This is a genomic window from Cupriavidus sp. Agwp_2 (assembly GCF_040784895.1).
Classification (GTDB): Bacteria; Pseudomonadota; Gammaproteobacteria; order Burkholderiales; family Burkholderiaceae; genus Cupriavidus.
In genome coordinates, this window is sequence record NZ_CP088083.1 from 2,938,295 (window position 1) to 3,051,137 (window position 112,843).

The following is a 112,843-nucleotide window of genomic DNA, read 5'->3' on the forward strand; positions in this document are numbered from 1 at the left end:
ATCAGGAAGTGCAACCTTGGACGCGTGAAACTGCAGGCGCGCAGGGACCGCACGCAGCAGCGGTTGCGCACGATTGCCTATCAGTGCGCCCATGCCATCGTGGACAAGGCGGCAGTGGTCGGTTCGGAAGATCTGACGTCCCCCATCAAGGGGAGGAGTCAGTGGCGGCACTACAACCGCCGCATGAGCGCATGGGCCAAGGGTGTACTGGCTCAAGCGCTCGATGAAGTTTGCACGCAGCGTGGAGCGACGCACGTCGTCGTCAACGCCGCCTACACGTCGCAAATGGACTCGTTCACGGGCTTGCTGGAAGGCAAGCGCGAGGGCGACAAATTTTACCGTGCCAACGGGGACGTGCTTCAGGCGGACACCAATGCTGCGCGGAACGTGCGGAGCAGGATTCACGACCGGGAAATCACCCAGTATATGCCTCACCTCCAGGTGAAGCAGGTTCTGCTCGCGCGCTCCTCCGGCGCAACTGAGCGTCAAGCGGCTTCAGTTGGGCGGCGCAAGCCGCGTCAACGAAGTGCGGATAAATCCAATGCTCAACTTTGAGCAGATTTTATGGAACAGAACAAGATGAAACAATGGCTTGCCGCCACCCTGCTGGGCACCACCGCCATCGTCGCTTCGGCGCATGGCGGGCCGACCGAAACGCCGGCTGGCGTGCTGTCGCTGTCGGCACAGGCCGTGAGTGAAGTGCCGACCGACATCGTGCACCTGACGCTCGCCGCCGAACAGGAAGGCGCAGAGCCCGCGGCAATCTCGTCGGCGCTGGCCACGCGCACCCAGGCCGTGCTGGCACAGGCCAAGCGCACGCAGGGCGTGACCGCGGAATCGGGCGGCTTCACCATCCACCCCAGCACCGACCGCAACGGCCGCATCAGCACCTGGCGCGGGCGTTCCGAGGTCATCCTGAAGTCGCGCGATTTTTCCGCGGTGTCGAAGCTGGCGGGCGAACTGGCCAGCCAGATGCAGGTGCAGAACATTGCCTTCTCGCTGTCGCGTGAAGCGCGCGAAGCAGCCGAGGCCAAGCTGGCCGACCAGGCGGTGGCGTCGTTCCGCAACAAGGCGCAGTCGACCACCAAGCTGTTTGGCTACAACAGCTACACCATCCGGGAAGTCAACGTGAGCGAAAGCGGCGTGGTGCCGCCGATGCCGCGCATGTATGGCGCAGCCAAGGCGATGATGGCCGATGCCGCGGTGCCGGTGCCCGTGGAAGGCGGCAAGACACAGGTGACGGTGTCGGTGAACGGGTCGGTGCAGATGCTGAAGTAAAGGCCGTTGAGAGGCGGCCGGCTTGCGGTGCTTCCAAGCCGCCTGAGCTAGGCTCAGCAAGATGTTCTCCCTCTCCCCTCATGGCTTCATGGGGAGAGGGAGCAAACCCTCAGCGTCACAAGCGTGTTACAGCGCTGCAAACTGCTGCCGCAGCACGTTCTTCTGCACCTTCCCCATCGTATTGCGCGGCAGCTCGTCCACCACGTGCACGCGCTTGGGCACCTTGAAGTTGGCGATACGGCCCTTGAGCGTGCCGATCATCGCCGATTCATCGATCTCCGCGCCCGGCTTCTTTACCACTACCGCCACCACCGCCTCACCGAAGTCCGCGTGCGGCACGCCGATCACGGCGCTCTCGGCCACCCCCGGCATCTCGTCGATAAAGCTTTCGATTTCCTTCGGGTAGACGTTGTAGCCGCCCGAGATGATCAGGTCCTTGCTGCGGCCGACGATGGTCAGGTAGCTTTCCGGCACCTGGCGCTCGCCAGCCTGGCTGGCGATGGCACCACCGAAGCGGCCGACGTCGCCGGTCTTGAACCACCCGTCTTCGGTGAACTCTTCCCTGGTTTTTTCCGGCATGCGCCAGTAGCCATGGAACACGTTCGGGCCCCTGACCTCGACGTTGCCGATCTCGCCCGGCGCGCAGAGGCCGCCTTCGCCATCAACCACGCGTACCGAAACGCCAGGCAGCGGCAGGCCGACGGTGCCGCCGATGCGCTCGCCCAGCGCCGGATCATACGGGTTCGACACCAGCATCACCGTCTCGCTCATGCCATAGCGCTCCAGGATGGTGTGGCCGGTGCGCTCGCGGAAGGCGTCGAAGGTTTCCAGCAGCAGCGGCGCCGAGCCCGACACGAACAGCCGCATGCGGCGGCAGGTGTCGTCGTCGAAGCGCGGCTCCTGCAGCATGCGCACATAGTAGGTCGGCACGCCCATCATCACGGTCGAGCGCGGCAGGAATTTCAGCACCTGCGCCATGTCGAGCCGGGGCGCCCAGATCATCTTGGCGCCGGCCAGCAGCGCGCCGTGCGAGGCCACGAACAGGCCGTGCACGTGGAAGATCGGCAGCATGTGCAGCAGCACGTCGTCGCTGCGCCAGCCCCAGTATTCGTGCAGCGTCTGCGCATTGGAGGCGAGGTTGCGGTGCGTCAGCATCGCGCCCTTGCTGCGGCCGGTGGTGCCCGAGGTGTAGAGGATGGCCGCAAGGTCGTCGTCCGCGCGCGCTACGGTGGCAAAGGTGTCGTCCTTGCCGGCGGCGCGTGCCAGCAGCGAGCCGCTGCGGTCATCGTCCAGCGTGAAGACGTGGTTGACGCCGTGGCGGAACGCTACCTTGGAGACCCAGCCGAAATTCTTGCTGCTGCACACCACCACCGACGGCTCGGCGTTGCCGACGAAGTAGTCGATCTCCGCCTCCTGGTAGGCGGTATTGAGCGGCAGGTAGACATAGCCCGCGCGCAGCGTGGCCAGGTACAGGAACAGCGCCTCGGGCGACTTCTCGACCTGCACGGCCACGCGCGCGCCTTCGGGCAGGTTCAGCGAGGCCAGCAGGTTGGCCAGCTTGGCGGTGGCGCGGTCGAGGTCGTCCCAGCTGTAATACAGGCCGTCGTGGGTCTCGATGCAGCAGGCGGTGCGGTCGGCGGGAAAGCGGGTTTCGAACAGGGCGAACAGGTTGGCGTTCATGGTGTGGATCGAACGAAAGGCATGGAACGGTATGGAACACGCAGGGGCGAGGCCCGGGGTGCAGGATCGTGCGGGCATGACAATCCTGCATTCTGGCAGATTTGCCTACTCTCCCCGGAACTGCGGCGCCCGGCGCGCCAGGAAGGCGGCCACGCCCTCGGCATGGTCGGCGCCCTCCGCATAGGCGAAGTGCTCGTCAAGCTCGGCCGGTGACAGCGGCGCCGTCATCGGCGCCAGCCGGCGGATGGTGGCCTTGTTGATGCGTGCCGCGGCGGGTGCGCCGGCGGCAATGCGACGCACCGCGGCATCGACTTCGGCGGCCAGAGCCCCCGGCTCGACCACGCGCGTAAGCAGCCCCTTGGCACGTGCCTCGGCAGCGTCGAAGACGCGGCCTTCGAGCAGTATCTCGAGCGTGGCCGCGCGGCCGGCCAGCGCCAGCAGGCCTTGCAGCTCGCCCGGCGCCATCGGGAAGCCGAGGCGGTTGATCGGTACGCCGAAGCGGCTGTCCGAGGCGGCGATCCGCAGGTCGCAATGGCACGCGATCTCCAGCCCGCCGCCCACGCACACGCCCTCGATCATCGCCACGGTCGGGTGCGGGCATTGCGCCACCGCCGCCAGCGCCGGCGCGATGGTGGCCATGTGGTAGTGCCGCACCGCGGCCTCGTCGCCGCGTTCGGCGGGAAACTCGGCGATGTCGGCGCCGGCGGCAAAGTTGCCGTCGGCGCCGCGCACCACCACGCAGCGCAGCGCGGGATCGGCTGCCAGCCGGGTGAAGCCCGCGGCCAGCTCGCGCCACATCTGCGCGGAAATGGCATTGAGCTTGCCGGCGTGCGACAGCGTCACGGTCGCCGTGGTGCCCTGCGTGGCAAAGATGACGGTGCCGCTCATCGCGGCGCCCCGGTGCATCGGATCAGCATGGCATGGCGCTCCGTCAGTCCATCTTGGCGCCGGACTGCTGCACCACCTGCGCCCAGCGGCGGATCTCGGCACGCTGGAACTGCGCGAACTGCTCCTGCGTGAAGGCCGGCGTCTCGGAGCCGTTGTTGAGCCAGACCTGTTTCATTTCCGGCGTGTTCAACGCCTTTTCGGTCTCGGCGTACAGGCGGTCGACGATCTCCTTGGGCGTACCCTTGGGCACCCACATGGCATACCAGGTCGAGACCTCGTAGTTCGGCACCCCGGCCTCGGCGGCGGTCGGCACATTGGGGAAGGCTGCCGAGCGCTTGCTCGAAGCCACTGCCAGCGCCTTGATGCGGCCCGCGCGGATATGTTGCGCCGACGAGCCAAGGCCGTCGAACATCAGGTCGACCTGGCCCGCGATCAGGTCGGACAGCGCCGGGCCAGCGCCCTTGTACGGGATATGGGTGATGAAGGTCTTGGTCTGGATCTTGAACAACTCGCCCGCCAGGTGGTGGGCCGAGCCGTTGCCGGCCGAACCGTAGTTAAGCTTGCCGGGATTGGCCTTGGCGTAGGCGATCAGCTCCTGCAGCGTGTTGGCCTTGACGCGGTTGGGATTGACCACCACGACCTGCGGCGGCTGGGCGATCACCGTCACCGGGATGAAATCCTTCTCGATGTCGTAGTCCAGCTTCTTGTAGAAGGACGGGGCGATCGCATGGTGCGCGCCGCCGATAAACACGGTGTAGCCGTCCGGCGCGCCCTTGGCCGCGATGCTGGCGCCAACCGTGCCGCCGGCGCCGCCGCGGTTGTCGATCACGAACTGCTTGCCCAGTTGCTTGGACAGCTGCGCGGTCAGCGGGCGCGCAAACGCGTCGGTGCCGCCGCCGGCCGGGAACGGCACAATCACGGTGACGGGCTTGGACGGCCAGGCATCGGCATGCGCGGCGGGTGCCGCGAACAGCGTGGCGGCGCCGATGCCGGCCACACCCAGTGCCATGCCCGCTGCGCGAGCGCACGCGGCCAGGCTGAACTGACGACGATTCATCTTGCTGTCTCCTCTCTCTCTTTTCTTCGGAAAGTCGATCTGATTGCCGCGAGCAGGCGCCGCGGCATGGGTCTACTGCAAAGGTCCCGACAAGCAAACGCGGCGCGCGGGGCACCGCGGGTGCGGGGGCGATCCCCGTGACCTGACCAGAGTCACAGCAGCTTCCCGACGCTACGACCGATGCGCGGGTTGCCGGCACCCAGGCGTGCCAGATTGTCATCCAGCGCCTCGGGCACGTAAAGGTAATTCACCATCATGCCGCAACTCTGGCCGCGGCCTTTTCGCGACAGGTCGGCGGCCCAGTTGAGCCGCTCGACACAGGCGCCGTTGCCCAGATGGAAGCGCGCCACCGGGTCCGCCGGCAGCGACTGGTGGCGCTCGCGAACCAGGAAATGCGCCGCCAGCGCCATCGCGGTATCGCGCGTCAGCGGGTCGGCATCCGCGGGCGCGTCAGGCGACAGCGCCGTCAGCCACCCTGCCCCGTCTGCCGGCGCCTCGCCATGGCGCTCGCGCCAGCGCGCCAAGCGCTTGTCGCCGAGTGCGCGCGACACGGCGCCGGCGTCCTGCTTGCGCAGCCAGTCGGCAAACCCCGGAATCGGCGACAGCGTGGCGAACTGCTTGACCTTGGGAAATTCGCGCTGCAACTCCTCGATCACGCGCTTGAGCAGGAAATTGCCAAAGCTGACGCCACGCAGGCCGGCCTGCGTGTTGCTGATCGAATAGAAGATGGCCCACTTCACGCGGCGCAGGTCTTCCAGCGGCGCGGCCTCGTCGAGCAATGTCTGCACATTGGCGGCCATCTCGGGAACGAACGCCACCTCGACAAAGATCAGCGGCTCACGCGGGATGCGCGGGTGGAAAAAGGCGTAGCAGCGGCGGTCGGAATCGAGCCGGTTGCGCAGGTCGGTCCACGACGCGATCTCGTGCACGGCCTCGTAGCGGATCAGCTTTTCCAGCAGCGACGCGGGCGAGTCCCAGGTGATGGGCTGCAGTTCCAGCAGGCCCACGTCGAACCAGTTGGAGAACAGCGCCTCGAGGTCGTCGTCAAGCGCGCGCAAGCCAGGTATGCGGCGCTGCCAGCGCAACATGTCGGCGCGCAACTGGATCAGGAAGTGCAGCCCGCAGGCGCTGCTGCCGCGCTGGCCGTGCAGTGCCGCCAGACGCTTGAAGAATCGGATGCGGGCGTTGGACAGCGCCTGGGTCAGCCCGGAATGGCCGCCATCGGCGCGTGCGCCGGCCTTGCCATCCCCTTTGCCATCAACCTTCCCGTCACCCTTGGCGTCAGCCTTCGCATCGGCGGGCTTTTCGCCGCTGCTGCTGGCAACCTCTGCCAGCAGCCCCAGCATGGCACGCCGCGTGGCCTCGTCCGCGGACTCGTACTCTGCCTGCCATGCCTGCGCGGCGGCATTGGCGGCGCCGTCGGTCAGGCGGGCATCGAAGCAAAGCCGCAACTGCTCGCGCTGGCGGCGCGCCACGCGCGCTGGCAGCGGTGACTCGCCATCGGCGTGCGCCACGCCGTTGGCGGGCCTGGGCGCGGCCTCGCCCTCGCCTTTGCGGCCCCACCAGCGGCCCAGCCGCGACAGGAAATTAGCGCCGGCCGGCTCGCTCTCGCCCAGCGGCGCGCTGATTCTCTGGTCACCCGTGTCGAAGGAGTTCATGCGGTACCTGCCTTGTGCATCGATCGGAACGTGAAGGACTTTTCATGCCGCCGCGTGGGGCTTGTGCGGCTATTCGTCGCCGCTGGCCACGCGCAGCGCTGGCGGGGCCCGGCTCGGCTGCGCCGCGCCGGCGCCGGCGTCGAGCGCCTGCAGCGCCGCGCGCTGGCGCAGCAGGTGGGTCTTCATCATGGCTTCAGCGCCTTCGGGGTCGCGCGCCTTGAGCGCGGCAAACACCGACAGGTGCTCGGCGCAGGACTCGTGGATGCGGCCCGGCAGCTTCAGGCTCTTGTGGCGCGACAGCCGCAGCACCTTGCGCAAGTCGCTGATCAGCCCGGACAGCCAGCGGTTGCCGGCCAGCCGCTGGATCGCTTCATGGATCTGTGCGTTGGTCTCGTAATAGGCGTCGATATCGCCGGCCTGCGCGTAGCGGGCCAGGTCGGCGTGCAGGCCGTCCAGCGCGTCCAGGTCGGCCCGCGTGGCATTGCGCGCGGCCTCGTAGGCGCAGCGGCCCTCGAGCAGCGCCATCAGCGGGAAGATCTCGTCCAGGTCCTGCTCGGACAGTTTGTTGACAAAGCAGCCGCGGCGCGGCTCGAGGCGAACCAGCCCTTCGGCGGCCAGCACCTTGAGCGCTTCACGCAGCGGCGTGCGCGAGATGCCGAGCGACCCGGCCATCGCGCTTTCGTCGATCCAGGCACCGGGCGTGAGCGTATGGGCGTCGATCATCGCACGCAGCCGGTCTGCGACTTCGAGGTACAGGGCCTGCTGGACGATGCGCATTGCCATCCTCGGGGTTAAGGAATCCCGGCCGGAATCATGTGTCCCGGTCGCCATAATTCATAATTATGGATTAGGGCGCGAACGATACAAGTGATTTCGATGCTGCGCCGCAGAATGCCGGAATGAGGATGAAGAGATATAGCGCTGGATTATGTGCGGCCATGCGATCGGAGCCGTAAGACGGCGGCATGGTGCAGGAGGTGCGGCGGGCGTTTCCATGCCTCCCTGCAAAGAAACGCCCGCGCCTGAAAGGACTGCTGGACTGCTTACATCGCCTGCGCGTACGGTTCTGTACTCGCGGCGTGGGTCATCATGGAAACCTGGCGCTGGCCCGGCGCCCCCCTTGAAAAGCGCTTGCGCGCGGATTTTCCCGTTGCCCTGTTCTGTGGCGTGAAGCGTCCGACCCCAGTGGTCCGTCGCAAACCCTGCGGACCCTCCCTGAACACTTCCGTGGCGGTTGTGGCTTACCGCTCATCTTGTAACAGTAACGTTAGCGATTAACGTGCCAGCGGCTCTAAGTCCTTGAATTTATTGATGGCACGCATCCGAAACTTGTTACAGATTGCGATCAGTGTAACAGGATGTTTCTCGATTGTTACGAGGGTTTTCCCATGGGGCTAACCAGCCGAACCCGCTGTCGGCAATTGCATATGCGAAATGTGCCGCCACCGCTATTTATCGATGCGAGAATGTGAGCCGCGCGTCGCAACGGCCTCTTTTGATTTGGTTGCATTCTTGAGACAACAATGCCGGGCTATTTGCCGGGTTCCGTTCGCCAAACCGCATTTCCACGCATTTCCATTTTCCCCGGGAGCTTCAGCCATGCACGCCGGCAGCAGCGATTTCAACTTCTTTTCGTCCGCCGCGTTTGATACGGCGCCGGCGTCGCCGCAACCTTTGCGCCTGTCCTTCACCGGTTCCGGATCGGAATATTTCCGTATCTGGATCGTTAACGTACTGCTGACCATCGTCACCTTCGGCATCTATTCCGCGTGGGCCAAGGTGCGCACGTTGCAGTATTTCTATCGCAATACCCGCCTCGATGGCGCCAGCTTCGATTACCACGGCAAGCCCTCCGCGATCCTGAAAGGCCGGGCCATCGTGTTCGGACTCGTGTTTGCGTTCCAGCTGGCCTCGAATGTGTCGCCCTTCCTCTCGCTGGCGATGCTGGTGGCGCTGCTGGCGGTGTTCCCGCTGCTGCTGGTGCGCTCGCTGCGCTTCCGCATGGCCAATTCCAGCTACCGCGGCCTGCGCTTTGCCTTTGCCGGCGGCGATGCCGAGGCCTACAAGGTATTCGTGCTATGGCCGCTGGCAGCGGTGTTCACGCTGGGGCTGCTCGGGCCGCTGGCGCACCAGCGTTTCAAGCAGTACCAGCACAACAACACGCGCTTCGGCACCGCGCCGTTCGCGTTCACGGCAGGCGCCGGTGAGTTCTACAGCGTTTACCTGCGCGCGGCGGGTGTGATCGTGGCTGTCGTCATTGCGGGTTTTGCGCTCGGCAACATCCTGGGCGCCGTGGTCATGCCCGGGACACAGGGCAAAACCATCGCGGTTGTGCTTGCTCTTGCCACCGTCGGTTTTTTCTACCTCGGTGCGCTGGCGGTCAGCCCCTACCTGACGGCGCGCCTGCAGAACGTGGTGTGGAACCACACCACGCTGGCACCGCACGCGTTCCGCAGCCAGGTCGGCGCCGCCCGCATGGTCTTTATCTTCGTCACCAACCTGATCGCCATCGCGCTGACGCTGGGCCTGTACCTGCCGTTCGCGCGGGTGCGCTCCACGCGCTACCGGGTCGAATGCGTGACCATGCTGGCCGCCGGCCCGCTCGACAGCTTTGTTGCAGGCGAGGTACAGCAGGTCGGTGCGCTGGGCGATGCCGCAGTAGACTGGTACGACATCGACATCGCGCTCTGACTGCCACGCCCGGTAGCATCAGCACCATGATCCCAGTCACCTTCTTCGATGGCCGCACCTCGCGTGCGCATCCGGCAACCCTGGCCGTGGAAGCGCAGCAGGCGGTGCTGCGCGACGACAGCGGCGCCGAGCTGCGCCGCGCCGCGCTGTCCGCCGTGCGCGTATCCGAACGCGTACGGCGCGCGCCGCGCCTGGTCACGTTCGCCGACGGCGCCTTCTGCGAAATCAACGACCACGCCGCCTTCGACCACATGCTGGCCGCCACCGGCCACCGCGAAGGGCTGGTGTCGCGCGCGCAGAACAGCTGGCGGCTTGCCGGGATGGCGGTGGCGGCGCTGGTGGCGGTGCTGGTGCTGGGCTACTACGTGCTGCTGCCGTGGGGCGCGGGCGTGATGGCGCGCACCATACCGGCCGAAGTGGAAGCCCACCTCGGCAAGCTGACGCTGGCAAGCCTGGACAACGGCTTGGTCAAGCCGACGCAACTGCCGCAGGCCGAGCAGGAGCGCATCCGCCAGGGCTTTGCCACGCTGAAGCGGCCGCCCGACGCGGGACACGACTACCAGATCCTGTTTCGCCAGGGCGGCGAGATCGGCGCCAATGCGCTGGCGCTGCCGGGAGGCACCATCGTCGTCACCGACGAGCTGGTCGGCCTGGCAGGCACCGGCGCGGGCATGATGGGGGTGCTGGCGCATGAAGCCGGCCATGTGGCGCGGCGCCACGGCCTGCAACAGGTGATCCAGGCTTCGGCGCTGGGCGCGCTGTCGGCCTACCTGTTCGGCGATATCTCGACGGTGCTGGCCGGCGTGCCGGCCGCCATGCTGACGCTGCGTTACTCACGCGATCACGAGCGCGAGGCCGACGACTTCGCCATCGAGGTCATGCAGCGCAACGGCCTGCCGCCGGCGGCGCTGGCTGATGTGCTGCTCAAGCTGGAACATCGTGCGGACGCCGGCGCGGCATCGCCAGCCTCGGAGGCCGCACCGGATCGCGGCCAGGACTTCCTGTCGACGCACCCGCATACGCAGGCGCGCATCGACGCGCTGCGCCGGGCCGCCAGGTAGTACGCGGCGGCGCCTGCGCTCAGGCCGCCGGCTGCGGGGCGCCGGCGCCGGGCTGGCGGCGGTAGGCCCAGATCACCATGGCGATGCCGGCCAGCACCATCGGCACGCTCAGCCACTGCCCCATCGACATCTTCAGTGCCAGCAGGCCGAGGAAGCTGTCTGGCTCGCGCGCGAATTCCGCGGCAAAGCGGAACGCGCCATAACCGATCAGGAACACGCCCGAGACCGCGCCCATCGGCCGCGGCTTGCGCGCGAACAGCCACAGGATGATGAAGAGCGCCACGCCCTCGCCGGCGAATTGATACAGCTGCGACGGATGGCGCGGGATGTTGTCGCCCGCCTGCGGGAAGATCATGCCCCAGGGCAGGTCGGTCGCGCGGCCCCACAACTCGCCGTTGATGAAATTGCCGATGCGGCCGGCGGCGAGCCCGCACGGGATCATCGGCGCGATGAAGTCGGTCACCTCCATCCAGTGGCGGCGGCGCAGCTTGGCGAACAGCCACATCGCCACGATCACGCCGAGAAAGCCGCCGTGGAAGGCCATGCCACCCTCCCACACCTTGAAGATCTCCATCGGGTGCGCCAGGTAGTACGTCGGCTTGTAGAACAGCACGTAGCCCAGCCGCCCGCCCAGGATCACGCCCAGCACGCCGAAGAACAGCATGTCGTCGAGGTCGCGCGTGGTCCAGCCCTTGGCCGCCATATGCGGCTGGCGGATGCGCAGGCGCCCGAACCACAGGAACATGATGAACCCGGCCAGGTACATCAGCCCGTACCAGCGGATGGCAAGCGGGCCCAGGTGGATGGCAACCGGGTCGAACTGGGGATGGATCAGCATGTTGGCGTGAATAAGTTGTCTGTATGGGCCGGCCGCGCGCTCAGCGCGGCGCCGCGGCGGCCTCGTTGGCCAGAGCGCCGGCAATCTCGATGAACGACCGCAGCACCGGCGCGACGCCGGCGCCGCCGCCGTCGCGCCAGGCCAGCCCGGTCTCGATCTGCGGGCCGGACTCGCGCAGCGCCAGGTACGACACGCCAGTGCGCCGGAGGTTGCACAGCGATGCCGGCACCAGCGCCACGCCCATGCCAGCCGACACCAGGCTGACGATGGTCTGCATCTGGATGGCTTCCTGCGCGATCGCCGGCACCAGGCCCTCGCGCGCATAGTAGCCCGTAATGATGTCATAAAACGCCGGCGCACTTCGGCGCGGGAAGATGATCAGCGGTTCGGATGCCGCATCGCGCAGTGATACCGTCCCGTCCTGCAGCGATACCGTGCCGCCCTGCGCGAGCCCGCCTGCCGGCCGCCAGCCGTCGGGAACGGCCAGCACCAGCGGTTCGCTCACCAGTGGCAGGTAGGCAAGTCCGTGCGGCATCGCGGGCAACTGGGGCCGGATCACCAGGCCCGCGTCGATCGTGCCCTCCAGCAGTGCTTCGAGCTGGACGTCGCTGGTGGCCTCGCGCAGTTGCAGCTGCACCTCCGGATGACGCGCCCGGAACCGCCGCAGCAGGTCGGGCAGGATGCCGTAGTCGGCCGTGCTGACGAAGGCCAGCGACAGCGAACCCAGTTCGCCCCGCGCCAGCCGCTGCGCCAGGCCGGGCAGCGCCGCGGCATCGGCCAGCACCCGGCGCACTTCGGGCAGCCACTGCGCGCCGGCGGGCGTCAGTGCCACGGAGCGCCGCGTGCGCACGAACAGCGGCACGCCGATCTCTTCCTCCAGCGCCTGGATCTGCTGCGACAGCGGCGGCTGCGTCATCGACAGCCGTTGCGCGGCACGGCCGAAATGCAACTCTTCCGCCACGGTGACGAAGTAACGCAACTGACGCAGGTCCAAGCCGGCTCCTGATATGTTTTTCGACTCAATAGAGGGCAAATAATATATTTGACACTCCAAAATGCAAGGGGCATGCTTTCCGGCACAACATCGGCTGCCCGCGTGACAGCGCGCGACCCCGCGGCGCCGGACATTCCCCCGGAGACCCACCATGGCATTCAACAAACGCTCGCAGAACATCACGCAAGGCGTGGCGCGTTCCCCCAACCGCTCGATGTACTACGCCCTCGGCTACAAGAAGGAAGACTTCGACAAGCCGATGGTGGGCATCGCCAACGGTCACTCCACGATCACTCCCTGCAACGCCGGCCTGCAGCGCCTGGCCGACGCGGCGATCGACGCGATCAAGGCCTCGGACGCCAACCCGCAGGTGTTCGGCACGCCGACCATCTCGGACGGCATGTCGATGGGCACGGAAGGGATGAAGTACTCGCTGATCTCGCGCGAGGTCATTGCCGACTGCATCGAGACCGCGGCGCAGGGCCAGTGGATGGACGGCGTGGTGGTGATCGGCGGCTGCGACAAGAACATGCCCGGCGGCATGATCGCGCTGGCGCGCACCAACGTGCCGGGCATCTATGTCTACGGCGGCACCATCAAGCCGGGCAACTGGAAGGGCAAGGACCTGACCATCGTGTCGTCGTTCGAGGCCGTGGGCGAATTCACCGCCGGGCGCATGAGCCAGGAAGACTTCGAGGGCGTGGAAAAGAACGCCTGCCCGTCGACCGGATCGTGCGGCGGCATGTACACCGCCAACACCATGAGCTCGTCGTTCGAGGCGCTGGGCATGTCGCTGCTGTACTCGTCGACCATGGCCAACCCGGACCAGGAGAAGGTCGACAGCGCCGCCGAATCGGCGCGCGTGCTGGTGGAGGCGATCAAGAAGGACATCAAGCCGCGCGACATCATCACGCGCCGGTCGATCGAGAACGCCGTGGCGCTGATCATGGCCACCGGCGGTTCGACCAACGCCGTGCTGCACTACCTCGCGATCGCGCACTCGGCGGAAGTCGAATGGACCATCGAGGACTTCGAGCGCATCCGCCGGAAGGTGCCGGTGATCTGCAACCTGAAGCCGTCCGGGCAGTACGTGGCCACCGACCTGCACAAGGCGGGCGGGATCCCGCAGGTCATGAAGATCCTGCTGAAGGCCGGCCTGCTGCATGGCGACTGCCTGACCATTACCGGCCGCACGCTGGCCGAAGAACTGGAACACGTGCCGGACACCCCGCGCGCCGACCAGGATGTGATCCTGCCAATCGAAAAGGCGCTCTACAAGGAAGGCCACCTCGCCATCCTGAAGGGCAACCTGGCCGAGGAAGGCGCGGTCGCCAAGATCACCGGCCTGAAGAACCCGGTCATCACCGGCCCGGCGCGCGTGTTCGAGGACGAGCAGAGCGCGATGGACGCGATCCTGGCCGACAAGATCAACGCCGGCGACGTGCTGGTGCTGCGCTACCTCGGCCCCAAGGGCGGCCCGGGCATGCCGGAAATGCTGGCGCCGACCTCGGCCATCATCGGCAAGGGGCTGGGCGAATCGGTGGGCTTTATCACTGACGGCCGTTTTTCGGGCGGCACCTGGGGCATGGTGGTTGGCCACGTGGCGCCTGAGGCGGCGGCGGGCGGCACCATCGCGCTGGTGCGGGAAGGCGACTCGATCACGATCGACGCGCACAAGCTGCTGCTGCAGCTGAATGTGCCGGAGGATGAGCTGGCGAAACGGCGTGCCACCTGGAAGGCGCCGGCGCCGCGTTATACACGCGGAGTGCTGGCGAAATTTGCGCGGCTGGCATCGACGGCCAGCAAGGGTGCGGTGACGGACTGACGGAGTCCGACAGATGTGAAAAAGCCTGCGATCTCTCGCAGGCTTTTTTACCTTGGTGGAGGACGTGGGGAGAAACCCTCAATTTTCACCCGGCGTCCGCTCGATCTCCTCCAGCGTTGCATCCAGCCACTCCACCAGCCTGGCCTCCAGCGACTGCGTCAGCTCGCTGGCCAGCTGCGCGGTCAGCGGTGCCAGCCGCGCCTGCAGCGTGGCTTCGGTATGGGCTTCGACCACCTGCGGCCATTCGGTGCGGAAGCGCAGCATCACGCGCGACAGCAGTTCGCTGCGCATGGCGCGCAGGTCGTCCTCGCCGGGATCGGTCAGCGCCGCCGGGGCTTGCGGCGGCGGTGCTTCGGACTGAGGCTCGCCGGTATCGCCGACATGCATGACCATGCCGGATTCGGCCATGCCGAAGGTGTCAATGACGCCTGCCTGCGCAGCCGCAGGCGGCTGCGCCACCGATTCCGTATCCGGCAGGTCGACCACCTCGGTCAGCAGTGGAATGCTGTCGTTGGGCCCGGGCCGCGGGATCACCCGCGATGTGGTGCGTTCGCTCATGCTGCGTCTCCCTTGGGCTGGCCGATATCGTGATGCGTCAGCGGATAGCCGCGTTCGCGGTAGAAGCGGTAGCGCTGGCGGCCGGCTTCGCGGGCGCCGTCGCCGGACCCCACCACTTCAATCAGGCGTTCAAAGCTGGCGAATTGCGCCGGCGGCTGGTCGGACAGGTTGATCAGCAACTGGTGGTGCGGCACGCCCTCGGTGGTGGCGGCCAGCAGGATCGGCGTGACCGCCGCATTGGGGTGTTCAAGCCCGCAATGCGGCAGGAAATCCAGCGCCGAAAAGGTCCACAGGCGCGCATCCAGGTCCGCCAGCTGCGCCGGCGTGCCGTGGATCACTACCTTCTGGCCGGCGCCGTAGGCCTTGCGGACCAGACGGCAGACATAGCCGAGCAGGTCCGGCACGTTGCTGTGGAAGTCGATGCGCGTCATGGACGTTTGCTGCTTGCGTTGCCGGGGTGGCTGACTGCGGCCGTCAGGCCGCGCGGTCCATCAGGAACTGCGTCAGCAGCGGCACCGGGCGGCCAGTGGCGCCCTTGGCCGCGCCGCTCTTCCAGGCGGTGCCGGCGATGTCGAGGTGGGCCCAGTCGTACTTCTCGGTGAAGCGCGACAGGAAACAGGCCGCGGTCACGCTGCCTGCCGGGCGCCCGCCGATATTGGCCATGTCGGCGAAGTTGGACTTGAGCTGCTCCTGATACTCGTCATCGAGCGGCATGCGCCAGGCGGTATCCATGGCATGGCGGCCGGCCTGCAGCAGCTGGTCGGCCAGCATGTCGGAGCGCGAGTACAGGCCGCTGTTCTGGTGCCCCAGCGCGATGATGCAGGCGCCGGTCAGCGTGGCCACGTCGATCACCGCGGCCGGCTTGAAGCGCTCGACATAGGTCAGCGCGTCGCACAGGATCAGGCGGCCTTCGGCGTCGGTGTTCAGGATCTCGATGGTCTGGCCAGACATGCTGGTGACGACATCGCCCGGCTTGGTGGCGATGCCGCTGGGCATGTTCTCGCAGGTCGGGACCACGGCCACGACATTGAGCTTCAGGCCCATCTCCGCCACGGCCTGGATGGTGCCCAGCACCGAAGCGGCGCCGCACATGTCGTACTTCATCTCGTCCATGCCCTCGCCCGGCTTGAGCGAGATGCCGCCGGTATCGAAGGTGATGCCCTTGCCCACCAGCACCACCGGCGCCTGCTTGGCGCCCGCGCCGTCATAGCGCAGCACGATGAACTGCGGCGGCTCCTCGCTGCCCTTGGTCACTGCCAGGAACGCGCCCATGTTGAGCGACTCGATCTGCTTGCGGCCCAGCACTTCGGCCTTGAGCTTGTGGCGCTTGGCGATGCTGCGCGCGGCATTGGCCAGGTAGGTCGGGGTGCAGATATTGGACGGCAGGTTGCCCAGGTCGCGCGTCACTTCCATGCCGTTGGCGATGGCGGTGCCGCGCACCGCGGCCTGGGTGGCGGCGCGGGCGTCGCTGCTGTCGACCGCGATCACGACCTTGCGCAGCGTCGACTTGTCGGCGCCGTTGGGCTTGCCGTTGGCATTGGCGCGCTTCAGGCCGGGATGACGCTCAAGCAGCCGGTAGCCGGCGTCGCGCACCAGCGTGATGGTGGTGATAATGGCCCAGGAGACCTCGCGCTGCTGCGGCGCCTGCTGCGCCAGGCACCACAGCGCGGTGGTGGCGCGCGTGGACGACAAGGCACGCACCGCGGTGCGCACGGCGTCGGCAAAGGCCTTGTCCGAGAACTCGGCTTCCTTGCCCAGGCCCACCAGCAGCACGCGCGCGGCACCGATGCCGGCCACTTCGTGCAGCATCAGGTGGGTGCCGCGCTTGCCTTCGAAATCGCCCTGCTTGACCAGCCGCGCCACCAAGCCCTTGGTGGCCGTGTCCAGCGCCTTGGCCACGCCGGCCAGGTTCTGGCCTTCGAACAGGCCGACCACGAGGCAGTCAGTCTTAGTCGCCAGGAAACCATTTTGGCCGGCTTTACTCCAATCCAGGGCTTTTGTGCTAAATTCCATCGCGCTTCCTTCCAGGGGCTCGTTAGACACGAAAGCCTCTATTATCCGCGATTTTTACCCCGCGACCTGCCGCCGCTGATACGCCCCGGTCACGCTGCCAGCCAGTTGTGCTGCCAGCCCGCTGTTCTGCCAGGCACCTCGCACGGCACATCGCCCGCTCCGGCCGGCAGCCCGGAACAGAACCCGCATGATCCTTCAACAAGCCCTGCGACGCGAGCTCGCCTACACCGCCGGGGCGGTGTTCCTGGTGATGCTGACCTTCATGCTCACGTCGCTCGTGATCCGCATCCTGGGGATGGCCGCCAGCGGCAAGGCCAGCCCCAACGACGTGCTGATGCTGATCGGCCTGGCCACCATCGGCTACCTGTCCATCCTGCTGTCGGCCACGCTGTTCATCTCGACCCTGATCGTGCTCACGCGCTGGTACAAGGATTCGGAGATGGTGGTGTGGTTCTCGGCCGGCATCTCGCTGCGCGACCTGGTCAAGCCGGTGCTGCAGTTCGCGGCGCCCTTCATCGTGCTGGCGCTGCTGCTGGGCATGTTCGCCTGGCCGTGGGCCAACCAGCAGAGCGCGCTGTTCCGCGACCGCTTCGAGCAGCGCGGGGTGATGTCGATGATCGCCGCCGGCCGCTTCATCGAACCCGCCAAGGCCAACTACGTGCTGTTCATCGAGGGCATGGACCCCGACATGAAGCATGCGCGCAATGTCTTCGTCGCCAATTCCGAAGCCGACAAGATCGGCGTGGCGCTGGCGCACCAGGGCAAGTTCGAGACCATGCCCAACGGCGACCGCATGGTGGTGATGGAAAACGGCCGCCGCTATTCCGGCACGCCCGGCCAGATCGACTACCGCATCGTCGAGTTCGAACGCTATGCGGTCAAGGTGGACAGCAAGCCGCCCGAGTCCGAGGCCAAGCTGCCGCCCAAGAGCCGCGACACCATCGAGCTGATCCGCAACCCCACGCGCGAGAACCTGGGCGAGCTGATCTGGCGCATCTCGCTGCCGATCCTGGCCTTTAACTTCGTGATGATCGCGATTCCGCTGGCCTACGTGAACCCGCGTTTGGGCCGCTATACCCCGCTGGTGTTCGCGGTGCTGATCTACCTGACCTACAGCAACCTGATCAACCTGACGCAATCCTGGGTGCGCAACGGCTCGATGCCGTTCTGGCTGGCCTGGTGGCCAATCCACCTGACGGTGTTCCTGGGGGCGCTGGTGCTGTTCCGCTACCGGCAGAACCGCAGCCTGGGCGGCTGGCGCGCCGTGTTCGGCCTGAAACGGCGCAATGCCGCCACCAGCGGGAGCCGGGCATGAGGATCCTGCGCGTCTACGAACGCTACTTCGGCCGGCTGGTCTATGGCGTGTTCGCCTTCATCCTGTTCGCGGTGCTGTCGCTGTTTGTGTTCTTCGACATGCTCAATGAGCTGGAGAATGTCAACGCCCAGTACACCTCGCTGGTGGCACTGTTCCACGTGCTGCTGCAGGCCCCAACCCGGGTCTACGAGGTGCTGCCGATCGCGGTGCTGATCAGTGCGATCTACGTGTTCTCGCAGCTGGCCAGCCAGTCCGAGTTCACCATCTTCCGCGTCGCCGGGCTGAATACTCGGCAGGCGCTGTTCTCGCTGTTCAAGCTGGCGGTGCCGCTGGCGATCGTGACCTTTATCTTCGGCGAGTTCATCGGCCCGCGCGCCGAGCAGTACGCGCAGAAGATCAAGCTCGAGGCGATCGGCGCGACGGTGTCGGCGGGCTTCCGTTCCGGCGTCTGGGTCAAGGACCGCGACCAGGACCCGGCCGGCGGCGGCGAGATCACCCGCTTCGTCAACGTGGCGGGGCTGCGGCCGGACCAGACCATCACCGGCATCACCATCTACGAGTTCGACCCGCAATACCGGCTGCGCGTGATCCGCGTGGCCAAGGAAGGCCGCTACCAGGGCGGCCAGGCATGGGAGCTGCAAGGGGTCAGCGAGACACGCTTCACCGAGCTGATGCCGCAGGCCGATGCGGCCAGGAGCGCACCGCCGCGTGATGCCCTGTCGCCGGATTTCCGCGCCGAGCAGCTGAAATTCCCGCGCGTGGCCATGCACTCGGAATTGACGCCACAGATCCTGTCGGTGCTGCTGGTGACGCCGGAGCGAATGTCGACGCTCGACCTGTTCCGCTATATCCGCCACCTGCGCGACAACAAGCAGGACACGCAGCGCTATGAGATCGCGTTCTGGAAGAAGGTGATCTACCCGCTGACGCTGTTCGTGATGGTGGCGCTGGCGCTGCCCTTCGCCTACCTGCACGCGCGTGCAGGCGCGGTGGGCGTGAAGGTGTTCGGCGGCATCATGCTGGGGCTGTCGTTCCACCTGTCGAATACGCTGTTCTCGCACGTCGGCCTGCTGCATACCTGGCCGCCCATCATCTCCGCGTTGGTGCCAGGCACGCTCTACCTGACGGTGGCGCTGCTGGCCCTGCGCTGGGTTGACCGGCACTGAGGACGGCCATGGCAGCTAGCGATCGTGCCCTGGTCCTGTTCGCGCACGGCGCGCGCGATGCGCGCTGGCGCGAGCCGTTCGAGCGGCTGCAGCAGAAGCTGGTTGCCGCCCTGCCCGGCTGCGAGGTGCGGCTGGCGTTCCTGGAACTGATGTCGCCGCTGCTGCCGGATACGCTGGCGGAACTGGCCGCGGGCGGCGTCGGCGAGGTCACAGTGGTGCCGGTGTTCTTCGGCCAGGGCGGCCACATCCGGCGCGACCTGCCGGCCCTGCTCGACCAGTGCCGGCAGGCCCACCCCGGCCTGCGGATCCATTGCGCGGCCGCGGTCGGCGAGTCCGATGCGGTGCTGGATGCGATCGCGGCCTACTGCATGGCGTCGTTGCCGGCTGGGGATCCTGCGCAGCCCTGAGCGGCCCATGGACCCACAAAGACAAAGCCCCGTGCCGGCATACCGGCACGGGGCTTTGTCTTTGTGGCGCGGAGCCTTCGGCTCAGGCAGCGCGCGGGGTGAGCAACCCGGTCGTGCCGGCGCCTTCCCGCGGCGACTCGGTGGCGCGCGCGGCCAGCGCCTCGCCGATCATCAGCAGGCTGGGCTGCACCGGGTCGATCCAGGCCGCGGCCTCGCCTGCCGCCATCCGGCCAAGCGTGAACTCGCGGCTGCGCTGGCGCGGCGTGGTGGCGGCTTCCACCACCCATGCCGGCGTCGACGCGGGCTTGCCGTGCGCGATCAGCTGCGCGGCGATCGAAGCGGCCTGGTCGCGGCCCATGTAGTAGACCAGCGTATCGGCCTTGACCGCGGCTTCGATATCGGCCGAGCCCTCGCCGTCCGCCGCCTTGGCCTGCGTGGCAAACGCCACGCTGCGCGACACGCCGCGCTTGGTCAGCGGCTTGCCGATGGCCGACGCAGCCGCCAGCGCGGCGGTGATGCCGGGCACCACCTCATACTCGATGCCGGCCGCTTCCAGCGCCTGCAGTTCCTCGTCGGCACGGCCGAACAGCATCGGATCGCCGCCCTTCAGGCGCACCACGCGTTCGTACTTGCTGGCCAGGTCCACGATCTGGCGGTTGATGAACAACTGCGCGGTGGAGCGCTGGCCGCAGCGCTTGCCGACTTCGACCAGCTCCGCCTGCGGACACCAGGCCAGCATCTCCGGCGACACCAGTGCATCGTGAAGCACCACCTGGGCTTCGCCCAAAAGCCGTGCACCACGCACCGTAATGAGGTCTGCCGCACCGGGGCCTGCCCCGATGAGGAACACCTTGCCGTAGGTCTTCTGCGCCTGCTTGTCCATCTGTTGCCCCTTGTCCGCTCGTTCCTGTTCGTTACCGATCAGGAGAACGCACGGATCATGCCTGCGGCCACCGTGTGGTTGGTCGCCTCGTCGATCAGCACGAATGCGCCGGTCGCCGGGTTGTCGCCGTAGGCATCGCACACGATCGGCTTCTGCAGCGAGATCTGCACCGAACCGATGTCGTTCAGGCGGATATCGTGGCGGCCGGTCTCGTGCGACAGCGTATGCACGTCCAGCACGCGATCCACCGACGACACGCGCGCGAACACGCTGGCCGTGGTGTGCTTGAGCACGTACTTGCGCGACGGGTTCAGCGACTCGTCGTCGAACCAGCACAGGTCGGCCTGCAGCTTCTTGGCGGAGGCCGTGGTCGCATCGGCGGCAACGAACATGTCACCGCGTGATACATCGACGTCCTCGGCCAGGCGCACCGTGACCGTGTCTCCGACATTGGCCGATTCCGCGGCGCCGTTGGGCGTCAGCACCTCGGCCACCACGGCATCGCGGTTGGCGGGCAGCACGCGCAGCTTCTGGCCGACGCGCACGGTGCCGGCCTCGACACGGCCGGCATAGCCGCGGAAGTCGTCCGACTGCGAACCGTCCTGGCGGATCACCAGCTGCACCGGGAAGCGCAGCGCGGCGTCGTCCTCGGGCGCGGCCTCTTCCACCGGGAGGTCTTCCAGCAGCGGCAGCAGCGGCTCGCCCTGGTACCACGGCGTGGCGTCGCTCGCGTGCACGATGTTGTCGCCGCGCAGCGCGGAGACCGGCACGTAGCGCACGTCCTTCAGGCCCAGCTGCTCGGCCAGTTCCGTGTAGGCGGTGCGGATCTCGTTGAAGGTCTGCTCGCTGAAGTCGACCAGGTCCATCTTGTTGACGGCCACGATCACGTGCTGGATTTCCAGCAGCTTGAGGATCGCCGAATGGCGCTTGGTCTGCGCCAGCAGCTCGGCGCGGCCGTCCTTGACGGTGACGCGCGTGGCATCGACCAGCACGATGGCCGCGTGCGCGGTCGACGCGCCGGTAACCATGTTGCGGGTGTACTGCTCGTGGCCCGGCGTATCCGCGATGATGAACTTGCGGCGGGCGGTCGAGAAGTAGCGGTAGGCCACGTCGATGGTGATGCCCTGCTCGCGCTCGGCTTCCAGGCCGTCGGTCAGCAGCGAGAAATCGATCTGCTCGCCGGCGGTGCGCTTGTTCTTGGCATTGGCCAGCGCGGTCAGCTGGTCCGACAGCACAGCCTTGCTGTCGTACAGCAGGCGGCCGATCAGCGTGCTCTTGCCGTCGTCGACGGAGCCGGCGGTGATGAAGCGCAGCAGGCCTTGGTGGGTTGCTTGGTGAGTCATGTCTGGATCCTTTGCTGCGTGCGGCTTAGAAGTAGCCTTCCTTCTTGCGGCGCTCCATCGAAGCTTCGCTGGTCTGGTCGTCCATGCGGGTGGCGCCGCGCTCGGTGATCTCGGTCACCGCGGTCTCGGCGATGATCGCTTCCGGCGAATCGGCAACGCTGGCCACCGGGCAGGTGCAACTGATGTCGCCAACGGTGCGGAAGCGGACCGACAGCACTTCGCTGACGTCGCCGTCCTGCTTGGGCGTGATCGGCGTGACCGGCACCAGCAGGCCGTTCTTGCGCACTACTTCGCGCTGGTGCGAATAGTAGATCGGCGGCAGGGCCAGCTTCTCGCGGGCGATGTACTGCCACACGTCCAGCTCGGTCCAGTTCGAGATCGGGAACACGCGCATCTGCTCGCCCTGCGCCATGCGGGCGTTGTAGAGGCTCCACAGCTCGGGGCGCTGGGCCTTGGGGTCCCACTGGCCGAACTCGTCGCGGAACGAGAAGATGCGCTCCTTGGCGCGGGCCTTCTCTTCGTCGCGGCGGGCACCGCCCATCAGCGCGTCGAACTTGTGCGCCTCGATGGTTTCGAGCAGTGTCACGGCCTGCGCCGCGTTGCGCGAATCGGTTTCCTTGCGCAGGCGCACGGTGCCGCGCTTGATCGAATCCTCGACGTGGCCCACCACCAGGCGCGCGCCCAGTTCGGCCACGCGCTGGTCGCGGAATTCGATCACTTCCGGGTAGTTGTGGCCGGTGTCGATATGCACCAGCGGGAACGGCAGCTCGATCTTGCGGTCGCCCAGGCGGAAGGCCTTCAGCGCCAGGTGCAGCATCACGATCGAGTCCTTGCCGCCGGAGAACAGCAGCGCCGGGTTGCGGCACTCGGCCACCACCTCGCGGATGATGTAGATCGATTCCGCTTCCAGGCGGTCGAGATGGTCGTTCTGTACCTGCAACAGGTGCGCCACGCTGCTCGTTTGCGTCAACCCTGCTTCTGCGATGTCGTTCATGATGCCCATTTTTGTACCGGCCTCAATGCTTGATGTTCTGTTCGTGGAGCCCGCACTCTTTCGAGTCCTTGCTCTCCCACCACCACCGTCCCGCGCGCACGTCCTCGCCCGCGCGCACTGCACGCGTACAGGGTTCGCAGCCGATGCTGGGATAGCCCTTGGCGTGCAGGTCGTTGACCGGCACGTTGTGGCGCTTCAGGTAGGCCCACACCTCCGGCTCGGACCAGTCCGCCAGCGGGTTGAACTTGGGGATGCCGCGGGCGTCGTCCATTTCCTCGAACGGCAGCTCGGCGCGCGTCACGGCCTGCTCGCGGCGCTGGCCGGTCAGCCAGGCGTCGGCGTGCGACAGCGCGCGGTTGAGCGGCTCGACCTTGCGGATGCCGCAGCATTCCTTGCGCAGGTCGATGCTGTCGTAGAAGCCGTTCAGGCCATGCTTCTTCAGGTAGTTCTCGACTGCCTCGGCATCCGGCGTGTACTGCTCGATGCTGTAGCCGTAGTGCGACTGCACCTTGTCGAGCACCGCCAGCGTCTCGGCGTGCAGGCGTCCGGTCTGCAGCGTGAAGACACGGATGCCAGCGCGCACGGCGGGGGTACCGCGCAGGATGGCATCGGTCAGCACCATGTCTTCGGCGGCCAGGCTGGAGGCAAAGCGCGCGCGGAAGAAGCGTCCGGCAATGCCGGCCAAGCGCTCGCCCAGCTGTCGCTCCTTCTGTTCCAGCGCTTCGACGCTGCCGGTGTATTCGGGCGCGACCCACAGCGCGGGCGGACGCAGGCCGGACACTGAACCGGCACCCGTGTCTGCCACCACCGCGATATCGCTCAGCACCGTGCTCATGCCGTGGCCTTCGGTTGCACGACGCCATCTTCGGTGCGGGCGCGGCGGAACAGCGGCAGCGGCTCGTCGACCGAAGCCTGGTAGGTCACCGTGAACTCGGTGAAGCCCTTGATGGCGTCGTCGATGTTCTTGTCGGCGCGCACCGCGAAGGCGTCGAAGCCGCAGCGCTTCATGAAGTTGAGCTGGTCGCGCAGCACGTCGCCGATGGCGCGCAGCTGGCCTTCCCACTTGTAGCGGGTGCGCAGCAGGTAGGCCGTGGAGAAGCCGCGGCCATCGCGGAACACCGGGAAGTCCACCGCCACCAGCGACACGCGGTCGAAGTACGCGGCGGCATCGCCCGGCTCGTCTTCCGGCGCCAGCCACACGCCGGTGCGTGCCGCGTCGCGGCCGGCCAGCAGCGCTTCATTGGCCTTCCACACCGACAGCGGGAACAGCACGGCGTCCTGGCCTTGCACGGCAGCAGCGACCAGTTCCTCGGTCAGCGGTTGCTCTTCAGTGGCGCGCAGCACGGTCCAGTTGTCTTCGACGATCACCGGGGTGACGTTCGCACCGTCGCGTTGCAGTTGAATGATCTTTGCCATGTTCAGTCTCTCCGGTCCTCAGGCTTCAGCGCGCTCGCGCGGCTGCTTGTCGGCATAGACGCGCTCCTTGAACGGGGCGATGCCGATGCGGGACAGGGTTTCGATAAAGCGTTCGTCTTCGATGCGGTTGGCCACGAAGGTGTCGATGATGCGGGTCACCACCTCGGGCATTTCCTCGGCGCTGAACGACGGGCCGATCACCTTGCCCAGCGCGGTCTTGTTACCCTGGGCGCCGCCCAGCGTGACCTGGTACCACTCCGAACCGTCCTTGTCGACGCCCAGCACGCCGATGTTGCCGACGTGATGGTGGCCGCAGGCGTTGATGCAGCCCGAGATGTTCAGCGAGATCTCGCCCAGGTCATAGACATAGTCCAGGTCGTCGAAACGGTCCTGGATCGCCTGCGCGATGGGGATCGACTTGGCGTTGGCCAGCGAGCAGAAATCGCCGCCCGGGCAGGCGATGATGTCGGTCAGCAGGCCGATGTTCGGCGTGGCCAGGCCGGCCTTCCTGGCCAGTTGCCACAGCGCGTACAGGTCCTGCTTCTTCACGTCCGGCAGCACCAGGTTCTGCTCGTGCGCCACGCGCAGTTCGCCGAAGCCGAACTGGTCGGCCAGGTCGGCCACGGTTTCCATCTGCGCGTCGGTGGCGTCGCCCGGGGGCGAGGCCAGGCCCGGCTTGGTCGACAGCGTCACCGCGGCGTAGCCCGGCACCTTGTGGCCGTGCACGCTGCGGCTGACCCAGCGCGCGAACGCCTTGTCTTCGAGCAGGTGATTCTCGTACGAGGCGTCAGTGTCGGCCAGCTTCTCATACGCGGGCGGCGTGAAGTACTGCGCCACGCGGTCGAACTCGACCTGCGTCAGCGTGGCCGGGCCGTCCTTGCTGTGCTGCCATTCTTCCTCGACTTCCTGCGCGAACTTCTCCACGCCGATGGCCTTCACCAGGATCTTGATGCGGGCCTTGTACTTGTTGTCGCGGCGGCCGTAGCGGTTGTACACGCGGATGGCCGATTCGACGTAGGTCAGCATGTGCTGCCACGGCAGGTCGTCCTTGATGATCGAGCCCAGGATCGGCGTGCGGCCCAGGCCGCCACCGGCCAGGATGCGCAGGCGCGTTTCGCCCTCGGCATTCTTGTAGGCGTAGATGCCGATATCGTGCATCTGCACCACGGCGCGGTCGTCTTTCGAGGCCGAGATCGCGATCTTGAACTTGCGCGGCAGGAAAGCGAACTCCGGCTGGAACGTGCTCCACTGGCGCAGCAGTTCGGCCAGCACGCGCGGATCCACCGACTCGTCCGGCGCGACGCCGGCGAAGTGGTCGGTGGTGATGTTGCGCACGCAGTTGCCCGAGGTCTGGATGCCGTGCATTTCGACGCTGGCGAGCTCGGCCAGCACGTCGGGCACGCGCTCCAGCTCCATCCAGTTGTACTGGATGTTCTGGCGGGTCGAGAAGTGGCCATAGCCGCGGTCGTACTCGCGCGCGATATGGGCCAGCTTGCGCAGCTGCGTCGCCGACAACAGGCCGTACGGGATCGCCACGCGCAGCATGTATGCGTGGCGCTGCATGTACAGGCCGTTCTGCAGGCGCAGCGGCAGGAATTCTTCCTCGGTCAGCTCGTCCGACAGGCGGCGACGCACCTGGTCACGGAACTGGGCGACGCGCTCGTTGACGATGCGCTGGTCATATTGGTCGTACTGATACATGGCGGGGTCCGTTCAGTATTCGTTGAATTCAGGAAACGAGCTTGATGGCGACCAGCGTCAGCGTGGTCGCCAGGGCGGCGCGCACCAGCCGCTCGGGCAGCGCCCGCGACAGTTGCGCGCCCAGCCAGATGCCGGGGATCGAACCCACCAGCAGTGCCAGCAGCAAATTCCAGTTGACGGTGCCGAGCCACACGTGGCCCAGACCTGCCAGCGCCGTCAGCGGGACGGCGTAGGCGATATCGGTGCCGGCGACTTCGGCCGGCTTCATATGGGGATACAGCAGCAGGATCAGCGTGGCGCCAACCGCGCCGGCGCCGATCGACGACACCGTCACCAGCACGCCGATCACTGCGCCCACCACGATGGTGGCGATGATTTGGGCACGGCCATGCAGCTGGAAGCGCGGGTTGCGTTCGAGCCAGGCCAGCATCTGCTTGCGGAACAGCAGCGACAATACGGTCAGCAGCACCGACACGCCGATGGTCACGCGGATCGCGTGCAGCCACTGCGCGTTGAGCTCACCCGCGCTCTTGAGCACCAGGATGGCCACGACCGCCGCCGGCAGGCTGCCGATGCACAGGCGCCGCACCACCTGCCACTGCACATGGCCGTGGGCGCGGTGCGCGATGGTGCCGAAACCCTTGGTGATCGCAGCAAAAGCCAGGTCGGTGCCGACCGCGGTGGCCGGCGAGAAGCCGAACAGCAGCGTCAGCAGCGGCGTCATCAACGAGCCCCCACCCACGCCGGTCAGACCGACGAGGATGCCTACGAACAGACCGGAAACGGTATAGGCCAGCGACATGGGGGACTCGGTGGGCCCTGGCCCGTGGGGCTCGCATCACAATCCGGGGGCTGCGAGCGGACGCACTGAGGGCAGGACGTTCATTAACAAAGTTCGAGAATCGTAATAAACTGGCCTCATACCTCAAACTAATAAGAAGTTGTTTGTTTATACGACCCGAGTTATATGAACCTCCACCAGTTTCGCTTCGTGCGTGAGGCCGTCCGGCAGAACTACAACCTGACCGAAGCCGCCAAAGCGCTCTACACGTCACAACCTGGCGTGTCCAAGGCCATCATCGAGCTGGAGGAAGAGCTGGGTGTCGATATCTTCACGCGCCACGGCAAGCGGATTCGCAGCCTGACCGAACCGGGGCGGCGCATTCTCACCTCCGTTGAGAAGATCCTGCAGGAGGTCGAGAGCCTGAAGCGGGTCGGCATGGACTATGCCGCACAGGACCAGGGCAACTTCACCATTGCCACCACCCATACACAGGCACGCTATGCGCTGCCACGGGTGATCGGCGAGTTCACCAAGCGCTACCCCAAGGTCCGGCTGTCGATCCAGCAAGGCAACCCGACGCAGATCGCCGACATGCTGCTGCATGACCAGGCCGATATCGGCATCGCCACGGAAGGCATCACCGACGACAAGAACCTGGTGTCGTTGCCGGGCTATCAGTGGACGCATATGGTGATTACGCCACCCGACCATCCGCTGCTGGACAAGAAGCACCTGGCGCTGGAAGACCTGATGGGCTACCCGCTGATCACCTACGACCCCAACTTTGCGGGCCGGCCCAAGATCGACAAGGCCTTCGAGCTGCGCCACCTGAAGCCGGACATCGTGCTAGAGGCGATCGACGCGGACGTGATCAAGACCTACGTGGAGATCGGCCTGGGCGTGGGCATCGTCGCCGGCGTGGCCTATGATGCCGAGCGCGACCGCAACCTGCGCGGGATTTCCGCCGGCCATCTGTTCGGCAGCAATGTGACGCACCTGGCGGTCAAGCAGGGCGCCTACCTGCGCAGCTTTGTCTACACCTTTATCGAGCTGTTCTCGCCGACACTGAACCGCAAGCTGGTCGAACAGGCCATGTCGGGCGAGCACGAAGCCTACGAACTCTGAGGGCGGCACCCCGCCGCCTCTCTCTATATAAGAAGCAAACCCAACATGCATTGCATTCCCGTCACGCCGCGCCGGCCGGAGGCGCTGTGAGCCAACCCATGAGCCAACCCATGAGCGAAGCCACCAGCGAACTGCCCCGCATCCACTGGACCGAGGACGGCACCGAGCGCAGCGCCGCCTGGCGCTCCGAGGCCGGCAACCCGCCGCCGCGCCGCGTGGTGGTCGCCGATGACACCACCAGCGCCGACACCGCCTACCGTCTCGCCTGCGAAGGCACTGCCCTGCTGTGGCGCGGCGACTTCCAGAACGCGCGCCAGCTGCTCAACGCCCTGGCGCGGCGCACCGAGCGCAAGCCCAAGAAGGCCAGCCGGCCGGGCCAGAAGGCCAAGGGCGCGCCCGGCTCCGCCACCGAGGCCTTCCACCTGCACCGGCTGGCGCAATCGCAGCGCGCCCGCACACTGGGCATGCTGCTGCTGCCGTTCGAGGCCGACCACAGCGTGCCGCTGCGCCGCGCGCCCGATGTGCGCGAAGCCTGTGAACAGGCCTACGGCCCCGCAGGCGAGCCCTATGTGGCGTCGCTGCGCGAGTTGCTGGGCATGATCGGCGCCTACGAATGGCGCAAGAAAGGCGTGGAGATCCCGGCGCTGGAAGACCGCATCCATCCCTGGTACGGCGTGTTCTCGCCGGTGCGGGGCGAGTACGTCGACCTGGTCGCCGCCGAGCCGCTGCCGTCGAAGGCGCTGGCCTTCGACATCGGCACCGGCACCGGCGTGCTGGCCGCGGTGCTGGCCCGGCGCGGCGTGAAGCGCATCGTCGCCACTGACCAGGACCCGCGTGCGCTGGCCTGCGCCCGCGAGAACATCGGCCAGCTCGGCTACGCCGGCCCGGTCGAGATCGTGCAGGCCGACCTGTTCCCGGAAGGCCGGGCGCCACTGGTGGTGTGCAACCCGCCGTGGGTGCCGGCCCGGCCGAGTTCGCCGGTCGAGCGTGCCGTCTATGACCCGGACAGCGCCATGCTGCGCGGCTTCCTCGACGGCCTGGCCGACCACCTGGAGCCCGGCGGCGAAGGCTGGCTGCTGCTGTCCGACCTGGCCGAGCACCTGGGCCTGCGCCCGCGCGCGCAGCTGGAAGGCTGGATCGAGGCCGCCGGGCTGAAGGTGCTGGGCCGCTCCGATATCCGCCCGCGCCATGCGCGCGCCGCCGACCCCACCGATCCGCTGCATGCGGCGCGGTCGGCCGAGGTGACCACGCTCTGGCGGCTGGGCGTGCGCTGACGCGCGTGCCCATGCAGGCGGAGTTCGGCTATCCTTCCCGTCACAAATAAGACCGGAGGAGACAAGATGCCGAAGTTGCACCGCGCGTTGCCCCGCCTGCTGCCCACCGCCCTACCCGCAACACTACTCGCCACCCTGCTCTGCGCCAGCGCCGCCGCGCTGGCCGATATCCGCGTTGGCATCGACGTGTCCACCACCGGGCCGGCGGCCTCGATCGGCATCCCCTCCAAGAACACCGTGCTGATGTGGCCGCAGACGCTGGGCGGCCAGAAGGCGCACTACGTGATCCTGGACGACGGCTCCGACCCGGCCGCGGCGGTGCGCAACGTGCGCAAGCTGATTTCCGAGGAAAAGGTCGACGTGATCGTCGGCCCCAATATCACGCCGACCGCACTGGCCGCGCTCGACGCCGTATCCGAGGGCGAGACGCCGATGGTGGCGCTGGCCGCGTCGGCGTCGATCGTCGAGCCGCAGACCGACGCCAAGCGCCGCTGGGCCTTCAAGATGCCGCAGAACGATTCGCACATGGCGACCGTGCTGACGGAGTACATGAGCGACCACGGTATCAAGACAGTCGGCTTCATCGGCTTTGCCGACGCCTATGGCGAAAGCTGGTGGCGCGAGTTCTCGAAGCTGGCCGAGGTGCGCAAGATCAAGGTCGTCGCCAACGAGCGCTTTTCGCGCAACGACACCTCGGTGACCGGCCAGGTGCTCAAGCTGATGGCCGCCAACCCCGACGCCGTGCTGATCGCCGGCGCCGGCACGCCCTCGGTGCTGCCGCAGAAGACGCTGGGCGAGCGCGGCTACAAGGGCAAGGTCTATCAGACCCACGGCATCGCCACCTGGGAATTCCTGCGCATGGGTGGCAAGGACGTCGAAGGCACGCTGTTCCCGACCGGGCCGGTCGTGGTGGCGCGCCAGCTGCCCGAGAGCCACCCCGTGCGCAAGGTCGCGCTGGACTTCGTCAACCGCTACGAGGGCAAGTACGGCGCCGACAGCGTGACACAGTTTGCCGGCGACGCCTGGGGCGCGTGGCTGCTGCTGGACGACGCCGCGCGCCGCGCGCTCAAGACCGGCGCCCAGCCCGGCACGCGCGAATTCCGCGCCGCCATGCGCGACGCGCTCGAATCCACCACCAATCTCACCATCCCCAACGGCGTGCTGAACCTGAACGCGAAGGACCACCAGGGCTTCGACCAGCGTTCGCGCGTGATGGGGGTGATCCGCAACGGCAAGTTCGCCTATGCGGGCGACAAGTAGCCATCGCCCGCCGAACCCGGCCTTCTGAAAGGAAGCATCGCATCATGACCACCACTTCCACCCCTTCCGTCACTGTTGCCTTCATCGGCCTGGGCGCCATGGGCTCGCACATGGTCCGCCACCTGCTGGCCGCCGGGCACACCGTGCGCGCCTTCGTACGCCGCCCCGAAGCCGCAGAGGCCGCGCGCGGCCTGGGTGCGGAGCCGTTCTTCACGCCCGCCGAGGCGGCGCGCGGCGCCAGCGTCGTGTTCACCAACGTGACCTCGTCCGAGGACGTGCGCGAAGTCCTGCTGGGCGAGCAAGGCGTGATCCACGGCGCGGCGCCTGGCACGGTGTGCGTCGACCACAGCACGATCTCGCCGGTGGTCACGCGCGAGATCGCCGCGGCACTGGCCGCGCGCGGCCTCGAGGCGCTCGACTGCCCGGTCTCGGGTGGCACCACGGCCGCCGCATCCGGCAAGCTGACCATCATGGTCGGCGGCAAGCTCGAGGTGCTGGAACGCGTGCTGCCGCTGCTGGAACTGCTGGGCACGACCATCACGCGTATCGGCGACAACGGCGCCGGCCAGGTCGCCAAGCTGTGCAACCAGATCGCGCAGGTGGTCAATATCGAAGGCATCGCCGAGGCCATGCGCTTTGCCTCGGCGCAGAACGTCGATACCGGCCGCGTGCTGCAAGCCATGTCGACGGGCATGGCGGGCAGCCGCATGCTCGACCTGATGGGGCCCAAGATGGTGTCGCGCAACTTCGCCGCCGGCATCGAGGCGCGGCTGCACGACAAGGACTTCGGGCTGGCGCGCGATATCGCCGAGGAGATCGGCCTGGATCTGCCGGCGATGCAGGCCACGTCGGCGCAGCTGCGCACGCTGATGGCCAACGGCTGGGGCAAGGACGATACCTCCTCGCTGCTGCGCGTGCTGGAGGGCTGAGCCCGACGCTCAGTTGCCCGTCAGGCGCAGGACGGCGCGCACCAGCGCGCTGTCGGCATCATTGAAGCCATCGAGCACGTTGAAGTGATGGCAGCCCGGCAGCACGAGATCGCTCGCGGCCGGACTGCCGACGTTGGCGGGCCACGCCGCCCGCATCAGCGCATGCTGGCGGTGGTACTCTGCCGCTTCCAGTTCGCCCACCGCGAGCGACAGCGGCGCGGCAGTGGCCGGCGTCATGTAGGCCGGCGAGAGCCTCGCCACGTCGTCGTCCGATAGCCGCAGGTCGCATTGCAGGAACGCGGCGCGGCGCAGCGGTTCCATGTCATACAACCCGCTGACCGACAGCCCGCCCCTGATCAGGTCGGCGGGCAGGTCTTGCGCCAGCTGCGGCCAGCGCGCCGCCATCAGCATTGCCACCAGGTGGCCGCCGACGGAATGCCCGGCGGCGAACAGCCGTTGCCGGTCATGCCCCAGCTCGCCGGATTGCAGGTACAGCCACGCCACGCTGCGCAGCACCTGCCGCACGATGTCAGGCACCGTTACCGACGGCACCAGCGAATAGTTGACCACCGCCACCGACACCCCCTGCGCCGGCAGCACGCTGGCGACGAAACTGTGGTCGCGCTTGTCCAGCGCGCGGTAGTAGCCGCCGTGGACAAACACCAGCAGCGGCGGCGCTGCCCCGCCATCCGCCGACGCCGGGAAATAGTCCAGCGTCTCATCCTGCGGATGCCGCGAACCCGCATCGGCATAGCTCAGGTCCGCGATCAAGCCACCGCGCTCGCGCACCTGCGCCGACCACTCGCCCCAGCGCGCCATATGCGCCGGGTTATCTGGAACGTTGGCGCGGTTGTTGTATTCGCGCTCGTAGAAGCCGGGATCCTGCGAGGGCAGGCTGGCGAGGCTCGCCAGCGAGGCATGGTCGGTCATGGCAGTGGGTGGGTGCGGAGTCGGGACTGGTTGGCGCGGCATCGGTGGTGCACGCGGTGACGGCGATGCTAACCGCAATCTCCATGCACAAGTTATCCGGGCCATTACCATCGCCACGGCGGCCGGTTGTCGGCCGGGGGGAATTGCGGCATAATCGCCGGCTCAGCCCGGCATCGGTTCCGATGCCGTCACACCTGCCCGGGTGGTGAAACAGGTAGACGCAGGGGACTCAAAATCCCCCGCCGCAAGGCGTGTCGGTTCGAGTCCGACCCCGGGCACCAGATTTCCGTTTGCCTGCCGCCGGCTAGTCCCAACGCGCGGCATTCCTCCTAGCGCCCTCTTGCATGGCCTGGTCACATCGTCAGTTCCTCTGGACGGTGCGTCTTGAGCCAGTCGACCAGCGCAGCATCCATACGCGTTTGCCAACCCCTTCCTGTCGCGCGAAACGCTTCCACGACTTCAGGGGAGACACGCAGCGACAGCGCGACCTTGATCGGCGCTTTCTGCGGGCCCCGCACACCAAGTTTGGTTCGAAGTGACTCGGGAAGCGCTTCAGTGGTTGACCTAAACTGCTCAAGATCGTCGCTGGTCAGTTCACGGACTTCCCCGCCAGCGTCAGTCAATGGGGCGCGTCTTGCCATAGCTGTACACCTCTCGTTGATTGGCTTTGCGCAGGCTGATCACGCGAATCCCTGTGCTGGTTTCAGTGAAGCACAACACGTGCAAGCGTCCGCCGAGATAGCCGACGGCAATATAGCGAGGCTCGCCGTAATCCCGGCGCGCGTTCGGCGACATTCCGTGCGTTCTTGGCAGCGTCATAGGTGATTTCCACATCAGATTGTATATACGACCCTTGGGAGAGGCATTGTTTATTGTATATACAAAGAGCTAGTGCCAAGTGGGATCGTCGCTCCCCCGTTGGCATGACTAGCGTCGGCAAAGTACCTTCATGCCAGCCGTGTCGGACGCCGCCCACTGGCAGACGCCCTGATGGATTCCTATCCTATGGCAGTGCCAATGTCAGCGGAGCTCACCATGAAGCAGCCCACCCTCCCCGCCTTCGCCCTCGCCTGCGCCACCCTGCTGGCTGGTTGCGCCGGCGCCAATATGGAAAACCTGACCCAGGCCGGCGGCAGCCTGTTCACCGCGGCCACGCTGTCGGACACCAACGTCAAGACGCTGTCCGACCAGTCGTGCGCGGAAATGGACCAGAAGAACACCATTGCCGCGGCCGACAGCACCTACGCCAAGCGGCTCGCGAATGTGATGAGCGGGCTGGGCAATTCTGGGCTGCCGCTCAATGCCAAGGTCTACGTTACCAAGGACATCAACGCCTGGGCCATGGCCAATGGATGCGTGCGCGTCTACAGCGGGCTGATGGACTTCCTCACCGACGACGAGGTGCGCGGCGTGGTCGGCCATGAGATCGGCCATGTGGCGCTGGGTCACACCAAGGCGGCGATGCAAGTGGCCTATACCACCGCGGCTGCGCGCGGCCTGCTGGGATCGACCAGCATCGCTTCGCTGACGGCGCTGTCGTCGTCGCAGATCGGAGAGTTGGCCGAGACGTTCGTCAATGCGCAATTCTCGCAGCGCCAGGAAACCGCTGCCGACGACTATTCCTTCGACCTGCTGACCAAGAACGGCGCCAACCGGCAGGCGCTGGCTTCTGCGTTCCGCAAGATGTCGCAGCTCGACGGCGGGCAGTCGAGCATGCTCAGCACGCACCCCGGCTCGCTGGAACGCGCGAAGCATATCGACGCACGCCTGGCCGGCGGGCGCTGATCGCGCCGCATCCCGCTGTGCCGCCGCACCCGTTCGGGTGAGGCGGCCACCCCCTCGCCCCCCTCCTTCCAGACGCTGCACGCATCACGCCAGATGCCGTGCACGGTCCCGCGCGCGGAATGTTGACCGCGCTTAATTCAGCCAAGAAAGCTTTCAATATACCGGCCCCAAACCGGCGGAGATAATGCCTCACGCTGCATTTGCCGGTCGATGCAGACGCGTGCTGCCACGCGACCGCGGCGCCAGCGCCGTGTCCGCGCATCGGCTCGCAAGGCATCGCAGTCATTGTCTTTCCCGCCCCGAGGACACGCCACCGCGCCATGGAAATGCTTTCCGCCCTGCTCGCAGGGCAGCCAGAAATCGCACTGTTCCTTGCGCTCGCGGTTGGCCATGCGATCGGTGCGATTCGCTTCGGTCCGTTCCAGCTTGGCGGCATCTGCGGGACGCTGATCGCTGCGCTGGTGATCGGGCAGTCCGGCGCGAAGCTCGACAACGACGTCAAGAACGTGGCCTTTGCCGTGTTCATCTTCGCGCTGGGGTTCACCGGCGGTCCGCAGTTCTTCGCCAATGTCGGGCGCGAATGGCGCATTGGCCTGCTGTCGCTGGTGGAAGTGTTCGTGCTGCTCGCGCTGCTGGCCATCGCGGTGCCACTGCTGCGGCTGGACCAGGGCACGGCGGCAGGATTGCTCGCCGGTGCCGCCACCGAGTCGGCGGTGATCGGCACCGCTTCCGAAGCGATCGCGCGGCTCGGCGTCACGGCCGAGCAGGTACGCGTGCTGCAGACCAATATCGTCACGGCGTACAGCGTGACCTACCTGTTCGGGCTGGTGTCGATCGTGCTGTTCACCAGCCAGCTCGCCCCGTGGCTGCTGCGCGTGAACCTGCGCGAATCCGCCGCGCAGCTGTGGCAGAAGCTCGGCGGCGAGAACGACATGGGTGAGGGCCAGCGCAGCGCGCTGCCGCTGCTGGTGGGCCGCTTGCTGCGTGTCGAACGGATCGCCGGCAAGAGCGTCATCGATGCCGAGCGGACCGTGCAGCTTGGCGTCACCATCCGCCGCATCCGCCGCGGCGGCAACACCTTCCGCCCGGCGCCCGACGAAATCCTGCGCGATGGCGACGTGATCCTGGCCGTGGGCCGGCGCGACGCGATGGTCGGCTTCGCACATAACGTCGGCACCGAGGTCGGCACCGAGCTGCCCGACGAACCCGGCATGGACGCCGTGCAGGCCGAGCAAGAGGTATTGCTGACACGGCGCGAAGTCGCGGGCCTGTCGCTGGCGCGGCTGCGCCAGATGGTCGACGTGGGGCTGGGACGCGGGGTCTATATCCAGCGCATCACGCGCATGGAGCATCGCATTCCCACGCTGCCCAGCACCGTGCTGAGGCGCGGCGACGTGCTGACGCTGAGCGGCCCGCAGGAAGCCGTGCAGCGCGTGGTGCCGGAGCTTGGCTACCTGGTCACGCCGACGATCAAGACCGACTTTGTGTTCCTCGGCATCGGCGTGCTGCTGGGCATGCTGATCGGTGCGTTCAGCGTGAAGGTGGGCCAGGCCGACCTGACGCTGGGCACCGGCGGCGGCTGCCTGGTATCGGGACTGATCTTCGGCTGGCTGCGCGCACGCGCGCCGGTGGTGGGCTCGCTGCCGTCGCCTGCGGCGGAGATCCTCAAGGACTTCGGGCTGGCCACGTTCATTGCCGCGGTGGGCCTCTCCGCGGGCCCGGACGCGGTCAAGCTGGTGCGCGAATACGGACTGATCCTGCCGGTGGCCGGCATCCTGGTGTCGGTGGTGCCCGCGGCGGTCTCGCTGGCGATCGGCCACTGGTGGCTCAAGCTGGAAACTCCGATCCTGCTCGGCGCGGTCGCGGGCCAGCATTGCAGCACGCCGACCATCATGGCGCTCACCAATGCCGCCGGCAACGGCACGCCGGTGATCGGCTACACCATCACCTATGCCATTTCCAACGTGCTGCTGCCGCTGCTGGGCCCCATCGCGGTGGCAATGGCCGGCGCGCTGGCGCGCTAGCCGGACGAATGCCGCCGCGCACACCGCGCACATCGCTTACCCACCACCACCCCAACACTATGCAACGCCTCTCCCAACCCGCATCACTCGCTTCAGGAGCCTTCGATGGAATGGTTGCATGACATCTTCCAGAAGTCGCCCGAATCGGCGCTCTTCCTTTCCCTGGCGGTCGGCTACGCCATCGGCAAAATCACCTTCGGGCGCTTCCAGCTCGGGGGCGTGGCGGGCTCGCTGCTCGCCGCGGTGGTGATCAGCCAGTTCGGCGTCGAAATCGACAATGGCGTCAAGGCCGTGATGTTCGCGGTCTTTATCTACGCAGTCGGCTATGAAAGCGGTCCGCAGTTCTTCAACTCGCTGAACCGCAGCTCGCTGCGCGAGATCGCGATGGCGGTCTTCATGGCGGTGTGCGGCCTCGTCACGGTGGTGGTGCTGGCCAAGCTGTTCCATCTTGACAAGGGACTGGCCGCGGGGCTGGCCGCCGGCGGCATGACACAGTCGGCGATCATCGGCACGGCTGGCGACGCCATCACCAAGCTGGGCCTGCCGCCCGACCAGGTCAAGACGCTGCAGGCCAACGTGGCGATCGGCTACGCCGTGACCTACGTGTTCGGCTCGCTCGGCGCGATCATCGTCTGCGTGAACATCCTGCCGCGCTTCATGAAGTCGGACCTGAAGACCGACGCCAAGAAGGTCGAGGCGCAGCTGCACGGCGGCCTGCCGCAGTTCGGCCCGGGCCAGCGCGGCGCGCTGCCGCGCCTGGTGGGCCGGCTGTACCGCGTGAACGATGCCTCCGGCAGGACAGTCTCGCAGCTGGAGATCGGCGGCGAGGACCTGCTGACCGTGGAAAAAGTGCAGCGCGGCGGCAAGCAGCTCGAAGTCACGCAGGACCTCGTGCTGCAGCATGACGACCTGGTACTGCTGGTCGGCCGCCGCGATGCGATCGTGCCGACGGCCGCGCAGATCGGGCCAGAAGTGGCCGACGCCGACGGCATGGGCGCGGTCATGCAGTCGCGCAACGTGGTGTTCACCGCCAAGGGCATGAACAACAAGACCGTGGCCGAGATCGTCGACATGGTCGGGCGCGACATGCGCCACGGCGTCTATCTCGAGCGCATCGAGCGCTATGACCACCCGCTGCCGCTGCTGCCCGAACTGAAGCTGCAGCATGGCGACATCATCACGCTGTATGGCACCCCCGCCGACACCAGGCGCGCGGCCGAGATGGCCGGCTACGAGCTGGTGCCCAGCGAGAAGACGGATTTCGTCTACTTCGGCGCCGGCGTGCTGGTGGGCCTGCTGATCGGCCTGCTGGTCTGGCGCGTCGGCTCGATCCCGCTGACGCTGGGTGCGGGGGGCGGCGCGCTGCTGTCGGGCCTGGTATTCGGCTGGGCGCGGTCCAAGCACAAGATGTTCGGCGCCATGCCGACCGCCGCGTGCCAGTTGCTGAAGGACTTCGGACTGGCCGCGTTCGTCGCCATCGTCGGCATCAACTCAGGCTTGCAGGCCGTGTCCACGCTGCGCCAGAGCGGGCTGACCATCTTCATCCTGGGCGCGGTGGTGACGCTGCTGCCGCTGTTCCTGACGATGCTGTTCGGCCGCTACGTGCTCAGGTACGACAACGCCGCGCTGCTGGCGGGCGCGCTGTCCGGGTCGCGCAGTGCCAACCCGGCCTTCGGCGGCATCCTCGACAAGGCCGAAAGCCCGGTGCCGACCGTTCCCTTCGCCATCACCTACGCGCTCGCCAACGTGCTGCTGACCCTGCTGGGGCCGCTGGTGGTTGGCCTCGTATAGCCCTTCCCTGCTTTTCACGCTGCGCGGGCCGCCACCTGACATTCCGGCCCGCCAGCCCAACCGACAAGCGTCTACACAGGAGCAAGCCATGAGCAAACCCGATATCTCCAAGCTGGCCAGCCTCTCCCCGTTCGAGCTGAAGGATGAGCTGATCAAGCTTGCCAGCAGCGATGCGGAACGCCTGATGCTCAATGCGGGCCGCGGCAACCCCAACTTCCTCGCCACCGTGCCGCGCCACGGCTTCTGGCAGCTGGGCCTGTTCGCCATGCGCGAGTCCGAGCGCTCGTTCTCGTATATGCCCGAAGGCGTCGGCGGCTTTCCGCGCCGCGATGGCATCGAGGAACGCTTCGACCTGTTCGCGCGCGAGTTCGCCGACACCCCGGGCGTAAATTTCCTGGCCGGCGCGGTGTCGTACGTGCGGGACCAGCTCGGCCTGAATGCCGGCGACTTCCTCTACGAGATGTGCGAAGGCATCCTCGCCTGCAACTATCCCGTGCCGGATCGCATGCTGAAGCTGTCCGAGACCATCGTCGGCCAGTACATCCGCAAGGAGATGATCGGCAGCCATCCGTTCATCGGCGAGTTCGACCTGTTCGCGGTCGAGGGCGGCACCGCGGCGATGACATACCTGTTCAACACCATCCGCGAGAACCACCTGCTCAAGGCCGGCGACACCATCGCGCTCGGCATGCCGATCTTCACGCCGTACATCGAGATCCCCGAACTGAACGACTACCAGCTGGAAGAGCTGTCCGTCGACGCCGATCCCGAATCGCGCTGGCAATACTCGAAGAAGGAACTGGACAAGCTGCGCGACCCCAAGGTCAAGGCCTTCTTCCTGGTCAACCCGAGCAACCCGCCGTCGGTGCGCATGAGCGACGAGAGCCTGGAGTACCTGGCCTCGATCATCGAAGAGCGCCCCGACCTGATCATCCTGACCGACGACGTCTACGGCACCTTTGCCGACAACTTTGTCTCGCTGTTCGCGATGTGCCCGAAGAACACCATCCTGGTGTATTCGTTCTCCAAGTATTTCGGCGCGACCGGCTGGCGCCTGGGCGTGATCGCCACGCACCGCGACAACGTCTTCGACCTGCAGATCGGCAAGCTGCCGCAAACGCAGCGCGAGCAGCTGAACAAGCGCTACAGCTCGATCACCACCGAGCCGGAGAAGCTCAAGTTCATCGACCGCCTGGTCGCCGACAGCCGCACCGTGGCGCTGAACCACACGGCTGGCCTGTCCACGCCGCAGCAGGTGCAGATGGTGCTGTTCTCGCTGTTCTCGCTGATGGACACGCCGGACAACTACAAGAACGCGATGAAGCGGCTGATCCGCAGCCGCAAGGCCGCGCTGTACCGCGAGATCGGCATTGCGCCGGAGGGCGATGACCCGAACGCGGTCGACTACTACACGCTGCTCGATATCGAGCAGCTCGGCGGCAAGGCGATCGGGCCGGAGTTCGTCAAATGGGTGATGGAGGCGGTCGAGCCGAACGAGCTGCTGTTCGAGCTGGCCGACGAGGCTGGCGTGGTGTTGCTGCCGGGCCGCGGGTTCGGTACGCGGCATCCGTCCGGCCGGGTGTCACTGGCCAACCTCAATGAAGCTGATTACGCCAAGATCGGCCGCGCGATCCGCAAGCTGTTCGAGGAGTATGTGGAGAAGTACAACGCGGCGACGGGGAGCAAGGCGAACAAGAACGTCGTGAAGAAGTAAGCCTTCGTTGGCGTGCCTGAGAGCCCGGCCCTGAGCCGGGCTCTTTTTATGCCTTACGCGCCCCGCCAGTCGTCTTACCGCGATTCGACGAACGCGAGCACCGTGGCCAGCATGCCTTGCAGCGCCGGCTGCAGCCCCGCCGACCGCGCCTCGTCATAGGCGAACGGATATGTCTCGCTCATATACGCACACTGCGACAGCTCAAGCTGCACCGCGTGCACGCCATCCTGCGGCTTGCCGTACTGGCGCGTGATATAGCCACCCTTGAAACGCCCGTTGAGCACCGCGGTATGGCCGGGCACAGCGCTCGCCAGTTCGAGCAGCTGGTTCGCCAGCCCCGCGTCGCAGCTCTCGCCATTGGCCGTGCCGAGATTGAAATCCGGCAGCTTGCCCTCGAAGAAGCGCGGCAGCGCCGAGCGGATCGAGTGCGCATCCCACAGCGCGACGGTGCCGTGCTCGGCCTTCAGGCGCGCCAGTTCCGCGGCCAGCGCTTCATGATACGGGCGCCAGATCGCGTCGCGGCGCGCGGCGATTTCCGCGTCGTCGGGGCCGTTGCTGCCATCGGCATAAAGCGCCGTCTTGTCGAAGGTGTCGACCGGGCACAGGCCGGTGGTGTCCTGGCCGGGATACAGGTTGGCGTTGTCGGGCGGACGGTTCAGGTCGACCACGTAGCGCGAATGCGTGGCGACCAGCACGGACGCGCCCAGCTCGCGGGCAAAGCCGTACAGGCGTTCCAGGTGCCAGTCGGTGTCGGGCACGGTGCGGGCCTCGGCGGTGAGGCGCTGCGAGACCGAAGCCGGCAGGTGCGTGCCGACGTGCGGCATCGATACGAGCAGCGGGCGCGTGCCGCGATGCAGGGTGAAGGCGGGGGTATCAGTGGAGAAGGACATGTTCTGGTGCAATGCGTTGGGCGGTGCCAGTAATCGTCGCGTATCAGTCGCGTATCAGTCGCGAATCAGTCGCGAATCCGTCGCGAATCCGTCGCGAATCTGTCGCGCTTCAGTCGGCCAGCAGGCCGGCGCGGGCGGCGATGAACTGTTGGGCCGCTTCGGCCTGCAGCGCATGCGCGCCATGCTGCACGCGGCTGCGGCCGGCGGTGCGGACATCCGCTAGTGTCTCATGACCGTGGTTGGCGAACACGTGGGTGGCCAGCGCCTGCGCGCCATCAAGGCAGGCCAGCGTCGGATGCGCACCGTCCAGCACCACGAAGTCCGCCTGCTGGCCAGGTTCCAGCCCGGCCACGTCGCGGCCACTGGCGCGTGCGCCGCCTGCCACGGCCTCCAGATAGAGTCGATCGGCCACCTGCAGGTGGGTATCCGAGGCCAGTACGTTGCGCTGCTGCAAGCCCAGCCGCTGGCCGTACTCGAACAGGCGCAGTTCCTCGGCCACGCTGACGCTGGCATGGCTGTCTGAGCCGATGCCCCATGCGCCGTGCTGCGCGAGGTAAGGCGCCGCCTCGAACACGCCGTCGCCGAGGTTCGCTTCGGTGGTCGCACAGATGCCGGCCACGGCGCCGCTGTGCGCGAGGCGTCGGCGTTCATCCCAGTCCATGTGCGTGGCGTGCACCAGGCACCAGCGCGCGTCGACATCGACATGATCGAACAGCCATGTCACCGGGCGCGTGCCAGACCAGGCGATGCAGTCGTCGACTTCGCGCTGCTGCTCGGCAATGTGGATATGGACCGGCGCCTGCGCGTCGATCGCCTTCAGCCCCGACAGTGCATGCAGCAGGCTGTGTTCGGGCACCGCGCGCAGCGAATGCGGCGCCAGCCCGAGACGTGCGCCGGCTTGCGCGCACACCGGCGACAGGCGCTCCAGCAGCCGCAGCATGGCGTCGGTGTCATGCAGGAAGCGGCGCTGCTCGGCCAGCGGCGGCTTGCCGCCGAAGCCAGCGGTCTGGTACAGCACCGGCAGCAGCGTCATGCCGATGCCGGTGCGCTGCGCCGCACGCAGCAGCCGCAGCGACATCTCGGCGGCATCGGCGTAGGGCTTGCCGTTGGCGTCGTGGTGGACGTAGTGGAACTCGCACACGCTGGTGTAGCCCGCGCGCAGCATCTCGATGTAGAGCTGCGTGGCGATGGCTTCCAGCGTATCTGGCGAGATCCGCTGCGCGAAACGGTACATCAGCGTGCGCCAGCTCCAGAACGAATCGGAACTGGCGGGGTTGTCGCCATGCGGGCGGCTGCGGCATTCGGTCAGCCCGGCAAAGCCGCGCTGGAATGCGTGCGAATGCAGGTTGGGCATGCCCGGCAGCACCGGGCCCGCTGCGCGCGGCACGCCGGCACTTGCAGTGGCGCCGGCTTGCACGCTGGTCAGGCGGCCCTGCTCGTCCCACGCGAGCAGCACGTCGCGCGCCCAGCCTTCGGGCAGCAGGGCCCAGTCTGCGAAGAGCTGTGATGCGCTCATGCCGATACGCCTCCCTGCGCCGGATAAACACGCCCTTGCCGCACGACCGCGGCAGCAGGATTGCGGCCGAACCAGTACGCCAGCTCCGCCGGCGAATCGACGCGCCACAGCACGAAGTCGGCCGTGCGCCCCGCTTCCAGCTTGCCGTGGCGATCCGACGCACCCAGCGCGCGCGCCGCATGCTGGGTCACGCCGGCCAGCGCTTCGGGCACCGTCAGGCGGAACAGCGTACAGGCCATATTCATCATCAGCAGCAGCGACGTCACCGGCGAAGTGCCAGGGTTGTGGTCGGTCGAGATCGCCATCGGCACGCCGTATTGGCGCAACAGCGCGATCGGCGGCAGGTTGGTGTCGCGCAGGAAATAGTAGGCGCCGGGCAGCAGCACCGCGACCGTGCCGGCTTCGGCCATCGCGGCCACGCCGGCCTCATCGAGATGCTCGAGGTGGTCCGCCGACAGCGCGCGATGGCGTGCGGCCAGTGCCGCGCCGCCGAGGTTGCTGAGCTGCTCGGCGTGCAGCTTGACGCGCACGCCGTGGCGCGCTGCGGCATCGAAGACGCGTTCGGTCTGCGCGATCGAGAAACCGATCGATTCGCAGAAGGCATCGACGGCGTCGACCAGCCCTTCTTCGGCAAGCGCCGGCAGCATGGTATTGCACACCAGGTCGATGTAGTCGTCGGCGCGGCCAGCGTACTCGGGCGGCAGCGCGTGCGCGCCAAGAAAGGTGGTGTGCACCGACACGCCGAACTGCTCGCCCAGCCGGCGTGCCACGCGCAGCTGCTTGCGCTCGGCTTCGAGGCTGAGGCCGTAGCCCGACTTGATTTCGATGGCGGTCACGCCCTCGGCCAGCAGCGGTTGCAATCGCGCAGCGGCCTGCGCGAACAGCGTGTCTTCGTCGGCGGTGCGGGTGGCGCGCACGGTCGAGACGATGCCGCCGCCGGCGCGTGCGATTTCCTCATAGCCCGCGCCGGCGAGGCGCATGGCGAACTCGTCGGCGCGCTGGCCGCCGTAGACCAGGTGCGTGTGGCAATCGACCAGTCCCGGCGTGATCCATGCGCCGTTGGCGTCGTGGCGCGGCCGGTCGCGGTAAGCCTGCGGCAAGTCGGCCGCGACGCCGAGCCAGGCAATGCGGCCGTGCTCGACCACGAGCGCGGCATCGCGGATGGCGCGCACCGGATCGGCATCGGGCAGCAGGTGGCAGTTGTGCCAGACACCATCGGCACTGGCGGCGGTGGCGGTGCCGGGTACGGAAGGCAGCGTCATTGGTCGGACTCCATTTCCAGCGTGACACACAGGCACAGCGCATCGTCGCCGCCCGGTGCAAAAGCTTGCCAGCCAGCGGATTCGCCGGCGGCATACAACAGACCTTGTCCCGCTTCCAGCGCGGCGGCCGGCTGCGCATCCTGCGCCAGCCAGGTGCCGGACACGGCAAGCAGGCAAACCGTATCGGCACCGGTGCTGACGGCAAACCCGTGGCGGAAGGCGTCGACGCGCGCGCGGCAGCGGCCACGCCGCGTCATCACGTTAAAGTCGCGCGTGGGTCCGTCGAGCAATGCCGACTGCAGGCCGGTGTCGCCCGAGAACGCAAACGGCGCACCCGGCTGCACGAGCCGGTGGCTGAAGCTACCGTCGTCGGCGCTAAGCACCACGCCAGCGCCGTCGAGCAACACGATCTGGCGGTCGATGCCGGGAAAGGCGGAGAACGGGCCATCGGCTTCGATATCGGCCACGCTCAGCCGCCAGACAAAGTCGTCCATGCCGGCGCCCGCTGGCCACACCGCGATCTCGCGCGTGTTGCCGCCGCCGTTCTTCCAGCGCGTCGGGTCGATGGCCGCGAGCGCGAAGTGCCGCGACATCACGGTGCTCATACGCCCTTCACCATCGGCAGGTTCAGGCCCTTCTCATGCGCGCATTCGATGGCGATGTCATAGCCCGCATCGGCATGGCGCATCACGCCGGTAGCCGGATCGTTCCACAGCACGCGCTCGATGCGTTTAGCTGCTGCATCGGTGCCGTCGCAGACGATCACCACGCCGGAGTGTTGCGAGAAGCCCATGCCCACGCCGCCGCCGTGGTGCAGGCTGACCCAGGTGGCGCCTCCGGCGGTATTGAGCAGCGCATTCAGCAGCGGCCAGTCGGACACGGCGTCGGAACCGTCGCGCATCGCCTCGGTCTCGCGGTTGGGCGAGGCCACCGAGCCGCAGTCAAGGTGGTCGCGGCCGATCACCACCGGCGCCTTCAGCTCGCCCGACTTCACCATCTCGTTGAAGGCCAGGCCGGCGCGGTGGCGCTCGTCCAGGCCTACCCAGCAGATACGCGCCGGCAGGCCCTGGAACGCAATGCGGTCGTGCGCCATGTCGAGCCAGCGGTGCAGGTGCTTGTCCTCGGGGAACAGCTCCTTCATCTTGGCGTCGGTCTTGTAGATATCCTCGGGATCGCCCGACAGCGCGACCCAGCGGAACGGGCCCTTGCCGCGGCAGAACAGCGGGCGGATATAGGCCGGCACGAAACCCGGGAAATCGAAGGCGTTCTGCACGCCCTCATCGAACGCCACCTGGCGGATGTTGTTGCCATAGTCCACCGTCGGCACGCCGATTTTCTGGAAATCCAGCATAGCCTGCACGTGCTTGACGATCGACGGGCGCGCGGCGGCCTCCACCGACTTGGGATCGTGCTTGCGTGCGTCTTCCCACTGCTCGACAGTCCAGCCTTGCGGCAGATAGCCGTTGACCAGGTCATGCGCAGAGGTCTGGTCGGTAACGATATGCGGACGCATGCCGCCGGCCTGCGCGCGCCTGGCCAGTTCCGGCACGATGTCGGCCGCGTTGCCGAGCAGGCCGACCGAGATCGCCTCCTTCTTTTCCGTGGCCTCGGCGATCATCGCCAGCGCCTCGTCCAGCGTGGTGGCCTTCTTGTCGAGGTAGCGCGTGCGGATGCGGAAGTCGATGCGCGATTCCTGGCACTCGATCGCCAGCACGCACGCGCCCGCGAGCACGCCGGCCAGCGGCTGCGCGCCACCCATGCCGCCGAGACCGGCGGTCAGGATCCACTTGCCCGACAGGTCGCCGTTGTAGTGCTGGCGACCGGCTTCGACAAAGGTCTCGTACGTGCCCTGCACGATGCCCTGCGTGCCGATGTAGATCCACGAGCCCGCGGTCATCTGGCCGTACATCATCAGGCCGGCGCGGTCCAGTTCATTGAACTTGTCCCACGTGGCCCAGTGCGGCACCAGGTTGGAATTGGCGATCAGCACGCGCGGCGCGTCCGGGTGCGTGCGGAACACGCCGACGGGCTTGCCTGACTGCACCAGCAGCGACTCGTCCTCGCCCAGGCGGCGCAGGCTGTCGAGGATGGCGTCGAAGCATTCCCAGTTGCGCGCGGCCTTGCCGATGCCGCCGTACACCACCAGGTCCTGCGGGCGCTCGGCCACGTCGGGGTCAAGGTTGTTCTGGATCATGCGGTAGGCGGCTTCGATCAGCCAGTTCTTGCAGTGCAGCTGGGTGCCGCGCGGGGCGCGGATTTCACGCTGGCCGCGCTGGAGGGATTGGGATTCGGGAGCGTTCATGTGTTTGTTCTCCTTTGGATGGCGCTTGTGGCGCGATCGATTCAGGCTGATGCCACTTGAGACGTGATTGCGACTGGATGCGCTGGCCCTCTCCCCCGCCCCTCTCCCGCAAGCGGGAGAGGGGAGACACCAGACAGCACCTGAACGGCCGTCGGTTTGCTCCCCCCTCCCGCGCGCGGGAGCGGGGCCGGGGGAGAGGGCCGGTGCCTCAACCCGCGTTGGTCGGCAAAATTTCCCGCACGGCGGCAGGCCACCCAGCCCCCGCATCGCCCTGTACCACCCACTGCTTCATCGCTTCGATATCCGGCGCGAGGTAGCGGTCGCCCTCCACAAAATCCACCCGCGCACGGATGCGGGCCAATTCCTGCTCCACCAGCGGCGACGACTTCAGCGGCCGATGGAACTCGATGCCCTGCGCCGCAGCCATCGCCTCGATGCCGACCACCACCGCGGTGTTGGCCGCCATATCGCCCAGCCGGCGCGCGCCGTAGGTGGCCATCGACACATGGTCCTCCTGATTGGCCGAAGTCGGCAGGCTGTCCACGCTGGACGGATGCGCCAGCGACTTGTTCTCGGAGGCCAGCGCCGCGGCAGTCACCTGCGCAATCATGAAGCCCGAGTTCAAACCGCCATCGCGCACCAGGAACGGTGGCAGGCCCGACAGTCCGGTATCGAGCAGCAGCGCCAGGCGGCGCTCGGAAATCGCGCCGATCTCCGCGATCGCCAGCGCAATGATGTCGGCGGCGAAGGCCACCGGCTCGGCGTGGAAGTTGCCACCGGAGATCACGTCGCCCTGCTCGGGGAACACCAGCGGGTTGTCCGATGCGGCATTGGCTTCGATCTGCAGGATGCGCGCGGCGTGCTGCAGGTTGTCCAGGCAAGCGCCCATCACCTGCGGCTGGCAACGGATCGAGTACGGGTCCTGCACGCGGCCGCAGGCCTTGTGCGAATCGACGATCTCGCTGCCATCCAGCATCGCGCGCACGGCGCTGGCCACCGCGATCTGGCCGGCCTGGCCGCGGGCCTCATGGATGCGCGCGTCGAACGGCTTGACCGAGCCCTTGATGGCTTCCAGCGACAGCGCGCCCGCCACCAGGCCGGCTGCGAAGGTGTCCTCGGCGGCGAACAGGCCGGCCAGCGCCAGCGCGGTCGACACCTGGGTGCCGTTGAGCAGCGCCAGGCCTTCCTTCGGGCCCAGTTCGAAAGCCTTCAGGCCAGCATGGGCCAGGCCCTCGGCTGCCGGCAAGCGCTTGCCGTCGACCAGCACGTCGCCCACGCCGATCAGCGTGCACGACATATGCGCCAGCGGCGCCAGGTCGCCCGATGCGCCCACCGAACCCTTGGCCGGGATGCACGGCGTCACGCCGTGGTTGGCCAGCGCCAGCAGCGCCTCGATCAGTTCCGGGCGAATGCCCGAGTGGCCGCGCGCGAGGCTGACCGCCTTGATGGCAAGGATCAAACGCACGGTGTCCCCGGCCAGGTCCGGGCCGGTACCGACGCTGTGCGACAGCACCAGGTTGCGCTGCAGCTGCGCCAGCTTGTCGTTGGGGATGCGGGTCTGCGCCAGCTTGCCAAAGCCGGTATTGATGCCGTAGACGACGGCGTCGGCGTCGATGATGTCCTGCACGGTGGCCTGCGCCGCGCGCACGCCCGCCCAGGCGGAATCGGCCATGGCCAGGCGCACTTCGCCGCGGTAGATGCGGCGCAGGTCGGCCAGGGTGACTTGGCCCGGCTGCAGGGTCAGCAGCGGGCGGGAGGCTTGGTCGTGTTGGCTCGCAGTCATTTGTATGTTCCTGTCTATACAGCTTAGGATAAAAATTGAAGCAGTGGCTGACCCTCGCGGTTGGTAACGCGCGGCTCAGCCGAAAGCGGGATTGCCGTCGGCGCGGAAGCGGCTGCCGAGGCGGTAGCGGTTGCCCGGATGCAGGCAACGGACGAACGTCACCGGCACACTGTTGGTCCAGGTACGGCGGGTCAGCATCAGGCAGGGCTGCGTCGGCGGCATTTCCAGCTGCGCGGCCTGCTCCGGCGTGGCGGCAATGGCATCGACCACATGCTCCACCTGATCGTAGGGCACGTGGCGCAACAGGTATTCGCCGGGCTGGGTCGCACTGAAGTCCTGGCCGATGAAATCCGGCGCCACGCGCGGGTTCACATAGCGGTCTTCCAGCTGCACCGGCACGCCGTCTTCACGATGCACGCAGACCGAATGGAACACCGACTCGCCGGTATGCAGCTCCAGCGCGGCCGCCACCTCGATCGACGCCGAGACCCGCTCGACCAGGATCACGTCGCAGGCGTAGTCATGCCCGCGCATGCGGATCTCGTCCTGCAGGTTGACCACGGACAGCAGCGTCGACTGCGGCTTGTGCTCGGCCACGAAGGTGCCGACGCCTGCGACACGCACCACCCGGCCCTGCTCCGACAGCTCGCGCAGGGCCCGGTTGACGGTCATGCGCGACACGCCGAAGCGGTTCACCAGTTCCTGCTCCGACGGCACCCGGTCGCCCGGCTGCCACGCGCCGCTCTGGATCTGGCGGGCGATGTACTCCTTCACCTGCTGGTAGAGCGCGGTGGGAGAGGAAGCAGGGGTGGCGGAGCCGACGGCGTGGTTCATGGCGTTTCAGTGCTCGGCCGCGGCAATCGCCTCGGCGCGGATTTCCTCGGTCAGCCGCGCCTTGAGCGCGGAAAACTCCGGGGAGGTCTTGATGGTGTAATGGCGCGGATGCGGGAAGTCGACCGCGATATCGCTCTTGATCCGACCCGGCCTGGCGGAAAACACCGCCACCCGGTTGGCCATGAAAATGGCCTCGTCGATATCATGGGTCACGAATAATACCGTCTTGCGCGCCGCTTCCCATATGCCGAGCAACAACTCCTGCATCAGCACGCGGGTCTGGTTGTCGAGCGCGCCGAAGGGCTCGTCGAGCAGCAGGATCTTGGGATCGTTGGCCAGCGCCCGCGCGATCGCGGTGCGCTGCTGCATGCCGCCCGAGAGCTGCTTGGGGAAATGGTGCTCGAAGCCACGCAGGCCCACGCGCTGGATAAAGAAGTCGCTGCGCTCCTTCTGGTCGGCCGCGCTCATGCCGCGCTCGCGCAGGCCGAAGCGCACGTTCTGCTCGATCGTCAGCCACGGGAACAGCGTGTACGACTGGAACACCATGCCACGGTCCGCACCCGGAGCGGACACCGGCTGGCCGTCGAGCAGCACGCGGCCGGTGGACGGCGTATCCAGCCCGGCGACGATGCGCAGCAGCGTGGACTTGCCGCAGCCCGACGGGCCCAGGATGGTGACGAAGTCGTTGTCGCGCACCTCGAAATCGACCGGCTGCAGCGCCAGCGTCTGCCCGCCACGCGGGTTGGCGAAGGTACGCGAGACCTGCTGGATGGACAGTGCGCTCATTGGATCGAACTCCACGGGAACAGGCGCTGGTTGGCGCGCTTGAAGACAAGGTCGGAGACCAGCCCGATGCAGCCGATCACGATGATGCCGAAGATGATCTGCCCGGTATTGAGCAGCGCCTGGCTGTCGGTGATCATGTGGCCGATACCGGACGACGAGCCGATCAGCTCGGCCACGATCACATAGGTCCAGGCCCAGCCCAGCACCAGCCGCAGGATTTCCGCGATTTCCGGCGCCGCGCCCGGGATCAGCACGCGGCGCACGATGCCGGCGCTGTTGGCGCCCAGCGTGTAGGCCGCCTCCACCAGGTCCTTGCGCGCCCCACCGACGGCCACCGCCACCATCAGCACGATCTGGAAGAACGAGCCGATGAAGATCACCAGCAGCTTCTGCGTCTCGCCGATGCCGGCCCACAGGATCAGCAGCGGGATGAAGGCCGACGCGGGCAGGTAGCGGCAGAACGAGACGAACGGCTCGAAGAACGCCTCGGCAGCCTTGTACGAGCCCATGAAGATGCCCAGCGGCACGGCCAGCACCGCGGCCAGCACGAAGCCGCCGAGCACGCGCCAGACGGTCATGCCGATGTCGCCGATGAAATTGTGCTCCGTGAAAAGGATGAAGCCCTCCTTGGCCATCGTCATCGGATCGGCCAGGAACGTGCGCGGCACGAAGCCGCCCAGCGTCACCGCGGCCCAGATGCCGAAGAACAGCACGAAGAAGGACAGCCCCAGCATCCAGCGCGCATTGGGCGCGACCGGAACCAGCGGCGACAGCCACGGATGGCGCCGCCGCGCGGGCGCTGCGCCGGGCGCGGCGCCCGCCGCCGCGGGGCGGGCCGAAGAACCTACATGGGCTTGCGTCATGACGTCACGCCTCCTTGCGACTGCTCTGCTTACTTGAGGAAACGCGCGTCATACAACGCCGTCACGTCGGGCACCTGGCGGATCACGCCGATGTCCATCAGCACGCCCGCCGCTTCCTTGCTGAAGCTGGCGAGCTCGCCGGCAAAGAACTTCTTGTTGGCCTCCCGGTCCTGCCAGCGCAGGTAGGCGGAAGACTTGGCGAACTGCTCGGCGGTCTGCTTGACCGCGGCGCCCATGATCTCGTTGGACTTCTCCGGCTCCTTGCGGATCATCTCCAGCGCTTCGAAATAGCTGTCGACCAGCGCCTGGGCCGCCTTGGAGTTCTCCTTGAGCCACTTGGGCGCGCAGCCCAGCGTGTCGGTCACCATCGGGTAGTCCAGCGTGGTCGCCAGGATCTTGCCCTTGTCCGGGTTCTGGCGGACGGTGGACAGGTACGGCTCGTAGGTCATGGCGCCGTCGTTCTGGCCGGCCACGAAGGCCTGCGCGGCCGCCTGCGGCGACAGCGTGGTGGTCTTGACGTCCTTGAGCGACATGCCGTTTTTCTTCAGCATCCAGGCCAGGCCGAAGTACGGCGCGGTGCCCGGCGCATCGACGCCGATGGTCTTGCCCTTCAGGTCGGCAAAGCTTTTGACATCGCCCCGCACGGCCAGGCCGTCAGCGCCATAGGACTTGTCGAGTTGCACGATCTGGGTGATGGGCACGCCGTTGGCGTTCCAGGCCACATGGGTCTCGACGGTAGTGGCCGCGCACTGGATCGCACCGGAGGCCAGCGCCAGGTGACGGTCCTTCTGCGGGATCATCTTGATGTCGACCTCGACGCCGTTCTTCTTGAAGATGCCTGCCTTGTCGGCCAGCGTCAGCGGCGCGAAGCCGGTCCAGCCGCTCATGCCGAGCGTGACCTTGGTGGTCTGCGCATGGCCGGCGCCGGCCATGGTGACAGCCGCGGCAAATAGCGCGGCCTGCATTGCCTTGCGGCCACGAACCCTGCTTTGAATCCTGCCCTGCATGCGGCTTTCCATCCTCATCGGTACGCTCCTTTGGTGTGTCCGTCGACGGCAGGCCATGCTTGTGGCGTGCTCGTTTTCGGGCATTAAACAATGCCTGTATATACAAGTCAACGTAGGGCTTCCACGGAGGATCTGACAGTCACTTTTCCTTGGGAATCGCCATTTGACAGGGATTCATCAATGACGACGTTGATGCTGCCGCGCACTGTTGGTGCCGGCAGCACCACACCGAGGCATCAGATGTGTTGCTGTATAGACAGGGGTTAGGCGCGCTCGGAGCGAGCAAGGCGCGTGCCAAGGACAGGCGCGGTCAGGCGTCGAAGAAGGAAGCGACGGTGGGATAACGCAGCCGCAGGCGCAGTTCGCGTTTGAGCCGGCGATTATCAAGCCGGCGCGATTCGCTCATGAAGCTCAGCAGCGTCGGCTCGATCACTTCGCGCGCCTGGCCGCGCGTGATGCGCGGCGGGCGTGGCAGGCCGCGGCGATCGGCTACCAGGTCGAAGTAGTCGGCCATGCGCAGCTCGGTATCGTCGCTGGCGTGGACCACGCGCTGCGGGCGGCCGCGGAACAGCGCGGCGACCATGATGCGGGCCAGGTCGTCGGCGTGGATATGGCTGGTGTAGACGTCGTCCTGCGGCACCAGCGCGGGCGTGCCCCGCTTGAGCCGTGCCACCGGCAGCCGCTCGGCGGCATAGATACCCGGGATGCGCACGATGCTGGTGCGCCAGCCGGCATCGCGGCCAAAGGCGCGCACCGTCCCCTCGGCGGCCACGCGGCGGCGCGCGCGCGCCGTCTGCGGTCGCACCGCATGGACTTCGGACACCCGTGCGCCCTGCCGGTCGCCGTAGACGCCGGAGGTGCTGGCGTAGACAAACGCAGCGCGGGGCGGGGCCTCGTCGGGTAGAATGGCGGGCTTGCCAGGCTGCCGCCAGGCCTTGCGGCGCAAGGCGGCGAGCAAGGCACGTGTGCGCGGATCGCCTTCGCCCTGACCGGGCGGCGGCGCCAGGTCCAGCACCTGCGTGGCCAGCCCCCGCAGCCGCGCCAGCGTTGCCGGCCGGTCCAGGTCCGCCACCAGCGGCACCGCGCCGGCGGCGCGCAGTTCGGCGCGGCGCGCCGGCTGCGACGTGACGGCAAACACGCGCATGCGCGACGACAGGATTCGCAGGCAGCGCGTCCCCACATCCCCGCACCCGACGATCAACAGGCGCGGACGGCCCAGCCGACGGCTGGGGACCGGCAGGACTGGGAGGCGCGAGGGCTGCAGCATCGACTGAATTTGGCTCATAGACCGATTATGGCTTATCAAGTAACCGTCATGCCCAGTGGCCACAAGTTCGAAGTGGCTACGGACGAAACCATCCTCGGCGCAGCCCTGCGCCACAGCATCGGCCTGCCCTACGGCTGCAAGAACGGCGCCTGCGGCTCGTGCAAGGGCCGCGTGCTGGAAGGCACCATCGTGCAGGGCGACCACGCCCCGGCGGCACTGACCGCGCAGGAAAAGACCGAGGGCCGCGCGCTGTTCTGCTGCGCCAACGCCGCCTCGGACATCACCATCGAATGCCGCGAAGTCCACGGCGCAGGCGACATCCCGATCAAGAAGGTGCCGTGCCGCGTGACCTCGCTGGAGCGCCTGGCCGACGACGTGATCGCCATCAAGCTGCAGCTGCCCGCTACCGAGCGCATGCAGTACCTGGCCGGCCAGTACGTGGAATTCCTGCTGCGCGACGGCAAGCGCCGCAGCTATTCGATCGCCACGCCGCCGCACGAGGACGGCCCGATCGAGCTGCATATCCGCCATATGCCGGGCGGCGCCTTCACCGACTACGTGTTCGGCGCCAAGGAAGGCCAGCCGGTCATGAAGGAGCGCGACATCCTGCGCTTCGAAGGGCCGCTGGGCAGCTTCTTCCTGCGCGAGGAATCGGAGGCTCCGATCATCCTGCTGGCTTCCGGCACCGGTTTCGCGCCGATCAAGGCCATCGTCGAGCATGCCGCCTACACCGGCATCACGCGCCCGATGACGCTGTACTGGGGCGGCCGCCGGCCCAAGGACCTGTACATGCACGCGCTCGCCGAGCAATGGGCGCGCGACCTGCCCAACTTCAAGTACGTGCCGGTGGTGTCCGACGCGCTGCCCGAAGACAACTGGGAGGGCCGCACCGGCTTCGTCCACCAGGCCGTGATCGCCGACCACCCCGACATGTCGGGGCACGAGGTCTACGCGTGCGGGGCGCCGGTGATGATCAACGCCGCGCGCGGCGACTTTACCCGTCAGTGCAAGCTGCACGAAGACGCGTTCTTCGCCGACTCGTTCACCTCCGAGGCCGACATGCACCCGGCGGGATCGGCTCCGGCCACTCCGGCGGCCTGACGCCCGCCAGCCGTTCCCTCAGCGCAACAATGCCCGGGCCTGCCAAAATTCGTTTTGACACCCGGGCACATGCGCCTTATATTTGCCCGCATGCATACGACCTTCAACCGACGCCGCAGCTTCCGTACGTCGCTCCCCACTGGGGTGCCGCGCGGCTGACCGTCGACTGCGTCTGTTCAGGTCAACGAGCCACGGGCAACCCCCGTGGCTTTTTGTTTTTCCGCGTTTTACCTGCTTGTCCGTCCATCGTTTAAAGCCGACCCCTGGAGTCCGCCATGGCATTTGCTGAGTTTCCCGTCCAATCCCTGATGTACATCACCAACCGGCCCGAGCTCGTCTTCACCGAGGGCAAGGGCTCCTGGCTGACGGACCACAACGGCAAGCGATACCTGGACTTCGTGCAGGGCTGGGCGGTCAACTGCCTGGGCCATTCCAACCAGGGCATGATCGACGCGCTGGTCGAGCAGTCGAAGAAGATCATCAACCCGAGCCCGGCCTTCTACAACGAGCCGATGCTGCGCCTGGCCAGGCAGCTGACCGACAACAGCTGCTTCGACAAGGTCTTCTTCGCCAACAGCGGCGCCGAGGCCAACGAAGGCGCGATCAAGCTGGCGCGCAAATGGGGCCGCAAGCACAAGAACGGCGCCTACGAGATCATCACTATGGACCACAGCTTCCATGGCCGCACGCTCGCCACCATGAGCGCGTCGGGCAAGGCCGGCTGGGACACCATCTTCGCGCCGCAGGTGCCGGGCTTCCCCAAGGCCGAGCTGAACGACCTCGCCTCGGTGGAGAAGCTGATCACCGACAAGACCGTCGGCATCATGCTGGAGCCGGTGCAGGGCGAAGGCGGCGTGATCCCCGCCACGCGCGAGTTCATGCAGGGCCTGCGCGCGCTGGCCGACAAGCACAAGCTGCTGTTTATCGTCGATGAAGTGCAGGCCGGCTGCGGCCGCTGCGGCACGCTGTTCGCGTACGAGCTGTCGGGCGTCGAGCCGGACATCATGACGCTGGGCAAGGGCATCGGCGGCGGCGTGCCGCTGTCGGCGCTGCTGTGCAAGGCCGAAGTCGCCAGCTTCGAGGCCGGCGACCAGGGCGGCACCTACAACGGCAACCCGCTGATGACCGCGGTCGGCAGCGCCGTGATCGAGCAGCTGACCGCGCCGGGTTTCCTGGACGACGTCAAGGCCAAGGGTGAATACCTGAAGGAACAATTGCTGGCGCTGTCGGCCGAATTCGGCCTGGGCGGCGAGCGCGGCGAAGGCCTGCTGCGCGCGCTGCTGCTGGAAAAGGACATCGGCCCGCAACTGGTGGAAGAAGCCCGCGACATGGCGCCGCAAGGCCTGCTGCTGAACGCGCCGCGCGCCAACCTGCTGCGCTTCATGCCGGCGCTGAACGTCACGCACGAAGAGATCGACCAGATGATCGGCATGCTGCGCACGCTGCTGAAGAAGCTGGCCTGATCGTTCCGCGATCGCCAGACGACAAAAAGCCTCGCTTGCGCGAGGCTTTTTTCTTTGCGGTGACACGGCAACCCATGGACGCCGCAGAGGAGTGAGGGAGAGGGCCAGCACCGCAGAACCCGCGCACACCGGCCAGAGCCGGCCCGCGCGGGGCCCCGCGGCAAGGGGAAAGGCCTTGCGCCTGCGAGCGCCCGCCCTCTCCCTCACCCCTCTCGCGGCAGCGGGGTGTCGGAGGTGAGCGGCGGAGCGCCGCTTACTCGCCCAGGTAGGCGGCCCGCACCTTGGGATCGTCCAGCATCTGGCTGGCATCCCCGCTCATGGTGATCAGGCCGGACTCCATCACGTAGCCGCGGTGCGCGGCCTGCAGCGCCAGGCGCGCGTTCTGCTCGACCAGCAGCACGGTCACGCCCTGCGCCGAGATATCGCGCACGACCTCGAAGATCTTGTCGACCATGATCGGCGACAGGCCCATCGAAGGCTCGTCCAGCAGCAGCACCTTGGGCTGGCTCATCAGCGCGCGCGCCATCGCCAGCATCTGCTGCTCGCCGCCGGACATGGTGCCCGCCAGCTGGTTGGCGCGTTCCTTCAGGCGCGGGAAGATGCCGAACATGCGGTCGACGTCGGCCTTGATGCCAGCCTCGTCGTTGCGCGTGTAGGCGCCCATCTGCAGGTTCTCGGTGATGGTCATGCGCGCGAACACGCCGCGGCCTTCCGGCACCATCGCCAGCCCCTGCTTGAGCAGCGCGTAGCTGGGCACGCCCTTGATGGACTTGCCCATGTACTCCACGTCGCCGCCGGCCCAGCCCTGCAGGCCGGTGATGGCCTTCATGGTGGTGGTCTTGCCGGCGCCGTTGGCGCCGATCAGCGTCACCAGTTCGCCGTCCTGGATGTCCAGGTCGATGCCCTTGACGGCCTGGATGCCGCCGTACGCGACCTTCAGGCCGGAGATCTTCAGTACTGTCTGTTTCATTGCTGGCTGTGTCATTGCTTCTGCTCCCGCCATCAGTGCGCCGAGGTGCCGAGGTAGGCCTCGATCACCGCGGGGTTGTTCTGCACCTCGTGCGGCAGGCCCTGGGCAATCACCTTGCCGTAGTCCAGCACCGTCAGGCGGTTGCACAGCCCCATCACCAGCTTCACGTCGTGCTCGATCAGCAGGATGGTCCTGCCGTCGTTCTTGATCTTGTCGAGCAGGCCGCGCAGCTCGACCTTCTCGGTCGCGTTCATGCCCGCGGCCGGCTCGTCCAGCGCCAGCAGCTTGGGCTCGGTCGCCAGCGCACGGGCGATCTCCAGCCGGCGCTGGTGGCCGTACGACAGGTTGCGCGCGGTGAAGTTGGCGTACTTGCCGATGCCGACGTAGTCGAGCAGGTCATGCGCCATGTCCTCGATGCCCTCTTCCTCGCGGCGCACCGAAGGCGGCCGGAAGATCGCGCCGAACACGCCGGCCTTGGTGCGCACGTGGCGCCCCACCATCACGTTCTCCAGCGCGGTCATCTCGCCGAACAGGCGGATGTTCTGGAACGTACGCGCGATACCGGTCTTGGCCACCTCATGCACGGCGGTCGGCTGGTAGGGCTTGCCGCCGAGCACGAACTCGCCCGCATCCGGGGTGTACAGGCCGGTGATCACGTTGAAGAAGGTGGTCTTGCCGGCACCGTTCGGGCCGATCAGGCCATAGATCTCGCCGGTCTTGATCTGCAGGCCCACATCCGACAGTGCCTGCAGGCCGCCGAAACGCTTGTTGACCCCCTGTACCGACAGGAGGAAATCGTTGTTGCTCATGTTGTCCTCCTGGTCAGAAACGGCCCACGTTGCCCGCACGGCGAACCACCGGGCGGTCTTCCTTGCGCGGCGACGGCCAGATGCCTGCCGGGCGGTACAGCATCACGCCAACCAGGGCCAGGCCGAACAGCAGCTGGCGCAGGACCTCCGCGTCCACAACGACGTGGCCGAACAGACCATGCTGGACTGGCTCGGCCACCACGCGCAGCAACTCCTGGAAGCCCACCAGCAGCACGCCGCCCAGGATCACGCCCGGGATATGGCCCATGCCGCCCAGCACCACGATCGCCAGTACGTAGATCGATTCCCAAAGCGTGAACGATTCCGGCGACACGAAGCCCTGGAACGCACCGAACACCGCCCCAGAGGCACCGCCGAAGGACGCGCCCATGGCAAATGCCAGCAGCTTCATGTTGCGGGTGTTGATGCCCATGGCCTTGGCCGCGATTTCATCTTCACGGATGGCGACCCAGGCGCGGCCGATGCGCGAGGTCTGCAGGCGCAGGCACACGAACACGATCACGATGACCAGGAACACCAGCAGGTAGTAGTACATGAACACCGGCGTGAACTTCATCCCGAAAATCTCGTGCGATTTCGAGAAGTCGAAGCCGAAGATATGGACCGGGTCCACCGCCGTGATGCCCTTGGGACCGTTGGTGATGTTGACCGGGCGGTCCAGGTTGTTCATGAAGATCCGGATGATCTCGCCGAAGCCCAGCGTCACAATGGCGAGATAGTCGCCGCGCAGCTTGAGCGTTGGCGCCCCCAGCAATACGCCGAAGGTCGCGGCCACCAGGATCGCCAGCGGCAACACGAACCACATCGACAGGTGAATGCCGGTGGGGAACAGTTGCTGGATCCACTCGAACTGGTTCGCCAGGTGCGGCGAGCCCAGCAGTGCCATCATGTAGGCGCCCACCGCGTAGAACGCGATATAGCCCAGGTCAAGCAGGCCGGCAAAGCCCACCACAATGTTCAGGCCCAGCGCCAGCATGATGTACAGCAGCGCAAAGTCCAGCACGCGGACCCAGTAGTTGCCGCCCAGGGTCTGGACGATAAACGGCGCGCACAGCGCAATCACCAAAAAGCCAATCAGCGCGGCCAGGGTCTTGGTCGGAACCTTGGTCGGGGCCGCGACGGCGGCCGTGGATGGAATCGGGGTATTCATGGATTCGCTCTCCTCAGGCGCGGTCCGCCACGCGTTCGCCCATGATGCCGGACGGACGGAAGACGAGCACAGTGATCAGTACGATGAAAGCGAAGACGTCCTGGTAGTTCGAGCCGAACACACCACCGGTCAGGTCGCCGATATAGCCGGCACCCAGCGCCTCGATCAGGCCCAGCAGCATGCCGCCGACCATCGCGCCGGCAAGGTTGCCGATGCCGCCCAGCACTGCGGCGGTGAACGCCTTCAGGCCCGGGATAAAGCCCATGTAGAAGTGGGCGTTGCCGTAGTTGGTGGCCATCATCACGCCGGCCAGCGCGGCCAGCGTGGCGCCGATCATGAAGGTGGCGGAAATGACGAAGTTCGGGTTCACGCCCATCAGGCCGGCCACCTTCTGGTTCTCGGCGGTGGCGCGCATGGCGCGGCCGAGCTTGGTGCGGTTGACCAGCGCCAGCAGGCCGGACATGACCATCACGGCCAGGCCGATGATGACCATTTCCTTGCCGGTGATGGTGGCTCCGGTACCGCCGATATCGATCGGTTCCGACGGCAGCAGTTGCGGGAAGGTCAGCGGGTTGCGCGACCAGATCAGCATGCCCATCGTCTGCAGGATGATGGACACGCCGATCGCGGTAATCAGCGGGGCCAGCCGTGGCGCATTGCGCAAGGGCCGGTAAGCGATACGCTCAATCGAGTAAGACAGTACTGCACAGACCGGCATCGCAATCAATGTCGCGATCACCAGCGTCAGCCATTCGGGCAAGCCGGGGGCAAACTTCTGCAGACCAAGAATCGCTGACAGGGCGGTCAGCGCGCCGATCATCAGGACATCGCCGTGAGCGAAGTTGATGATCCCCAGAATGCCGTAGACCATGGTGTAGCCCAGTGCAATCAGCGCGTAGATACTGCCGAGCACCAGACCGTTCACGATCTGCTGGATAAAGATATCCATGAAAACTCCTGCTTCAGTCCCTTACCTGACGGCATGGTGTGGATGCCGGGGGGGACAATGATGTGGTGATGGGTAACGTTGCTGAGGTTGGATTGCTGGTAAGCGGCCCGCCATGCTCCATCCAGGGTAAGGATGCTTCTACATTAGGCGAGGCTAAAAAGAACGGCACCGCAAAATACTCACGGTGCCGTTCGGATGGGCCGGTAAGCCCAGATTACATCTTCACGACGTCGAGGACGGACTTCTTCTTGTCCTTGTACTCGTACAGCGTGATGGTGCCTTCCTTCATGTCGCCCTTCTCGTCGAAGGCGATGTTGCCGATCACGCCCTTGTAGTTGGTCTTGGGCATTTCGGCCAGGATGGCAGCCGGTTCGGTCGAGTTGGCGCGCTTCATGGCATCGACGACGACCATCACCGCGTCATACGTGAACGGTGCGTAGATCTGCACCGGCGCGTTGAAGCGAGCCTGGTAGCGCTTGTCGAAGTCCGCGCCGCTCTCCATCCGCGACAGGGCCAGGCCGGCCTCGGAGCAGATGATGTTGGTCACGGCATCGCCCGCCAGTTCGGCCACCTTGTCGGTACAGACGCCGTCGCCGCCGACGATCTTGGCAGGGATGCCCAGTTCACGGGCCTGCTTGGCGAACGGGCCACCGGTCGCGTCCATGCCGCCGTACATGATGACGTCCGGCTTCTTGCCCTTGATCTTGGTGAGAATGGCCTTGAAGTCGGTGGCCTTGTCGTTGGTGGCTTCACGCGCCACCACGTTCACGCCAGAAGCCTTGGCGGTCTTCTCGAACTCATCGGCCAGGCCCTTGCCGTAGGCAGTGGCGTCGTCGACGATCGCCACGCTCTTGGCATGCAGGGTCTTGGCAGCGTAGTTGGCCAATGCCGGGCCTTGCTGGGCGTCGGTAGCGACCACGCGGTAGGTCGTCTTGAAGCCTTGCTTGGTGTAGTCCGGGTTGGTCGACGACGGCGAAATCTGCACGATGCCGGCATCGCTGTAGATCTTGGAGGCAGGGATCGACACGCCCGAGTTCAGGTGGCCGACCACAGCCGCCACCTTGGCGTCGACCAGCTTCTGCGCCACGGCGGTGCCGGTCTTGGGATCGCCGGCATCGTCTTCGCCGACCAGTTCCAGCTTGATCTTCTTGCCACCGATTTCCAGGCCGGTCTTGTTGACTTCTTCCACGGCCAGGCGGGCGCCGTTTTCGTTGTCCTTGCCAAGGTGCGCGATACCGCCGGTCAGCGGGGCCGCGTGGCCGATCTTGACGACGACCTCGCCACCGCCCGCGGCAGGGGCTGCTGCGGCCGGCGCCGAAGAGGCCGCATCCGCCGGCTTCTCTTCCTTCTTGCCGCAAGCCGCTACCAGCGCCACAGCGGCCGCGATCGGCAGAATCTTGGCAAACGTGATTTGCATGAGTGATCTCCTAGGATTCACAAAAACAGGGATTTGCAACGCCTCCCGGACGTTTCCCTGGACCGCCTTTGTTTAGTTTCAATTTGAAACGCGCGCATTGTATCCCCTTTCTTTGCAGTTGCAATACGCGACGCAACAAGTCGACCGATTTACCCGTCAAATGAGCTAGGGAATTTCCCCAATGCACAGATTGGGGCAATTCCCGCTCACATGGCGGGACCGTCTCACATACTTACAAGAATCGTGCCCGCACCGCCCGCTGGCGGTATTAGGCGCGCGGTGCGCCACCCATAATGGACCCTAATTAATTAGGTATTTCATTTCAAATGCTATGCACCGATCTCTAATGTGCAGAATGTAGCGCCGCACCATAATAGGGAAAACCCCAGTTACGGGGATTACCCCTATTTGTCTGATTTGCCAAACACGCTGGTAATTCGTGCCGCAATGGTGCTGCACCGATAATGTGCATTGGAAGTCATAAGTTCGAATGATGGCGCGCCCGAAGACGCGCAAACAAAAAAGGGCGCCGCATTACGCGGCGCCCTTGCTCATGAGCGTGGGGAGATACGGGCCTGGTGCCCGCTGCCGCTCAGGCGGCGACGCTGGTCGGCATCAACCCCCGTGGCAGGGGGAACGCCATGTTTTCCTCGATGCCCTCCAGGGCACGCACCTGGCGCGCACCGAGCGCGCGCAGGCGGTCGACGATCGACTGCGCCAGCGCCTCGGGCGCCGAGGCACCGGCGGTCAGGCCGATGCGGCGCTTGCCGGCGATCCATTCCGGGCGCACCTGCTCCGGCGCGTCGACCATATAGGCCGGCACACCCAGGCGCTGCGCCAGCTCGCGCAGGCGGTTGGAGTTTGAGCTGTTGGGGCTGCCCACCACAATCACTACCTCGACCTGCGGCGCCATGAACTTGACCGCGTCCTGGCGGTTCTGCGTGGCATAGCAGATGTCCTGCTTCTTCGGCTCGCGGATCTGCGGGAAGCGCGCCTTCAGCGCGGCGACGATCTCGTGGGTCTCGTCCACCGACAACGTGGTCTGGGTTACGTAGGCAAGTCGCGTCGGATCGGCGATCTGCAGCGTGGCGACGTCGGCGACGGTCTCGACCAGCACCATGCCGCCGTTGGCCTGCCCCATGGTCCCTTCCACCTCGGGGTGGCCACGATGGCCGATCATCACGATCTCGCAACCTTCCGCGCGCATCTTGCTGACTTCGACATGCACCTTGGTCACCAGCGGGCAGGTTGCGTCGAACACGTGCAGGCCGCGCGCGGCGGCGTCCTCGCGCACCTCGCGCGACACGCCGTGGGCGCTGAAGATGACGGTGGCGCCGGCGGGCACCTCGTCGAGTTCGCGCACGAACACCGCGCCCTTGCTGCGCAGGTCGGCCACCACGTAGGCGTTGTGCACGATTTCATGGCGCACGTAGATCGGCGCGCCGAAGCGCGCCAGCGCACGCTCGACGATCTCGATGGCGCGATCCACGCCGGCACAGAAGCCGCGCGGCTGGGCCATCAGGATTTCGGCGTCGGGTGCGGTGGTCAGGTCAGGCATGCTGCGTATCTGGACGGGAGTCGGCACGTTGGCGCACTCAGAGGATGCCGATCAGCTGCACGTCGAACAGGATGGTCTGCCCGGCCAGCGGATGGTTGAAGTCGAACAGCGCCGCGGTCTCGCCGATTTCCTTCAGCACGCCCGCGTACTTGCCGCCGCCGGGCGCGTTGAATTCGACCAGGTCGCCCGGGGTGTAGTCTTCCTCGAACGAGCTGTTCTCGCGCAGCGTGGCCAGCGACACCCATTGCAGCAGCTCGGGATTGCGCGGCCCGAACGCGTGCTCCGGGGCGAGCCGGTAAGTCATGCGCTCGCCTTCCGGCATGCCCAGCAGCGCCTGCTCCAGCGTGGGCGCAAGCTGGCCCTGGCCGAGCAGCAGCGTGGCAGGCTTGTCGTCGAAGGTGCTCACGACCTCGGTGCCATTCTCGAGCGAGATGCTGTAGTGCAGGGTCAGGAAAGAGTCGGCCAGGACAGTCTTGCGGCCAGCCGTGCCGCCGTCGGCTTCCGACGCGAAAGTTTGCAAATTCATGGGTGATCAACCTGAGGAGGGTAGGAGCAAGCCATTGCTGGCCCACTCCCCCCTAAGAACCGTACGTGCGGGTTTCCCCGCATACGGCTCAAGCCTTCACAAAAATACCATCAAATCGATGGCACCGGCTTTACAACAGAAAGCCCGTGGTTATGCACTTGGACGTGACAGTTCGGATGCAACAGCACGCGGTTCCTCAGACCATCGGAGCCACCGCGTACGCGGTACTCGATGTGGTGGTCATGCCACCCAGTGTCCTTGGTCATCTTGCACTGACACAGAGCACACAAGCCCCGCTGGGACATGTACAGCTTGATCCACTGCTTTCGGTGCGCCATGCTGTCAAGCAGCCGCTCCTGTCGCAATGTTTCACCATACACCTCCTGCGCCGGATCAAAGGGGTTGTAATCCCCTCTGACCTTCTTGTGCCTTTGGATGGGCGTGCTCGCGAGCGAGTACAACTCAACCCATACCTCACTATCGACATCTTTCACTACTGTGGTGCCAAACACCCAGCTGCGCTGACCGACTGAGCCGAAGTACTTCTTCCGCACCCAATCCGCCTTCTTGCCTGGATGTCGCCGCTTGGCCCACCGCCATAGGGCACGAAATATGTCGTGCCCCAAACGGTTGAGGGCCGCCTTCGCCACTACGGCGCGGTGGTACTGCGCCCAACCTCTTAGCATCGGGTTCAGCAGTCGAATCAGCTCTGACTGCTTCACCGTCTTGTGGGCACTGATGACATCCTTCACCTTGCGGTAGAACGTCTGCACGTTCTTCCTGCTCGGCTTGATGAGCAGTGTTCCGGAGTACTTCCGGAAGTTCCACCCAAGAAAGTCAAAGCCGTCGGCTATGTTGACGATCCGCGTTTTCTCCGTTGATAGCGTCAGCCCTCGTACCGCCAGGAACTGCTCCACCCACGGCTTAACCTCGTTTTGTAGGATCTCTGGCGTAGTGCCCGTGATCACGAAGTCGTCCGCATAGCGCACAACATTCACCTTCAGCTTCCGCGTTTTGGCGACCCCCAGCTTCTTCTCGAAGGAAGCAACCAGTTGTCGTTCCAACCCGTTCAGCGCCACGTTTGCCAGAGTCGGGGAGATGATTCCTCCCTGCGGTGTTCCGGCTTCGGTCGCCTGAAACTGGCCCTGAAATACCACGCCAGCCTTCAGCCACTTGCGGAGGATGACTCTGTCCATCGGGACATTGCGCTCCAGCCAGTCGTGACTGATATGGTCAAAGCAACCTTTGATATCCGCCTCCAGTATCCATTGGGCTGAGTGCCCTCTGGACAGGTTGACGAACAGCTGTGACATGGCATCCGCCGTGGAGCGATTGATCCGGAACCCATAAGAATTCGAATCGCTCGTCCCTTCGGACACCGGCTCCAGCGCCAGCAGGTGCAAAGCCTGCATGGCTCGATCCAACATGGTCGGAATGCCTAGTGGGCGCTCCTTCCCGTTGGCCTTAGGAATAAAGACCCGCCGCAATGGCGATGGCCTGTACCCTCGGCGCTTCAACCGTCCGATGGCTTCCCACCGGACTTCAGGCGAGTCCCACAGTTCGCGATCGACGCCTGCCGTTCGCTTACCTTGGTTCTCCGTCACTCGCTTTACCGCCGATGCCTTGGCGGAAAACGAGCGGGTCAGAGACCGTTGCAAGGCTTTCACCCTGCGCCAGTCCCCTTCCTGTGTTGCCTTCGCAATTCGAATCTGCATTGCCCGGACGTTCCGCTCCACTTGGCGCCAATTGATGGCATCCCAGCGTTGCGGTGCGCCGGAGAGCGCAGATTTATCCTCACGGATAAATGCTTCCATGCTGCTCTCCTATCTTGAGGTCTTCCCCCAAAACGCAGAGACAACATGCCCCCTGAGGGGCATATTGCCCCTCAGGGTAAGAAATTTCGGTTTCAAGCGGGTTAGCCAGTCGTCCTGCGACGAAAGACCAGTTGGAAGTCTGCCCGCTTTCGCGTGAGGTGATGTTTCAACCCCTATCCGAATCATTACAACCCGGCGTTCGCTTTCTCCAACCTCCCATACCCGCACAGCCAACAGCGTTCCTTACGGTTCGCCTGCCTGAGCCGCACTGCGCTCGGGCAGCCATACGGGCTTACCACGTTCCCTGCACGCTACAAGACCGGGTTAGGGTCTGCCTCTTCGCCGATGGTCTAGTGACGACGTGCTCCGAATGTCCAGCGGAGCAACCGACCAAATACCGTTTTGGTTAGTGCCTGTCAGCAGCTTTGGCACCGCAATACTCACGACGTTTATCAGCAGTTCACTTCCGTTACCCATACCAGTCAGCCTAGCTCCTCGACCCCATGGCTGCTCGGAGTCTCTACCAGAAGACCTCACGGTCCTCTGGCACCCTTACGGGGGCTACATTGTCAGGAGAGCTTCATACCCCACCGTTGCCAGTGACGCATGTCTCCCTAGGCTACTGCTAGTCGCATAGCAGGTTCTCTATCAAAGCGCCCTCGCGGACGTGTCTGACCGAACCATAGCGTGCAGAGCTTTCGCTCCGCCTGAACCCTACCTGCCGGTCCGACTGGACCGGAAATGCAAATGCTCCGCCTTGTGGGCAGATGACATTCGCCCACTTGGCGTTTGGTGGCCAACGTGGCCACGTTCAAACTTGATGCCAAACTTCGGCATGTAAAGCCATTGTCCACTCTTAGAAAGTGGACAATGCCACGCCCGAGGGCGTGGTTCGCGCCTTTGGGCGGGCACTGGCTGGTAAGCCAGTACTGCAAGCAACGCTTCTCAGATAACTCTGAAAAGTGAGCAGGCGCTAGCGGCGTAAGCTATGGTGGGCTTCGTTTCACTAGCATGTGGGAGTACTCTCCCAGGGTCGATGCGTCTAACGCGACGCGGACGGACACGAGTGTGCGTGTCGCACGAACAACCCGTATTGTATTCGACTGGCCCATCGCCCGCCGCGCCGGAGCCGTATCCCCCTTCCAGCCCTCCGGGCGGCGGTCCAACCCCGAACGCCCATGACCATTGCCAATTGGCCCGCCTGCGAGCGGCCGCGCGAAAAACTGCTGGAATGCGGCGCCGCCGCCCTCTCCGACGCCGAACTGCTGGCGGTGTTCCTGCGCGTGGGCGCAGCGGGCAAAAGTGCCGTCGACCTCGCCCGCGAACTGTTGCACCGCTTTGGCTCCCTGACCGCCTTGTTCGCGTCCGAGCCGGGTGCATTGGCGGGCATCAAGGGCATGGGCGCAGCCAAATACGCGCAGTTGCAGGCCATTCCCGAGCTGGCGCGGCGTGCCCTGGCAGAATCGCTGCGGCTGCCGACCGGCTTCGACTCGCGCGCCGCGGTGCACAACTACCTGCGCCTGACGCTGGCATCGCTGCCGCATGAAGTCTTTCTGTGCCTGTTCCTCGATCCGCGCAACCGCATGATTGCCAGCGAAGAACTGTTCCGGGGCACGCTGACGCGCACTGCCGTGTATCCGCGCGAGGTCGCGCGCCAGGCACTGATGCATAATGCAGCCGGCGTGATCGTGGCGCACAACCACCCCTCCGGCACGACTGCCCCGAGTCGTAGCGACGTGCACCTGACGCACGAGCTGGCACGGACGCTTCAACTCCTGGATGTGCGCCTGCTTGACCATTTCATCGTTGCCGGGCAGGAAATCCGCTCATTGGCCGACTCCTGTGAATGCCTGCCTGGACTGTGACGCATGCAGCACAGTGCTGAACGGGACACAACACCCGCTTCCGGTGACGCACAGAAGGCATTGATTCACCGAGGGATTCCGGTCTATAATTTACGTTTCACTGAAGTCTCAACCGCTGCAGTCCGGGCCCGCGCGCCTTTTGTTGATCTGTTGCGAACATTGTCCACGAATAGAAGATTTAGGAGTGCTTCATGGCACGCGTCTGTCAAGTGACCGGGAAAGCGCCGATGGTCGGCAACAACGTTTCCCACGCAAACAACAAGACCAAGCGCCGTTTTCTGCCCAACCTGCAGAATCGTCGTTTCTTCGTTGAGTCCGAAAACCGCTGGGTGAGCCTGCGCGTCTCGAACGCCGGCCTGCGCCTGATCGACAAGAAAGGCATCGACTCCGTGCTCGCCGACCTGCGCGCACGTGGCGAAGTCTAATTAGGAGCACATCATGGCAAGCAAGGGCGGCCGCGACAAAATCAAGCTGGAATCGACCGCAGGTACCGGTCACTTCTACACCACGACCAAGAACAAGCGCACCATGCCGGAGAAGATGGAGATCATGAAGTTCGATCCCGTCGCTCGCAAGCACGTCGCTTACAAGGAAACCAAGATCAAGTAATTGATCCGGTATCCTGACGAAAAGCCCCGCCTTTGTGCGGGGCTTTTTGTTGCTCGCTCGTTTTTATTGCGAGCGCTGCGCGCGCGACGTTGGCACCCACAGACGGCAAGAAGCGCGCCGTTCGGCACAGCACTACGGGCACCGCACCCTTCCGGCGCGATCACCGCCCAGCCCGCCCCGGTGTACTGGTGCACGGTATGGCGCGCACGGTGTAGACTTTGCCGTTTCCCCCATCCGCCTGGCGCCCTCCGGCGCTCTCTCCGCACCATGAATTTCGACGTCGCCATCGTCGGCAGCGGTCTGGCCGGCCTTACGGTCGCGCTGCAACTGGCCGACACCCACCGGGTTGTCATCCTCAGCAAGCGCGCCATGACCCAGGGCGCCAGCGACTGGGCGCAGGGCGGCATCGCCGCCGTGCTGGATTCCGGCGACAGCCATGACGAGCATACGCAGGACACGCTCGTTGCCGGTGCGGGACTGTGCGACGAAGAGGCAACGCGCTTCATCGTCGAGCACGGGCGCGAGGCGATCCAGTGGCTGATCGACCGCGGCGTGCCCTTCACGCGCGACGAGCAGGCCGAACTGGGCTTCCACCTGACCCGCGAAGGCGGCCACAGCCGTCGGCGCATCATCCACGCCGCGGACGCCACCGGCCACGCGGTGGTCAGCACGCTGCTGCAGCAGGCCACGCAACACCCCAACATCACCATCCTGGAAGACCATTTCGCGATCGACCTGATCACGTCGCCCAAGATGGGACTGCCGGGCAACCGGTGCTATGGCCTTTACGTGCTCGACGACAACACCGGCGCGGTGCACACCCTCACCGCCACGCATACGGTGCTGGCCGCGGGCGGCGCGGGCAAGGTCTACCTGTACACCACCAACCCTGACACCGCCACCGGCGATGGCATCGCCATGGCGTGGCGCGCGGGCTGCCGGGTGTCGAACATGGAATTCATCCAGTTCCATCCGACCTGCCTGTACCACCCTTACGCCAAGTCGTTCCTGATTTCCGAGGCCGTGCGCGGAGAAGGTGGCCTGCTCAAGCTGCCCGACGGCACCCGTTTCATGCCCGAGCACGACGAGCGCGCCGAGCTGGCGCCGCGCGACGTGGTCGCGCGCGCGATCGACTTCGAGATGAAGAAGCGCGGCCTGGACTGCGTCTACCTGGACATCAGCCACCAGCCCGAAGCCTTCCTGAAGGAACACTTCCCGACGATCTACGCGCGCTGCCTGGAGCTGGGCATCGACATCACGCGCGAGCCGATCCCGGTAGTGCCGGCCGCGCACTATACCTGCGGCGGCGTGGTCACCGACACCGCGGGCCGCACCGATATCGGCAACCTGTACGCAGTGGGCGAATCCGCCTGCACCGGCCTGCACGGCGCCAACCGGCTGGCCTCCAACTCGCTGCTCGAATGCATGGTGATCGGCCGCGCAGCGGCGGAAGACATCGCCCTGAAGGACAAGGCCGGCGCCCCCAAACTCACGCTGCCGGCATGGGACGAGAGCCGCGTGTCCGATGCCGACGAAGAAGTGGTGGTGTCCCACAACTGGGATGAACTGCGCCGCATGATGTGGAACTACGTGGGCATCGTGCGCACCAGCAAGCGGCTGGAACGCGCGCAGCACCGCATCGGCCTGCTGCGCGAGGAAATCGCGGAGTATTACGCCAACTTCCGCGTGACGCGCGACCTGCTGGAGCTGCGCAACCTGGTGGAGGTGGCCTCGCTGATCGTTGACAGCGCGTACTCGCGGCATGAAAGCCGCGGACTGCATTTCAGCCGGGACTATCCGGATGCGCTGCCGAAGGCGCTGCCTACGGTGATGCAACCGCCAGCCGCTCGCAAGCGCTGAGCGCCGTCCAGCAACAAAAAACGGGGTGCGAGCCTGAGGGCTCCACCCCGTTTTGATCTTGCGCTGGCGATGCGTCAGCCGATGATACGCAGCGAGTAATCCGTCGCGCGCACGTCCTTGGTCAACGCGCCCACCGAGATACGGTCCACGCCAGTCTCGGCAAAGGTGCGGATGGTCTCGGCATTGACGCCACCCGACACTTCCAGCAGTGCCCTGCCCTGGTTGATCTTCACCGCGTCCTGCATCATCGGCACGGTGAAGTTATCAATCAGCACCGACTTCGCGCCGGCTGCCAGGGCTTCTTCCAGCTCAACCAGCGACTCCACCTCGACCTGCACCGACACATCGGTATCGAGCGCCAGCGCCGCCTGCATCGCCGCGGTGATGTTGCCGGCCGCGGCGATATGGTTTTCCTTGATCAGGATGCCGTCGTACAGCGCCAGCCGCTGGTTCTCGCCGCCACCGATGCGCACCGCGTACTTTTGCGCGAGGCGCAGGCCGGGCAACGTCTTGCGCGTATCCAGCACGCGCGCACGGGTGCCGGCGATCAGGTCGGCATAGCGGCGCGTCACGGTGGCCACGCCGGACATCATTTGCAGGAAGTTCAGCGACGGACGTTCGGCGGTCAGCAGCGAGCGCGCCGGGCCGGTGATCTCGCACACCACGGAATCCGGCGCCATCCGCGCGCCTTCTTCCTGCAGCCAGCGCACTTCCAGCGCCCGGTCGACCGCACGCATGCAGGCGTCGAACCACGGCTGTCCGCACAGCACGGCCGGCTCGCGCACGATCACGCGCGCGTGCGCGGACTTGCCCGCCGGCACCAGCAAGCCGGTCAGGTCGCCACTGCCGACATCCTCGGCAATGGCGGCCTGCACATTGGCTTGCAGCGCTTCCTGGAGCGCCGCGCCATAGCTGTCGAAAATCGGATTCACGCTCATGCCGGACCGATCCCCTGGAACAGCGCCTGTTCCTTCGCCAGGTCGGACGACGGACGCACGTTGCGCTTCTGCGCGGCAGCGAAGTCGAGCATCCGGTTGATGCACGTCACCGCCTTGGCGCCGATGACCGGGTCGACGTGGATCTCGTTGCGGCCGGTCTCCAGCACTTCTGCCAGATTGGTCAACGCGTTCATCGCCATCCACGGGCAGTGCGCGCAGCTCTTGCAGGTCGCACTGTTGCCGGCGGTCGGCGCTTCGATGAAATGCTTGCCGGGCGCGGCCATGCGCATCTTGTGCAGGATGCCGTTGTCGGTCGCGACGATAAACTCGGTTGCGTCCAGCTTCTGCGCGGCTTCGATCAGCTGCGAGGTGGAGCCGACCACATCGGCCTGCGACACCACGTTTTCCGGCGATTCCGGATGCACCAGGATCTTGGCGTTGGGGAATTCACGGCGCAGCAGGTCCAGCTCGATGCCCTTGAACTCGTCGTGCACCAGGCACGAGCCCTGCCACAACAGCATGTCGGCACCGGTCTGCTTCTGGATATAGCTGCCCAGGTGCTTGTCGGGTGCCCACAGGATCTTCTTGCCCTGCGCATGCAGGTGCTCGACGATCTTCAGCCCGATACTCGAGGTCACCATCCAGTCCGCGCGCGCTTTCACCGCGGCACTGGTGTTGGCGTACACCACCACGGTGCGATCCGGGTGCGCGTCGCAGAAGGCGGCAAATTCGTCGGCCGGGCAACCCAGGTCGAGCGAGCAGGTCGCATCCAGGTCCGGCATCAGCACGGTCTTCTCCGGGCTCAGGATCTTGGCGGTCTCGCCCATGAAGCGCACGCCGGCCACCACCAGGGTCTTGGCCTCGTGGTCGCGGCCGAAGCGGGCCATTTCAAGGGAGTCGGAGACGCACCCGCCGGTTTCTTCGGCGAGGTCCTGCAGGTCGGCGTCGACGTAGTAGTGCGCCACCAGCACCGCGTTGCGTTCCTTCAGCAAGCGGCGGATACGTTCCTTGAGCGACTGCCGCTCATCGGGCGTCAGCACCGGCGGCACCTTGGCCCAGGCATGGGCCACGCAGCTGCCGCCAGTGGCGTTTTCGGCATCCGCCAGGTTCGGCTTTTCGAACTCGACGGTCTTGATCGATTGTGGGGTCATCTCCTGGTACTCCTGGTACTCCTCTAGACCTCCGCCAACAGGGTGCGGCCGGCCAGAACATGGGGGAGTTTATCTAAAACAAAAGCCCCGCCATGGGCGGGGCTTTGTCAAACCATACGGCGCGGCCGAATTGTATCAGGCGTAGCGGCGCAGGCGCAGCGAGAAATCGTGCAGCGCCTGGATACCGCTGGCCTCGGCGCGGTGGCACCAGGCCTGCAGCTGCTGCAGCAGCTGCTCGCGCGTCAGGTTGGAACGGCCCCAGATGGCGGCCAGTTCACGGCGCATTTCGACGAAGGTCTGCAGCGCCTTGTTCTGCTCGACGATGCTCGCCAGCTGCTCGCGCTGCTGCGCTGCCAGCTTGGTTTCCTCGCGGTGGAACCACTTGCCGGCGGGCTTGAAGCTGCGGTACTCGGCGACACGGCCTTCCTTGAGCTTTTCCAGTTCCTGGCGGAACGCACCCTTGACGGCCTTGGCGTAGCGCGCCATCACGTCATAGCGGTTGGCGATGATGGCTTCCAGCGTGTTGTGGTCGACCGGACGGGCTTCCACCAGGCGCGCCTTGGGCGGGGTCTTCTTGACCTTGGCCAGGCCGACGGCCTGCATCGCGCGGATATAGCCCCAGCCCACGTCGAACTCATACCACTTGATCGAGAATTTGGCCGAAGTCGGATAGGTGTGGTGGTTGTTGTGCAGCTCTTCACCGCCGATGATCAGGCCCCACGGCGACACATTGGTCGACGCGTCTTCGCAATCGTAGTTGCGATAGCCCCACCAGTGGCCCAGGCCATTGATGATGCCGGCGGCATGGATCGGGATCCACAGCATCTGGACCGCCCACACCGACATGCCGATCACGCCGAACAGCGCCAGGTCGATGATCAGCATCAGGCCGACGCCCTGCCAGCCGAAGCGCGAATACACGTTACGCTCGATCCAGTCATTGGGGCAGCCATGGCCGAACTTGGCGATGGTTTCCTTGTTCTTGGCCTCGGCACGGTACAGCTCGGCGCCTTCCAGCAGCACCTTGCGGATGCCGCGGGTCTGCGGGCTGTGCGGATCGTCTTCCGTTTCGCACTTGGCGTGGTGCTTGCGGTGGATGGCAGTCCACTCGCGCGTGACCATGCCGGTGGTCAGCCACAGCCAGAAGCGGAAGAAATGCTGGGCGATCGGGTGCAGGTCCAGCGACCGGTGCGCCATGCAGCGGTGCAAGAAGATGGTGACGCCAGCGATGGTGATATGCGTCACCACCAGGGTGTAGATGACGATCTCCCACCAGGCCCAATTGGCAAGGCCGTTGGCGGCCCAGTCAAGAATAGTGTCGAACAAACTGTTCTCCGTCGGTTAAACAGGGACTTTCCCGTGCAGGCCGGCGGTGCCGGTGCACACAACGCGCAGAAAAAATAGCTGCGAATCTATTGATTGCGATAGCTGTCTGGCGCTTGCCTCGGGACCCGAAGTCGTTCCGGGCTCCCTGGCAACGCGAGTCTGGCGCCGGCCGTGGCTGGCGGGACAAGGTACGAACCGCTGCAATCTGGCGGTTGTCTGATGTGGGAGCGGATTGTCTCAACCCGCGACAACCCGGCATTCTACCGGATTGGCGAAGGCGCAAGCATACGCTATTTCCCGGATTTGGACGGGGCGCAACGGTTTTCGTTCCGTGGGTGCCGAACTCGCCGCCCGCTTCAATCCTGCAAGACTTGTGACGCTCAGGTGACAGTCTAGGTGGCGTTGGCAGCTTCCGGCAAGGCACTTGCCTTCGGCGCGCCTGGCCCCGGCATGGGCGCCTCGTGCATCACACGCAGTTCCCGCTGCGGATACGGGATCGAGATGTCATGCTCGCGCAGCGTGCGCCAGATGGCGCGGTTCATCGCGGACTGCACCCCAAGCTTGCCATTTTGCGGATCGGCGACATAGACGGCGACCTCGTACTCGATGCCGCTGTCGGCGAACAACACCAGGAAGGCCGCCGGCTCCGGCTCCTGCAGCACGCGCGGCAGGTCGCGCACGCAGTCGGTCAGCAGCGCGATCACGGTCTCGGGATCGGCGCTGTAGTCGGCCTGGACGCGCGTCGCCACGCGCACATTGGTATTCGAGAACGAATGGTTCTGCACCGACTGCGCCACCAGTTGCTCGTTCGGCACCAGCGTTTCGCCGTCGCCGTTGCGGACCACGGTATAGCGGGTACGGATCTGCGACACGATGCCGGTGTACTTGTCCACCGTAATCTGGTCGCCCAGCTTGACCGAGCGGTCGAGCAGGATGATGAAGCCGGAGATGTAGTTGCTGGCGATCTTCTGCAAACCCAGGCCCAGGCCCACGCCCAGCGCACCGCCGAACACCGACAGCACGGTCAGGTCGATGCCGACCAGCGACAGGCTCAGCAGCAGCGACACCAGCAGCAGCAAGGCCTTGGAGATGCGGGTCAGCACCACCTTGAGGTTGACGTCGAGGTTGGCCGAGCGCATCAGCCGCTCTTCCAGCCAGGAGCCGAACCACATCGCCACCAGCACCGTCAGCAGGATCCAGACCACCGCCATCAGCGTGTCGGCGAGGCTGATCTTCTGCTTGCCGCCGATCGAGAAGCGCACATCCTGCATCCACCCGACCACGTCCGACAGCACGCCCACCACATAGAGCGCCATGCCGACCCACACCAGCGTGGTCAGCACCTTCTCCACCAGCAGCAGCATGCCGTGCAGCTGCCCGCTGCCTGACATGACCCGCCGCAGGATATAGAAGGCGACGTTCAGCGCGGTAATGCCGAACAGCGGCACCAGCGCCAGCCGCAGCACGCTGATGGGGATCAGCGGCTCCAGCGCAAAGCGCGCGATCATCACCAGCACCCACCCTGCCAGCGGGAACATGGCCCGCTCCAGGCTGGCGGCGGCAAAGCGCAGCGAGAAACTGGAGCTGGCGTAGCGCGCCTCGAGCCGGCGCACGACGTAGCGCCCCAGCGGCCACGCCACCGCGAGGCATCCTGCCAGCACCAGCAGTTGCCAGAAAAAGCCCGGGCCGCCGGCATCGCGGATCAGGTCGTCCAGCATCTTGCCGAACATCGAATGGGAGGCCTTCAGCTCGCCGCCCAGGCCGGACAAGGTTTCACCGTTCATCGGGGAGACTCGGGGTTGGACCGCCGGCCCGCTGCATGCACGGGCGGCGGCCGCAGGCGTCAGCTGGTGCGTTCCAGCACCGCGGCGAAGAAGCCGTCGGTCTGGTGCAGATGCGGATACAGCGCGAACATGCCGCTATCCGCGGCCAATGCGGGCACTTCGATCTTCTGGTCGGCCAGCACCTCGCTGGCCGGGACCAGGCGGAAGTTGGGATGCGCGGCGAGGAAATCGCGCACGATGGCTTCGTTTTCGGCTTCGAGCACGGAGCAGGTCGCGTAGACCACGCGGCCGCCGCCCTTGACCAGGCGCGCTGCCGAGTCAAGGATCGCGCTCTGCTTAGCGGTCAGCTCCAGCACCGCTTCCGGCGTCTGGCGCCATTTCAGGTCAGGGTTGCGCCGCAGCGTACCCAGCCCGCTGCACGGCGCATCCACCAGCACCCGGTCGACCTTGCCGGCCAGGCGCTTGATCTTGGCGTCGCGTTCGGAGTCGATCAGGACCGGATGGACATTGGACAGCCCGCTTCGCGCCAGCCGCGGCTTCAGGTTGGCCAGCCGCTTTTCCGACACGTCGAAGGCGTACAAGCGGCCGGTGGAACGCATCGCGGCGCCCAGCGCCAGCGTCTTGCCGCCCGCGCCGGCACAGAAGTCGACCACCATCTCGCCACGCTTCGGTGCCACCAGGTTGCACAGCAGCTGGCTGCCCTCGTCCTGCACCTCGACCAATCCGTTGACGAAGATCGGCAACTGGTTCAGCGCCGGCTTGCCGGCCATGCGGATGCCGGCGGGCGCCATCGGCGTCGGCTCGGCACCCAGGCCGGCGGTCTGCAGCTCGGCCAGCGCCGCGTCGCGGCTGGTCTTCCCGAGGTTGACGCGCAGGTCAAGCGGCGCCGGACGCAGCCAGGCATCGCCCAGCGCAGCGGTAAATTCTTCGCCGTGGCGGCGCACCAACTCGTCGTACAGCCATTCGGGCAGGTTGGTGCGCACGCGCGGAGCCAGGCTGGAGCGCTCGATCGTGGTCAGGCGGTCCAGCCATTCGGCCTCTTCGGGGTGCAGGAAGGGCGACAGAACATCGCGGCCCAGCGTGGCCGCCAGGCCCAGCAGCGCCAGGCGGCGCGAGCTCGCGCCCGTGCCGCTTTCGGCAAATTGCGCGAACTCGACGCGCCGGCGCAGCACCGCATAGATGGCCTCGGCGATGATGCCGCGCTCGCGATGGCCCAGCTTGCTGTTTTCGCGGAAGTAATAGCTCACCACGGCATCGGCCGGGCGCGCGAACAGCATGACCTTGCCAAGCAGGCGGTCGATATGCTGGATATGCGTGGCATGCAGCCCACCGTGCATGCGCGGCGCGCCGTCGCGGCCGGCATTGCCGTTGACGGGCTTGCGAATGGGGCTGCCCTTGCCCTTGCTCTTGCCGCGCGGTGCCGCATGGCCCTCGCTGCGGTTGGGACGGTTTCCTGCCTGGTTGCGGCTCATGCCTGGACTCCTGCCGCCGGGGTATGGGCGGAGATGGCCATCAGCAATTGCGGCTCGGCCGGGTTGATAACGTTGACTACGCCGTCCTGCAACTGCAGGCGGTTTTCGACAAACCAGCGAACGGCGCGGGGATAGATCTGGTGCTCGCAGGCGAGCAGGCGCTCGGCCAGGCTTTCAGGCGTGTCGGACCGCAGCACATCAAGTGCCGCCTGAATCACTATCGGACCATGGTCGAGTTCCGGAGTGACGAAGTGCACGGTGGCGCCGTGCAGCTTGACGCCGGCGTCCAGCGCCTGCTTGTGGGTGTTCAGCCCGGGGAAGCACGGCAGCAGCGACGGGTGGATATTCAGCAACCGGCCCGCATAGCGGTCGACGAAGCCCGGCGTCAGGATGCGCATGAAGCCGGCCAGCACCACCAGATCGGGGGCGTGGGCATCGATCGCCTCGGCCATCGCGGCGTCAAACGAGGCACGGTCGGGGAACTGGCGATGGTCGACCACGCCGGTGGCAATGCCTTGCTGCTGCGCGAATTGCAGCCCGGCGGCATCGGGCCGGTTCGACAAAACCGCTGCCACGCGGGCGGGCCAGCCGCCCCCCGCGCAGGCACGGACGATGGCTTCCATGTTGGAGCCACGCCCGGAAATCAAGATGACAATTTTTTTCATCGCGCAATTCTACCAAGGCGAGGCACTAAACTCCGGTAAAGCGAACCCATTAGGCGCTTAATTCACCAGATCGGGACAAGCCGCAATGTCTCTAACATGTGACGGTGGGGCCGTATACCCCGATTGATGGATTGTGACGCATCGCCCCCTCTGCTAGAGTGGGCGCTACGTCCACGCGCCAATCCTGTGCATGGTTTGATCGACACAGTGCTCGCAACGAGCGGGTGACAACAAGGACGAAACGGGAAATTAGACGGGAATTCGCATGTCGAACGCTGCACCGACGTTGTTGGTGGTCGATGATCATCCTATGGCCTTGTCAGGCACCACGGCTTTTCTTGCCGAAGTCATGCCGGATGTTGCGGTACACGCCGCCGGCAGTGCCCGCGAAGCGCTGACGAGCCTGCAGCAGGGGTTGCGCCCCGATATCGTGCTGCTCGATATCTGGCTGAACGACGGCACCGGCTTCGATGCCATGCAGTCGTTCAAGACCGTCATCCCGGGGGCGCGCTTTATCTTCATGTCTGCCGAAGCCACGCCTGAAATCGTCGGCCGCGCCCGCGCGCTGTCGGCATGCGGCTTTGTCGGCAAGCATCTCGATGCCAATGCCTTCACCGCCGCGGTGCGCAAGGTGCTGGCGGGCGATACCTCTTTCCCTACCGATGAAGCCCTGAACGGGCGGGCCCAGTCGTTCGGCCCGGCGCACGGCATTCCTGTCACGCCGGCCGAGCTGGGCCTGACGCCGCGCCAGGGATCCGTGCTGGCACTGGTGCTCGAAGGCCTGCCGAACAAGGTGATCGCGCGCCGGCTCGGGCTGACCGAGAACACGGTCAAGGAGCATGTCTCGGCGATCCTGCAGCGCCTGGGCGTGCGTACCCGCATGCAGGTGATGTCGCGGATGGAGCGTTTCCGGCTGCGCCAGTAAGGCGCCGCTCTGCAACTCTTTCCCTTTCCCTTCCCCGAACCAACCCTTCCCCAGCCTAAGCCGGACGCAGCCAGCGCCGCAGCAACATGCGCAGCGACGCCGGGTCGACCGGCTTGGGCAGCACGAAATACCCCGCCTCTTCCGCCGCCGCCAGCGCGGCCGATTTCAGGTCGCCGGTCAGCAGCGCGCTGCGCGCCTGCGGCTGCGTGTTCTGCCAGCGCTCCAGCAGGTCCAGCCCATTTTCGCTGCCCGGCAGCCGCAGGTCGCAGAAGATAATGTCCGGGCGCAGGCCCTTGGCGAACAGCTTGTCGGCCTCGGCGCCGTGCGCGGCGCAGGCCACCTCGATACCCCACGCTTCCATCAGCGCGATCCACGCCTTGCGGATCTGGCTGTCGTCGTCGACCACCAGCACCGTCCCCTGCAGCCGGTCGGGCTTGGCTTCCTCGGCCTGCGCCATGGCGCGCATCGCGCGCACGCTGGCGACGGTATCGGCCGGCACCGGGGCCAGGGCGAACCAGAACACCGAACCCTTTCCCGGCACCGAGCGCACGCCATAGGTGCCGCGCATCAGCCGCACGCACTCCTTGAAGATCGCCAGGCCAAGGCCGAGGCCCTGCGACGGGTCGCGCTGCGGGTTGTTGACCTGGTAGTACGGCGAGAAGATCTCCGGCAGGTGCTCGGGCGTGACGCCGGCGCCGGTATCCCACACCTCCAGCCGCACGTGCTTGCGGCGCTGGCGCGCGGTCACCAGCACGCCGCCGCGCTGGGTATAGCGCAGCGCGTTCTGCACCAGGTTGAACAGCGCGCGGCGCAGCAGCACCGGCTCGGCCATCGCGTACAGCTCATCGGGCACGCGCGGCGTCAGCATCAGGCCGCTTTCGCGGGCGTCGGCGGCGAACTGGCTCATGACATCGCTGATCAGCGCGCCCAGTTCGCACGGCTCCAGCGTCGGCAGGACCTTGCGGCCTTCCAGCTTGGACAGGTCCAGCAGCGAGCGGAACAGCAAGTCGATGGTCTGCGTGCCGGCCGCCACCTGCTCCACCAGTGGATGCAGCGACGACGACTGGTTGCGCGCGCGCAGCGCCTCCACCAGCATCACCAGCGCATGCACCGGCTGGCGCAGGTCATGGCTGGCGGCGGCAAGGAAACGCGATTTTTCTTCGCTGGCATGCAGGGCGCGCTCCTTTTCTTCCTGGAACTGCTTGGCCAGCCGCCGGCTGTCGCCTTCAAGCTGGATCGCGCGAACCAGCGTGCCCTGCAGGTTGAAGGCATGACGCGACAGCATCAGCGCGTAGATCACCAGCAGGCCCTGTACATAGGCGCCATGGCCGGGGAAGGCAAACTCCGCCATCAGGATGTTGGGCACCAGGATCGGCACGCCGGCGTACACCAGGTTGGACGGCACCGGCGCCTGCGATACCGCGCCACCGGCCAGCACGCCAAGCGTCAGCAGGTACAGCACGCTGGAAAACACCACCGAGCCTGTATACAAATGCAGCAGTGCCGAGCTGCCCCAGGTCACCCCGGTCAGCAGCGCCAGCACGCGCATGTTGTTCCACCACTTGCGCGTATGCGCGGAACGGCTCATCGACGCGCCGTCGCGCTGGTAGCCGAAATGGAACCACAGCCCGCCCGCCGTCAGCAGCAACATGATCGCGCACCAGCCCAGCAGCGCCGCGTGGCTGACCTCGTCCCAGAATCCCAGCGTGGTCAGGGCCGGCAGCAGCACGGAAGCGACGATGGCGGTCAGCGCATTCTTGTGCACGATGGCCATCAGCTTGGCGCGGGTCTCGACATCAAGCTCGCCGCTCGCTTGCGGCAGGATACGGGGGAGAAGCCGGGACAGGAACCGGTTGGGCAGCGCGTTCAAAAGTGGCTGGCTTGAAATGGCGGACTCAGCGGGGCGGTGCAACCAAGAAAGCGGTGAAAAATGGCGTGTCCCGGGCGATTTCAACATATGTGACGCCGGAGTGACACTCAAGTGGTGCATATCATGCCGCCTTTTGCCGCATCGCGCCATGCCGGGCGCGCCGGTTGCGGCACAAAAACAGCAGCTTAGTGCACACGGCGGCGCCGGCAGCAGCAAGCCGATCCATTCGCCTTATAATGCTCGCTTTACCCGAAACATTTCCCGCCGTCCCCGTGAAAGTCTTCCGCGGCCTGCCCAACGCCGAGAGCCGGGCGCCCTGCGCGCTCACCATCGGCAATTTCGACGGTGTGCATCGCGGCCACCAGTCGCTGCTCGCGCGTGCGCGCGCGGCGGCAGACGCGCGCGGCCTGCCGCTGTGCGTGATGACCTTCGAGCCGCATCCGCGCGAGTTCTTCACCCCGGACAAGGCGCCCACCCGCATCGCGCTGCTGCGCGACAAGCTGGAAAGCCTGCGCCGCAATGGCGTGGACCGCGTGGTGGTCGAGCACTTCAACGCCCATTTTGCCGGCCAGTCGCCGCAGGCGTTCGTCGAGAACGTGCTGTGGCATGGCCTGCACACGCGCTGGCTGCTGGTCGGCGACGACTTCCGCTTCGGCGCCAAGCGCGCCGGCGATTTCGCCTACCTGCAGGACGCCGGGCACCGCTACGGCTTCGATGTCGAGCAGATGGGCTCGGTCTCCGAAGGCGGCATCCGCATTTCCAGCTCGGCGGTGCGCCAGGCCCTGGCCGACGGCGACCTTGAGCACGCACGGCGCCTGCTGGGCCACGGTTATGCCATCAGCGGCCACGTGATCCATGGCCGCAAGCTGGGCCGTGACCTGGGCTTCCCGACGCTGAACCTGCGCATCTCGCACAAGCGTCCTGCGGTCAATGGCATCTTCGTGGTGCAGGTGCACGGCATTGCCGACCACCCGCTGCCCGGCGTGGCCAGCATCGGCGTGCGCCCGACCATCGAGGACGCCGGCCGTGTGCTGCTGGAAGTCCACCTCTTTGACTTCAACGAAAGCCTGTACGGCAAGCTGGTACGGGTCGAGTTCATGAAGAAGCTGCGCGACGAAGCGCGCTTCGACAACCTGGAAGACCTGACCGCAGCGATCGCCAAGGACAGCGCCGATGCGCGCGGGTTCTTCGGCCTGACCGCGCCGGGAGCAGCTGAAGGCGCCGAGGGCGCCGGTGGCCGCGACTTCGCCACTTCCGCCACCGACCGAATTAGCTAGCGGCCGGTGCCCGCCTGTGTGCGCGGGTCCGGTTCGCCTGCCCTGTCCAGTCTTCCCGCGCGCCCCGCCCTGACGCCGGCCGCACGCCCAACGAATTGCTTCGAGAATCAAAATGTCCGACGACAAACGCGCCAAGCCCGAGAAAAACAAGTACCCCGTCAACCTGCTCGACACGCCCTTCCCGATGCGTGGCGACCTGCCCAAGCGCGAGCCGCAGTGGGTCAAGCAGTGGCAGGACAAGCAGCTCTACAAGAAGATCCGCGCGGCGCGCAAGGGCGCAAAGAAGTTCGTGCTGCATGACGGCCCGCCGTATGCCAATGGCGATATCCACATCGGCCACGCCGTCAACAAGGTGCTCAAGGACATGATCATCAAGGCGCGCGGCCTGAGCGGGCTTGACGCCGTCTACGTGCCCGGCTGGGACTGCCACGGCATGCCGATCGAGATCCAGATCGAAAAGAAGTTCGGCAAGGGCCTGCCGGTGCAGGAAGTCCAGGCCAAGGCGCGCGCGTATGCCACCGAGCAGATCAAGCGCCAGATGGTGGACTTCGAGCGACTGGGCGTGCTGGGCGACTGGGACCATCCCTACCTGACCATGAACTACAGCAACGAGGCGGACGAACTGCGTGCGCTCGGCAAGATCATGGAAAAGGGCTATGTGTTCCGCGGCCTGAAGCCGGTGAACTGGTGCTTCGACTGCGGCTCGGCGCTGGCCGAGGCGGAAGTCGAGTACAAGGACAAGGTCGACCTGTCGATCGACGTGGGCTTCCCGTTTGCCGAGACCGACAAGCTGGCGCACGCCTTCAAGGTGCCGTTCGACCAGATCAACGCGAAGCCGGGCTGGATCGTGATCTGGACCACCACGCCATGGACCATCCCCAGCAACCAGGCGCTGAACGTGCACCCCGAGGTGGAATACGCGCTGGTCGACACGCCGCGCGGCTACCTGGTCCTGGCCACCGAGCGCGTCGAGGAGCAGCTGAAGGTCTACGCGCTGGAAGGCAAGGTCGTCGCCACGGCCACCGGCGCCGCGCTGTCGGAAATCCGCTTCCACCACCCTCTGGCCAAGATGGACGCGGGCTATGACCGCCTTTCGCCGATCTATCTGGGCGACTATGTCACCACCGACACCGGCTCGGGCATCGTGCACTCGGCCCCCGCCTATGGCGTGGAAGACTTCCAGTCGTGCAAGGCGCACGGCATGCCCGACAGCGACATCATCAGCCCGGTGATGGGCAACGGCGTCTACGCCGGTACCCTGCCGCTGTTCGGCGGGCTGTCGATCTGGGATGCCAACCCCAAGATCGTCGACGCGCTGCAGGAATCGGGCAACCTGTTCAATTCGCACAAATACACCCACAGCTACATGCACTGCTGGCGTCACAAGACGCCGATCATCTACCGCGCCACCTCGCAGTGGTTCGCGGGCATGGACGTGGATCCGGCCGACGAGAACGGCAAGCCCGTCCCGACCCTGCGCGAGACCGCGCTGGCCGGCATCGAGGCGACCGAGTTCTTCCCGTCGTGGGGCAAGCAGCGCCTGCACAACATGATCGCCCACCGGCCGGACTGGACCCTGTCGCGCCAGCGCCAGTGGGGCGTGCCGATGGCGTTCTTCGTGCACAAGGAAACCGGCGCGCTGCATCCGCGCACGCCCGAGTTGCTGGAAGCCATCGCCAAGCGCGTCGAGCAGCAAGGCATCGAGGCCTGGCAGACGCTGGACCCGGCCGAACTGCTGGGCGACGAAGCCAGCCAGTACGAGAAGAACCGCGACACGCTCGACGTCTGGTTCGACTCGGGCACCACGCACTGGTCCGTGATCCGCAGCTCGCACCGTGACGACCTGTACGACCCGGCCGCCGACCAGCCCGAAGGCCGCCTGGCCGACCTGTACCTGGAAGGCTCCGACCAGCACCGCGGCTGGTTCCACTCGTCGCTGCTGACCGCGTCGATGCTGTACGGCAAGCCGCCCTACAAGGCGCTGCTGACGCACGGGTTCACCGTCGACGGCGAGGGCCGCAAGATGTCCAAGTCGGTCGGCAACACCGTGTCGCCGCAGGACATCTCCAACAAGATGGGCGCCGAGATCATCCGCCTGTGGGTGGCCTCGACCGACTACTCGGGCGAGCTGTCGATCTCGGACGAGATCCTCAAGCGCGTGGTGGAGAGCTATCGCCGCATCCGCAACACGCTGCGCTTCCTGCTGTCGAACCTGTCCGACTACGACCACGCCAGGCACGCGCTGCCGCCGTCGGAATGGCTGGAGATCGACCGCTACGCCGTGGCGCTGACCGACCGGCTGCAGAAGGAAGTGCTGTCGCACTACGAAGCGTACGAATTCCACCCGGTGGTGGCCAAGCTGCAGACCTTCTGCTCGGAAGACCTGGGCGGCTTCTACCTGGACGTGCTGAAGGACCGCCTCTACACCGCCGCTGCGGACTCCAAGGCCCGCCGCGGGGCGCAGAACGCGCTGTACCACATCACCCAGGCGATGCTGCACTGGATGGCGCCGTTCCTGTCGTTCACCGCCGAGGAAGCGTGGCAGATCTTCGCCCACGGCACCGAACATACCGACACCATCTTTACCAGCACCTACTACGCGTTGCCCGAAGTGGACGACGGCGCTGACGACCTGCTGCAGAAGTGGCACACGCTGCGCGAAGTGCGCGCCGAAGTCACGAAGCAGCTCGAAGCGGTACGCGTGGAAGGCGAGATCGGCTCGTCGCTGCAGGCCGAGCTGACGATCCAGGCCGGCGGTCCGGTGCTGGAAGCGCTGCGCAGCCTGGGCGACGACCTGCGCTTCGTGCTGCTGACCTCGTCGGCCAAGGTCGCGCCGGCACCCGAAGCCGGCGACCTGCTGGTGACGGTAACGCCGTCGGCGCACGCGAAGTGCGAGCGCTGCTGGCACTACCGCGCCGATGTCGGCCACAACCCGGACCATCCCACCCTCTGCGGCCGCTGCGACAGCAACCTGTTCGGCGCCGGTGAACACAGGAGCCATGCCTGATGGCATCGTCCACGTCCCGTTCCGCTCGCCCGGCCCGCCGCGGCAGCAAGGCCGCCGGCAACACCACGCCGCTGCTGTGGCTGGCGTTTGCGCTGCTGGTGGTGCTGCTTGACCAGTTCTTCAAGATCGTCATCGTGCGCAGCTTCACCTACGGTGAGTCGCGCCCGGTCACCAGCTTCTTCAACCTGGTGCTGGTCTACAACAAGGGCGCGGCGTTCAGCTTCCTGGCAGACGCCGGCGGCTGGCAGCGCTGGTTCTTTACCGGCCTGGGCATCGTGGTCGGGGCGTTCATCGTGTGGCTGCTGTATCGCCATACCGGGCAGCGGCTGTTCTGCTTCGCGGTGTCGCTGATCCTGGGCGGCGCGGTCGGCAACGTGATCGACCGCGTGGTCTACGGTCACGTGGTCGACTTCCTGGATTTCTACGTGGGCAGGTATCACTGGCCGGCCTTCAATGTCGCCGACTGCGCGATCACGGTCGGTGCGGTGCTGCTAATCGTGGATGAGTTGCGGCGGGTACGGCGGCACTAAACGCCGCGACCGCACGCAGGTGACGCCGGGGCCGCGAAAGCGGCCCTGTTGCCATCCTTCGCAAGCGCCGGCAGCAGCCCTCGCGCCGTGCCGGTATCATGCCGGTTTCCACCCTGATCCCCACCCTTCGAGCCCACCATGGATTTGCGCGGCAAGCACATCGTTCTCGGCCTGACCGGCGGCATCGCCTGCTACAAGTCGGCCGAGCTGGTTCGCCTGCTGACCAAGGCCGGCGCCACCGTGCAGGTGGCCATGACCGAGGCGGCAACCCACTTCATTACCCCGGTGACGATGCAGGCGCTGTCCGGCCGCCCGGTGTTCCTGTCGCAGTGGGACGCCCGCATCGACAACAACATGGCGCATATCGACCTCTCGCGCGAGGCCGACGCCATCGTCATCGCCCCGGCTTCCACCGATTTCATGGCGCGCCTGGCCAATGGCCTGTGCGACGACCTGCTGAGCACGCTGTGCATCGCACGCGACTGCCCGCTGCTGGTGGCACCGGCGATGAACCGCCAGATGTGGGCCGCGCCGGCAACCCAGCGCAACGCCGCGCAACTGCGCGCCGACGGCGTGACCATCCTGGGGCCGGGCAGTGGCGACCAGGCCTGCGGCGAAGTCGGCGACGGCCGCATGCTCGAGCCGGAAGAACTGCTCGATGACATCATCGCTTTCTTCCAGCCCAAGCCGCTGCAAGGCAGGCGCGTGCTGATCACCGCCGGCCCGACCTTCGAGGCGATCGACCCGGTGCGCGGCATCACCAACCTGTCGTCAGGCAAGATGGGCTTCTCGATCGCGCGCGCGGCGCGCGAGGCTGGCGCCGAGGTCCTGCTGGTGGCCGGACCAACCAGCCTGCCGACGCCGCGCGGCGTGGCGCGCACCGACGTGCGCAGCGCGCAGCAGATGCATGACGCGGTGCTGGCACAGCTGCCCGGCGCCGACGTCTTCGTCGCCGTGGCCGCGGTGGCCGACTGGCGCCCCGCCGAGGTGGCGCAGCAGAAGCTGAAGAAGGCCAACGACACCGACACGCCCACGCTGCAGTTCGTGCAGAACCCCGACATCCTCGCCACCGTGGCGGCGCGCACGGATGCGCCCTACTGTGTCGGCTTTGCCGCCGAGAGCGAGAACCTGGAGCAGTACGGCGAACAGAAGCGCCAGCGCAAGGGCGTGCCGCTGCTGGTCGGCAATATCGGGCACCATACCTTTGGCCTGGACGACAACGAGATCGTGCTGTTCGATGCCGCCGGCATGACACGGCTGCCGCGCGCCGACAAGCTCTCGCTGGCACGCCAGCTGGTGGCCGCGATCGGCCAGCGGCTGCCGGGCCGCGCGCGGCCCTGAACGCGGAGCCGTCCAATGACCAAGCCACGCCTGCGCCTGTCCGTACTCGACCAGAGCCCCGTCATCGCCGGCCACACCGCGCGCGATGCGCTCGCCGCCACCGTGGAACTGGCGCAGATGGCCGACGCGCTGGGCTACACCCGCTACTGGTGCGCCGAGCACCATGGCCTGCACGGCGTCTGCAATCCCGCGCCCGAAGTGATGCTGGCCCGCATCGGCAGCGTCACGCAGCGCATCCGCCTCGGCTCGGGCGGCGTGATGCTGCCCTATTACAGCCCCTTCAAGGTGGCCGAGCAGTTCCGCATGCTCGAAGGCTTGTTCCCGAACCGGATCGATCTTGGCGTCGGCCGCGCGCCTGGCGGCGACCTGCGCACCGCGCAGGCGGTGGCGATGGGCCAATACGACCGGGGCGCGCAGTTCGAGGAGCAGGTGCGCGACCTGTCGGCGCTACTGCGGGGCGAAGTGCCGCCGGGCCACCTGGCCGAGGGGGTGCTGCTGCAGCCCGAGATCGATACCCGGCCCGAGCTGTGGGTGCTGGGCTCCAGCGACTACGGCGGCGCGCTGGCCGCGCGGCTGGGCCTGCGCTTTGCCTTTGCCCACTTCATCAACGCGCATGCCGGCCACCTGGTGGCACAGCAGTATCGCGAGGATTTCGCGCCCGGCTACGAAGCCAGGCCTTACAGCGCGGCCGCCATCTTCGTGATCTGCGCCGATACCGATGCCGAAGCCGCCGAACTGGAACGCGCCGTCGACCTGCGCCGCCTGCAGATGGCCTATGGCGTCAACGCGCCGATCCCGTCGCTGGCGCAGGCTGCGGAGTTTTCGCCTACCGAACGCGATCAGTTCGTGATCGAGCGCGAGCGACCCCGCACCCTGTGCGGCACCCCCGAACGCGTAGCCGCGCGCATGGAAGCGTTGCGCGAGCAGTTTGCCGCTGACGAACTGGTCGTGCTGAGCGTCACCGCCAGCTACGCCGCGCGGCTGCGCACCTACGAACTGCTGGCACAGGCGTTCGACCTCGGCGGCACGGCCTGAGCCCGTCCGTCCGGTATCATGCGCCGCTGCCACCCAACCCGTTGAACCGAATTCCCCAGGATTGCCCATGACCCAGCCCCTGAACCCCACCGTCGAAATCAAGGTGCTCGATGCCCGCCTGAACGAATGGGGCCTGCCCGCGTACCAGAGCGAGATGGCCGCCGCCATCGACCTGCACGCCTGCGTCGATGAACCGGTGACGATTGCGCCGGGTACCGCCGCGCAACTGGTGCCCGCCGGCATCGCCGTGCATATGGGCAACCCCTATATGGCCGCGACCATCGTGCCGCGCTCGGGCCTGGGCCACAAGAAGGGCCTGGTACTGGGCAACTCGATCGGCGTGATCGATGCCGACTACCAGGGCCAGATCATGGTCAGCGTGTGGAACCGCAACGCGCCGGGCACCGAGCCGATCGTGATCCAGCCAGGCGAGCGCATCGCGCAGATGATGTTCGTGCCGGTGCTGCGACCGGTGTTCACGACGGTCGACGAGTTCAGCGAAGACAGCGAACGCGGTGCGGGCGGCTTCGGCTCGACCGGTGTGCATCACGCCAAGGCCAGCGCCTGATCCCAGCGCCCCGACAAAGTAAAACTGGCGCCCTGCGGCGCCAGTTTGCATTTCAGCCCCGCTGCTCGAACAGCAACGCCACGCCACCCGCCGCCTCGGCCGGCACCAGCGTCTCGCGCGGGCCCAGATCGTGGGTGAGCACCCCGGCCGCACGCCACAGCGCACGCGCCGCAGCCAGGTCGCCGGTGCGCAAGCGAATCGCCGCGTAGCCTGGCACATCGCGCTGCACATAACCCGTTCCGGTCGCCGACGCCAGCGCCTGCGGCGTGCTGACCACCAGCGTGGCGTCATCCAGCGCCAGGCTGCTGACATGCTCGCTCAGCTGCGTCAGCTCGCCGCCGGTCAGTTCCGCGTAGGCCCGCGCGGCGGCATCGACCAGCGCAGGCGCCACCACCAGGAACATGGTCGCGATGCTGTCGGCGCCGTTGGCGTGCGACATCCATTCCGGCCGCCACAGCAGTTCCGGCGTGCGGTGCTCGCAGACGAAGTAGCGTGCGCCCGGTGCATCGTCGAGTGCGGTCACGCGGAAGGTGGCCGGATGTTCGCTGCCATCGTCCAGCCGCACCGGGCGCGAGAACTCGATGGGATCCGAGGTGTACCAACCCGACCCGCGCAGCCGCGCGGCCGTGCCGAAGGCGTCCGCGCTCTTGCACGACATCGCCGCGCAGCCGCCGCCGCGCGCCTGCGCGTCCCAGTAGTACTGGCGGCTTGAGCTGGGCGCGGTCACGTGCAGCAGTTCGACATAGTCGTGACGCAGCATGATGCAGTGGTTCTGCGAACCCAGCGTGTGGTAGCCGCGCGGCGTCAGCGTAAAGCCGAGCCGCTGCCAGGCCTGCACCCCCGCATCGAGGTCGGGACACACCACCACCGCATGGTCGAACATTTCTGCTTGGCTTGCCATCGACATCACCTCAGTCTGTGCGGCGGGCGCCCCTGCGCCCGGCCGCCGTCATTCGAACTGGATATTGGCCTTGCGCGCCACGGCCTGCCACTTGTCATGCTCCTGGCGCACCAGCTTGCCGAGGTCGGCCGGGCTGCCGCCGACGATCTCGAAGCCCTGCGCGGCCAGCGCATCGACCACGCGCGGCTGGCGCAGCGATTCGACCAGCGCATGGTGGATCCGCGTGACCGTTGCCGCGGGCAGGTTCGCGGGTCCGAACACGCCGATCCAGGAATAGGCTTCAAAGCCCTTGAGTCCCTGCTCGGCAACGGTCGGCACCTGCGGCAACTGACGCAGGCGACTGGTACCGGTCACGCCCAGCACCTTGATGGTGCGGGCCGCCACATGCGCCTGTACCGCGGCGTAGCTGCTGAAAAAAAGATCGACCTCATTGGCCAGCACCGCCTGCACGGCCGGGCCGCCGCCCTTGTAAGGCACGTGGAGCATATGCATGCCGGCTTCAGTCGCCAGCGCCTCGGCCGCAAGCTGGTTCAGGCTGCCGATGCCGGACGAGGCAAAGCGCACGCTATCGGGCCTGGCCCTGGCCAACGCCACCAGCTCGCGCACGTTGGAGGCTGGCAACGAGGGATTGGCCGCGATCACCAGCGGGAAGCGCACCAGCTGCGAGATCGGCGTGAAATCGTGGAAGGTGTCGTAGGGCAGCTGCTTGTAGGCAAACGGGTTGATGGCGTGCGTATCGAACGCCATCAGCAGCGTGCTGCCGTCCGGCCTGGCGCGCGCCACGGTGCTGGACGCGATCAGGCCGCCGGCACCCGGCTTGTTGTCGACCACCACGGCCTGCCCCAGCGCCGCCTTCAGCCCCGGCTGCAACTGCCGCGCGACGATATCGACGCTGCCGCCCGGCGGGAATGGCAGCACCAGCGCCAGTGGACGGTTGCCGGCCGGCGCCTCGGCGGCGGCGGCGCGCATCATCGGAACGGGCATGGCGCCCAGCGGCAGGATCTTGAGCAGCAGGCGGCGGCGCCGCGTGCGTTCGGCAGAGGACATCGGGTATTCGAGCGTTGGCGGCCACAAAGCCGGCGGCCGCCGGGACAAAAAAGAAGAGGCGGCACAAGCCGCCCCCTGTATTTTGCCCGATGATCGGCCACGTTGCAGGCAACCCCGGCCAGGCAGCGCCCGGATCGGCACGATCCGGTGCGATTTTCGGCCGGATCGGTTGCCGCTCAGGCCTCGGCGCGCTGCTCTTCCGGCGCCTCGGGCGGTTCCGGCTCGATCTCGGAGAAATCGAGCTTGATCTGGTCCTGCTCGTCCAGGTCGACCACCACCTTGCCGCCGGACACCAGCCTGCCGAACAGCAGCTCGTCGGCCAGCGCCTTGCGGATCATGTCCTGGATCAGGCGCTGCATCGGGCGCGCGCCCATCAGCGGATCGAACCCCTTGTGCGCCAGGAACTTGCGCAGCTTCTCGGTAAAGCTGGCTTCCACCTTCTTCTCGTGCAACTGCTCTTCCAGCTGCATCAGGAACTTGTCGACCACGCGCAGGATGATTTCCTCGTCCAGCGAGCGGAAGCTGATGGTGGAATCCAGCCGGTTGCGGAACTCCGGCGTGAACATGCGCTTGATGTCGGCCATCTCGTCGCCCTGCTCGCGCGAGCTGGTGAAGCCGATGGTGGCGCGGTTCATGGTTTCCGCCCCCGCATTGGTGGTCATGATGATGATCACGTTGCGGAAGTCGGCGCGCCGGCCGTTGTTGTCGGTCAGCGAACCATGGTCCATCACCTGCAACAGGATATTGAAGATATCCGGGTGCGCCTTCTCGATTTCGTCCAGCAGCAGCACGCAGTGCGGCTTCTTGGTGACGGCTTCGGTCAGCAGGCCGCCCTGGTCAAAGCCCACGTAGCCCGGGGGCGCGCCAATGAGCCGGCTCACCGCGTGGCGTTCCATGTACTCGGACATGTCGAAGCGCAGCAGCTCGATGCCCATGATGAAGGCGAGTTGCTTGGCGACCTCGGTCTTGCCCACGCCGGTGGGGCCCGAGAACAGGAACGAGCCGATCGGCTTGTCGGTCTTGCCCAGGCCGGCACGCGACATCTTGATCGCGGATGCCAGCGCCTCGATCGCGGGATCCTGGCCGAACACCACCGACTTCAGGTCGCGTTCCAGCGTCTGCAGCTTGCTGCGGTCGTCCTGGTTCACGCTCTGCGGCGGGATGCGCGCGATGCGCGAGACGATGTCCTCGATCTCGCCCTTGCCGATGGTCTTCTTCTGCTTGGACTTCGGCAGGATGCGCTGCGCCGCGCCGGCCTCGTCGATCACGTCGATCGCCTTGTCCGGCAGGTGGCGGTCGGTGATGAAGCGGGCCGACAGCTCGGCCGCGGCGGTCAGCGCAGAAGCCGCGTACTTGACGCCGTGGTGTTCCTCGAAGCGCGACTTCAGGCCGCGCAGGATCTGCACGGTCTGGTCGACAGAGGGCTCGACCACATCGATCTTCTGGAAGCGCCGCGACAGCGCCGCGTCCTTCTCGAAGATGCCGCGGTACTCCGTGAACGTGGTCGCGCCGATGCACTTGAGCTGGCCCGACGACAGCGCCGGCTTGAGCAGGTTGCTGGCGTCCAGCGTCCCGCCCGATGCGGCGCCCGCGCCGATCAGCGTGTGGATCTCGTCGATGAACAGGATCGCGTTGGGATTGTCCTTGAGCGACTTGAGCACGCCCTTCAGGCGCTGCTCGAAGTCACCGCGGTACTTGGTGCCGGCCAGCAGCGCGCCCATGTCGAGCGAGTAGACGGTGGCCTTTTCCAGGATGTCCGGGACTTCGTTCTTGGTGATGCGCCAGGCCAGGCCCTCCGCAATCGCGGTCTTGCCGACGCCGGCCTCGCCCACCAGCAGCGGGTTGTTCTTGCGCCGGCGGCACAGCACCTGCACCACGCGCTCGACTTCGCTTTCGCGGCCGATCAGCGGGTCGATCTTGCCGGCCTTGGCCAGCGCGTTCAGGTTCTGGGTGTATTGCTCGAGCGGGCTTTCCTTGCCATCGCCGCCTTCGCCTTCACCAGCCGCATCGCCATGCTTGGCAGGCTCGGACTGGTCCTTGCGGATGCCGTGGCTGATGAAGTTGACCACGTCCAGCCGCGTCACGCCCTGCTGCTGCAGGTAGTAGACCGCGTGCGAATCCTTCTCGCCGAAGATGGCGACGAGCACGTTGGCACCTGTCACTTCCTTCTTGCCGTTGGAAGTGGACTGGACGTGCATGATCGCGCGCTGGATCACGCGCTGGAAGCCGAGCGTAGGCTGGGTATCGACTTCGTCGGTCCCCGGCACCACCGGCGTGTTATCGGCGATGAAGTTCTTGAGGCTAGTGCGCAGGTCCTCGATATTGGCCGCGCACGCGCGCAAGACTTCAGCTGCCGTGGGATTGTCGAGCAATGCCAGCAGCAGATGCTCCACGGTTATGAACTCGTGGCGCGCCTGCCGGGCTTCGACAAAAGCCATGTGCAGGCTCACTTCCAATTCTTGCGCAATCATGCTTCCTCCATCACGCACTGCAGGGGGTGCCCCGCCTGCCGCGCGTGCGTTGACACCAGCTCGACCTTTGTCGCCGCGATATCCCTGGTGTAAATACCGCAGACGCCCTTTCCTTCCCGGTGCACGGTCAGCATGATCTGCGTCGCCGTTTCCCGGTCCCTGCTGAAATACTGCTGCAGGATCATCACGACAAACTCCATCGGAGTGTAGTCGTCGTTAAGCAGCACCACCTTGTACATGGCAGGCGGTTTAAGCGCCTGCTCTTTACGCTCCAGGATGGTGCCCGCTTCGCGTTGTGGGACATTCGCAAGCCGTGTAGCCATGGCTTTATTCTAACCCTTACTCGCAACTCTGCAATTTGGGGAAAAGGCGCCGGATTCAAGGGCCGGGTTACCTGTTTCCGGTTATGGAAAAGCGCGGAACCGCACGCCAGAGGCATTGCAATGCACGTGACGGGATCCGGCCGGACTGATCCGGACAATACCCGATGCTTGCCGCCAAGGTACCATCCCGCGCCGTCCGATTCCCACCACACCCTGCCCGCAGTGGGGATTCCGCCAGCTTGACAGTATGTATGTTTGACAGAAGAATCGATCGCACACCCGCCTGAGGCCAGCGAGTCAAAGCAAAAGGCCAATGGGCGGGTGATCCGTGAGCAGGGAGGCCCACGGCCCGGCGGCGGCGAGTCAGCATCGAGACTGGCCGCCAGCGATTGCACCTCGCCGCGCGTCATCGCTGGCCGCACCTCAGGATGCGGCCGGTCATGGCGTCGCAGTGCGTGCGCGGCAGTCCGTATCATCCGGCCGGCATCGGCTTCCCCGCTTTGAAATCTGCTATTTCGTTGGGGGAGTATATGGCAAGCGGTATCGTCAAATGGTTCAATGACGCCAAGGGTTTCGGTTTTATCAAGCCGGACGAGGGCGAAGAAGAACTGTTTGCGCACTTTTCGGCTATCCAGATGTCGGGCTTCAAGACGCTGAAGGAAGGTCAACGCGTCTCGTTCGAGGTGGTCCAGGGCCCCAAGGGCAAGCAAGCCACCAATATCCAGGACGCCGCCTAAGCTGCGCCGCGACCGTATCCCGGCCGACAGAGCCGTGGGACGGTCTACGAGGGTGCGGGGGGAACTCCCCCGGGACGGGATCGGTGCCAGTGCCCGCCCGGCCGTCTCAGGCGGCCGGGCGGGTGCTGGCGCATATCAGCTGCACGCACCGCATCCGACGGAAAGCCCGGCCTCGTGCCGGGCTTTCTGCTTTCCCAAGCCGCCGTGGGCTGCCCAGCTCAGGCCCAGCCGTCGATCTTCAGCCCGCTGGCTTGCTCGGCCTCTTCCTTTGTGACCTGACGCACAGTCTGGCCGAATGTCCAGACATGGCCTTCCGGGTCCCGCGCCGTGTAGGTGCGGTCGCCATAGAACTCATCCTGCGGCTCGCGCATGATCACAGCCCCGGCGGCGCGCGCCCGCTCGCAGTGCTGGTCAAGCCCATCCTGCAGGTGCACATGCACCGTCTGCGTATTCTTGCCGCCGATCGACGCCGGGCTGGCGGTAAAGTCCGCCCACTCGCTGCCGACCATCAGGTAACTATTGCCGAAGCGCATTTCCGAATGCACCAGCTGGTCCTGCTGGTCGCGGATCACCATCACCCGCTGGAAGCCGAAGGCGCGCTCCAGCCAGTCCAGCGCGGCCAGCGGGTCCTTGTAGAAGATGGCCGCGCCGAAGGCGGTGCGACGGAAAGGATCGTCCATGGCAGTCTCCCCGGGGCCACCGGCCCGTCCATTGCAATCCCTGACGTTCTAGGCAAGCTGGCGCGCGGGCGCAAGAAAAAACCCCGCAGCCGGGACACGGCAGCGGGGTTTTTCAAGCCAGGACGCCCGCAGCAGCGGGAGTCCGCGCTTACATATTGTCGATCATCACCTGGCCAAAGCCCGAGCACGAGACCTGGGTCGCGCCTTCCAGCAGGCGAGCGAAATCGTACGTGACCTTTTTGGACAGGATCGACTTTTCCATCGACGCGATGATCAGGTCCGCGGCCTCGGTCCAGCCCATGTGGCGCAGCATCATTTCCGCCGACAGGATTTCCGAGCCCGGGTTGACGTAGTCCTTGCCGGCGTACTTGGGCGCGGTGCCGTGGGTGGCCTCGAACATGGCCACGGAGTCGGACATATTGGCACCCGGGGCAATGCCGATGCCGCCGACCTGTGCCGCCAGGGCGTCCGAAACGTAGTCGCCGTTCAGGTTCAGCGTGGCGATCACCGAGTATTCGGCCGGGCGCAGCAGGATCTGCTGCAGGAAGGCGTCGGCAATGGCGTCCTTGACGACGATGTCCTTGCCGGTCTTCGGGTTCTTGAACTTGCACCACGGGCCGCCATCGACCAGCTCGGCGCCGAATTCCTTCTGCGCCAGCTCGTAGCCCCAGTCACGGAAGCCACCCTCGGTGAACTTCATGATGTTGCCCTTGTGCACCAGCGTCACCGACGGCTTGTCGTTGTCGATGGCGTACTGGATTGCCTTGCGCACCAGGCGCTCGGTGCCCTCGCGGGAAACCGGCTTGACGCCGATGCCCGACGTGGCCGGGAAGCGGATCTTCTTCACGCCCATCTCGTCCTGCAGGAACTTGATGAGTTTTTTCGCCTGCTCGCTTTCCGCCGCCCATTCGATGCCGGCGTAGATGTCTTCCGAGTTCTCGCGGAAGATCACCATGTCGGTCTTCTCCGGCTCTCGCACCGGCGAAGGCACGCCCTTGAAGTAACGCACCGGGCGCAGGCAGACATACAGGTCCAGCTGCTGGCGCAGCGCCACGTTCAGCGAGCGGATGCCGCCGCCCACCGGCGTGGTCAGCGGGCCCTTGATCGAGACCACGTAGTCCTTGAGCACATCCAGGGTTTCGTCCGGCAGCCATACGTCCGGGCCGTAGACCTTGGTCGACTTCTCGCCCGCGTAGATCTCCATCCAGGCGATCTTGCGCTTGTCGCCATAGGCCTTGGCCACCGCAGCGTCAACCACCTTGATCATCACCGGCGTGATATCGACGCCCGTACCGTCGCCTTCGATATAGGGAATGATGGGGTTGTCCGGGACATTCAGCGAAAAATCCTGGTTGACCGTGATCTTTTCGCCGGCCGGAACCTTGATGTGTTGATACATGACGTCTCCAGTACGGAACGGTTTAGACGGCCGCCGGTGCATGGCCGACGGCGAGACTCGGGAGATGGCGCTGGCATTGTAGCGGGCATCGTCGCCCGCCTAGTACTGCATTGCACCACCCTGCCCTACATTCAGGCAAGTCTTGGTCTTATATAAGACACAAGACTGATTTCGTATTATGCAGCAATCTTTCATCATCCGCCAACCGCGGCGCGCGGCTGCGGCATACTTGCGCCCCATGACCCTGATCGCCCTGAACAAGCCGTACGGCACCATGAGCCAGTTCTCGGAACACCCCACGCGCCCCACGCTGGCCGCTTGTGTGGACGTGCCGGGCGTGTACCCTGCCGGCCGGCTCGATGCGGATAGTGAAGGTTTGCTGCTGCTGACTGACGACGGCGCACTCCAGGCGCGCATTGCCGATCCGCGCCACAAGCTGGAAAAGACTTACCTCGCCCAGGTCGAAGGTATTCCCGATCCGGCTGCGCTGGCGCGGCTGCGCGCAGGTGTCGACCTGGGCGACTTCGTCACGCAGCCAGCCCGGGTGCGTGAAATCGAGGAGCCTGGCTGGCTTTGGCCGCGCCACCCCCCAGTGAGGTATCGCGCCGCGATTCCGACGGCGTGGCTGGAGCTGAAGATCCGCGAGGGGAAGAACCGGCAGGTTCGGCGCATGACCGCGGCGGTCGGCTTTCCCACGCTGCGGCTGGTCCGCGTGGGCATCGGGCCGCTCGACCTGCGCACACTGGGCCTCGCACCCGGCGAGTCCTGCCAGGTCGAGCCTGGCGCGCTGGGCTTGCCGACGGCACGCTCGCCGGCGACCCATGTCTCAAAGACCAGACAGGCTAACGACGCCAAGCGACGTTTTCGTTACAAAAGCTAACAAATGGCGCGTCAACGCGCCTCCCAGGGACCTCGTTCTTGTCGGTGACACGTCCAATCACGCGTCACAACTTCCGACTGTTCTTATCCTTCGAGGTAATCGCCATGAAAAAACTGATCGCTGCTCTGGTTGTCGGCCTGTTCGCCACCGGCGCCTTCGCCCAGGCTTCGGCACCTGCCGACGCTGCAGCGCCCGCGGCCACCAAGGAGGCCCCGAAGGCCGCCAAGAAGAAGACCAGCCACAAGAAGAGCACCCACAAGAAGGCCGCCACGGCTTCGGCCCCGGCCGCACAGTAAGCCGCCGGCGTTCCCTGCCGGCCATGCGCCGGCGGAAAGAAAGGCAGGCTGCCACCAGGCGCCTGCCTTTGTTGTTTTGGCCGTCGCCAATCCATCGGGGCGGCCCGTGCGCTATGCTTGCGGCTGCCGTCCGCGCCCTTCCCGACCTGAACACCATGTCCTTCCTGTCCAAGACGCCGTTGTCACGCTGCATCCGTACCGCCGCTGTGCTGGCCGCGCTGGCCGCCAGCCAGGCCCAGGCGCAAGCCGCGCTGCCGGTGGTGCCGCTGACCGCAGGCATGTACGCGATCCAGGCCGAGGTCGCCGCCACGCCGGCGGCACGCGAACAGGGACTGATGTACCGCAAGAGCATGCCTGTCAACGGCGGCATGCTGTTCGTGTTCGAGCAGAAGGCCGGGCACTGCTTCTGGATGCGCAATACCGAGCTGCCGCTGTCGATCGCCTTCCTGGCCGACGACGGGACCATCGTCAATATCGAAGACATGGCGCCGCGCAGCGAGAACAACCACTGCCCGAAGGCGGCGATCCGCTATGCGCTGGAAATGAACCAGGGCTGGTTCGCTCAGAAGGGCATCCGCGCCGGCGCGAAGATCAGCGGGCTGCCGCAGGCGCGCTGAGCGCCGCGGCGGCAAGCGTGGCCGGCATGGGCGCCGGCCTGGATGGAATTCCCCTTGGGATTCCCCCTTGGGATTCCGCTCAGTCGCGGAAGTTGTTGAAGTCCAGCGGCGCTTCGGACACGTCCTTGCGCAGCAGCGCGATCACGTTCTGCAGGTCGTCGCGCTTGGTGCCCGACACGCGCACCGCGTCGCCCTGGATGCTGGCCTGCACCTTGATCTTGCTGTCCTTGATCATGCGCACGATCTTCTTGGCCAGGTCGCCGGTCACACCCTTCTTGATGGTGATGACCTGCTTGACCTTGTCGCCGCTGATCTTGTCGGTCTTGCCATAGTCCAGGAAGCGCACGTCGACATTGCGCTTGGCCATCTTGTTGATCAGCACGTCCTTCACCTGGTCCAGCTTGAAATCGTCGTCGGCAAAGGCGGTCAGTTCGTTTTCCTTGTGCTCGACCCGGGCGTCCGAGCCCTTGAAATCGAAGCGAGTCGAGATTTCCTTGTTGGATTGCTCGACGGCGTTCTTCACCTCGACCATGTTCGCTTCGCACACTACGTCAAACGACGGCATTGCATTCTCCTTGTGATCCATATGCCCGGAAGGCGCCGTTGGCGACGCCTTCCGTATAATTCAGGCCTACCTCGCAGCCAGGGGCCGCAACGCTCACCACCAGCGCCGGCCGCGTCACCTTTCCCCTTGCATGGCAGATTTCCACGAATTTTATCCCCTGCGCCGCCACAATACATTCGGATTCGATGCGCGCGCGCGCTTCGCCGTCCATGTGCGCAGCGAAGCCGACCTGACCGAGGCTCTCGCGGACCCGCGCGCCAATGGCCTCCCGCTGGTGGTGCTGGGTGGCGGCAGCAATGTGGTGCTGACGCGCGACCTCGACGCGCTGGTGCTGCTGATGGAGGTTCCGGGCTACCAGGCCGAGGATGCCGATGACGCCTGGCTGGTCACCGCCGGCGCGGGCGAGAACTGGAATGCGCTGGTCAACCGCACCATTGCCGACGGCATGCCTGGGCTGGAAAACCTGGCGCTGATCCCCGGCACCGGGGGCGCGGCGCCGATCCAGAATATCGGCGCCTACGGGGTGGAACTGCGCGACCGCTTCGAAGGCGTGCGCGCCTATGACCGCCATGCCGGCGTATTCGTCTGGCTGGACCTGCGCGCATGCGGCTTCGGCTACCGTGACAGCCTGTTCAAGCAGGCCGGCGCCGGCCGCTACATCATTACCTCGGTGACGCTGCGCTTGCCCAAGCACTGGCAGCCGGTACTGTCTTACGGCGAACTGGCGCGCGAGCTGGCAGGCAAGCCAGCGCCGGATGCCGCCATGGTGCGCGACGCGGTGGTGGCGATCCGCACGCGCAAGCTGCCCGACCCCGCGCAGATCGGCAATGCCGGCAGCTTCTTCAAGAACCCGCTGGTCAGCGCCGCGCAGCGCGATACGTTGCTGCAGGCCAATCCCGACCTGGTCAGCTATCCCCAGCCGGACGGCAGCTACAAGCTAGCCGCGGGCTGGCTGATCGACCGCTGCGGCTTCAAGGGTGTCAGCGAAGGCCCGGTGGGCGTCTATGGCAAGCAGGCGCTGGTGCTGGTGCACCACGGCGGCGGCACCGGCGCGATGCTGCTGGCACTGGCCAACCGCATCGCGGATACCGTCGAAGCGCGCTTCGGCGTGCGGATCGAGCCCGAACCGGTGGTACTGTAGGCCGCTGCCCTGCCGATGCCGGCGATCAGCCGAAGTGGCAGACGTAGTCCAGCGTCTCCAGCACCTCGATGTCGAAGCTGCTGTTGCCCGGCACGTTGAACTGCTGGCCCGCGCCGTAGGTCTGCCAGTCTTCCGCGCCGGCCAGGCGCACGCGGCAGCTGCCGCCATTGATTTCCATGATTTCCGGGGCGCCGGTGTTGAACGTCAGCGAAGCCGGGAAAATCACGCCCAGCGTCTTGCGGGTGCCGTCCGGGAACAGCACGGTGTGGCTCACGCACTTGCCGTCGAAATACAGGTTGGCTTTCTTGACGACCGATACGTTGTCGAACTGGCTCACTTCCATCTCCTTCACTGTCTTGAAAAGCACGTAAAAAGAGGGGCCATCGCGGCCCCTCCCCTGTTCACTCCGCGCGCGCTCAGTAGCGGCCGCAGAGCAGGAATTCCATCAGCGCCTTCTGCACGTGCAGGCGGTTTTCCGCCTCGTCCCAGACCACGCTCTTGGGGCCGTCGATCACGGCGGCCTCGACTTCCTCGCCGCGGTGCGCCGGCAGGCAGTGCATGAACAGCGCGTCGGGCTCGGCGCGGTCCATCATCGCGGTGGTCACCATCCAGTCCTTGAAGGCACGCTTGCGGGCTTCGTTCTCGGCCTCGAAGCCCATGCTGGTCCAGACGTCGGTGGTGACCAGGCTCGCGCCCTGGCAGGCGGTGAGGGGATCTTCGAAGACCTTGACCAGGCTGGCGGCGGACGCCGGCACCATGGCCGGATCGAGCTGGTATCCCGGCGGCGCCGAGAAATTGAAGGTGAAGCCCAGCCGTTCGGCTGCCTGGATCCAGGTGTAGGCCATGTTGTTGGCATCGCCGATCCACGCCACGGTCTTGCCGCGGATGCTGCCGCGCTGCTCGATGTAGGTGAAGATATCGGCCAGCACCTGGCACGGGTGGTATTCGTTGGTCAGCCCGTTAATCACCGGCACGCGCGAGTGCGCGGCAAAGCGGTCGATGATGTCCTGGCCGAAGGTGCGAATCATGATGATGTCGACCATGCGCGAGATCACCTGCGCCGCATCCTCGATCGGCTCGCCGCGGCCCAGCTGCGAGTCGCGGGTGTTCAGGAACACCGCATGGCCGCCGAGCTGGTGGATGCCAGCTTCGAACGACAGGCGCGTACGCGTGGAATTCTTCTCGAAGATCATGGCCAGCGTGCGGTCATGCAGCGGGTGCCAGGTCTCGTAGTTCTTGAACTTGGCCTTCAGGATCCGCGCGCGGTCCAGCAGGTACTCGTACTCGTCGGGAGTGAAGTCGCTGAACTGGAGGTAATGCTTGATCGGGGTTGGGCTCATAAAACAAAGAAGGCGGCTCGGTGGGGACGCGCCGTCACGAAGTGTTCATGACCTGAGCGCGCCGCGGAGCCGCCTTTCGCGTCGCATACGCAATTTAACTGCAAGAATCATAAGGGATTATTTCTGCTTTGCCCAGCCCGGGACAACCCGTGACAGGCGCCGCGCAAACCGCGTTGACAGGTTCCTGACAGGATTCGGCCCTTATGCGCAAGTCTTATATAAGATATAATACTGGCTGATTCACGCGGGGCCCCGGCATACCCATGCCGCTGCGCGCCGCCGGCATCAAAAGTGCCCCCGCAGACACCGACGCCCCGCCTTCCCGGCCGGAAAAAGCGCGAACCAAACGCGCCCCAGCCGCGTCAAACGGGCGCCCGTTTCCGCGGGTTTAACCGTCGAGTCGTCGCCTCACCCGCAGTGTCCAGCCTCATGAACCCCAACGTTCGCGAATACTTTATCCAAGGCATTACCAAGGAAGGCAAGACCTTCCGCCCGAGCGACTGGGCCGAACGACTGTGCGGCGTGATGGCGCAGTTCCGCCCCGAAGGCGACACCGGCGACCCCCGCCTGACCTATTCCCCTTACGTGCGTCCCATCTTCGCCGGCAACGTCAAATGCGTGGTGGTGGATGTGCGGCTGCGCGACATCGAACCCAAGGCGCTGGATTTCGTGCTGAACTTTGCGCGCGACAACAACCTGCAGTTGGTCGAGGCCTGCTCGCTCGAATGACATCGGCATGAGGCGCCGGAAAAGCTGGCGCCGGAAAAGCAAAAAGCTCGTCGGATGACGAGCTTTTTTGTCTGGCGGAACCTGGGTTCCGCCGCTGCCGGGCCGCCGAGGCGACCCACGCAACAATCAGGCGGCAGCCATGGCCTTGATGGCGGCCGACAGGCGCGACTTGTGACGTGCAGCCTTGTTCTTGTGCACGATCTTCTTGTCGGCGATGCTGTCGATCACAGCTTGCGAGTTCTTGAAGACCTCGGCTGCGGCAGCCTTGTCGCCGGCGTCGATAGCCTTGCGGACGGCCTTGACGGCGGTGCGCAGACGCGAGCGCAGGCTGGAGTTGTGAGCGTTCTGGGCAACGGCCTGGCGGGCGCGCTTGCGAGCTTGTGCGGAATTTGCCATTTCGAAATTATCCTGAATTCAGATGCGTGCCGCGGGGGACACAACAATTAAGTCATATCGAGCGACCCGGGATGCACTGACACACGAATCCGGAACGCAACTGTCCTTGTGAATCGGCGATTATACACAGAGACTGACTCGCCGCGCAAGGCTGCTGGGACTTTGCAGGCGCGTGCGGGGCCTGCGGCGGGCGATCCGTATAATATGCGCCACATCGCGCCGGTGCGCGTGGCGAGCCGGCAACTTTACCGCGTTGCCCACGTCTGATAGGCGTCCTGGGTGCCTCGCCCGGCGCACGCCGCCCGGCGGCACGCGCCCGCACCGATCCACCGTCCCGCTCCGATCCACACCTTGAACCTGCTCAAAGCGCTCGCCACTATCAGCAGCCTGACGATGCTGTCGCGCATCACCGGCCTTGTGCGCGAGATCCTGATCGCTCGCGCCTTCGGCGCGTCGGAGATGACCGACGCGTTCAACGTCGCCTTCCGCATCCCCAACCTGCTGCGCCGCATCTTCGGCGAGGGCGCGTTCTCGCAGGCCTTCGTGCCGATCCTGGGTGAATACCACGGCAAGCGTGGCGAGGAGCAGACCAAGGCGCTGATCGACGCGGTCGCCACGGTGATGACCTGGGTGCTGATGGCAGTGTCGCTGCTCGGCGTGATCGGTGCGCCGCTGGTGATGACGGCGGTGGCCACGGGCTTCCGCGGACAGAGCGAGACCTATACCGCCGCGGTCTTCATGACGCGGGTGATGTTCCCGTACATCGGCCTGATTTCGCTGGTGGCGCTGGCCTCGGGCATTCTCAACACCTGGCGCAAGTTTGCCGTGCCGGCGTTCACGCCGGTGCTGCTGAACCTGTGCCTGATCGTGGCCGCCCTGTTCGTCGGCCCGCACATGGACCAGCCGATCTACGCGCAGGCGTGGGGCGTACTGGTCGGCGGCGTGCTGCAGCTGGCGATCCAGGTACCCGCGCTGCGCCGCCTGGGCATGATGCCGCGCCTGGGCTTCAATGTGCGCGCCGCCTGGTCCGATCCCGGCGTGCGCCGCATCCTGCGCCAGATGGGACCGGCGCTGCTGGCGGTATCGGTCGCGCAGGTCAGCCTGATCATCAATACCAACATTGCCTCGCACCTGGCCGCGGGCAGCGTCTCGTACCTGACCTATGCCGACCGCCTGATGGAATTCCCGACCGCGCTGCTGGGCGTGGCGCTGGGCACGATCCTGCTGCCCAGCCTGTCGAAGGCCAGTGCCACGGAAGACCACGCCGAGTACTCCGGCCTGCTCGACTGGGGCCTGCGGCTGACCTTCCTGCTGGCGGTCCCCTGCGCGGTGGGGCTGTTCGTGTTCGGCGCGCCGTTGACCGCGGTGCTGTTCCACTACGGCAAGTTCGATGCGCACGCCGTCGAGATGACGCGCCAGGCGCTGGTGTCGTACGGCACCGGCCTGCTCGGGCTGATCGCCATCAAGATCCTGGCCCCCGGCTTCTATGCGCGACAGGACATCCGCACCCCGGTCAAGATCGCGCTGCTGGTGCTGGTGATCACGCAGGCATGCAACGTCGCGTTCGTGCCGTGGCTCGGCCATGCCGGGCTGGCGCTGTCGATCAGTGCCGGCGCCACCATCAATGCGCTGCTCCTGTTCTTCGGCCTGCGCCGGCGCGGCCTGTACAAGCCGGCGCCGGGCTGGTGGCTGTTCCTGGCACAGTTGGGTACCTCGGTGCTGCTGTTGTCGGGCATGCTGCTGTGGTTTACGCGCAACTTCGACTGGATCGGCCTGGGCGCCACGCCGCTGCTGCGCATCGCGCTGCTCGCGTCGTGCCTGGTACTTGCAGCGGTGGTCTACTTCGGTACACTGTGGCTCATGGGACTGCGCTATTCCGCCTTCAAGCGGCGCGCCGCCTAGGCGTGGTGACCCACGCTACGCGCGGCGCCCCTGGCCGCACCGGGAATCCGATATGACATCCACCAAAGTCCTGGATTACTTCGCCAGCCTCGTGGCCGACGAAAACGGCATCCCGCTGACCGAGACCGCACTCTCCATCGCACAGGATGCCTATCCGGACCTGGACCTGCAGGCCGAGCTGGCCGCACTGGACGTTCTGGCGCTGCGCCTGAAGCGGCGGATCGCCGAAGGCACGCCGGCAATCCAGCGACTGCGCCTGCTGAACCATTTCTTCTATCGCGACCTCGGCTTTGGCCCGAACGCGAACGACTACTACGATCCGGACAACTCGTACCTGAATGTGGTGGTACGGCAGCGGCGCGGCATCCCGATCTCGCTGGCGGTGCTGTTCATGGAACTGGGCCAGCAGATCGGCCTGCCGCTCAAGGGGGTGTCGTTTCCCAATCATTTCCTGCTGCGCATGACCATCCCGGCGGGCGAGGTGATCCTGGACCCGCTGACCGGCGAAACCCTGTCGAAGGAGCAGCTGCAGGAAATGCTGGACCCGTACCTGGAGCGCGAAGGCATCACCGATTCCGGCCAGGTGCCGCTGGGCCTGTTCCTGCGCGCGGCCAGCCATCGCGAGATCATCGCGCGCATGCTGCGCAACCTGAAGGCGATCTACCTCCAGGAGTCACGCTGGCAGCGGCTGCTGGCCGTGCAGAACCGCCTGGTGATCCTGCTGCCGGGTTCGATCGAGGAAGTGCGCGACCGCGGGCTGGCGTATGCCAACCTGGAGTGCTTCCGGCCGGCGCTGGCCGACCTGGAAGCGTATGTGCTGGCGCGCCCCGATGCCGCCGATATCGGCCAGATCCGCGAGCGCATGCCGGCACTGCGCATGATGAGCCGCACCCTCAACTGACGAGGCTGCGTCCGAGACTACAGGCGGTTCAGCGCTCCACGCGCGTGGGCCGGCGGCGATTGCCGCGCACCAGTTTCCACAGCCCGCCCAGCACCAGCGGCACCACCGCGGCGCCGATCCCCGCCAGCACGATCAGGTTCAGGTACTGCTTGATGAACGGCAGGTTGCCGAAGAAGTAGCCGGCAAAGACCAGGCCGACCACCCAGGCGAGCGCGCCGAGCACATTGAACAACTGGAAGCGTGCGAAGGTCATCTGCGACACGCCCGCGACGAACGGCGCGAAGGTACGCACGATGGGCACAAAGCGCGCCATCACCAGGGTCTTGCCGCCATGCCGCTCATAGAAATCATGTGTGCGGCGCAGCGCATCCTGGTCCAGGAAGCGCCACTGGTGGTCGAACACCTTGGGTCCGATCCAGCTGCCCACCCAGTAGTTGACGGTATTGCCGGTGATGGCCGCCACCAGCAGCAGGCCCACCAGCGCCCATTCGTTCATGGCGCCGGTGGCGCAGAAGGCGCCGGCGATAAACAGAAGCGAGTCGCCCGGCAGGAACGGCAGGACCACCAGCCCGGTTTCGGCGAACACGATCAGGAACAGGATGGCATAGACCCAGTGGCCATACTGCTCGATGACGGTGCCGAGGTATTTGTCGACATGAACCAGCATGTCGATGAGCTGCAAAGCGAATTCCAAGTCGTTCCCCGTTATGGTTTGGTTGACTGCACAGAAGTCCACGCGGCGCATGCCGCCTTTGCCTGAATCATACAAGAGCCGGCGCGCCCCTCCGCCACTTGTCACGGGCTGGTGGGCGCCGACTCTGCGTGGACGGCCACGTATAATCGCCGGATGCCTGATTCCGCCCGCCAAAGCCCCCTTCGCACTACCCAGCTGCCGCGCCCGATCCGTCCGTTGCCGGACCAGCTCATCAGCCAGATCGCCGCCGGCGAAGTGGTGGAGCGCCCGGCGTCGGTGGTCAAGGAGCTGCTGGAAAACGCGCTGGACGCCGGTGCCTCGCAGCTGGGCATCCGGCTGGAAGAAGGCGGCGTGCGGCGCATCGTCATCACCGACAACGGCTGCGGCATCCCTGCCGCCGAGTTGCCGGTGGCGCTGATGCGCCACGCCACCAGCAAGATTGCGTCGCTCGACGAACTGGAATCGGTACTGACACTGGGTTTCCGCGGCGAGGCGCTGGCCTCGATCGCTTCGGTATCCCAGCTTGCGCTGACCAGCCGCACCGCGGCCGACGCCCATGCCACGCAGGTCAGTGCCGATACCGGCACCGTACAGCCGGCGTCTGGCGGGGTCGGCACCTCGGTTGACGTGCAGCACCTCTACTTCAACACGCCAGCGCGCCGAAAGTTCCTGAAATCGGAACAAACCGAGCTGGGGCATTGCCTGGAGATGGTGCGCCGGGTGGCGCTGGCGCGGCCCGACGTGGCCATCTCGGTCCACCACAACGGCAAGCCGCTGGAGCACTGGAACGCCGGCGACGTTGCCACCCGCACCGCGCAGGTGCTGGGCGGCGACTTCGCGCGGGCGCGGCTGCCGCTGGACGAACAGGCCGATGCGCTGCACGTGTACGGCTTTGCCGGCCTGCCCACCGCGTCGCGCGGGCGGCCCGACCAGCAGTACTTCTTCGTCAACGGGCGCTTCGTGCGCGACAAGCTGCTCAACCACGCGGTGCGCAGCGCCTACCAGGACGTGCTGCACGGCGACCGCTTCCCGTCATACGTGCTGTGCCTGGACCTGCCGCCGGAGATGGTCGACGTCAACGTGCACCCGTCCAAGATCGAAGTGCGCTTCCGCGAATCGCGGGCGGTGCACCAGTTCATCTATCACGCGGTGCAGCGCAGCCTGGCACGCCAGGCCGGCGAGAACGGCGACAGCCTGCATACCGATGACGACGGCGAGATCCGGCTGCCGGCCGCGCCAGCTTCTGGCGCGCGACCGCCGTTCGGCGGTGGTGGTAGCAGCGGCAGTGGCAGCGGTGGCCAGTGGGTCAATTACTCGGCGGCGCGGCAGACCGAGCTCGGCATCGCACAGCCACGCCAGGCCTACCTCGGCATGGTGCGCGACGCGACCGCGCCAGCGCCGCGTCCTTATGGCGTGGCCGGTGGCGGCTTTTCCGGTGGCGGCTTGCCCCGCGCTTCGGCTCAGCCGCCCGCCTGGCTGGCCGATGCGCAGGCCGCGCGCGCCGACGAGCCGCCCGGCCTGCTCGACCGCCTGCCACAGGCCTCCACCGACGCGGCAGACGCCACTGACGACCACCCGCTTGGCTACGCCATCGCCCAGCTGCACGGCATCTATGTGCTGGCGCAGAATGCGCGCGGACTGGTGCTGGTGGACATGCACGCCGCGCACGAACGCATCCTGTACGAGCAGATCAAGGCCGGCCTGGATGCGCGCGACCTGGCCGTGCAGCCACTGCTGATCCCGGTCACGCTGCCCGCCAGCCCGGTCGAGATCGGCGCGGCAGAGGAGCACCAGGAAACGCTGACGCTGCTCGGCTTCGACATCACGCCGGTATCGCCAACCACGCTGGCAGTGCGCGCCGTGCCCGCGCTGCTGCAACAGGCCGACGCCGAAGCACTGGCGCGCGACGTGCTGCGCGACCTGCACGCCTACGGCGGCTCGCGCGTGCTGGCCGAGCGCCGCAACGAACTGCTGGCCACGCTCGCCTGTCACAGCGCGGTGCGCGCCAACCGCAAGCTCACCATCGAGGAAATGAACGCGCTGCTGCGCCAGATGGAGCAGACCGAGCGCGCCGACCAGTGCAACCACGGCCGCCCGACCTGGGTGCAGCTGACCGTGACCGAGCTGGACCGGCTGTTCCTGCGCGGCCAGTAAGCTGCGCACTCCACCGATTCGCACCGATTTGCACCGACCTGCCGACGATGTCCGCCGTACCTGACGATTCCACCACGCCTGCGCCCGTGGTCTGCCTGCTCGGGCCCACCGCCTCGGGCAAGACCGCCGCCGCGCTGGCGCTGGCGGCCGACGCGCCGGTGGAGATCATCAGCCTGGACTCCGCGCTGGTGTACCGCGAGATGGACATCGGCACGGCCAAACCCACGCCGGAGGAACTGGCCGCTGCGCCGCACCACCTGGTCGACATCATCGACCCGGCCGACAGCTATTCCGCCGCGCAGTTCGTCACCGATGCCGAGCGCCTGATCGGCGAGATCCGCGCGCGCGGCAACGTGCCGCTGATCGTGGGTGGCACCATGCTTTACTACAAGGCATTGACGCAGGGGCTGAACGACCTGCCGCAGGCCAACCCCGCCGTGCGCGCCGAGCTTGACCAGCTTGCCGCGGAACAAGGCTGGCCGGCGCTGCACACCATGCTGGCGCAAGTCGACCCCGTCACCGCGGCGCGCCTGGCGCCCAACGATGCGCAGCGCATCCAGCGCGCGCTGGAAATCCACCGGCTTTCCGGCCAGCCGATGTCGGCGCTGCTGGCCCGCCAGGCCGAGGGCCGCACCTTTGCCGGCGCTGCCGACCAGCGCTACCGCGTGATCGCGCTCGAGCCCTCGGATCGGCTGGCACTGCATGCGCGCATCGCGCAGCGCTACGACGCCATGCTGGCCAACGGCTTTCTCGACGAAGTCCGCCGCCTGCGCACGCGTGACGACCTCCATCCGGGGCTGCCGTCGATCCGCTGCGTCGGCTACCGGCAGGTGTGGGAATACCTCGACGGCGAGTGCGACTACGACACCATGCGCGAGCGCGGCATCGCCGCCACGCGCCAGCTGTGCAAGCGCCAGCTGACCTGGCTGCGCAGCACGCCGGAGCGGCTGGTGGTGGACTGCCTGGCGCCAGGCTATGTCGACGAGGTGCGCAAGCTGGCGGAGTTCGGCCGCTGACGGCAATGTGATGCGCAGGCGATAATCGCGGATCCTGCTCTTCCCGATCGCCAGACATGTCCAGACCCGCCTTCACCCTGCGCCCCGCCACCGCTGCCGACAGCGAAACCCTGTTCAACATGATCTTTGCGCTGGCCGAGTACGAGAAGCTGACGCATATCGTCGAAGCCACGCCGCAAAAGATCCAGGAAGCCCTGTTCGGCGCCACGCCGCACGCCGAGGCGGTGCTGGTCGAAGTGGAAACTGAAGTCGAAACCGGCGGCGCACCCAGGGCGGTCGGCTTCGCCCTCTTCTTCCATAATTTTTCCACCTTCCTCGCCAGGCCCGGCCTGTACCTGGAAGACCTGTACGTCGACCCGGCCTGGCGAGGCCATGGCCTGGGCAAGGCCTTGCTGCAGCATCTGGCCGCGCTGGCGGTCGAGCGCGGTTGCGGCCGTTTCGAGTGGTCGGTGCTGGACTGGAACCAGCCGTCGATCGATTTCTACCAGGCCATGGGCGCCGACGTGCTGCCCGACTGGCGCATTTGCCGCGTGACCGGCGACGCGCTGGCCAAGCTGGGCCAATCGAAGTAAATCCGCCGGCGCGGCAACCGGTCCACCACCGGTGTTATACACTTGACGGCAAGCCGCCATACAATGACGGCACCGAATGTCTTTTTTCGGACCACCCGCGCCGACCCGCCATGCCACGAACCAAAACCGACCAGCCTGCCGCGCCCGCGCTGGGCAACGCCAATGAAGCCGATGCGGACAACGCGCGCGGTGCATCGGTAGAGGAAATCGCCGACCGCATCCTGACCGCGATCTGGGAACACCGGCTGCCGCCCGGCACCAAGCTGGTCGAGGAAAAACTGGGCGGCGTGTTCGGCGTCAGCCGCACCAAGGTGCGGCTGGCCTTTGGCAAGCTGGCCCACGAGGGTGTGCTGACCGTGCACCCAAACCGCGGCACCTTTGTATCGAGCCCGAGCGTGGCCGAAGCGCGGCAGGTGCTGCATTCGCGCCGCCTGCTCGAACCGGCGCTGGTGCGCGACCTCGCCGGCGCGATCGGTCCGGCGGGGCTGCAGGCGCTGCGCGCGACCACGCGCGAGGAAGCGCAGGCGCGCGACAGCAACGACCGGCGCGCCATCATCCGGCTGTCAGGCGAATTCCACTGCAGGCTGGCCGAGCTGACCGGCAACCAGTACCTGGGCAAGTACATGCGCGAGCTGTGCTCGCTGACGTGCCTGATCATCGCGCTGTATGACGCCCCGGGCGTGCCCTCGTGCCCGCATCACGAGCACGACGATATCGTCGATGCGCTGGAAGCCGGCGATGGCGAGCGCGTGGCGCGGCTGATGGACGAGCACCTCGGGCATGTCGAGAGCACGCTGCGGCTGGAATTGCCGGCTGAAGAGAAAGTGGACCTGGAAGCGGTGTTCGCCGCGGTGTAAGGCCGGCGTCACTCCCGCGGCGCGCGGGAATGACGCGGTGGTGACAAGGTGGTGATAGCCCGCTCAGCGGTGCTCGATGCGCGCCGCCAGCGCCTGCGCCAGGCCGATCGTCGGCTTGGCACCCGGACGACGGAACGTTCCCGCCGTGGCCTTGCGCGGCTGCAGCGCAACCAGCGCCTCTGCCTGCTTGACCGCGGCGGCCATCTGGTCGACCACCGGCACCGGGATACGGTCGCGCACGCGCGCGGCAAGGCCCGCCAGCGGTGCGCCGGCCAGGATCACCACATCGGCCTCGTCTTCCACCACGGCGCGGTTGGCCAGCTCCACCAGCACGGCTTCCTTTTCTTCCTGCACGTCCGATACCGAGGCAAAGCTGCCGTCGAGCATGCGGATCCCGGCCAGCCGGCCGCGCAAGCCATGCATGTCCACGCACTCCTCGTACCACGGCCCGAGCGCGCGCGCGAAGGTAACGATCGAGAAGCGCCGGCCCAGCATGCAGGCCGACAGCATGGCCGCCTCGGCCATGCCCACCACCGGCAGGTCAAACAGTTCGCGCGCGCCCATCAGGCCGGGATCGCCAAAGGCGGCGATGATCGCTGCGTCGAATTCCGTGTGGCGCTCCGCCAGCATCTCCAGCGCGATGGCGCCGCCTATCTGCGCCTCGGCGCGCGTGGCGATATAGGGCACGCCACGGCTGGCGGTCAGCGGCACCAGCTCGGTGCCGGGCGCTGCCACCGGCGTGGCCGCGGCCATCAGCCGCGCGGTGATGCCTTCGCTGGTATTGGGATTGAGGACAAGGATTCGCATATCGTTGTTATCCGTGGTTCCGTAGTTTTCCGAAGTTAGCCATTGGCGACGCCGGGCCGCGCCGCGAGCACGCGTTCGGCAAGCCTGGCGGCGGCCAGCACGGTGCGGTCGGCGCCGCGCGGGCCCGCAATCTGCAGGCCCACCGGCAGGCCGTCGCGGCCGCTGCCGCAAGGCACCGAGATGGCCGGTGCCAGCGCATGGTTGAAGAAAGGGGTGAATACCGCATGGGCGCGCGGCTCGACGGCAACGCCGCCGATCCGTTCCGGCCCGAGCCGGTCGTTGCGCCACGCCACGCACGGCGTGGTCGGGCACAGCAGCAGGTCGTAGCGGCTAAAGAATTCCGCCATGGCGAGCGCGATCTGGTGGCTGGCTTCGCGCGCGCGCGCCACGTCGGCGCCGGTCCACGCCAGCCCGCGCTCGATCTGGCGCGCGATGTCGGGATCGAACACGTCCGGATCGCGGCGCCAGGCTTCGCCATAGAGATTCGCCAGCCCGACATGCTGCAGCGGCATCAGCGCTGCCTCGTCGGCGCCCTTCGGCCAGACCGGATCGGCCAGCTCGATGCCCAGGCCGGCAGCCTGCAGCCGCGCCACCGCGTTCGCGCAGGCCTCGGCGACGTCATCGTCGACCGGCGTATCGAAGCCCAGCCGCGGGCTCATAGCGATCCTGAGCGTATGCAGCGGGCGCTCAGCCGCCAGGCTGAAGCCGAGCGTATCGGGATCGCGCGCATCGGCGCCGGCCAATACCTCGAACATCAGCGCCGCATCGCTCACGGTACGCGTGATCGGAGCGATCACCTGGATGCCGTTGAAGGCGTGCGCAAAGCCGACCGCGTCGGGGATCGCGCCGTAGGACGGCTTGAAGCCGACCACGCCGGCGTGCGCGGGCGGGCGCCGGCTGGAGCCGCCGCCATCGGTGCCCAGCGCCAGCGGCGCCATGCCGGCGGCCACTGCCACCGCGCAGCCGCCTGACGATCCGCCGGCGGTCAGCGTGGCGTCGAGCGGATGGTGCGTCAGGCCGTAGACCTTGTTGGTGGTCAGGCCCTTGCAGGCGAATTCCGAGGTATTGCCCATGCCGAGCACGATCGCGCCCGCGCGGCGCAGGCGCTCGACGGCAATCGCATCGGCCGGGGCGATAAAGTCGCGGTACAGCTGCGAGCCCTGCGTGACGCGGCGGCCCTGGCTCCAGATCACGTCCTTGACGATCACCGGCACGCCGGCCAGCAGCGGGCGCTCGCCCTGCGCCAGCCGTGCGCGCAACTGCGCCAGGTCGGCATCGATGAGTTCCTGGCGTTGTTCGAAGACGGCGTTGAGCTGCTCGTTGCGCGCCGCGATGCGGGCCTGGAACGCGGCCACCACCTCGGCGGGATCGAGGCGGCCGGCGGCCACGCGGCCGGCGATGGCGGCGGCGTCCAGGCTGTTGGTCAGTTCCATATCGGCAGTGTCGGTCAAATCATCGGAAATGCCAGGCCGCACCGTCACAGGCTGCCGCCCGAGGTGCGGTAGCGTGGCCGCGCCATCTCCGGCAGCGCGCACGGCAGGAACTCGCCATGGCCGGCCTCGGCGCGCACTTCGCCCTCATGCGCGACGACCTTGCCGCGCACCAGCGTGGTCACCGGCCAGCCGGTCACGCGCAGCCCTTCATACGGCGTGTAGTCAACCGCGTGGTGCAGGTCGGTGTTGCGGATCTGCACTTCGCGCTGCGGGTCCCACAGCACCAGGTCGGCGTCGGCGCCGATGGCGATGGTGCCCTTGCGCGGATGCAGGCCGTACAGCTTGGCGGGATTGGTCGAGGTCAGCGCCACAAACTGGTTCACCGAGATGCGCCCGCCGTTGACACCCGCCGAGAACAGCAGCGGCAGCCGCGTTTCCAGGCCCGGGATGCCGTTCGGGATGTACTGGAACGGCACCTCCTTGCCACCGGGCTTCTTGCCCTCGGGGTCTTCGTAGCGGAACGGCGCGTGGTCGGATGAGAAGATCGTGAACAGGCCGTCGGCCAGCCCGTCCCAGATCACCTCCTGGTTGCTGCGGTCGCGCGGCGGCGGGCTGCAGACGCACTTGGCGCCGTGGTAGCCGGGTTGATCCAGGTCCTCGGCGGTCAGGAACAGGTATTGCGGGCAGGTCTCGGCAAAGATCTTCATGCCGCGGTTGCGGGCCCAGCGGATCTGCTCCACCGCTTCCTTGCCGGAGACGTGGACGATCAGGATCGGCACGTCGACCAGCTCGGAGAAGGTGATGGCGCGGTGCGTGGCCTCGCGTTCGATCGCCATCGGCCGGGCCAGCGCATGGAAGCGCGGCGCGGTGTTGCCGGCGGCCTCCAGCTTGTCGGTCAGCCACGCGATGCAGTCGGAATTCTCGGCGTGCACCATCACCAGCGCACCTTCCTGGCGCGCCACCGACAGCACCTCGAGGATCTCGCGGTCGTCGAGCTTGAGGTCGTCGTAGGTCATGTAGATCTTGAACGACGAATAACCCTCGCGGATCAGCCCCGGCAACTCGTCCTGCAGCACGGCATGGGTCGGGTCGGCAACGATCAGGTGGAAAGCGTAGTCCACCACCGACTTGCCGCCGGCGCGGCGATGGTAGTCGTCCACCGCCGCGCGCAGCGAATGGCCCTTCTCCTGCGCGGCAAACGGGATCACGGTGGTGGTGCCGCCGCATGCGGCCGAGACTGAGCCGGTGCGGAAATCGTCGGCCATCCTGAGGCCCTCCGGCATGGGCTGGTCCAGGTGGCAGTGCGCATCGACGCCGCCGGGCAGCACCAGCTTGCCGCTGGCGTCGATGACCTGCGCGGCGTCGCCAAGGTCCAGGCCGAGCTGCACGATGCGGCCGTCCTTGACAGCGATGTCGCATTGCATGGTGTCGCTGGCGGTCACCACGGTGCCGTTGCGGATGATCAGGTCAAACTGTTTCACGATGTTCGTCACGTAAGGGAATTGGGGGGCGCGCACCCGGCGCGCCCGAGGCTGTATTCAGCGGTCTGCGTCGGACAGGTGCATGCGCGCGGTTTCGCGTGCGGCGGCCGCGGCGACTGCGATCAGCGCGCACACCACCGCCAGGTAGATCGCCACCGGCGCCGTGCTGCCGTAGCGGTCGAGCAGGCCCACCGCGATCAGCGGGGCCAGCGCGCCGCCGAACACGCCGGCGAACTGGAAGCCAAGCGAGGCGCCGGTGACGCGCACCCGGGTGGCGAACAGCTCGGGCAGGAACGAGGCCAGCGGCGAGAACATGAACGACACCAGCACCATGCCGACGAACGAGCCCAGCATGATCAGCGCCGGGCTGCCGGTCTTGATCATGGCGAAGAAGACAAAGGCCCACACCGCGCCGCCGATGCCGCCGATCATCAGCACCGGGCGGCGCCCGATGCGGTCAGCCAGCAGGCCGGCGACCGGGATGAACAGGATCTGCGCCACCGCGCCCAGCAGCACCGCATTGAGCGCGATGCTCTTGGGCAGGCCCAGCTTGGTCGGCACGAAATACAGCAGGAACAGCGTGAACACGTAGAAGGCGATATCGCCGCCCAGCCGCGCGCCGAACGCGATCAGCAGCTGCTTCTTGTAGTTGCGCAGCACTTCCATGATGGGTGCGCGCGCTTCGGCATGCGATTCCTCCAGCTTCTCGAACATGCCGGATTCCCGCACGTTGGAGCGGATGTAGAGCCCGACGCCGACCAGCAGCGCCGACATCAGGAACGGCACGCGCCAGCCCCAGCTGAGAAACGCTTCTTCCGATACCTGCCACGTCACCAGCGCGAACACGCCGTTGGCCAGCAGCAGGCCGATCGGCGCCGCCAACTGCACCAGGCTGCCGAGGATCCCGCGCCGCTTACCTTCGGGATCGAGCTCGTTGACCATGATCGCTGCCCCGCCCCACTCGCCGCCCAGCGCCAGGCCCTGCACCACGCGCAGCAGCACCAGCAGCAGCGGCGCCAGCGCGCCGGCCGCGGCATAGGTCGGCAGCAGGCCGATGCCGAAGGTGGCCAGGCCCATCATCAGCAGCGTGATGATCAGGATCGACTTGCGGCCCATCTTGTCGCCGAAGTGGCCGAAGATCGCCGCGCCCAGCGGCCGCGCCACGAACGCCACGCCATAACTGGCGAACGACAGCAGGGTCGCGGTCAGCGGGTCGCTCTGCGGGAAAAACAGCTTCGGGAAGACCAGCGCTGCGGCCGATCCGTAAATGAAGTGGTCGTAGAACTCCAGCGTGGTGCCAGCAAGGCTGGCCCCGGCGACGCGCGCCACTGACTGTTTCTGGGCCGACGCGCCTTTTTCCGCGGCGTCGATGCTGACTGCTTGCATGGTGGTCCTCCAATGGTCCCTGGCCTTGCCCGCTGCGCAACCGTCTCCGGCTGCGCGCTGGGTTGTCTCCGGACGGGGCATGCGTGTGCCTCGCCTTTGCTCAGTACATTAGGCCATAAACCGCAATACAATCAAGCAAAATATTGTTTGTCAGTAATGGTGCATATGCATGCTGGATTTTGGTGCGATGCACGAACGCGGGGATCGGACAGCAGGAGAGCCGGC

The 112,843-nt window shown here is 66.3% G+C and carries 102 protein-coding genes and 1 tRNA gene (1 of these 103 only partly in view); 42 read left to right on the forward strand and 61 right to left on the reverse strand.

Annotated features, from left to right (window positions below; translation table 11 throughout):
- Positions 1–555: the 3' end of a transposase gene (locus LPA45_RS13745; RefSeq protein ID WP_317923002.1), read on the forward strand. Its footprint begins 837 nt before the window's first position; the window shows 555 of its 1,392 coding nt (coding positions 838–1,392); its start codon lies beyond the left edge, outside the window; the stop codon is at positions 553–555.
- Between the two features lie 24 nt (positions 556–579).
- Positions 580–1,278 (forward strand): SIMPL domain-containing protein, encoded by a 699-nt coding sequence (locus LPA45_RS13750; RefSeq protein WP_116318260.1) that lies wholly within the window; start codon positions 580–582, stop codon positions 1,276–1,278.
- 126 nt (positions 1,279–1,404) lie between these two features.
- On the opposite strand, the gene LPA45_RS13755 is transcribed toward LPA45_RS13750, so the two are convergent.
- From LPA45_RS13755 to LPA45_RS13775, 5 genes are all read right to left on the reverse strand, one after another.
- Positions 1,405–2,958 (reverse strand): malonyl-CoA synthase, encoded by a 1,554-nt coding sequence (locus LPA45_RS13755; protein WP_317923003.1) that lies wholly within the window; start codon positions 2,956–2,958, stop codon positions 1,405–1,407.
- Positions 2,959–3,063: 105 nt separating this feature from the next.
- Positions 3,064–3,846, reverse strand: coding sequence for an enoyl-CoA hydratase/isomerase family protein (locus LPA45_RS13760; protein ID WP_317923004.1), 783 nt, complete (start codon positions 3,844–3,846; stop codon positions 3,064–3,066).
- 43 nt (positions 3,847–3,889) lie between these two features.
- The gene (locus tag LPA45_RS13765) at positions 3,890–4,903 is read right to left on the reverse strand and encodes a tripartite tricarboxylate transporter substrate binding protein (protein ID WP_116317979.1); all 1,014 of its coding nucleotides are present in this window, start codon (positions 4,901–4,903) and stop codon (positions 3,890–3,892) included.
- A 152-nt stretch (positions 4,904–5,055) separates the two neighbouring features.
- Positions 5,056–6,561, reverse strand: a complete 1,506-nt coding sequence (locus tag LPA45_RS13770) for a malonyl-CoA decarboxylase domain-containing protein (protein WP_317923005.1) — start codon at positions 6,559–6,561, stop codon at positions 5,056–5,058.
- Positions 6,562–6,630: 69 nt separating this feature from the next.
- Entirely contained in the window at positions 6,631–7,338 is a 708-nt protein-coding gene (locus tag LPA45_RS13775) for a GntR family transcriptional regulator (RefSeq protein WP_116318262.1), read from the reverse strand.
- Positions 7,339–8,160: 822 nt separating this feature from the next.
- Here LPA45_RS13775 and LPA45_RS13780 point away from each other — a divergent pair.
- Together LPA45_RS13780 and LPA45_RS13785 are read left to right on the forward strand one after the other, a co-directional pair.
- Entirely contained in the window at positions 8,161–9,252 is a 1,092-nt protein-coding gene (locus LPA45_RS13780) for a YjgN family protein (RefSeq protein WP_317923006.1), read from the forward strand.
- 26 nt (positions 9,253–9,278) lie between these two features.
- Complete coding sequence (locus tag LPA45_RS13785) at positions 9,279–10,313, forward strand: M48 family metallopeptidase (protein ID WP_317923007.1); 1,035 nt, start codon at positions 9,279–9,281, stop codon at positions 10,311–10,313.
- A gap of 19 nt (positions 10,314–10,332) precedes the next feature.
- On the opposite strand, the gene lgt is transcribed toward LPA45_RS13785, so the two are convergent.
- On the reverse strand, positions 10,333–11,151 hold the full coding sequence (lgt, locus tag LPA45_RS13790) for a prolipoprotein diacylglyceryl transferase (RefSeq protein WP_116317983.1): 819 nt from the start codon (positions 11,149–11,151) through the stop codon (positions 10,333–10,335).
- A gap of 40 nt (positions 11,152–11,191) precedes the next feature.
- Positions 11,192–12,145: a LysR family transcriptional regulator gene (locus LPA45_RS13795; RefSeq protein WP_116317984.1), complete on the reverse strand. Its 954-nt coding sequence runs from the start codon at positions 12,143–12,145 to the stop codon at positions 11,192–11,194.
- A 151-nt stretch (positions 12,146–12,296) separates the two neighbouring features.
- Here LPA45_RS13795 and ilvD point away from each other — a divergent pair, with 151 nt between their 5' ends.
- On the forward strand, positions 12,297–13,970 hold the full coding sequence (ilvD, locus tag LPA45_RS13800; protein WP_116317985.1) for a dihydroxy-acid dehydratase: 1,674 nt from the start codon (positions 12,297–12,299) through the stop codon (positions 13,968–13,970).
- Between the two features lie 78 nt (positions 13,971–14,048).
- On the opposite strand, the gene LPA45_RS13805 is transcribed toward ilvD, so the two are convergent.
- Genes LPA45_RS13805 through LPA45_RS13815 form a run of 3 tightly spaced genes read right to left on the reverse strand, consistent with a single transcriptional unit; the run spans position 14,049 to position 16,541 of the window.
- A complete protein-coding gene (locus LPA45_RS13805; RefSeq protein WP_116317986.1) occupies positions 14,049–14,528 on the reverse strand; it encodes a hypothetical protein in 480 nt (159 codons plus the stop codon).
- On the reverse strand, positions 14,525–14,959 hold the full coding sequence (locus LPA45_RS13810) for a DNA polymerase III subunit chi (protein ID WP_116317987.1): 435 nt from the start codon (positions 14,957–14,959) through the stop codon (positions 14,525–14,527). Before LPA45_RS13810 ends, LPA45_RS13805 begins: the two co-directional genes overlap by 4 nt.
- 43 nt (positions 14,960–15,002) lie before the next feature.
- Positions 15,003–16,541, reverse strand: coding sequence for a leucyl aminopeptidase (locus LPA45_RS13815; RefSeq protein WP_116317988.1), 1,539 nt, complete (start codon positions 16,539–16,541; stop codon positions 15,003–15,005).
- Positions 16,542–16,728: 187 nt separating this feature from the next.
- On the opposite strand from LPA45_RS13815, the gene lptF reads away from it, so the two are divergent.
- The 3 genes from lptF to LPA45_RS13830 are packed head-to-tail and all read left to right on the forward strand — an operon-like array spanning position 16,729 to position 19,429.
- Positions 16,729–17,856 (forward strand): LPS export ABC transporter permease LptF, encoded by a 1,128-nt coding sequence (lptF, locus tag LPA45_RS13820; RefSeq protein ID WP_367394615.1) that lies wholly within the window; start codon positions 16,729–16,731, stop codon positions 17,854–17,856.
- On the forward strand, positions 17,853–19,022 hold the full coding sequence (gene lptG, locus LPA45_RS13825) for an LPS export ABC transporter permease LptG (RefSeq protein ID WP_367394616.1): 1,170 nt from the start codon (positions 17,853–17,855) through the stop codon (positions 19,020–19,022). Before lptF ends, lptG begins: the two co-directional genes overlap by 4 nt.
- Positions 19,023–19,030: 8 nt before the next feature.
- Entirely contained in the window at positions 19,031–19,429 is a 399-nt protein-coding gene (locus LPA45_RS13830; protein WP_367394617.1) for a sirohydrochlorin chelatase, read from the forward strand.
- A gap of 82 nt (positions 19,430–19,511) precedes the next feature.
- Here LPA45_RS13830 and cobA read toward each other — a convergent pair whose 3' ends face one another.
- From cobA to LPA45_RS13865, 7 genes are read right to left on the reverse strand one after another with little or no spacing between them, the layout of a single operon-like run.
- Positions 19,512–20,312 carry a uroporphyrinogen-III C-methyltransferase gene (gene cobA, locus LPA45_RS13835; protein ID WP_317922339.1) on the reverse strand — a complete coding sequence of 267 codons (801 nt, stop codon included), beginning with the start codon at positions 20,310–20,312 and terminating at the stop codon, positions 19,512–19,514.
- A 38-nt stretch (positions 20,313–20,350) separates the two neighbouring features.
- On the reverse strand, positions 20,351–21,655 hold the full coding sequence (locus LPA45_RS13840; protein WP_317922340.1) for a sulfate adenylyltransferase subunit 1: 1,305 nt from the start codon (positions 21,653–21,655) through the stop codon (positions 20,351–20,353).
- A gap of 25 nt (positions 21,656–21,680) precedes the next feature.
- Positions 21,681–22,658: a sulfate adenylyltransferase subunit CysD gene (gene cysD / locus LPA45_RS13845; protein WP_376790609.1), complete on the reverse strand. Its 978-nt coding sequence runs from the start codon at positions 22,656–22,658 to the stop codon at positions 21,681–21,683.
- Positions 22,659–22,671: 13 nt separating this feature from the next.
- Positions 22,672–23,484 carry a phosphoadenylyl-sulfate reductase gene (locus tag LPA45_RS13850; RefSeq protein WP_317922344.1) on the reverse strand — a complete coding sequence of 271 codons (813 nt, stop codon included), beginning with the start codon at positions 23,482–23,484 and terminating at the stop codon, positions 22,672–22,674.
- Complete coding sequence (locus LPA45_RS13855) at positions 23,481–24,065, reverse strand: DUF934 domain-containing protein (RefSeq protein ID WP_116317995.1); 585 nt, start codon at positions 24,063–24,065, stop codon at positions 23,481–23,483. The genes LPA45_RS13850 and LPA45_RS13855 overlap by 4 nt, the downstream gene beginning before the upstream one ends.
- Positions 24,066–24,083: 18 nt before the next feature.
- Positions 24,084–25,766, reverse strand: coding sequence for a nitrite/sulfite reductase (locus LPA45_RS13860; RefSeq protein WP_116317996.1), 1,683 nt, complete (start codon positions 25,764–25,766; stop codon positions 24,084–24,086).
- Positions 25,767–25,794: 28 nt separating this feature from the next.
- The gene (locus LPA45_RS13865; protein ID WP_317922347.1) at positions 25,795–26,568 is read right to left on the reverse strand and encodes a sulfite exporter TauE/SafE family protein; all 774 of its coding nucleotides are present in this window, start codon (positions 26,566–26,568) and stop codon (positions 25,795–25,797) included.
- A 165-nt stretch (positions 26,569–26,733) separates the two neighbouring features.
- Here LPA45_RS13865 and LPA45_RS13870 point away from each other — a divergent pair, with 165 nt between their 5' ends.
- From LPA45_RS13870 to LPA45_RS13885, 4 genes are all read left to right on the forward strand, one after another.
- Positions 26,734–27,675, forward strand: coding sequence for a CysB family HTH-type transcriptional regulator (locus LPA45_RS13870; RefSeq protein ID WP_063240158.1), 942 nt, complete (start codon positions 26,734–26,736; stop codon positions 27,673–27,675).
- A gap of 110 nt (positions 27,676–27,785) precedes the next feature.
- A complete protein-coding gene (locus LPA45_RS13875) occupies positions 27,786–28,949 on the forward strand; it encodes a class I SAM-dependent methyltransferase (protein ID WP_317922350.1) in 1,164 nt (387 codons plus the stop codon).
- Between the two features lie 66 nt (positions 28,950–29,015).
- Positions 29,016–30,209 (forward strand): ABC transporter substrate-binding protein, encoded by a 1,194-nt coding sequence (locus LPA45_RS13880; RefSeq protein ID WP_317922351.1) that lies wholly within the window; start codon positions 29,016–29,018, stop codon positions 30,207–30,209.
- Between the two features lie 44 nt (positions 30,210–30,253).
- Entirely contained in the window at positions 30,254–31,138 is an 885-nt protein-coding gene (locus LPA45_RS13885) for an NAD(P)-dependent oxidoreductase (protein WP_317922352.1), read from the forward strand.
- 9 nt (positions 31,139–31,147) lie between these two features.
- Here the strand turns inward: LPA45_RS13885 and LPA45_RS13890 are convergent, their stop codons facing one another.
- On the reverse strand, positions 31,148–32,068 hold the full coding sequence (locus LPA45_RS13890; RefSeq protein WP_317922353.1) for an alpha/beta hydrolase: 921 nt from the start codon (positions 32,066–32,068) through the stop codon (positions 31,148–31,150).
- Positions 32,069–32,264: 196 nt separating this feature from the next.
- Here LPA45_RS13890 and LPA45_RS13895 point away from each other — a divergent pair.
- Positions 32,265–32,349 (forward strand) — tRNA-Leu (locus LPA45_RS13895).
- A gap of 72 nt (positions 32,350–32,421) precedes the next feature.
- Here LPA45_RS13895 and LPA45_RS13900 read toward each other — a convergent pair.
- The gene (locus tag LPA45_RS13900) at positions 32,422–32,709 is read right to left on the reverse strand and encodes a BrnA antitoxin family protein (protein WP_317922354.1); all 288 of its coding nucleotides are present in this window, start codon (positions 32,707–32,709) and stop codon (positions 32,422–32,424) included.
- The gene (locus LPA45_RS13905) at positions 32,684–32,887 is read right to left on the reverse strand and encodes a BrnT family toxin (protein ID WP_317922355.1); all 204 of its coding nucleotides are present in this window, start codon (positions 32,885–32,887) and stop codon (positions 32,684–32,686) included. Before LPA45_RS13905 ends, LPA45_RS13900 begins: the two co-directional genes overlap by 26 nt.
- A gap of 216 nt (positions 32,888–33,103) precedes the next feature.
- Between LPA45_RS13905 and LPA45_RS13910 the strand changes: the two genes are divergently transcribed.
- From LPA45_RS13910 to LPA45_RS13925, 4 genes are all read left to right on the forward strand, one after another.
- Positions 33,104–33,853 (forward strand): M48 family metallopeptidase, encoded by a 750-nt coding sequence (locus tag LPA45_RS13910; protein WP_317922356.1) that lies wholly within the window; start codon positions 33,104–33,106, stop codon positions 33,851–33,853.
- A gap of 326 nt (positions 33,854–34,179) precedes the next feature.
- The gene (gene aspT, locus LPA45_RS13915; protein WP_367395023.1) at positions 34,180–35,877 is read left to right on the forward strand and encodes an aspartate-alanine antiporter; all 1,698 of its coding nucleotides are present in this window, start codon (positions 34,180–34,182) and stop codon (positions 35,875–35,877) included.
- 105 nt (positions 35,878–35,982) lie between these two features.
- The gene (gene aspT / locus LPA45_RS13920; RefSeq protein WP_317923512.1) at positions 35,983–37,668 is read left to right on the forward strand and encodes an aspartate-alanine antiporter; all 1,686 of its coding nucleotides are present in this window, start codon (positions 35,983–35,985) and stop codon (positions 37,666–37,668) included.
- Between the two features lie 88 nt (positions 37,669–37,756).
- The gene (locus LPA45_RS13925; RefSeq protein ID WP_317923513.1) at positions 37,757–39,382 is read left to right on the forward strand and encodes a bifunctional aspartate transaminase/aspartate 4-decarboxylase; all 1,626 of its coding nucleotides are present in this window, start codon (positions 37,757–37,759) and stop codon (positions 39,380–39,382) included.
- Between the two features lie 74 nt (positions 39,383–39,456).
- On the opposite strand, the gene hutG is transcribed toward LPA45_RS13925, so the two are convergent.
- From hutG to LPA45_RS13980, 11 genes are all read right to left on the reverse strand, one after another.
- Complete coding sequence (gene hutG, locus LPA45_RS13930) at positions 39,457–40,272, reverse strand: N-formylglutamate deformylase (protein WP_116318006.1); 816 nt, start codon at positions 40,270–40,272, stop codon at positions 39,457–39,459.
- 109 nt (positions 40,273–40,381) lie between these two features.
- On the reverse strand, positions 40,382–41,788 hold the full coding sequence (locus LPA45_RS13935; RefSeq protein WP_317923515.1) for a formimidoylglutamate deiminase: 1,407 nt from the start codon (positions 41,786–41,788) through the stop codon (positions 40,382–40,384).
- Positions 41,785–43,050: an imidazolonepropionase gene (gene hutI, locus LPA45_RS13940; RefSeq protein ID WP_317923517.1), complete on the reverse strand. Its 1,266-nt coding sequence runs from the start codon at positions 43,048–43,050 to the stop codon at positions 41,785–41,787. The genes LPA45_RS13935 and hutI overlap by 4 nt, the downstream gene beginning before the upstream one ends.
- On the reverse strand, positions 43,047–43,655 hold the full coding sequence (locus LPA45_RS13945) for a HutD family protein (protein WP_317923519.1): 609 nt from the start codon (positions 43,653–43,655) through the stop codon (positions 43,047–43,049). Before LPA45_RS13945 ends, hutI begins: the two co-directional genes overlap by 4 nt.
- Positions 43,652–45,352: a urocanate hydratase gene (hutU, locus tag LPA45_RS13950; protein ID WP_317923520.1), complete on the reverse strand. Its 1,701-nt coding sequence runs from the start codon at positions 45,350–45,352 to the stop codon at positions 43,652–43,654. The genes LPA45_RS13945 and hutU overlap by 4 nt, the downstream gene beginning before the upstream one ends.
- 208 nt (positions 45,353–45,560) lie before the next feature.
- On the reverse strand, positions 45,561–47,135 hold the full coding sequence (hutH, locus tag LPA45_RS13955; RefSeq protein ID WP_317923521.1) for a histidine ammonia-lyase: 1,575 nt from the start codon (positions 47,133–47,135) through the stop codon (positions 45,561–45,563).
- Positions 47,136–47,210: 75 nt separating this feature from the next.
- Positions 47,211–47,969, reverse strand: coding sequence for a histidine utilization repressor (hutC, locus tag LPA45_RS13960; RefSeq protein WP_116318012.1), 759 nt, complete (start codon positions 47,967–47,969; stop codon positions 47,211–47,213).
- A 6-nt stretch (positions 47,970–47,975) separates the two neighbouring features.
- A complete protein-coding gene (locus LPA45_RS13965; protein ID WP_116318013.1) occupies positions 47,976–48,755 on the reverse strand; it encodes an ABC transporter ATP-binding protein in 780 nt (259 codons plus the stop codon).
- On the reverse strand, positions 48,752–49,618 hold the full coding sequence (locus LPA45_RS13970; protein ID WP_116318014.1) for an ABC transporter permease: 867 nt from the start codon (positions 49,616–49,618) through the stop codon (positions 48,752–48,754). Before LPA45_RS13970 ends, LPA45_RS13965 begins: the two co-directional genes overlap by 4 nt.
- A 29-nt stretch (positions 49,619–49,647) precedes the next feature.
- Positions 49,648–50,583: an ABC transporter substrate-binding protein gene (locus LPA45_RS13975; RefSeq protein ID WP_376790647.1), complete on the reverse strand. Its 936-nt coding sequence runs from the start codon at positions 50,581–50,583 to the stop codon at positions 49,648–49,650.
- A 352-nt stretch (positions 50,584–50,935) separates the two neighbouring features.
- Complete coding sequence (locus LPA45_RS13980) at positions 50,936–51,910, reverse strand: NAD-dependent epimerase/dehydratase family protein (protein WP_116318016.1); 975 nt, start codon at positions 51,908–51,910, stop codon at positions 50,936–50,938.
- A 9-nt stretch (positions 51,911–51,919) separates the two neighbouring features.
- On the opposite strand from LPA45_RS13980, the gene LPA45_RS13985 reads away from it, so the two are divergent.
- Both LPA45_RS13985 and LPA45_RS13990 read left to right on the forward strand, forming a co-directional pair.
- On the forward strand, positions 51,920–52,993 hold the full coding sequence (locus tag LPA45_RS13985; protein ID WP_116318017.1) for a CDP-6-deoxy-delta-3,4-glucoseen reductase: 1,074 nt from the start codon (positions 51,920–51,922) through the stop codon (positions 52,991–52,993).
- Positions 52,994–53,268: 275 nt separating this feature from the next.
- Complete coding sequence (locus LPA45_RS13990; protein WP_116318018.1) at positions 53,269–54,456, forward strand: acetylornithine transaminase; 1,188 nt, start codon at positions 53,269–53,271, stop codon at positions 54,454–54,456.
- A 253-nt stretch (positions 54,457–54,709) separates the two neighbouring features.
- Here the strand turns inward: LPA45_RS13990 and LPA45_RS13995 are convergent, their stop codons facing one another.
- The 8 genes from LPA45_RS13995 to ltrA form a co-directional block, all read right to left on the reverse strand.
- Positions 54,710–55,426, reverse strand: coding sequence for an ABC transporter ATP-binding protein (locus LPA45_RS13995; protein WP_116318019.1), 717 nt, complete (start codon positions 55,424–55,426; stop codon positions 54,710–54,712).
- 32 nt (positions 55,427–55,458) lie between these two features.
- Entirely contained in the window at positions 55,459–56,235 is a 777-nt protein-coding gene (locus tag LPA45_RS14000; RefSeq protein ID WP_317923522.1) for an ABC transporter ATP-binding protein, read from the reverse strand.
- A 13-nt stretch (positions 56,236–56,248) separates the two neighbouring features.
- On the reverse strand, positions 56,249–57,406 hold the full coding sequence (locus LPA45_RS14005) for an ABC transporter ATP-binding protein (protein ID WP_116318021.1): 1,158 nt from the start codon (positions 57,404–57,406) through the stop codon (positions 56,249–56,251).
- A 13-nt stretch (positions 57,407–57,419) separates the two neighbouring features.
- Positions 57,420–58,355, reverse strand: coding sequence for a branched-chain amino acid ABC transporter permease (locus LPA45_RS14010; RefSeq protein WP_116318022.1), 936 nt, complete (start codon positions 58,353–58,355; stop codon positions 57,420–57,422).
- Between the two features lie 214 nt (positions 58,356–58,569).
- Complete coding sequence (locus LPA45_RS14015; RefSeq protein WP_116318023.1) at positions 58,570–59,772, reverse strand: branched-chain amino acid ABC transporter substrate-binding protein; 1,203 nt, start codon at positions 59,770–59,772, stop codon at positions 58,570–58,572.
- Between the two features lie 592 nt (positions 59,773–60,364).
- Positions 60,365–61,330, reverse strand: a complete 966-nt coding sequence (ispH, locus tag LPA45_RS14020; RefSeq protein ID WP_116318024.1) for a 4-hydroxy-3-methylbut-2-enyl diphosphate reductase — start codon at positions 61,328–61,330, stop codon at positions 60,365–60,367.
- 37 nt (positions 61,331–61,367) lie between these two features.
- Positions 61,368–61,856, reverse strand: coding sequence for a peptidylprolyl isomerase (locus LPA45_RS14025; protein ID WP_116318025.1), 489 nt, complete (start codon positions 61,854–61,856; stop codon positions 61,368–61,370).
- 110 nt (positions 61,857–61,966) lie between these two features.
- Positions 61,967–63,670: a group II intron reverse transcriptase/maturase gene (gene ltrA / locus LPA45_RS14030; protein WP_317923523.1), complete on the reverse strand. Its 1,704-nt coding sequence runs from the start codon at positions 63,668–63,670 to the stop codon at positions 61,967–61,969.
- A gap of 1,178 nt (positions 63,671–64,848) precedes the next feature.
- On the opposite strand from ltrA, the gene radC reads away from it, so the two are divergent.
- From radC to nadB, 4 genes are all read left to right on the forward strand, one after another.
- Complete coding sequence (gene radC / locus LPA45_RS14035) at positions 64,849–65,535, forward strand: DNA repair protein RadC (RefSeq protein ID WP_116318027.1); 687 nt, start codon at positions 64,849–64,851, stop codon at positions 65,533–65,535.
- 191 nt (positions 65,536–65,726) lie between these two features.
- Positions 65,727–65,960, forward strand: a complete 234-nt coding sequence (gene rpmB, locus LPA45_RS14040; RefSeq protein ID WP_006575661.1) for a 50S ribosomal protein L28 — start codon at positions 65,727–65,729, stop codon at positions 65,958–65,960.
- A gap of 13 nt (positions 65,961–65,973) precedes the next feature.
- Entirely contained in the window at positions 65,974–66,144 is a 171-nt protein-coding gene (rpmG, locus tag LPA45_RS14045) for a 50S ribosomal protein L33 (RefSeq protein ID WP_010814980.1), read from the forward strand.
- A gap of 267 nt (positions 66,145–66,411) precedes the next feature.
- Entirely contained in the window at positions 66,412–68,004 is a 1,593-nt protein-coding gene (gene nadB, locus LPA45_RS14050; protein ID WP_116318028.1) for an L-aspartate oxidase, read from the forward strand.
- A 74-nt stretch (positions 68,005–68,078) separates the two neighbouring features.
- Here nadB and nadC read toward each other — a convergent pair whose 3' ends face one another.
- From nadC to purN, 6 genes are all read right to left on the reverse strand, one after another.
- On the reverse strand, positions 68,079–68,942 hold the full coding sequence (gene nadC / locus LPA45_RS14055; RefSeq protein WP_317923527.1) for a carboxylating nicotinate-nucleotide diphosphorylase: 864 nt from the start codon (positions 68,940–68,942) through the stop codon (positions 68,079–68,081).
- A complete protein-coding gene (gene nadA, locus LPA45_RS14060; RefSeq protein WP_317923529.1) occupies positions 68,939–70,093 on the reverse strand; it encodes a quinolinate synthase NadA in 1,155 nt (384 codons plus the stop codon). The genes nadC and nadA overlap by 4 nt, the downstream gene beginning before the upstream one ends.
- 135 nt (positions 70,094–70,228) lie before the next feature.
- Positions 70,229–71,419 (reverse strand): acyl-CoA desaturase, encoded by a 1,191-nt coding sequence (locus LPA45_RS14065; RefSeq protein ID WP_116318031.1) that lies wholly within the window; start codon positions 71,417–71,419, stop codon positions 70,229–70,231.
- A gap of 392 nt (positions 71,420–71,811) precedes the next feature.
- Complete coding sequence (locus LPA45_RS14070; RefSeq protein ID WP_116318032.1) at positions 71,812–73,203, reverse strand: mechanosensitive ion channel family protein; 1,392 nt, start codon at positions 73,201–73,203, stop codon at positions 71,812–71,814.
- A gap of 59 nt (positions 73,204–73,262) precedes the next feature.
- Entirely contained in the window at positions 73,263–74,675 is a 1,413-nt protein-coding gene (locus LPA45_RS14075; RefSeq protein WP_116318033.1) for an RsmB/NOP family class I SAM-dependent RNA methyltransferase, read from the reverse strand.
- The gene (purN, locus tag LPA45_RS14080; protein WP_317923532.1) at positions 74,672–75,340 is read right to left on the reverse strand and encodes a phosphoribosylglycinamide formyltransferase; all 669 of its coding nucleotides are present in this window, start codon (positions 75,338–75,340) and stop codon (positions 74,672–74,674) included. Before purN ends, LPA45_RS14075 begins: the two co-directional genes overlap by 4 nt.
- A gap of 265 nt (positions 75,341–75,605) precedes the next feature.
- Between purN and LPA45_RS14085 the strand changes: the two genes are divergently transcribed.
- The gene (locus tag LPA45_RS14085) at positions 75,606–76,265 is read left to right on the forward strand and encodes a response regulator transcription factor (RefSeq protein WP_011615962.1); all 660 of its coding nucleotides are present in this window, start codon (positions 75,606–75,608) and stop codon (positions 76,263–76,265) included.
- Between the two features lie 55 nt (positions 76,266–76,320).
- On the opposite strand, the gene LPA45_RS14090 is transcribed toward LPA45_RS14085, so the two are convergent.
- Complete coding sequence (locus LPA45_RS14090; protein ID WP_116318035.1) at positions 76,321–78,135, reverse strand: hybrid sensor histidine kinase/response regulator; 1,815 nt, start codon at positions 78,133–78,135, stop codon at positions 76,321–76,323.
- 272 nt (positions 78,136–78,407) lie between these two features.
- On the opposite strand from LPA45_RS14090, the gene LPA45_RS14095 reads away from it, so the two are divergent.
- From LPA45_RS14095 to dut, 6 genes are all read left to right on the forward strand, one after another.
- On the forward strand, positions 78,408–79,412 hold the full coding sequence (locus tag LPA45_RS14095; RefSeq protein WP_317923536.1) for a bifunctional riboflavin kinase/FAD synthetase: 1,005 nt from the start codon (positions 78,408–78,410) through the stop codon (positions 79,410–79,412).
- A 112-nt stretch (positions 79,413–79,524) separates the two neighbouring features.
- The gene (gene ileS / locus LPA45_RS14100) at positions 79,525–82,419 is read left to right on the forward strand and encodes an isoleucine--tRNA ligase (protein WP_116318037.1); all 2,895 of its coding nucleotides are present in this window, start codon (positions 79,525–79,527) and stop codon (positions 82,417–82,419) included.
- Complete coding sequence (gene lspA / locus LPA45_RS14105; protein WP_116318038.1) at positions 82,419–82,949, forward strand: signal peptidase II; 531 nt, start codon at positions 82,419–82,421, stop codon at positions 82,947–82,949. The genes ileS and lspA overlap by 1 nt, the downstream gene beginning before the upstream one ends.
- Positions 82,950–83,087: 138 nt before the next feature.
- A complete protein-coding gene (gene coaBC / locus LPA45_RS14110) occupies positions 83,088–84,290 on the forward strand; it encodes a bifunctional phosphopantothenoylcysteine decarboxylase/phosphopantothenate--cysteine ligase CoaBC (protein ID WP_116318039.1) in 1,203 nt (400 codons plus the stop codon).
- Positions 84,291–84,305: 15 nt separating this feature from the next.
- Positions 84,306–85,325 carry an LLM class flavin-dependent oxidoreductase gene (locus LPA45_RS14115; RefSeq protein ID WP_317920453.1) on the forward strand — a complete coding sequence of 340 codons (1,020 nt, stop codon included), beginning with the start codon at positions 84,306–84,308 and terminating at the stop codon, positions 85,323–85,325.
- A gap of 67 nt (positions 85,326–85,392) precedes the next feature.
- Positions 85,393–85,893, forward strand: a complete 501-nt coding sequence (gene dut, locus LPA45_RS14120; RefSeq protein ID WP_116318041.1) for a dUTP diphosphatase — start codon at positions 85,393–85,395, stop codon at positions 85,891–85,893.
- A 52-nt stretch (positions 85,894–85,945) separates the two neighbouring features.
- Here the strand turns inward: dut and LPA45_RS14125 are convergent, their stop codons facing one another.
- The 4 genes from LPA45_RS14125 to clpS form a co-directional block, all read right to left on the reverse strand.
- Positions 85,946–86,794: a VOC family protein gene (locus tag LPA45_RS14125; protein ID WP_116318042.1), complete on the reverse strand. Its 849-nt coding sequence runs from the start codon at positions 86,792–86,794 to the stop codon at positions 85,946–85,948.
- A 48-nt stretch (positions 86,795–86,842) separates the two neighbouring features.
- Positions 86,843–87,841, reverse strand: a complete 999-nt coding sequence (locus tag LPA45_RS14130; protein ID WP_317920449.1) for a tripartite tricarboxylate transporter substrate binding protein — start codon at positions 87,839–87,841, stop codon at positions 86,843–86,845.
- 176 nt (positions 87,842–88,017) lie between these two features.
- Entirely contained in the window at positions 88,018–90,312 is a 2,295-nt protein-coding gene (gene clpA / locus LPA45_RS14135; protein WP_116318044.1) for an ATP-dependent Clp protease ATP-binding subunit ClpA, read from the reverse strand.
- Positions 90,309–90,635, reverse strand: a complete 327-nt coding sequence (gene clpS / locus LPA45_RS14140) for an ATP-dependent Clp protease adapter ClpS (protein ID WP_116318045.1) — start codon at positions 90,633–90,635, stop codon at positions 90,309–90,311. The genes clpA and clpS overlap by 4 nt, the downstream gene beginning before the upstream one ends.
- A gap of 530 nt (positions 90,636–91,165) precedes the next feature.
- Here clpS and LPA45_RS14145 point away from each other — a divergent pair.
- Positions 91,166–91,372 (forward strand): cold-shock protein, encoded by a 207-nt coding sequence (locus tag LPA45_RS14145; RefSeq protein WP_116318046.1) that lies wholly within the window; start codon positions 91,166–91,168, stop codon positions 91,370–91,372.
- A 218-nt stretch (positions 91,373–91,590) separates the two neighbouring features.
- Here LPA45_RS14145 and LPA45_RS14150 read toward each other — a convergent pair whose 3' ends face one another.
- Together LPA45_RS14150 and icd are read right to left on the reverse strand one after the other, a co-directional pair.
- Positions 91,591–92,052, reverse strand: a complete 462-nt coding sequence (locus LPA45_RS14150; RefSeq protein WP_063240200.1) for a VOC family protein — start codon at positions 92,050–92,052, stop codon at positions 91,591–91,593.
- Positions 92,053–92,200: 148 nt separating this feature from the next.
- Entirely contained in the window at positions 92,201–93,451 is a 1,251-nt protein-coding gene (gene icd / locus LPA45_RS14155; protein ID WP_116318047.1) for an NADP-dependent isocitrate dehydrogenase, read from the reverse strand.
- A 238-nt stretch (positions 93,452–93,689) separates the two neighbouring features.
- Between icd and LPA45_RS14160 the strand changes: the two genes are divergently transcribed.
- The 3 genes from LPA45_RS14160 (at position 93,690) to LPA45_RS14170 (ending at position 95,244) form a co-directional block, all read left to right on the forward strand.
- The gene (locus tag LPA45_RS14160; RefSeq protein ID WP_317920447.1) at positions 93,690–94,331 is read left to right on the forward strand and encodes a pseudouridine synthase; all 642 of its coding nucleotides are present in this window, start codon (positions 93,690–93,692) and stop codon (positions 94,329–94,331) included.
- A gap of 104 nt (positions 94,332–94,435) precedes the next feature.
- Positions 94,436–94,627, forward strand: a complete 192-nt coding sequence (locus tag LPA45_RS14165) for a hypothetical protein (RefSeq protein WP_116318048.1) — start codon at positions 94,436–94,438, stop codon at positions 94,625–94,627.
- 155 nt (positions 94,628–94,782) lie between these two features.
- Positions 94,783–95,244 carry a DUF192 domain-containing protein gene (locus LPA45_RS14170; RefSeq protein ID WP_116318267.1) on the forward strand — a complete coding sequence of 154 codons (462 nt, stop codon included), beginning with the start codon at positions 94,783–94,785 and terminating at the stop codon, positions 95,242–95,244.
- Between the two features lie 79 nt (positions 95,245–95,323).
- Here LPA45_RS14170 and LPA45_RS14175 read toward each other — a convergent pair whose 3' ends face one another.
- Positions 95,324–95,809: a YajQ family cyclic di-GMP-binding protein gene (locus LPA45_RS14175; RefSeq protein ID WP_116318049.1), complete on the reverse strand. Its 486-nt coding sequence runs from the start codon at positions 95,807–95,809 to the stop codon at positions 95,324–95,326.
- Between the two features lie 130 nt (positions 95,810–95,939).
- On the opposite strand from LPA45_RS14175, the gene murB reads away from it, so the two are divergent.
- On the forward strand, positions 95,940–96,950 hold the full coding sequence (gene murB, locus LPA45_RS14180) for a UDP-N-acetylmuramate dehydrogenase (protein ID WP_317920445.1): 1,011 nt from the start codon (positions 95,940–95,942) through the stop codon (positions 96,948–96,950).
- Positions 96,951–96,975: 25 nt separating this feature from the next.
- On the opposite strand, the gene LPA45_RS14185 is transcribed toward murB, so the two are convergent.
- Positions 96,976–97,287, reverse strand: coding sequence for a pyrimidine/purine nucleoside phosphorylase (locus tag LPA45_RS14185; RefSeq protein WP_116318051.1), 312 nt, complete (start codon positions 97,285–97,287; stop codon positions 96,976–96,978).
- A gap of 79 nt (positions 97,288–97,366) precedes the next feature.
- The gene (gene argF / locus LPA45_RS14190; RefSeq protein ID WP_116318052.1) at positions 97,367–98,290 is read right to left on the reverse strand and encodes an ornithine carbamoyltransferase; all 924 of its coding nucleotides are present in this window, start codon (positions 98,288–98,290) and stop codon (positions 97,367–97,369) included.
- Positions 98,291–98,719: 429 nt separating this feature from the next.
- Between argF and LPA45_RS14195 the strand changes: the two genes are divergently transcribed.
- Positions 98,720–99,019, forward strand: coding sequence for a DUF3579 domain-containing protein (locus LPA45_RS14195; RefSeq protein WP_063240208.1), 300 nt, complete (start codon positions 98,720–98,722; stop codon positions 99,017–99,019).
- 126 nt (positions 99,020–99,145) lie between these two features.
- Here LPA45_RS14195 and rpsT read toward each other — a convergent pair whose 3' ends face one another.
- A complete protein-coding gene (rpsT, locus tag LPA45_RS14200) occupies positions 99,146–99,415 on the reverse strand; it encodes a 30S ribosomal protein S20 (protein WP_063240209.1) in 270 nt (89 codons plus the stop codon).
- Positions 99,416–99,766: 351 nt separating this feature from the next.
- Here rpsT and murJ point away from each other — a divergent pair, with 351 nt between their 5' ends.
- Together murJ and LPA45_RS14210 are read left to right on the forward strand one after the other, a co-directional pair.
- On the forward strand, positions 99,767–101,317 hold the full coding sequence (murJ, locus tag LPA45_RS14205) for a murein biosynthesis integral membrane protein MurJ (RefSeq protein WP_116318053.1): 1,551 nt from the start codon (positions 99,767–99,769) through the stop codon (positions 101,315–101,317).
- A 52-nt stretch (positions 101,318–101,369) separates the two neighbouring features.
- Positions 101,370–102,218, forward strand: a complete 849-nt coding sequence (locus LPA45_RS14210; RefSeq protein WP_116318054.1) for a SirB1 family protein — start codon at positions 101,370–101,372, stop codon at positions 102,216–102,218.
- Positions 102,219–102,246: 28 nt separating this feature from the next.
- Here the strand turns inward: LPA45_RS14210 and LPA45_RS14215 are convergent, their stop codons facing one another.
- A complete protein-coding gene (locus LPA45_RS14215) occupies positions 102,247–102,900 on the reverse strand; it encodes a VTT domain-containing protein (protein ID WP_317920457.1) in 654 nt (217 codons plus the stop codon).
- Between the two features lie 165 nt (positions 102,901–103,065).
- Here LPA45_RS14215 and mutL point away from each other — a divergent pair, with 165 nt between their 5' ends.
- The 4 genes from mutL to LPA45_RS14235 all read left to right on the forward strand — a co-directional run bounded on the left by mutL (position 103,066) and on the right by LPA45_RS14235 (position 107,511).
- Complete coding sequence (mutL, locus tag LPA45_RS14220) at positions 103,066–105,066, forward strand: DNA mismatch repair endonuclease MutL (RefSeq protein ID WP_317920440.1); 2,001 nt, start codon at positions 103,066–103,068, stop codon at positions 105,064–105,066.
- 47 nt (positions 105,067–105,113) lie between these two features.
- Positions 105,114–106,082 (forward strand): tRNA (adenosine(37)-N6)-dimethylallyltransferase MiaA, encoded by a 969-nt coding sequence (gene miaA / locus LPA45_RS14225; RefSeq protein WP_317920439.1) that lies wholly within the window; start codon positions 105,114–105,116, stop codon positions 106,080–106,082.
- Positions 106,083–106,138: 56 nt separating this feature from the next.
- Complete coding sequence (locus LPA45_RS14230; protein ID WP_317920438.1) at positions 106,139–106,654, forward strand: GNAT family N-acetyltransferase; 516 nt, start codon at positions 106,139–106,141, stop codon at positions 106,652–106,654.
- 110 nt (positions 106,655–106,764) lie between these two features.
- On the forward strand, positions 106,765–107,511 hold the full coding sequence (locus LPA45_RS14235) for a GntR family transcriptional regulator (protein ID WP_116318058.1): 747 nt from the start codon (positions 106,765–106,767) through the stop codon (positions 107,509–107,511).
- A gap of 63 nt (positions 107,512–107,574) precedes the next feature.
- Here LPA45_RS14235 and LPA45_RS14240 read toward each other — a convergent pair whose 3' ends face one another.
- From LPA45_RS14240 to LPA45_RS14255, 4 genes are read right to left on the reverse strand one after another with little or no spacing between them, the layout of a single operon-like run.
- Positions 107,575–108,318, reverse strand: coding sequence for an aspartate/glutamate racemase family protein (locus tag LPA45_RS14240; RefSeq protein WP_116318059.1), 744 nt, complete (start codon positions 108,316–108,318; stop codon positions 107,575–107,577).
- A gap of 35 nt (positions 108,319–108,353) precedes the next feature.
- Positions 108,354–109,751, reverse strand: a complete 1,398-nt coding sequence (locus tag LPA45_RS14245; RefSeq protein WP_317920437.1) for an amidase — start codon at positions 109,749–109,751, stop codon at positions 108,354–108,356.
- A 44-nt stretch (positions 109,752–109,795) separates the two neighbouring features.
- Positions 109,796–111,232 carry a dihydropyrimidinase gene (gene hydA, locus LPA45_RS14250; protein WP_317920435.1) on the reverse strand — a complete coding sequence of 479 codons (1,437 nt, stop codon included), beginning with the start codon at positions 111,230–111,232 and terminating at the stop codon, positions 109,796–109,798.
- Between the two features lie 57 nt (positions 111,233–111,289).
- Positions 111,290–112,618 (reverse strand): MFS transporter, encoded by a 1,329-nt coding sequence (locus tag LPA45_RS14255; RefSeq protein ID WP_317920434.1) that lies wholly within the window; start codon positions 112,616–112,618, stop codon positions 111,290–111,292.
- Positions 112,619–112,843: the final 225 nt, after the last annotated feature.

Excerpts from the sequence above, each read along its gene's own strand:
- LPA45_RS13750 (WP_116318260.1), top strand. The coding sequence starts at position 580 with ATGAAACAATGGCTTGCCGCCACCCTGCTGGGCACCACCGCCATCGTC.
- LPA45_RS13755 (WP_317923003.1), bottom strand. The coding sequence starts at position 2,958 with ATGAACGCCAACCTGTTCGCCCTGTTCGAAACCCGCTTTCCCGCCGAC.
- LPA45_RS13760 (WP_317923004.1), bottom strand. The coding sequence starts at position 3,846 with ATGAGCGGCACCGTCATCTTTGCCACGCAGGGCACCACGGCGACCGTG.
- LPA45_RS13765 (WP_116317979.1), bottom strand. The coding sequence starts at position 4,903 with ATGAATCGTCGTCAGTTCAGCCTGGCCGCGTGCGCTCGCGCAGCGGGC.
- LPA45_RS13770 (WP_317923005.1), bottom strand. The coding sequence starts at position 6,561 with ATGAACTCCTTCGACACGGGTGACCAGAGAATCAGCGCGCCGCTGGGC.
- LPA45_RS13775 (WP_116318262.1), bottom strand. The coding sequence starts at position 7,338 with ATGCGCATCGTCCAGCAGGCCCTGTACCTCGAAGTCGCAGACCGGCTG.
- LPA45_RS13780 (WP_317923006.1), top strand. The coding sequence starts at position 8,161 with ATGCACGCCGGCAGCAGCGATTTCAACTTCTTTTCGTCCGCCGCGTTT.
- LPA45_RS13785 (WP_317923007.1), top strand. The coding sequence starts at position 9,279 with ATGATCCCAGTCACCTTCTTCGATGGCCGCACCTCGCGTGCGCATCCG.
- lgt (WP_116317983.1), bottom strand. The coding sequence starts at position 11,151 with ATGCTGATCCATCCCCAGTTCGACCCGGTTGCCATCCACCTGGGCCCG.
- ilvD (WP_116317985.1), top strand. The coding sequence starts at position 12,297 with ATGGCATTCAACAAACGCTCGCAGAACATCACGCAAGGCGTGGCGCGT.
- LPA45_RS13805 (WP_116317986.1), bottom strand. The coding sequence starts at position 14,528 with ATGAGCGAACGCACCACATCGCGGGTGATCCCGCGGCCCGGGCCCAAC.
- LPA45_RS13810 (WP_116317987.1), bottom strand. The coding sequence starts at position 14,959 with ATGACGCGCATCGACTTCCACAGCAACGTGCCGGACCTGCTCGGCTAT.
- LPA45_RS13815 (WP_116317988.1), bottom strand. The coding sequence starts at position 16,541 with ATGGAATTTAGCACAAAAGCCCTGGATTGGAGTAAAGCCGGCCAAAAT.
- lptF (WP_367394615.1), top strand. The coding sequence starts at position 16,729 with ATGATCCTTCAACAAGCCCTGCGACGCGAGCTCGCCTACACCGCCGGG.
- lptG (WP_367394616.1), top strand. The coding sequence starts at position 17,853 with ATGAGGATCCTGCGCGTCTACGAACGCTACTTCGGCCGGCTGGTCTAT.
- LPA45_RS13830 (WP_367394617.1), top strand. The coding sequence starts at position 19,031 with ATGGCAGCTAGCGATCGTGCCCTGGTCCTGTTCGCGCACGGCGCGCGC.
- cobA (WP_317922339.1), bottom strand. The coding sequence starts at position 20,312 with ATGGACAAGCAGGCGCAGAAGACCTACGGCAAGGTGTTCCTCATCGGG.
- LPA45_RS13840 (WP_317922340.1), bottom strand. The coding sequence starts at position 21,655 with ATGACTCACCAAGCAACCCACCAAGGCCTGCTGCGCTTCATCACCGCC.
- cysD (WP_376790609.1), bottom strand. The coding sequence starts at position 22,658 with ATGGGCATCATGAACGACATCGCAGAAGCAGGGTTGACGCAAACGAGC.
- LPA45_RS13850 (WP_317922344.1), bottom strand. The coding sequence starts at position 23,484 with ATGAGCACGGTGCTGAGCGATATCGCGGTGGTGGCAGACACGGGTGCC.
- LPA45_RS13855 (WP_116317995.1), bottom strand. The coding sequence starts at position 24,065 with ATGGCAAAGATCATTCAACTGCAACGCGACGGTGCGAACGTCACCCCG.
- LPA45_RS13860 (WP_116317996.1), bottom strand. The coding sequence starts at position 25,766 with ATGTATCAGTACGACCAATATGACCAGCGCATCGTCAACGAGCGCGTC.
- LPA45_RS13865 (WP_317922347.1), bottom strand. The coding sequence starts at position 26,568 with ATGTCGCTGGCCTATACCGTTTCCGGTCTGTTCGTAGGCATCCTCGTC.
- LPA45_RS13870 (WP_063240158.1), top strand. The coding sequence starts at position 26,734 with ATGAACCTCCACCAGTTTCGCTTCGTGCGTGAGGCCGTCCGGCAGAAC.
- LPA45_RS13875 (WP_317922350.1), top strand. The coding sequence starts at position 27,786 with ATGAGCGAAGCCACCAGCGAACTGCCCCGCATCCACTGGACCGAGGAC.
- LPA45_RS13880 (WP_317922351.1), top strand. The coding sequence starts at position 29,016 with ATGCCGAAGTTGCACCGCGCGTTGCCCCGCCTGCTGCCCACCGCCCTA.
- LPA45_RS13885 (WP_317922352.1), top strand. The coding sequence starts at position 30,254 with ATGACCACCACTTCCACCCCTTCCGTCACTGTTGCCTTCATCGGCCTG.
- LPA45_RS13890 (WP_317922353.1), bottom strand. The coding sequence starts at position 32,068 with ATGACCGACCATGCCTCGCTGGCGAGCCTCGCCAGCCTGCCCTCGCAG.
- LPA45_RS13900 (WP_317922354.1), bottom strand. The coding sequence starts at position 32,709 with ATGGCAAGACGCGCCCCATTGACTGACGCTGGCGGGGAAGTCCGTGAA.
- LPA45_RS13905 (WP_317922355.1), bottom strand. The coding sequence starts at position 32,887 with ATGACGCTGCCAAGAACGCACGGAATGTCGCCGAACGCGCGCCGGGAT.
- LPA45_RS13910 (WP_317922356.1), top strand. The coding sequence starts at position 33,104 with ATGAAGCAGCCCACCCTCCCCGCCTTCGCCCTCGCCTGCGCCACCCTG.
- aspT (WP_367395023.1), top strand. The coding sequence starts at position 34,180 with ATGCTTTCCGCCCTGCTCGCAGGGCAGCCAGAAATCGCACTGTTCCTT.
- aspT (WP_317923512.1), top strand. The coding sequence starts at position 35,983 with ATGGAATGGTTGCATGACATCTTCCAGAAGTCGCCCGAATCGGCGCTC.
- LPA45_RS13925 (WP_317923513.1), top strand. The coding sequence starts at position 37,757 with ATGAGCAAACCCGATATCTCCAAGCTGGCCAGCCTCTCCCCGTTCGAG.
- hutG (WP_116318006.1), bottom strand. The coding sequence starts at position 40,272 with ATGTCCTTCTCCACTGATACCCCCGCCTTCACCCTGCATCGCGGCACG.
- LPA45_RS13935 (WP_317923515.1), bottom strand. The coding sequence starts at position 41,788 with ATGAGCGCATCACAGCTCTTCGCAGACTGGGCCCTGCTGCCCGAAGGC.
- hutI (WP_317923517.1), bottom strand. The coding sequence starts at position 43,050 with ATGACGCTGCCTTCCGTACCCGGCACCGCCACCGCCGCCAGTGCCGAT.
- LPA45_RS13945 (WP_317923519.1), bottom strand. The coding sequence starts at position 43,655 with ATGAGCACCGTGATGTCGCGGCACTTCGCGCTCGCGGCCATCGACCCG.
- hutU (WP_317923520.1), bottom strand. The coding sequence starts at position 45,352 with ATGAACGCTCCCGAATCCCAATCCCTCCAGCGCGGCCAGCGTGAAATC.
- hutH (WP_317923521.1), bottom strand. The coding sequence starts at position 47,135 with ATGACTGCGAGCCAACACGACCAAGCCTCCCGCCCGCTGCTGACCCTG.
- hutC (WP_116318012.1), bottom strand. The coding sequence starts at position 47,969 with ATGAACCACGCCGTCGGCTCCGCCACCCCTGCTTCCTCTCCCACCGCG.
- LPA45_RS13965 (WP_116318013.1), bottom strand. The coding sequence starts at position 48,755 with ATGAGCGCACTGTCCATCCAGCAGGTCTCGCGTACCTTCGCCAACCCG.
- LPA45_RS13970 (WP_116318014.1), bottom strand. The coding sequence starts at position 49,618 with ATGACGCAAGCCCATGTAGGTTCTTCGGCCCGCCCCGCGGCGGCGGGC.
- LPA45_RS13975 (WP_376790647.1), bottom strand. The coding sequence starts at position 50,583 with ATGCAGGCCGCGCTATTTGCCGCGGCTGTCACCATGGCCGGCGCCGGC.
- LPA45_RS13980 (WP_116318016.1), bottom strand. The coding sequence starts at position 51,910 with ATGAGCCAAATTCAGTCGATGCTGCAGCCCTCGCGCCTCCCAGTCCTG.
- LPA45_RS13985 (WP_116318017.1), top strand. The coding sequence starts at position 51,920 with ATGGCTTATCAAGTAACCGTCATGCCCAGTGGCCACAAGTTCGAAGTG.
- LPA45_RS13990 (WP_116318018.1), top strand. The coding sequence starts at position 53,269 with ATGGCATTTGCTGAGTTTCCCGTCCAATCCCTGATGTACATCACCAAC.
- LPA45_RS13995 (WP_116318019.1), bottom strand. The coding sequence starts at position 55,426 with ATGAAACAGACAGTACTGAAGATCTCCGGCCTGAAGGTCGCGTACGGC.
- LPA45_RS14000 (WP_317923522.1), bottom strand. The coding sequence starts at position 56,235 with ATGAGCAACAACGATTTCCTCCTGTCGGTACAGGGGGTCAACAAGCGT.
- LPA45_RS14005 (WP_116318021.1), bottom strand. The coding sequence starts at position 57,406 with ATGAATACCCCGATTCCATCCACGGCCGCCGTCGCGGCCCCGACCAAG.
- LPA45_RS14010 (WP_116318022.1), bottom strand. The coding sequence starts at position 58,355 with ATGGATATCTTTATCCAGCAGATCGTGAACGGTCTGGTGCTCGGCAGT.
- LPA45_RS14015 (WP_116318023.1), bottom strand. The coding sequence starts at position 59,772 with ATGCAAATCACGTTTGCCAAGATTCTGCCGATCGCGGCCGCTGTGGCG.
- ispH (WP_116318024.1), bottom strand. The coding sequence starts at position 61,330 with ATGCCTGACCTGACCACCGCACCCGACGCCGAAATCCTGATGGCCCAG.
- LPA45_RS14025 (WP_116318025.1), bottom strand. The coding sequence starts at position 61,856 with ATGAATTTGCAAACTTTCGCGTCGGAAGCCGACGGCGGCACGGCTGGC.
- ltrA (WP_317923523.1), bottom strand. The coding sequence starts at position 63,670 with ATGGAAGCATTTATCCGTGAGGATAAATCTGCGCTCTCCGGCGCACCG.
- radC (WP_116318027.1), top strand. The coding sequence starts at position 64,849 with ATGACCATTGCCAATTGGCCCGCCTGCGAGCGGCCGCGCGAAAAACTG.
- rpmB (WP_006575661.1), top strand. The coding sequence starts at position 65,727 with ATGGCACGCGTCTGTCAAGTGACCGGGAAAGCGCCGATGGTCGGCAAC.
- rpmG (WP_010814980.1), top strand. The coding sequence starts at position 65,974 with ATGGCAAGCAAGGGCGGCCGCGACAAAATCAAGCTGGAATCGACCGCA.
- nadB (WP_116318028.1), top strand. The coding sequence starts at position 66,412 with ATGAATTTCGACGTCGCCATCGTCGGCAGCGGTCTGGCCGGCCTTACG.
- nadC (WP_317923527.1), bottom strand. The coding sequence starts at position 68,942 with ATGAGCGTGAATCCGATTTTCGACAGCTATGGCGCGGCGCTCCAGGAA.
- nadA (WP_317923529.1), bottom strand. The coding sequence starts at position 70,093 with ATGACCCCACAATCGATCAAGACCGTCGAGTTCGAAAAGCCGAACCTG.
- LPA45_RS14070 (WP_116318032.1), bottom strand. The coding sequence starts at position 73,203 with ATGAACGGTGAAACCTTGTCCGGCCTGGGCGGCGAGCTGAAGGCCTCC.
- LPA45_RS14075 (WP_116318033.1), bottom strand. The coding sequence starts at position 74,675 with ATGAGCCGCAACCAGGCAGGAAACCGTCCCAACCGCAGCGAGGGCCAT.
- purN (WP_317923532.1), bottom strand. The coding sequence starts at position 75,340 with ATGAAAAAAATTGTCATCTTGATTTCCGGGCGTGGCTCCAACATGGAA.
- LPA45_RS14085 (WP_011615962.1), top strand. The coding sequence starts at position 75,606 with ATGTCGAACGCTGCACCGACGTTGTTGGTGGTCGATGATCATCCTATG.
- ileS (WP_116318037.1), top strand. The coding sequence starts at position 79,525 with ATGTCCGACGACAAACGCGCCAAGCCCGAGAAAAACAAGTACCCCGTC.
- lspA (WP_116318038.1), top strand. The coding sequence starts at position 82,419 with ATGGCATCGTCCACGTCCCGTTCCGCTCGCCCGGCCCGCCGCGGCAGC.
- coaBC (WP_116318039.1), top strand. The coding sequence starts at position 83,088 with ATGGATTTGCGCGGCAAGCACATCGTTCTCGGCCTGACCGGCGGCATC.
- LPA45_RS14115 (WP_317920453.1), top strand. The coding sequence starts at position 84,306 with ATGACCAAGCCACGCCTGCGCCTGTCCGTACTCGACCAGAGCCCCGTC.
- dut (WP_116318041.1), top strand. The coding sequence starts at position 85,393 with ATGACCCAGCCCCTGAACCCCACCGTCGAAATCAAGGTGCTCGATGCC.
- LPA45_RS14125 (WP_116318042.1), bottom strand. The coding sequence starts at position 86,794 with ATGGCAAGCCAAGCAGAAATGTTCGACCATGCGGTGGTGGTGTGTCCC.
- LPA45_RS14130 (WP_317920449.1), bottom strand. The coding sequence starts at position 87,841 with ATGTCCTCTGCCGAACGCACGCGGCGCCGCCGCCTGCTGCTCAAGATC.
- clpA (WP_116318044.1), bottom strand. The coding sequence starts at position 90,312 with ATGATTGCGCAAGAATTGGAAGTGAGCCTGCACATGGCTTTTGTCGAA.
- clpS (WP_116318045.1), bottom strand. The coding sequence starts at position 90,635 with ATGGCTACACGGCTTGCGAATGTCCCACAACGCGAAGCGGGCACCATC.
- LPA45_RS14145 (WP_116318046.1), top strand. The coding sequence starts at position 91,166 with ATGGCAAGCGGTATCGTCAAATGGTTCAATGACGCCAAGGGTTTCGGT.
- LPA45_RS14150 (WP_063240200.1), bottom strand. The coding sequence starts at position 92,052 with ATGGACGATCCTTTCCGTCGCACCGCCTTCGGCGCGGCCATCTTCTAC.
- icd (WP_116318047.1), bottom strand. The coding sequence starts at position 93,451 with ATGTATCAACACATCAAGGTTCCGGCCGGCGAAAAGATCACGGTCAAC.
- LPA45_RS14160 (WP_317920447.1), top strand. The coding sequence starts at position 93,690 with ATGACCCTGATCGCCCTGAACAAGCCGTACGGCACCATGAGCCAGTTC.
- LPA45_RS14165 (WP_116318048.1), top strand. The coding sequence starts at position 94,436 with ATGAAAAAACTGATCGCTGCTCTGGTTGTCGGCCTGTTCGCCACCGGC.
- LPA45_RS14170 (WP_116318267.1), top strand. The coding sequence starts at position 94,783 with ATGTCCTTCCTGTCCAAGACGCCGTTGTCACGCTGCATCCGTACCGCC.
- LPA45_RS14175 (WP_116318049.1), bottom strand. The coding sequence starts at position 95,809 with ATGCCGTCGTTTGACGTAGTGTGCGAAGCGAACATGGTCGAGGTGAAG.
- murB (WP_317920445.1), top strand. The coding sequence starts at position 95,940 with ATGGCAGATTTCCACGAATTTTATCCCCTGCGCCGCCACAATACATTC.
- argF (WP_116318052.1), bottom strand. The coding sequence starts at position 98,290 with ATGAGCCCAACCCCGATCAAGCATTACCTCCAGTTCAGCGACTTCACT.
- LPA45_RS14195 (WP_063240208.1), top strand. The coding sequence starts at position 98,720 with ATGAACCCCAACGTTCGCGAATACTTTATCCAAGGCATTACCAAGGAA.
- rpsT (WP_063240209.1), bottom strand. The coding sequence starts at position 99,415 with ATGGCAAATTCCGCACAAGCTCGCAAGCGCGCCCGCCAGGCCGTTGCC.
- LPA45_RS14210 (WP_116318054.1), top strand. The coding sequence starts at position 101,370 with ATGACATCCACCAAAGTCCTGGATTACTTCGCCAGCCTCGTGGCCGAC.
- mutL (WP_317920440.1), top strand. The coding sequence starts at position 103,066 with ATGCCTGATTCCGCCCGCCAAAGCCCCCTTCGCACTACCCAGCTGCCG.
- miaA (WP_317920439.1), top strand. The coding sequence starts at position 105,114 with ATGTCCGCCGTACCTGACGATTCCACCACGCCTGCGCCCGTGGTCTGC.
- LPA45_RS14230 (WP_317920438.1), top strand. The coding sequence starts at position 106,139 with ATGTCCAGACCCGCCTTCACCCTGCGCCCCGCCACCGCTGCCGACAGC.
- LPA45_RS14235 (WP_116318058.1), top strand. The coding sequence starts at position 106,765 with ATGCCACGAACCAAAACCGACCAGCCTGCCGCGCCCGCGCTGGGCAAC.
- LPA45_RS14240 (WP_116318059.1), bottom strand. The coding sequence starts at position 108,318 with ATGCGAATCCTTGTCCTCAATCCCAATACCAGCGAAGGCATCACCGCG.
- LPA45_RS14245 (WP_317920437.1), bottom strand. The coding sequence starts at position 109,751 with ATGGAACTGACCAACAGCCTGGACGCCGCCGCCATCGCCGGCCGCGTG.
- LPA45_RS14255 (WP_317920434.1), bottom strand. The coding sequence starts at position 112,618 with ATGCAAGCAGTCAGCATCGACGCCGCGGAAAAAGGCGCGTCGGCCCAG.